Origin of the sequence: Pseudomonas sp. NFIX28 (assembly GCF_900107395.1) — a bacterium.
GTDB lineage: Bacteria > Pseudomonadota > Gammaproteobacteria > Pseudomonadales > Pseudomonadaceae > Aquipseudomonas.
The window spans coordinates 421,921-513,603 of record NZ_FNPW01000002.1 but is presented as its reverse complement, the minus strand read 5'-3'; the positions used below and the strand labels follow the sequence as shown (position 1 = coordinate 513,603).

82 protein-coding genes, 1 other RNA gene and 1 pseudogene are annotated in these 91,683 nt (G+C 63.2%); 31 read left to right on the top strand and 53 right to left on the bottom strand.

From position 1 onward, the window contains the following. Positions 1-122 precede the first annotated feature (122 nt). Positions 123-1,046: a phospholipase BipL gene (locus BLV20_RS05830; RefSeq protein WP_092298212.1), complete on the bottom strand. Its 924-nt coding sequence runs from the start codon at positions 1,044-1,046 to the stop codon at positions 123-125. Positions 1,047-1,154: 108 nt separating this feature from the next. Between BLV20_RS05830 and BLV20_RS05825 the strand changes: the two genes are divergently transcribed. Continuing rightward, positions 1,155-1,733: a DUF6436 domain-containing protein gene (locus tag BLV20_RS05825; protein WP_092298209.1), complete on the top strand. Its 579-nt coding sequence runs from the start codon at positions 1,155-1,157 to the stop codon at positions 1,731-1,733. A 104-nt stretch (positions 1,734-1,837) separates the two neighbouring features. Further along, a complete protein-coding gene (locus BLV20_RS05820; protein ID WP_092298207.1) occupies positions 1,838-4,249 on the top strand; it encodes a penicillin acylase family protein in 2,412 nt (803 codons plus the stop codon). Positions 4,250-4,386: 137 nt separating this feature from the next. Here BLV20_RS05820 and BLV20_RS05815 read toward each other — a convergent pair whose 3' ends face one another. The 8 genes from BLV20_RS05815 to BLV20_RS05780 all read right to left on the bottom strand — a co-directional run bounded on the left by BLV20_RS05815 (position 4,387) and on the right by BLV20_RS05780 (position 13,611). Then, positions 4,387-5,277 (bottom strand): ABC transporter permease subunit, encoded by an 891-nt coding sequence (locus tag BLV20_RS05815; protein ID WP_092298204.1) that lies wholly within the window; start codon positions 5,275-5,277, stop codon positions 4,387-4,389. After that, positions 5,274-6,155: an ABC transporter permease subunit gene (locus BLV20_RS05810; protein WP_175540146.1), complete on the bottom strand. Its 882-nt coding sequence runs from the start codon at positions 6,153-6,155 to the stop codon at positions 5,274-5,276. Before BLV20_RS05810 ends, BLV20_RS05815 begins: the two co-directional genes overlap by 4 nt. A 35-nt stretch (positions 6,156-6,190) precedes the next feature. Next, complete coding sequence (locus BLV20_RS05805; protein WP_007928322.1) at positions 6,191-7,333, bottom strand: ABC transporter ATP-binding protein; 1,143 nt, start codon at positions 7,331-7,333, stop codon at positions 6,191-6,193. 71 nt (positions 7,334-7,404) lie between these two features. Continuing rightward, entirely contained in the window at positions 7,405-8,499 is a 1,095-nt protein-coding gene (locus tag BLV20_RS05800) for a polyamine ABC transporter substrate-binding protein (protein WP_092298197.1), read from the bottom strand. Positions 8,500-8,719: 220 nt separating this feature from the next. Next, the gene (locus tag BLV20_RS05795) at positions 8,720-9,817 is read right to left on the bottom strand and encodes a polyamine ABC transporter substrate-binding protein (protein ID WP_092298194.1); all 1,098 of its coding nucleotides are present in this window, start codon (positions 9,815-9,817) and stop codon (positions 8,720-8,722) included. A gap of 185 nt (positions 9,818-10,002) precedes the next feature. Continuing rightward, positions 10,003-11,367, bottom strand: a complete 1,365-nt coding sequence (locus BLV20_RS05790; RefSeq protein WP_092298191.1) for an aspartate aminotransferase family protein — start codon at positions 11,365-11,367, stop codon at positions 10,003-10,005. Positions 11,368-11,424: 57 nt separating this feature from the next. Then, on the bottom strand, positions 11,425-12,783 hold the full coding sequence (locus BLV20_RS05785; RefSeq protein ID WP_007928318.1) for a glutamine synthetase family protein: 1,359 nt from the start codon (positions 12,781-12,783) through the stop codon (positions 11,425-11,427). Positions 12,784-12,813: 30 nt separating this feature from the next. Further along, the gene (locus BLV20_RS05780; RefSeq protein WP_092298188.1) at positions 12,814-13,611 is read right to left on the bottom strand and encodes a gamma-glutamyl-gamma-aminobutyrate hydrolase family protein; all 798 of its coding nucleotides are present in this window, start codon (positions 13,609-13,611) and stop codon (positions 12,814-12,816) included. Between the two features lie 268 nt (positions 13,612-13,879). Here BLV20_RS05780 and BLV20_RS05775 point away from each other — a divergent pair, with 268 nt between their 5' ends. Further along, positions 13,880-15,256, top strand: a complete 1,377-nt coding sequence (locus BLV20_RS05775) for a glutamine synthetase family protein (protein WP_092298185.1) — start codon at positions 13,880-13,882, stop codon at positions 15,254-15,256. A 214-nt stretch (positions 15,257-15,470) separates the two neighbouring features. Beyond that, a complete protein-coding gene (locus tag BLV20_RS05770; RefSeq protein ID WP_092298182.1) occupies positions 15,471-16,106 on the top strand; it encodes a TetR/AcrR family transcriptional regulator in 636 nt (211 codons plus the stop codon). Between the two features lie 212 nt (positions 16,107-16,318). Here the strand turns inward: BLV20_RS05770 and BLV20_RS05765 are convergent, their stop codons facing one another. From BLV20_RS05765 to argE, 10 genes are all read right to left on the bottom strand, one after another. Next, positions 16,319-16,534 carry a TOBE domain-containing protein gene (locus BLV20_RS05765; RefSeq protein WP_092298179.1) on the bottom strand — a complete coding sequence of 72 codons (216 nt, stop codon included), beginning with the start codon at positions 16,532-16,534 and terminating at the stop codon, positions 16,319-16,321. Positions 16,535-16,565: 31 nt separating this feature from the next. Next, positions 16,566-17,372: an aliphatic sulfonates ABC transporter ATP-binding protein gene (ssuB, locus tag BLV20_RS05760; protein ID WP_092298176.1), complete on the bottom strand. Its 807-nt coding sequence runs from the start codon at positions 17,370-17,372 to the stop codon at positions 16,566-16,568. Further along, positions 17,369-18,157 carry an aliphatic sulfonate ABC transporter permease SsuC gene (gene ssuC, locus BLV20_RS05755; protein ID WP_092298173.1) on the bottom strand — a complete coding sequence of 263 codons (789 nt, stop codon included), beginning with the start codon at positions 18,155-18,157 and terminating at the stop codon, positions 17,369-17,371. The genes ssuB and ssuC overlap by 4 nt, the downstream gene beginning before the upstream one ends. A 7-nt stretch (positions 18,158-18,164) precedes the next feature. Continuing rightward, a complete protein-coding gene (gene ssuD / locus BLV20_RS05750; RefSeq protein ID WP_092298170.1) occupies positions 18,165-19,313 on the bottom strand; it encodes an FMNH2-dependent alkanesulfonate monooxygenase in 1,149 nt (382 codons plus the stop codon). Positions 19,314-19,338: 25 nt separating this feature from the next. After that, complete coding sequence (locus tag BLV20_RS05745; protein WP_092298167.1) at positions 19,339-20,307, bottom strand: sulfonate ABC transporter substrate-binding protein; 969 nt, start codon at positions 20,305-20,307, stop codon at positions 19,339-19,341. A gap of 238 nt (positions 20,308-20,545) precedes the next feature. Next, a complete protein-coding gene (gene ssuE, locus BLV20_RS05740) occupies positions 20,546-21,139 on the bottom strand; it encodes an NADPH-dependent FMN reductase (protein ID WP_092298164.1) in 594 nt (197 codons plus the stop codon). Between the two features lie 310 nt (positions 21,140-21,449). Further along, a complete protein-coding gene (locus BLV20_RS05735) occupies positions 21,450-22,088 on the bottom strand; it encodes a peroxiredoxin (protein WP_092298161.1) in 639 nt (212 codons plus the stop codon). Between the two features lie 273 nt (positions 22,089-22,361). Continuing rightward, positions 22,362-23,735, bottom strand: a complete 1,374-nt coding sequence (locus BLV20_RS05730; RefSeq protein WP_092298158.1) for an OprD family porin — start codon at positions 23,733-23,735, stop codon at positions 22,362-22,364. A gap of 506 nt (positions 23,736-24,241) precedes the next feature. Beyond that, positions 24,242-25,540, bottom strand: coding sequence for an amino-acid N-acetyltransferase (argA, locus tag BLV20_RS05725; RefSeq protein ID WP_092298155.1), 1,299 nt, complete (start codon positions 25,538-25,540; stop codon positions 24,242-24,244). 146 nt (positions 25,541-25,686) lie between these two features. After that, a complete protein-coding gene (gene argE / locus BLV20_RS05720; protein WP_092298506.1) occupies positions 25,687-26,835 on the bottom strand; it encodes an acetylornithine deacetylase in 1,149 nt (382 codons plus the stop codon). Between the two features lie 159 nt (positions 26,836-26,994). Here argE and BLV20_RS05715 point away from each other — a divergent pair, with 159 nt between their 5' ends. Next, positions 26,995-28,362, top strand: a complete 1,368-nt coding sequence (locus BLV20_RS05715; protein WP_092298152.1) for a CYTH domain-containing protein — start codon at positions 26,995-26,997, stop codon at positions 28,360-28,362. 77 nt (positions 28,363-28,439) lie between these two features. Here BLV20_RS05715 and BLV20_RS05710 read toward each other — a convergent pair whose 3' ends face one another. Further along, positions 28,440-28,910, bottom strand: coding sequence for an Lrp/AsnC family transcriptional regulator (locus BLV20_RS05710; RefSeq protein ID WP_007928270.1), 471 nt, complete (start codon positions 28,908-28,910; stop codon positions 28,440-28,442). A 124-nt stretch (positions 28,911-29,034) separates the two neighbouring features. On the opposite strand from BLV20_RS05710, the gene BLV20_RS05705 reads away from it, so the two are divergent. The 4 genes and pseudogenes from BLV20_RS05705 to BLV20_RS31985 all read left to right on the top strand — a co-directional run bounded on the left by BLV20_RS05705 (position 29,035) and on the right by BLV20_RS31985 (position 32,942). Next, positions 29,035-29,355: a hypothetical protein gene (locus BLV20_RS05705; RefSeq protein WP_092298149.1), complete on the top strand. Its 321-nt coding sequence runs from the start codon at positions 29,035-29,037 to the stop codon at positions 29,353-29,355. Positions 29,356-29,483: 128 nt separating this feature from the next. After that, positions 29,484-31,262, top strand: coding sequence for a type IV pilus assembly ATPase TfpB (locus tag BLV20_RS05700; RefSeq protein WP_092298145.1), 1,779 nt, complete (start codon positions 29,484-29,486; stop codon positions 31,260-31,262). A gap of 72 nt (positions 31,263-31,334) precedes the next feature. Further along, positions 31,335-32,087: pseudogene (locus BLV20_RS31990) on the top strand (HAMP domain-containing protein); the annotation flags it as partial. Then, positions 32,079-32,942, top strand: a complete 864-nt coding sequence (locus tag BLV20_RS31985; RefSeq protein ID WP_371914298.1) for a methyl-accepting chemotaxis protein — start codon at positions 32,079-32,081, stop codon at positions 32,940-32,942. The pseudogene BLV20_RS31990 and the gene BLV20_RS31985, both read left to right, overlap by 9 nt. A 55-nt stretch (positions 32,943-32,997) precedes the next feature. On the opposite strand, the gene BLV20_RS05690 is transcribed toward BLV20_RS31985, so the two are convergent. Beyond that, the gene (locus tag BLV20_RS05690; RefSeq protein ID WP_092298139.1) at positions 32,998-33,969 is read right to left on the bottom strand and encodes a hypothetical protein; all 972 of its coding nucleotides are present in this window, start codon (positions 33,967-33,969) and stop codon (positions 32,998-33,000) included. Between the two features lie 206 nt (positions 33,970-34,175). On the opposite strand from BLV20_RS05690, the gene BLV20_RS05685 reads away from it, so the two are divergent. Further along, entirely contained in the window at positions 34,176-34,493 is a 318-nt protein-coding gene (locus BLV20_RS05685) for a DUF2388 domain-containing protein (protein ID WP_092298136.1), read from the top strand. Positions 34,494-34,570: 77 nt separating this feature from the next. Here BLV20_RS05685 and gcvP read toward each other — a convergent pair whose 3' ends face one another. Next, positions 34,571-37,444 (bottom strand): aminomethyl-transferring glycine dehydrogenase, encoded by a 2,874-nt coding sequence (gene gcvP / locus BLV20_RS05680; RefSeq protein WP_092298133.1) that lies wholly within the window; start codon positions 37,442-37,444, stop codon positions 34,571-34,573. A gap of 170 nt (positions 37,445-37,614) precedes the next feature. Here gcvP and BLV20_RS05675 point away from each other — a divergent pair, with 170 nt between their 5' ends. After that, on the top strand, positions 37,615-38,754 hold the full coding sequence (locus BLV20_RS05675; RefSeq protein ID WP_092298130.1) for a DegT/DnrJ/EryC1/StrS family aminotransferase: 1,140 nt from the start codon (positions 37,615-37,617) through the stop codon (positions 38,752-38,754). A 63-nt stretch (positions 38,755-38,817) separates the two neighbouring features. On the opposite strand, the gene gcvH is transcribed toward BLV20_RS05675, so the two are convergent. The 8 genes from gcvH to BLV20_RS05635 form a co-directional block, all read right to left on the bottom strand. Then, the gene (gene gcvH, locus BLV20_RS05670) at positions 38,818-39,201 is read right to left on the bottom strand and encodes a glycine cleavage system protein GcvH (RefSeq protein WP_092298127.1); all 384 of its coding nucleotides are present in this window, start codon (positions 39,199-39,201) and stop codon (positions 38,818-38,820) included. Positions 39,202-39,252: 51 nt separating this feature from the next. Then, on the bottom strand, positions 39,253-40,335 hold the full coding sequence (gcvT, locus tag BLV20_RS05665; RefSeq protein ID WP_092298124.1) for a glycine cleavage system aminomethyltransferase GcvT: 1,083 nt from the start codon (positions 40,333-40,335) through the stop codon (positions 39,253-39,255). A gap of 156 nt (positions 40,336-40,491) precedes the next feature. Beyond that, positions 40,492-42,108: an ABC transporter permease gene (locus tag BLV20_RS05660; RefSeq protein ID WP_092298121.1), complete on the bottom strand. Its 1,617-nt coding sequence runs from the start codon at positions 42,106-42,108 to the stop codon at positions 40,492-40,494. Positions 42,109-42,197: 89 nt separating this feature from the next. Further along, positions 42,198-43,199: an extracellular solute-binding protein gene (locus tag BLV20_RS05655; RefSeq protein ID WP_092298118.1), complete on the bottom strand. Its 1,002-nt coding sequence runs from the start codon at positions 43,197-43,199 to the stop codon at positions 42,198-42,200. 187 nt (positions 43,200-43,386) lie between these two features. Then, entirely contained in the window at positions 43,387-44,604 is a 1,218-nt protein-coding gene (locus BLV20_RS05650) for a 2-octaprenyl-3-methyl-6-methoxy-1,4-benzoquinol hydroxylase (protein WP_175540145.1), read from the bottom strand. Positions 44,605-44,725: 121 nt separating this feature from the next. Then, on the bottom strand, positions 44,726-45,913 hold the full coding sequence (ubiH, locus tag BLV20_RS05645) for a 2-octaprenyl-6-methoxyphenyl hydroxylase (RefSeq protein ID WP_092298112.1): 1,188 nt from the start codon (positions 45,911-45,913) through the stop codon (positions 44,726-44,728). Next, entirely contained in the window at positions 45,910-47,244 is a 1,335-nt protein-coding gene (gene pepP / locus BLV20_RS05640) for a Xaa-Pro aminopeptidase (RefSeq protein WP_092298109.1), read from the bottom strand. Before pepP ends, ubiH begins: the two co-directional genes overlap by 4 nt. Before the next feature lie 27 nt (positions 47,245-47,271). Further along, positions 47,272-47,829 carry a YecA/YgfB family protein gene (locus tag BLV20_RS05635; protein ID WP_009051406.1) on the bottom strand — a complete coding sequence of 186 codons (558 nt, stop codon included), beginning with the start codon at positions 47,827-47,829 and terminating at the stop codon, positions 47,272-47,274. A gap of 140 nt (positions 47,830-47,969) precedes the next feature. Between BLV20_RS05635 and BLV20_RS05630 the strand changes: the two genes are divergently transcribed. From BLV20_RS05630 to BLV20_RS05615, 4 genes are all read left to right on the top strand, one after another. Next, positions 47,970-48,179, top strand: a complete 210-nt coding sequence (locus BLV20_RS05630; protein ID WP_044466189.1) for a TIGR02449 family protein — start codon at positions 47,970-47,972, stop codon at positions 48,177-48,179. Further along, the gene (locus BLV20_RS05625; RefSeq protein ID WP_007926742.1) at positions 48,176-48,499 is read left to right on the top strand and encodes a cell division protein ZapA; all 324 of its coding nucleotides are present in this window, start codon (positions 48,176-48,178) and stop codon (positions 48,497-48,499) included. The genes BLV20_RS05630 and BLV20_RS05625 overlap by 4 nt, the downstream gene beginning before the upstream one ends. Positions 48,500-48,523: 24 nt before the next feature. Beyond that, positions 48,524-48,702: non-coding RNA, 6S RNA (gene ssrS, locus BLV20_RS05620), on the top strand. Positions 48,703-48,823: 121 nt separating this feature from the next. Further along, on the top strand, positions 48,824-49,429 hold the full coding sequence (locus tag BLV20_RS05615) for a 5-formyltetrahydrofolate cyclo-ligase (protein ID WP_092298106.1): 606 nt from the start codon (positions 48,824-48,826) through the stop codon (positions 49,427-49,429). 31 nt (positions 49,430-49,460) lie between these two features. On the opposite strand, the gene BLV20_RS31330 is transcribed toward BLV20_RS05615, so the two are convergent. Continuing rightward, a complete protein-coding gene (locus BLV20_RS31330; RefSeq protein WP_092298103.1) occupies positions 49,461-49,607 on the bottom strand; it encodes a hypothetical protein in 147 nt (48 codons plus the stop codon). A 195-nt stretch (positions 49,608-49,802) separates the two neighbouring features. On the opposite strand from BLV20_RS31330, the gene BLV20_RS05605 reads away from it, so the two are divergent. From BLV20_RS05605 to BLV20_RS05590, 4 genes are all read left to right on the top strand, one after another. Further along, positions 49,803-50,252, top strand: a complete 450-nt coding sequence (locus tag BLV20_RS05605; protein ID WP_092298100.1) for an EVE domain-containing protein — start codon at positions 49,803-49,805, stop codon at positions 50,250-50,252. Between the two features lie 133 nt (positions 50,253-50,385). Further along, positions 50,386-51,351: an HlyD family secretion protein gene (locus BLV20_RS05600; protein ID WP_092298097.1), complete on the top strand. Its 966-nt coding sequence runs from the start codon at positions 50,386-50,388 to the stop codon at positions 51,349-51,351. Continuing rightward, positions 51,348-54,068 carry a ribosome-associated ATPase/putative transporter RbbA gene (rbbA, locus tag BLV20_RS05595; protein WP_092298094.1) on the top strand — a complete coding sequence of 907 codons (2,721 nt, stop codon included), beginning with the start codon at positions 51,348-51,350 and terminating at the stop codon, positions 54,066-54,068. Before BLV20_RS05600 ends, rbbA begins: the two co-directional genes overlap by 4 nt. Continuing rightward, positions 54,068-55,183 carry an ABC transporter permease gene (locus BLV20_RS05590; protein ID WP_092298091.1) on the top strand — a complete coding sequence of 372 codons (1,116 nt, stop codon included), beginning with the start codon at positions 54,068-54,070 and terminating at the stop codon, positions 55,181-55,183. The genes rbbA and BLV20_RS05590 overlap by 1 nt, the downstream gene beginning before the upstream one ends. Before the next feature lie 132 nt (positions 55,184-55,315). Here BLV20_RS05590 and BLV20_RS05585 read toward each other — a convergent pair whose 3' ends face one another. Further along, the gene (locus BLV20_RS05585; protein ID WP_009051412.1) at positions 55,316-55,723 is read right to left on the bottom strand and encodes a flagellar basal body-associated protein FliL; all 408 of its coding nucleotides are present in this window, start codon (positions 55,721-55,723) and stop codon (positions 55,316-55,318) included. A gap of 158 nt (positions 55,724-55,881) precedes the next feature. On the opposite strand from BLV20_RS05585, the gene BLV20_RS05580 reads away from it, so the two are divergent. Further along, positions 55,882-56,859 (top strand): NADPH:quinone oxidoreductase family protein, encoded by a 978-nt coding sequence (locus tag BLV20_RS05580; RefSeq protein ID WP_092298088.1) that lies wholly within the window; start codon positions 55,882-55,884, stop codon positions 56,857-56,859. Positions 56,860-57,123: 264 nt separating this feature from the next. Beyond that, a complete protein-coding gene (glpT, locus tag BLV20_RS05575) occupies positions 57,124-58,473 on the top strand; it encodes a glycerol-3-phosphate transporter (RefSeq protein WP_092298085.1) in 1,350 nt (449 codons plus the stop codon). Here the strand turns inward: glpT and BLV20_RS05570 are convergent. The 6 genes from BLV20_RS05570 to BLV20_RS05545 form a co-directional block, all read right to left on the bottom strand. Further along, positions 58,470-59,117, bottom strand: coding sequence for a gamma-glutamylcyclotransferase (locus BLV20_RS05570; protein ID WP_092298082.1), 648 nt, complete (start codon positions 59,115-59,117; stop codon positions 58,470-58,472). The two genes, glpT and BLV20_RS05570, sit on opposite strands and share 4 nt — an antisense overlap. A 212-nt stretch (positions 59,118-59,329) precedes the next feature. After that, positions 59,330-60,298, bottom strand: coding sequence for a CDP-6-deoxy-delta-3,4-glucoseen reductase (locus tag BLV20_RS05565; RefSeq protein ID WP_092298079.1), 969 nt, complete (start codon positions 60,296-60,298; stop codon positions 59,330-59,332). Then, the gene (gene ubiD, locus BLV20_RS05560; protein WP_092298077.1) at positions 60,298-61,764 is read right to left on the bottom strand and encodes a 4-hydroxy-3-polyprenylbenzoate decarboxylase; all 1,467 of its coding nucleotides are present in this window, start codon (positions 61,762-61,764) and stop codon (positions 60,298-60,300) included. The genes BLV20_RS05565 and ubiD overlap by 1 nt, the downstream gene beginning before the upstream one ends. Before the next feature lie 141 nt (positions 61,765-61,905). Next, positions 61,906-63,165, bottom strand: coding sequence for a transcription termination factor Rho (gene rho / locus BLV20_RS05555; RefSeq protein ID WP_007926725.1), 1,260 nt, complete (start codon positions 63,163-63,165; stop codon positions 61,906-61,908). A 246-nt stretch (positions 63,166-63,411) separates the two neighbouring features. Beyond that, positions 63,412-63,741: a thioredoxin TrxA gene (gene trxA / locus BLV20_RS05550; protein ID WP_003206727.1), complete on the bottom strand. Its 330-nt coding sequence runs from the start codon at positions 63,739-63,741 to the stop codon at positions 63,412-63,414. A gap of 125 nt (positions 63,742-63,866) precedes the next feature. Further along, positions 63,867-64,565: a FadR/GntR family transcriptional regulator gene (locus tag BLV20_RS05545; RefSeq protein WP_092298075.1), complete on the bottom strand. Its 699-nt coding sequence runs from the start codon at positions 64,563-64,565 to the stop codon at positions 63,867-63,869. Between the two features lie 254 nt (positions 64,566-64,819). Between BLV20_RS05545 and BLV20_RS05540 the strand changes: the two genes are divergently transcribed. The 5 genes from BLV20_RS05540 (at position 64,820) to ppx (ending at position 69,401) form a co-directional block, all read left to right on the top strand. Continuing rightward, positions 64,820-65,605, top strand: coding sequence for a transporter substrate-binding domain-containing protein (locus BLV20_RS05540; protein WP_092298072.1), 786 nt, complete (start codon positions 64,820-64,822; stop codon positions 65,603-65,605). A gap of 21 nt (positions 65,606-65,626) precedes the next feature. Then, on the top strand, positions 65,627-66,295 hold the full coding sequence (locus tag BLV20_RS05535; protein WP_092298069.1) for an amino acid ABC transporter permease: 669 nt from the start codon (positions 65,627-65,629) through the stop codon (positions 66,293-66,295). Further along, a complete protein-coding gene (locus BLV20_RS05530) occupies positions 66,292-66,942 on the top strand; it encodes an amino acid ABC transporter permease (RefSeq protein WP_092298066.1) in 651 nt (216 codons plus the stop codon). The genes BLV20_RS05535 and BLV20_RS05530 overlap by 4 nt, the downstream gene beginning before the upstream one ends. Beyond that, a complete protein-coding gene (locus BLV20_RS05525; protein ID WP_007926719.1) occupies positions 66,929-67,663 on the top strand; it encodes an amino acid ABC transporter ATP-binding protein in 735 nt (244 codons plus the stop codon). Before BLV20_RS05530 ends, BLV20_RS05525 begins: the two co-directional genes overlap by 14 nt. 235 nt (positions 67,664-67,898) lie before the next feature. Next, complete coding sequence (ppx, locus tag BLV20_RS05520; RefSeq protein WP_092298063.1) at positions 67,899-69,401, top strand: exopolyphosphatase; 1,503 nt, start codon at positions 67,899-67,901, stop codon at positions 69,399-69,401. A gap of 102 nt (positions 69,402-69,503) precedes the next feature. On the opposite strand, the gene ppk1 is transcribed toward ppx, so the two are convergent. Continuing rightward, positions 69,504-71,726, bottom strand: coding sequence for a polyphosphate kinase 1 (gene ppk1, locus BLV20_RS05515; RefSeq protein WP_092298060.1), 2,223 nt, complete (start codon positions 71,724-71,726; stop codon positions 69,504-69,506). Between the two features lie 18 nt (positions 71,727-71,744). Beyond that, a complete protein-coding gene (gene hemB, locus BLV20_RS05510) occupies positions 71,745-72,758 on the bottom strand; it encodes a porphobilinogen synthase (RefSeq protein WP_092298057.1) in 1,014 nt (337 codons plus the stop codon). A gap of 207 nt (positions 72,759-72,965) precedes the next feature. Between hemB and BLV20_RS05505 the strand changes: the two genes are divergently transcribed. Beyond that, positions 72,966-73,598, top strand: coding sequence for a DedA family protein (locus BLV20_RS05505; protein ID WP_092298054.1), 633 nt, complete (start codon positions 72,966-72,968; stop codon positions 73,596-73,598). Positions 73,599-73,948: 350 nt separating this feature from the next. Next, complete coding sequence (gene elbB, locus BLV20_RS05500; protein WP_092298051.1) at positions 73,949-74,617, top strand: isoprenoid biosynthesis glyoxalase ElbB; 669 nt, start codon at positions 73,949-73,951, stop codon at positions 74,615-74,617. A gap of 47 nt (positions 74,618-74,664) precedes the next feature. Here the strand turns inward: elbB and BLV20_RS05495 are convergent, their stop codons facing one another. From BLV20_RS05495 to BLV20_RS05475, 5 genes are all read right to left on the bottom strand, one after another. Continuing rightward, positions 74,665-75,120, bottom strand: a complete 456-nt coding sequence (locus BLV20_RS05495; RefSeq protein WP_092298048.1) for a YaiI/YqxD family protein — start codon at positions 75,118-75,120, stop codon at positions 74,665-74,667. 102 nt (positions 75,121-75,222) lie between these two features. Then, positions 75,223-77,121 (bottom strand): FTR1 family protein, encoded by a 1,899-nt coding sequence (locus BLV20_RS05490; RefSeq protein ID WP_092298045.1) that lies wholly within the window; start codon positions 77,119-77,121, stop codon positions 75,223-75,225. 259 nt (positions 77,122-77,380) lie between these two features. After that, positions 77,381-78,013 carry a LysE family transporter gene (locus tag BLV20_RS05485; RefSeq protein ID WP_092298042.1) on the bottom strand — a complete coding sequence of 211 codons (633 nt, stop codon included), beginning with the start codon at positions 78,011-78,013 and terminating at the stop codon, positions 77,381-77,383. A 223-nt stretch (positions 78,014-78,236) separates the two neighbouring features. After that, a complete protein-coding gene (locus BLV20_RS05480) occupies positions 78,237-78,818 on the bottom strand; it encodes a mechanosensitive ion channel family protein (protein WP_092298039.1) in 582 nt (193 codons plus the stop codon). Further along, positions 78,818-80,728 (bottom strand): ATP-binding cassette domain-containing protein, encoded by a 1,911-nt coding sequence (locus BLV20_RS05475; protein ID WP_092298036.1) that lies wholly within the window; start codon positions 80,726-80,728, stop codon positions 78,818-78,820. Before BLV20_RS05475 ends, BLV20_RS05480 begins: the two co-directional genes overlap by 1 nt. Before the next feature lie 50 nt (positions 80,729-80,778). On the opposite strand from BLV20_RS05475, the gene BLV20_RS05470 reads away from it, so the two are divergent. Beyond that, positions 80,779-81,243, top strand: coding sequence for a TIGR02444 family protein (locus tag BLV20_RS05470; protein WP_092298033.1), 465 nt, complete (start codon positions 80,779-80,781; stop codon positions 81,241-81,243). Here the strand turns inward: BLV20_RS05470 and BLV20_RS05465 are convergent. Then, positions 81,240-82,394, bottom strand: coding sequence for an AlgP family protein (locus tag BLV20_RS05465; protein WP_092298030.1), 1,155 nt, complete (start codon positions 82,392-82,394; stop codon positions 81,240-81,242). The genes BLV20_RS05470 and BLV20_RS05465 overlap by 4 nt on opposite strands. 193 nt (positions 82,395-82,587) lie before the next feature. On the opposite strand from BLV20_RS05465, the gene BLV20_RS05460 reads away from it, so the two are divergent. Then, positions 82,588-83,253, top strand: a complete 666-nt coding sequence (locus BLV20_RS05460; protein ID WP_092298026.1) for an FKBP-type peptidyl-prolyl cis-trans isomerase — start codon at positions 82,588-82,590, stop codon at positions 83,251-83,253. A 63-nt stretch (positions 83,254-83,316) separates the two neighbouring features. Here the strand turns inward: BLV20_RS05460 and rsd are convergent, their stop codons facing one another. The 7 genes from rsd to BLV20_RS05425 all read right to left on the bottom strand — a co-directional run bounded on the left by rsd (position 83,317) and on the right by BLV20_RS05425 (position 89,654). After that, positions 83,317-83,775, bottom strand: coding sequence for a sigma D regulator (gene rsd, locus BLV20_RS05455; RefSeq protein ID WP_092298023.1), 459 nt, complete (start codon positions 83,773-83,775; stop codon positions 83,317-83,319). Between the two features lie 208 nt (positions 83,776-83,983). Further along, on the bottom strand, positions 83,984-84,505 hold the full coding sequence (locus BLV20_RS05450; RefSeq protein WP_092298020.1) for a disulfide bond formation protein B: 522 nt from the start codon (positions 84,503-84,505) through the stop codon (positions 83,984-83,986). Between the two features lie 164 nt (positions 84,506-84,669). After that, positions 84,670-85,908: a heme biosynthesis protein HemY gene (locus BLV20_RS05445; protein WP_092298017.1), complete on the bottom strand. Its 1,239-nt coding sequence runs from the start codon at positions 85,906-85,908 to the stop codon at positions 84,670-84,672. Beyond that, entirely contained in the window at positions 85,905-87,044 is a 1,140-nt protein-coding gene (locus BLV20_RS05440; RefSeq protein WP_092298014.1) for a uroporphyrinogen-III C-methyltransferase, read from the bottom strand. The genes BLV20_RS05445 and BLV20_RS05440 overlap by 4 nt, the downstream gene beginning before the upstream one ends. 17 nt (positions 87,045-87,061) lie before the next feature. Then, positions 87,062-87,829, bottom strand: a complete 768-nt coding sequence (locus BLV20_RS05435) for a uroporphyrinogen-III synthase (protein WP_092298011.1) — start codon at positions 87,827-87,829, stop codon at positions 87,062-87,064. Further along, positions 87,826-88,767 carry a hydroxymethylbilane synthase gene (hemC, locus tag BLV20_RS05430; protein WP_092298008.1) on the bottom strand — a complete coding sequence of 314 codons (942 nt, stop codon included), beginning with the start codon at positions 88,765-88,767 and terminating at the stop codon, positions 87,826-87,828. The genes BLV20_RS05435 and hemC overlap by 4 nt, the downstream gene beginning before the upstream one ends. Positions 88,768-88,907: 140 nt before the next feature. After that, positions 88,908-89,654, bottom strand: coding sequence for a LytR/AlgR family response regulator transcription factor (locus tag BLV20_RS05425; RefSeq protein ID WP_016703190.1), 747 nt, complete (start codon positions 89,652-89,654; stop codon positions 88,908-88,910). Between the two features lie 592 nt (positions 89,655-90,246). Here BLV20_RS05425 and argH point away from each other — a divergent pair. Beyond that, positions 90,247-91,641: an argininosuccinate lyase gene (gene argH / locus BLV20_RS05420; protein ID WP_092298005.1), complete on the top strand. Its 1,395-nt coding sequence runs from the start codon at positions 90,247-90,249 to the stop codon at positions 91,639-91,641. Positions 91,642-91,683: the final 42 nt, after the last annotated feature.

Sequence of the window (91,683 nt, the reverse complement as noted above, 5' to 3'; positions counted from 1 at the left end):
TCGCAGCCTGCGGCAGCGGCTACAGGCGTACGCCTTGCCTGCTTTGTGTAGCCGCTGGCGAAGCCTGCGATCGAGCGCGCAGCGGTCGTGCTCTTGAGGACCTTGGCCGCTACAGGCGCCGATCAGAGGTGCTGGTTGAGGAAGGCGAAGTATTCCTGGCGAATGCGCGCCGCTTCGTTCGCCAGGTGATGCCGCGCCTCAGGCAGCATCAGCACCTGGGGCTGCTGGAATTTCTGCCGGATCACCTGCAGGTTGTGTTGCCAATCCACCGTCATGTCCGCCTGCCCCTGCACGATCAGCGGCTGCCGGCTGCTGCACGGGGCCAGCTCGATACGCTTGATCCACCGCGCCAACGCCCCGACCCAGGCCGTCGGCAAGCGCAAGGGTTGCAACGGATCGCGCTGCAGGAACGGCAGGAAATCGGGGTCGGTGGAGTTCTCGCTGAACCGCCGGGCAATGCCTTTGACGAACGGCTTGAGCATGTAATAGCTGAGCTTCGACCAACCCCAGGCACGCGGGCGCACCAACGGCGACAGCAGGATCACCTGGCCCTGGGCCGGGCTCTGCGCGCCCTGGTGGAGCAAATGGTCGATCACGATCGCCCCGCCCGTGCTTTGCCCGCACAGGTGCCAGGGCTGAGGCAGATCGAGGGACCGGGCCTCGTCGAACAGGCCTTGCAGCACCGCCTGGTACACCGAGAAATCATCGATGCTGGCGCGCTCGCCGCTGGACAGGCCATGGCCCGGCAAGTCGCAGGCAATCACCGCCCACTGGCGCTCCAGCGCCCATTCGATCACATGCCGGTACAAGCCCATGTGATCGTAGAAACCGTGCAACAGAAATAACGTCGCCACCGGCCGTTCGGGCCACCAGGCCTGGCCGACCAGCTCAAAACCATCAACCGCGAAACGCCCCAACCCACGCTTGACCGGCAGGTCCAGCCCATAGAAGCGCTGATAGGCCTGCGCCTGGGCCGAGAGCGGCTGCGCCTCGGCCAGGGGCCGCAGGCTGGCGCGCAGGAGGTCGGGATCGAAGGTCGCAGGCATAAGGGTTTCCAAGGGTGGCGCGGAACGCGAAACGGGCTTTATCGGCCTGCGATATTCATCTGTCGGGGCAAGCATGGCAAGCTACGCGACCTTCGAGGAATGATCCGTATGCGTCTGCCCTACCGCACGACCCTGCTTGCCAGCCTGCTCGCCCTCCTGTGCGCCGTGATGCTGTGGGCCGCCTACGACTGGTTCCAGGGACGTTTTGTACGAGCTTTCAGCGAACACACGGCGGTGTTTTCCGGCGACCCGCTGCAACTGCCGCCCGGGCTGGCCGGCGAAGGCGCCATCCGCCTGGTGCACTTCTGGGACCCAGCCTGCCCATGCAATGTCGGCAACCAGCAGCACCTGGCCGAGCTGATCGAGCATTACGGCCCGCAGGGCGTGGAGTTCTACTCGGTGCAGAAGGCCGGCAGCCACGGCCAGTTGCCCGCCACCCTGAGCCGCCTGAAGATTCTCGACGGCCTGCCCGGCGCGGAGCAGATCCCCGCCAGCCCGGCCGTGGCGATCTGGGACCGCAACGGCAGCCTCGCCTACTTCGGCCCCTACAGCGAAGGCCTGACCTGCAATTCCAGCAACAGCTTTATCGAGCCGATCCTCCAGGCCCTGCACGAAGGCCGGACGGTCAACGCCACCCATACCTTGGCGGTGGGCTGTTATTGTCCATGGCCGAAGCCAACGGACTAAGGCATTCCTGACTTTTCACAGACAACGAATACCGGCACAGAAGGCCTGTGCTAAATGTCTGCCTTCCCCACGGCAGGCAATCGCAGAAAGAACAAGGAGTCACCATGAAACGCAGCCTGACCGTAGTTGCCGTCCTGATTCTCGCCCTCGCCGCGGGAGGGGGCTGGTACCTGTACAGCAAGCAGCCGTCGCGCCAGGGCCAGGTCGAGCTGGAGCGCCTGCAGGGCTCGGTCACGGTGCGTTACGACGAGCGCGGCGTGCCGCATATCCGTGCGGAAAACGAGACCGACCTGTACCGCGCGCTGGGCTATGTCCATGCCCAGGACCGACTGTTCCAGATGGAGGCCATGCGGCGCCTGGCTCGCGGCGAGCTGGCCGAGATACTCGGGCCCAAGCTGCTCGACACCGACAAGCTGTTCCGCAGCCTGCGCATCCGCGAGCGTGCCGAGAGCTATGTGGCCGGACTGGATCGCCAGTCCCCTGCCTGGAAGGGCCTGCAAGCCTATCTGGACGGGGTCAACCAATATCAGGACACGCACCCGCAACCGATCGAATTCGACGTCCTTGGCATCCCCAAGCGCTCCTTCACCGCCGAAGACAGCGTCAGCGTCGCCGGCTACATGGCCTACAGCTTTGCCGCGGCCTTTCGCACCGAGCCGCTGCTGACCTATGTGCGCGACCAGCTCGGCAGCGATTACCTGAAAGTCTTCGACCTCGACTGGCAAGCCAAGGGCGTGCTGACCAAGGGCCGCGGCCCGCTGGCGCCGAGCCTCGCCGCCAGCGACTGGCAAGACCTGGGCGCCATCGCCCGGCTGAGCGAGCAGGCCCTGGCCGACGCCGGCCTGCCGCAGTTCGAGGGCAGCAATGCCTGGGCGGTATCCGGCACCCGCACCAAGAGCGGCAAGCCCTTGCTGGCGGGCGACCCGCACATCCGCTTCGCGGTGCCGTCGGTGTGGTACGAGGCCCAGCTGTCGGCGCCGGGCTTCGAACTCTACGGCCATCACCAGGCGCTGGTGCCCTTTGCCTTCCTCGGCCACAACCTGGACTTCGGCTGGAGCCTGACCATGTTCCAGAACGACGATCTGGACCTGATCGCCGAGAAGGTCAACCCGAACAATGCCAACCAGGTCTGGTACCGCGGCAAGTGGGTCGACCTGGTCAACAGCGAGCAGCAGATCGCCGTGAAGGGTCAGCCGCCGGTCACGCAGGTCCTGCGCCAGTCGCCCCACGGGCCGATCATCAACGACGTGCTCGGGGCCAATGCCGACAAGACACCGATCGCCATGTGGTGGGCCTTCCTCGAAACGCCGAACCCGATCCTCGACGGCTTCTACCAGCTCAACCGCGCCGACACCCTGGCCAAGGCCCGCAGCGCCGCGGCCAAGGTCCAGGCGCCGGGCTTGAACATCGTCTGGGCCAACGCCAAGGGCGACATCGGCTGGTGGGCCGCGGCGCTGTTGCCCAAGCGCCCGATCGGCGCCAAGGGCGCGTTCATCCTCGACGGCAGCACCTCGCTGGCGGACAAGGACGGCTTCTACCCCTTCAGCGCCAACCCGCAGGAAGAAAACCCGGCGCGCGGCTACATCGTCTCGGCCAACTTCCAGCCGGTTTCGCCCACCGGCATGGAGATTCCCGGCTACTACAACCTCGCCGATCGCGGCCAGCAACTGGACCGCCAGCTCGGCGACAAAAGCGTGAAATGGGACATCGACGCCAGCCAGAAGCTCCAGCTGGGCACCACCACCGACTACGGCCCGCGCCTGCTGGCGCCGTTGCTGCCGGTGCTACGCGAGGTGGTGAGCGACCCGCGTGAGCTCAAGCTGGTGGAGCAACTGGCGCAGTGGAAAGGCGACTACCCGCTGGATTCCACCAGCGCCACCCTGTTCAACCAGTTCCTGTTCAACCTGACCGACGCCGCCTTCCATGACGAGTTGGGCGACGCCTTCTTCGACACCCTGCTGTCCACCCGGGCGATCGACGCCGCGCTGCCGCGCCTGGCTGCTGCCGCCGATTCGCCGTGGTGGGACAACCGCAACACCCTCGGCCAGGAAAGCCGCGCCGACACGGTCAGGGCCGCCTGGCGCGCCAGCCTCGCTCATCTGAAGGCGACCTTTGGCGACGACCCGGCGAAATGGCTGTGGGGCCAGGCGCATACCCTGACCCACGGCCATCCGCTGGGCCAGCAGAAGCCCCTGGACCAGGTCTTCAACGTCGGCCCGTTCGCCGCGCCGGGCACCCATGAAGTGCCGAACAACCAGTCGGCCAAGATCGGCCCGGCGCCTTGGCCGGTGACCTACGGCCCTTCGACCCGGCGCCTGATCGATTTCGCCGACCCGGCCCACAGCCTGACCGTCAACCCGGTCGGGCAAAGCGGCGTGCTGTTCGACAAGCATTACCAGGACCAGGCCGAGGCCTATATCGAAGGGGTGTACCAGCAGGCGCACTTCAACGAAGAAGAAGTCACGGCCAATACCCACAGCACCCTGAAGCTGCTGCCGGCGCGAACCGCGCAGTAAGCCCCGTGGTGAACGACGCCTAACCCGCAGTAGCCAGCTTGGCTGGCGATCCAGTCGACGCAGCACTCAAGGCCAGGGCCACCCCCGAAAACGACATCGCCCCAGAACTGGGGCGATGTCGTTGCTGCTGTTGCCTATCAGACCGCTTCCGGGGCCTGTGCGCGACGCACGTCCGGCTGCTTCCAGGAATCGGCCGCGGCCTCTTCGATGGCCTGCTGGATGGCGCGCTTGCGGCGCTCTTCGGCCTGGCGGCTGAAGTACCAGACCAGGAAGGTCACCAGCGATACCGCCAGCAGAATCAGGCTGGCCACCGCGTTGATTTCCGGCTTCACCCCCAGGCGCACCGCCGAGAACACTTCCATCGGTAAGGTGGTGGAACCCGGCCCGGAGACGAAGCTCGCCAGCACCAGGTCGTCCAGCGACAGGGCAAACGACATCATGCCGCCCGCCGCCAGGGACGGCGCGATCATCGGGATGGTGATCAGGAAGAACACCTTCCACGGCCGCGCGCCGAGGTCCATGGCCGCCTCTTCGATGGACAGGTCCAGCTCACGCAGGCGCGCCGACACCACCACCGCCACATAGGCCGCGCAGAACGTGGTGTGGGCGATCCAGATGGTGACGATGCCACGCTCCTGCGGCCAGCCGATCATCTGCGCCATGGCCACGAACAGCAGCAAGAGCGACAGGCCGGTAATCACTTCCGGCATTACCAGCGGCGCGGTGACCAGGCCGCCGAACAGCGTGCGGCCCTTGAAGTGGGTGATGCGCGTCAGCACGAAGGCCGCCAGGGTACCCAGGGCCACCGCGGCGATCGCGGTGTAGCAGGCGATCTCCAGGGAGCGCACCACCGAGCCCATCAGTTGCGAGTTGTCCAGCAGGCCGACGTACCACTTCACCGACCAGCCGCCCCAGACCGTCACCAGCTTGGAGGCGTTGAACGAGTAGATCACCAGGATCAGCATCGGCAGGTAGATGAACAGCAGCCCCACTACCAGCATCAGGTTCGAGAAACTGAAGCGCTTCATCCCTTGCTCTCCATTTCTTTGGCCTGACTGCGGTTGAAGAGGATGATCGGCACAATCAGGATCGCCAGCATCACCACTGCCAGGGCGGAAGCCACCGGCCAGTCACGGTTGTTGAAGAACTCTTGCCAGAGCACTTTACCGATCATCAAGGTTTCCGGACCGCCGAGCAGTTCCGGGATCACGAACTCGCCGACTACCGGAATGAACACCAGCATGCAGCCAGCGATGATGCCGTTCTTCGACAGCGGCACGGTGATTTTCCAGAAGCTGTTGAACGTGCTCGAACCCAGGTCCGAGGCGGCTTCCAGCAGGCTGGTGTCGTGCTTCACCAGATTGGCGTAGAGCGGCAGGATCATGAACGGCAGGTACGAATAGACCACGCCGATATACACCGCCAGGTTGGTGTTGAGGATCTGCAGCGGCTCGTCGATCAAGCCCATGCTCATCAAGAAGCCGTTGAGCAGGCCGTTGTTGCTGAGGATGCCCATCCACGCGTAGACGCGGATCAGGATCGCGGTCCAGGTCGGCATCATGATCAGCAGCACCAGCACGGTCTGCAGCTCTTTGCGGGCGCTGGCGATGGCATAGGCCATCGGGTAGCCGATCAGCAGGCACAGCAAGGTGCTGAAGAAGGCCATCTTCAGCGAGCCGAGGTAGGCGGCGATGTACAGCTCGTCGTCGCCGAGCATCGCGTAGTTGCCCAGGTTGAGCAGCACCTGCAGCTTCTGGTCGATAAAGCTGTAGATCTCGGTGTACGGCGGAATGGCCACGTCCGCTTCAGCGAAGCTGATCTTCAGGACGATGAAGAACGGCAGCATGAAGAACAGGAACAGCCAGATGAACGGGACCCCGATGACCAGCTGGCGGCCACCGGGAATTATTCGATTGAGGCGGCGCTTGAGCTTTCGCATGTTCATGAGCGCAGTACCACGCCACTGTCGTCTTCCCACCACACGTAGACCTGGTCGCCCCAGGTCGGACGCGCGCCACGCCGCTCGGCGTTGGCCACGAACGACTGCACCAGCTTGCCGCTCGGCAGTTCGACGTAGAACACCGAGTGCCCGCCCAGGTAGGCGATGTCATGCACCTTGCCGCTCGACCAGTTGTATTCGCAGGTCGGCATGTCCGGGGTCACCAGGAGTTTTTCCGGGCGAATGGCGTAGGTCACCGACTTGTCCTGCACCGAAGTGCTGATGCCGTGGCCCACGTAGATATTGCGGTCCAGATCCTTGCAAGTGATGGTCGCGTGGCCTTCGGCGTCGTCGATCACTTCACCTTCGAAGATGTTGACGTTACCGATGAATTCGCAGACCAGGCGGCTGGTCGGGGTTTCGTAAATGTCGATCGGGCTGCCGATCTGGGCGATCCAGCCCAGGTGCATGATCGCGATGCGCTCGGCCATGGTCATGGCCTCTTCCTGGTCGTGGGTCACCATCACGCAGGTCACGCCGACGCGCTCGATGATCTCCACCAGTTCCAGCTGCATCTGCGAGCGCAGTTTCTTGTCCAGGGCGCCCATCGGCTCGTCGAGCAGCAGCAGCTTCGGCCGCTTGGCCAGGGAACGGGCCAGGGCCACGCGCTGGCGCTGGCCGCCAGACAGCTGGTGCGGCTTGCGCTTGGCGTACTGGCTCATTTGCACCAGCTTGAGCATCTCGGCCACGCGGGCATCGATCTCGGCCTTGGGAATCTTGTCCTGCTGCAGGCCGAAGGCAATGTTCTGCGCCACGGTCATGTGCGGGAACAAGGCATAGGACTGGAACATCATGTTGATCGGCCGCTCGTAGGGCGGCATGTCGGTGATGTCCACACCGTCCAGGTAGATGCGCCCCTCCGTGGGCCGTTCGAAGCCCGCCAGCATGCGCAGCAGGGTGGACTTACCCGAACCAGAACCGCCGAGCAGGGCGAAGATCTCGCCTTTCTTGATTTCCAGGGACACGTCGTCCACGGCAATCGTCTCGTCGAACTTCTTCGTGACCCGGTCGATTTTGACCAACACCTGCTTCGGTGTCTGGTCGCCCTCGAGGGCTTTCTTGTAGGCGCCGGAGGCAACTGCCATTTACGAAACTCCCAACAGAATTTGCAGCTCGCCCCATGCGGGCGAACTCTGGATAGTTTGAGCGATTGACGCTATTTGCCCGACTTGACCTTGGTCCAGCTGCGGGTCATGAGTCGTTGGATCTTGGGCGGCAACTCTGAGTTGACGTACAGCTTGTCGACAATCTCCTGCGGCGGATAAACCGCCTCGTCCTTGCGAACCGCTTGATCCATCAGCTCGCCGGCCTTGGGGTTCGGGTTGGCGTAACCGACGGAATCGCTGACCTGGGCGATCACCTCAGGCTTGAGCAGGTAATTGATGAAGGCATGGGCCTGCTTGACGTTGCCGGCATCCTTGGGAATGGCCAGCATGTCGAACCAGAGGTTGCCGCCCTCCTTGGGAATCACATAGGCGATCTCGATGCCCTTGCCGGCTTCGGCGGCGCGCGCCTTGGCCTGGAACACATCGCCGGAGAAGCCCGCGGCCACGCAGATTTCGCCATTGGCCAGGTCGGAGATGTATTTCGAGGAATTGAAGTAGGTCACGTAAGGCCGCACCGCCATCAACTTGGCTTCGGCCTTCTTGTAGTCATCGGGGTTCTGGCTGTTGGGGTCCAGCCCCATGTAGTTGAGCACCGCCGGGAGCATTTCATCGGCGGAGTCGAGGAAGGCAACGCCGCAGCTCGACAGTTTCTTGATGTTTTCCGGCTCGAACAGCATGGCCCAGGAGTCGATCTTGTCCACGCCCAGCGCGGCCTTGACCTTCTCGACGTTATAGCCGATGCCATTGGTGCCCCACAGGTAAGGCACGGCGTACTGGTTGCCCGGGTCGTTCTTCTCCAGGCGCTTGAGCAGCACCGGGTCGAGATTGGCGTAGTTGGGCAATTGCGCCTTGTCGAGCTTCTGGAACGCCCCGGCCTTGATCTGCTTGCCCAGGAAGTGGTTGGACGGCACGACCACGTCATAACCGGTACGACCGGCGAGCAACTTGCCTTCCAGGGTTTCGTTGGAATCGAATACGTCATACACCGGCTTGATCCCGGTGGCTTTTTCGAAGTCTGCCAATGTGCTCTGACCGATGTAGTCAGACCAGTTATAAATATGCACGGTCGGCGCGGCATAGGCGCTGACGGCCAGCGTCAGCCCGGCACCTGCCAGCATGGCTTTGCGAAATAAAGAAATAGGCAAGTGGAGGTCCTCTAAATAATTGGGCCTGGGTTGCCCGCGCTACATGACAGCCAATCACTGCCCAGCAACAAAACCGGCGCGCAACTTACCCTCGATAAACCGATCCAGCAAAACTTTCTGTCATTTAATTACTGCAAAACGCTGTAACCGCTGCCGCCGTCGAACTTGCCGGGGCCCCAAGCGGGGCCCCGACAGCTGCTGCAGCGGCTACAGGCCTGCCTTACTTACCGGATTTGATCTTGGTCCAGCTGCGGGTCAGGATCCGCTGGGTCGCCGCCGGCAAGTCGGCAATGGCGTACAGCTTGGCCTGCACATCGGCAGGTGGATAAATGCCCGGGTCGGCGGTGATTTCTTTATCGACCAACGCGGTTGCAGCGGCGTTACCGTTCGGGAAACGCACGGCGTTGGTGATTTCCGCCATGATTTCCGGCTTCTGCAGGAAGGTCATGAACTTGTAGGCGCCTTCGACGTTTTCAGCATCCTTGGGGATCGCGACCATGTCGTAGAAGCTGCCGGCACCTTCTTTCGGAATGTTGTAGCTGACTTTCACCTTGTCGCCGGCTTCGGCAGCGCGTGCCTTGGCCTGATAGATGTCGCCCGAATAACCGACGGCCACGCAGATGTTGCCGTTGGCCAGGTCGGAGATGTACTTGGAAGAGTGGAAGTAGCCGATCGATGGACGGATCTTCAGGAACAGCGCCTCGGCCTCGGCCAGTTGCTTCTTGTCCTGGCTGTCGGTCGGGTAGCCGAGGTAATGCAGGGCCACCGGGATCATTTCGGTCGGCGAATCGAGGAAGCTGATACCGCACGACTTCAACTTGGCTGCGTTTTCAGGCTTGAACAGCAAGTCCCAGGAGTTGGTCGGCGCATCGGCACCCAGTGCGGCTTTGACCTTGTCGGGGTTGAAGCCGATACCGATCGAGCCCCACATGTAAGGGAAGGCGTGCTGGTTGCCCGGGTCGCTGACCGATACGGCCTTGAGCAGCGACTCGTTGAGGTTTTTCCAGTTGGGCAACTTGGACTTGTCCAGCGGCTGATAAACCCCGGCCTTGATCTGTTTGGCCAGGAAGTTGTTCGACGGTACGACAATGTCATAACCGGACTTGCCTGCCAGCAACTTGGCTTCAAGGGTTTCGTTACTGTCGAACACGTCGTAGACAACTTTGATACCGGACTCGGTTTCAAACTTCTTGATGGTGTCCGGTGCAATGTAGTCAGACCAGTTGTAAACGTGCAGTACTTTGTCGTCCGCCTGGGCTGCTGCAGCCATCACGCCCATCAGGGACATGGCGAGGAGGGTCTTGCCAGCTTTCTTCATACCTAATGCCTTCATGCGTCATGCTCCAATTGTTCTTTTTAAGCTTGTGTTCAGCGACCGGTTGCCAGGCAACTAAAAACAGGCGGTAGTCTGGCAAGTTCCAAGGCAGGCTTTCAACAAAAGACCCATCCTTTGTGACCGCCCCGAGCGAAGTACCGCGAGGCACTTCGCTCTGAGCCTAGCACTTAGCCCTGCAACGCACTCAAGGTCAGGTCCAGGCACTTGCGAGCCTTGCTCACCAGCTCATCGATCTCTTCTTTGGTGATGACCAAAGGAGGCGCGATGATCATGGTGTCGCCCACAGCGCGCATGATCAGGCCGTTATCGAAGCAGAACTGCCGGCAGATCATGCCAACGCCTTTGCCGACGTAACGCGCGCGGGTGGCCTTGTCCTGAACCAGCTCGATGGCGCCCAACAGGCCGACTCCGCGAACCTCACCCACCAGCGGATGATCGTTCAGTTCCCGCAGACGTTTCTGCAAATAGGGTGCCGTTTCTGCCTTGACGCGCTCGATAATTTTTTCGTCGCGCAGGATGCGGATGTTTTCCAGGGCCACGGCGGCGGCCACCGGGTGCCCGGAATAGGTGAAGCCGTGGTTGAAATCGCCGCCCTCGTTGAGCACCGCCACCACTTCGTCGCGTACGACCAGGCCGCCCATGGGGATGTAGCCGGACGTCAGGCCCTTGGCGATGGTCATCATGTCTGGCTTGAGGCCGTAGAAATCGCTACCGAACCACTCACCGGTACGCCCGAAACCACAAATCACCTCGTCGGCGACGAACAGGATGTCGTACTTGGCGAGGATTTCCTTGATTCGCGGCCAGTAGCTTTCCGGCGGCACGATCACGCCGCCCGCTCCCTGGATCGGCTCGGCAATGAAGGCCCCGACGTTATCGACGCCGACTTCGAGAATCTTCTCCTCCAGCTGGTTGGCCGCCCAGATCCCGAACTCGTCCGGGGTCATGTCGCCGCCTTCGCCGAACCAGTAAGGCTGCGGGATATGCACGATGCCCGGGATCGGCAAGTCGCCCTGCTCATGCATATAAGTCATGCCGCCCAGGCTCGCACCGGCCACGGTGGAGCCGTGATAGCCGTTGACGCGGCTGATGATGGTTTTCTTCTTCGGCTGGCCCTTGATCGCCCAATAGTGGCGAACCATGCGCAGCATGGTGTCGTTGCCTTCGGAACCGGAGCCGGTGAAGAACACATGGTTCATGCCCTGCGGGGCCACATCGGCGATGGCCTTGGCCAGTTCCAGCGCCGGCGGGTGGGCGGTCTGGAAGAACAGGTTGTAGTACGGCAGCTCGCGCATTTGCTTGCTGGCGGCCTCGGCCAGTTCTTCGCGGCCGTAACCGATAGCCACGCACCACAGCCCGGCCATGCCGTCGAGGATCTTGTTGCCCTCGCTGTCCCAGAGGTAGACGCCCTCGGCGTTGGTGATGATCCGCGGGCCCTTCTCCTTCAATTGCTTGAAGTCGCTGAACGGGGCCAGGTGGTGCTCGTTGCTGAGGGTTTGCCACTCGCGGGTTTGCGGGTTGTTGCTGGTCATTGGAACTCTCCTGATTTTCCGGTGAGGGCGCCGCCGGTTACCGCGGCGCCCCGCGCATCAGACGGCGAAGAGCAGGAATTCCCGCTCCCACGAACTGATGACGCGCTTGAAGTTTTCATGCTCGGCCCGCTTGACCGCGACGTAGCCAGTGATGAATTTCTTGCCCAGGTACTTCTCGATGGTCTTGCTGTTTTCCATGCGTTCCAGGGCGTCCTCGATGGTCAACGGCAGGCGCAGGTTACGGCGCTCGTAACCGCGACCGACCACCGGAGCGCTCGGATTGTGGCCTTCGACCATGCCGATGAAGCCGCACAGCAGGCTCGCGGCGATGGCCAGGTAAGGGTTGGCGTCGGCGCCCGGCAGGCGGTTTTCCACCCGGCGGTTCTGCGGCCCGGCATCCGGCACGCGCAGGCCCACGGTGCGGTTCTCTTCGCCCCACTCGACGTTTACCGGTGCCGAGGTATCCGGCAGGAAGCGGCGGAACGAGTTGACGTTGGGCGCGAACAGCGGCAGCAGCTCGGGAATGAACTTCTGCAGGCCGCCAATGTGGTTGAGAAACAGCTGGCTCATGGTCCCGTCTTCATTGGAGAAGACGTTCTTGCCGGTCTCGATGTCGATGATGCTCTGGTGCAGGTGCATGGCGCTGCCCGGCTCGCCGGTCATCGGCTTGGCCATGAAGGTGGCGGCCACCTCATGCTTGAGCGCGGCTTCGCGCATGGTGCGCTTGAACACCAGGATCTGGTCGGCCAAGGACAGGGCGTCGCCATGACGGAAGTTGATTTCCATCTGCGCCGTGCCGTCTTCGTGGATCAGCGTGTCGAGGTCCAGTTCCTGCAGTTCGCACCAGTCGTAGACATCTTCGAACAGCGGGTCGAATTCGTTGGCCGCTTCAATGGAGAACGACTGGCGACCGGTTTCCGGGCGACCGGAGCGACCGACCGGTGGCTGCAACGGGTAATCCGGGTCGTCGCTGCGCTTGGTCAGGTAGAACTCCATTTCCGGCGCCACGATCGGCTGCCAGCCATGGTCGGCGTAGAGTTTCAGTACCTTCTTGAGCACGTTGCGCGGCGACAGCTCGATCGGGTTGCCCTGCTTGTCATAAGTGTCGTGGATCACCTGGGCGGTGGGTTCGATGGCCCAGGGCACCAGGAATACCGCGTTCTGGTCCGGGCGGCAGACCATGTCGATGTCGGCCGGGTCCAGCAACTCGTAATAGATGTCATCTTCGACATAGTCGCCGGTCACCGTCTGCAGCAGCACGCTCTCGGGCAGGCGCATGCCTTTTTCGGCGATGAACTTGTTGGTCGGCGAGATCTTGCCCCGGGTGATACCGGTCAGGTCGCCAATCATGCATTCGACTTCTGTGATCTTGTGGTCTTTCAACCAATCGGTGAGCTGGTCGAGGTTGTTACTCATAAATGCCTCTAGGCGTGAGTTTCCTGGCTCTTATAAGCCAGGTTTTTGTGACGCATCGGCGTCGCGTTGAATTACCCGCTTGCGACAGGCATCGCCAAATGCCTGGAAGATGGCAAGGTAGTGAGGGTTAGAGCTTACCTGCCATTCAGGGTGCCATTGCACCCCCAAAGCAAAAGCCTTGCCTCCCTCGATCGGCGCCCCCTCGACAGAGAAGGCTTCGATCAACCCGTCCGGTGCCAGCGCCTCTACCCTGAGGCCTGGCGCCAGACGTTCAACGCCTTGGCCGTGAATCGAATTGACTTCAATTTGCGCCGGCAGGCCAAGGCCGGCCAGCACCCCGCCCGGCTGGACATGCAGCGCATGGGCCGGGCCGTATTGCACTTCCACTGGCTGGCTGTCGTCCTCGCGATGGTCGATGAACGGACCGGCCTCGTGGACTCGCTGATGCAGGCTGCCGCCAAAGGCCACGTTTATTTCCTGAAAGCCGCGGCAGATCCCCAATACCGGAACGCCTGCCGCCACCGCCGCGCGAATCAGCGGGAGGGTGCTAGCATCACGGGCAGGATCATGCGCAGTTCCCGGCGCGCTGGCAGGACCTCTATAGTGAAAAGGTTCGATATTGGAGGGTGAGCCGGTAAAGAGGATGCCATCCAGACCGTCCAGAATATCGGACGGGGCCAGGATATCGGCCAGGGACGGGAGAATCATGGGCACGCCCTTGGCTGCTACTGCCACTGCGCGGACGTACTTGTCGCCACTGATGTGATAAGCATGCAGACCGATCTGCCTGGAGCAGGCGGTGACGCCGATTAACGGCAGGCGAGACATGAAACACCCCGGTATTATTGCTGTTATGGGTTTAAATCGAGCTTAGCCTTGTTCATTTTTTTACACAACACCCCCGTAAAAAATACAACACGGCCCGCTCAAGGCCGCGGCAGCCAAGCCCGGCGAAGGCACAAAAGCGCCCCAAAAATGCCCCACAGGCGCTTTTTTAGGGCAAAAAAGGCCTCGCTTGACTTCGGCATGCCGTTCGGGTTGACTGAAACCTGAAAAGATCAATGATTGATATTTTTAACAACAAAGGTGTTGCATCATGTCGGTACCCCCGCGTGCCGTTCAGCTTAACGAAGCGAACGCGTTCCTTAAGGAACATCCTGAGGTTCTGTACGTTGACCTTCTGATTGCGGATATGAATGGTGTGGTGCGCGGCAAGCGCATCGAACGCACCAGCCTCCATAAGGTTTACGAGAAAGGCATCAACCTGCCGGCCTCTTTATTTGCCCTGGATATCAATGGCTCGACGGTGGAAAGCACCGGCCTTGGCCTGGACATCGGCGACGCCGATCGAATCTGCTATCCAATCCCCGATACCCTGTGCAATGAACCCTGGCAGAAGCGCCCCACCGCGCAACTGTTGATGACCATGCACGAACTTGAAGGCGATCCTTTCTTCGCCGATCCACGCGAAGTGCTGCGCCAGGTCGTTGCCAAGTTCGACGAGCTGGGCCTGACCATCTGCGCGGCTTTCGAGCTGGAGTTCTACCTGATCGACCAGGAGAACGTGAACGGCCGGCCACAGCCGCCACGCTCGCCGATCTCCGGCAAGCGCCCGCATTCGACCCAGGTCTACCTGATCGACGACCTCGACGAATACGTCGATTGCCTGCAGGACATTCTCGAAGGCGCGAAAGAACAAGGCATCCCCGCCGACGCCATCGTCAAGGAAAGTGCTCCGGCGCAGTTCGAAGTGAACCTGCACCACGTCGCCGACCCGATCAAGGCTTGCGACTATGCGGTACTGCTCAAGCGTCTGATCAAGAACATCGCCTACGACCATGAGATGGACACCACCTTCATGGCCAAGCCTTACCCAGGCCAGGCGGGCAATGGTCTGCACGTCCATATTTCGGTCCTGGACAAAGACGGCAAGAATATTTTTGCCAGCGAGGATCCCGAGCAGAACGCCGCACTGCGTCATGCGATCGGCGGTGTGCTCGAGACCCTACCGGCGCAGATGGCTTTCCTCTGCCCGAACGTCAACTCCTACCGTCGTTTCGGCGCGCAGTTCTACGTGCCGAACTCGCCGAGCTGGGGCCTGGACAACCGTACCGTGGCCATCCGCGTACCGACCGGTTCTTCCGACGCCGTGCGCATCGAGCACCGCGTGGCGGGCGCCGATGCCAACCCGTACCTGCTGATGGCTTCGGTGCTGGCGGGCGTGCACCACGGCCTGACCAACAAGATCGAACCGGGCGCGCCAACCGAAGGCAACTCCTACGAGCAGAACGAGCAAAGCCTGCCGAACAACCTGCGCGACGCGTTGCGCGAGCTGGACGACAGCGAAGTCATGGCCAAGTACATCGATCCGAAATACATCGATATCTTCGTGGCCTGTAAGGAAAGCGAGCTGGAAGAGTTCGAGCATTCGATCTCCGACCTCGAATACAACTGGTACCTGCACACCGTGTAAGCGGCTGTAGCAAAAAAACGACGCCACGGGCCGCAAAGGCCCGTGGCGTTTTTTTATGGCCGCCTTGCGGCGGATCGCGGGCAAGCCTCGCTCCTACAGGAGCGCAGCGTATGCCATTTCCATCTTGCAGGAGCGAGGCTTGCCCGCGAAAGCGTCCTGGCAGACAACACCCGACACGCCTCGTACAATGCCCGCTGCCCCGCAGGAGACTCCCATGACACGCGTAGCCACCCCCCGCAAACCCCGCGCACGCAGCCAGGCCCGGATCGACTCGATACTCGATGCCGCCCGCACCCTGCTCGCCGCCGAGGGCGTGGCCAGCCTGTCGATCTACAGCGTGGCCGAACGCGCGGAGATTCCTCCCTCCTCGGTCTATCACTTCTTCGCCAGCGTCCCCGCCCTGCTCGAGGCCCTGACCGCCGACGTCCACGCGGCGTTCCGCGCCTGCCTGCAAGAGCCCATCGAGCCGGCCTCGCTGCACCATTGGCGCGACCTGTCGCGCCTGGTCGAACAGCGCATGCTCGCCATCTATAGCGCCGACGCCGCGGCCCGCCAGTTGATCCTGGCCCAGCACGGCCTGACCGAAGTCACCCAGGCCGACCGCCAGCACGACATCGAGTTGGGCGACCTGATGCACAAGCTGTTCGACCAGCACTTCCAGTTGCCGACGCTGCCCGAGGATGTCGATGTGTTCGCCCTGGCCATGGAATTGGGCGATCGGGTCTACGCGCGCTCGGTCCAGCAGCACGGGCAGATCACCGCGCGCATGGCCGAGGAAGGCATGCGGGTGTTCGACGCCTACCTGGGGCTGTACCTGCCGCCCTACCTGCCCAAGCGCCCTGCCCTGTAGCCGCTGCCGAGCTAGCGAGGCTGCGCCCGGCCGCAACGCGGCCGTGAAACCTGGCCATGCATTCCTTCAGATAAACCGGCTGGCGAAGCCTGCATCGGAATGCCACCCACCTCGATCGCAGCCTCGCAGGCTCGGCAGCGGCTACAGCCGTCATCGCCCACAAAAAAGCCCCGAAGGACTCGCGCCATCCGGGGCCGGTGGTTGTGCACCGATCACAACTTGGCGATCGACACCTCGGTGGATTTCACGAATGCGATCACTTCGCTGCCGATCGCCAGTTCCAGCTCGCGGACCGAACGGGTGGTGATGACCGAAGTGACGATGCCGGAGGCTGTCTGCACATCGATTTCCGAGAGCACGTCGCCCTCGACGATTTCCTTGATGATGCCTTTGAACTGGTTGCGAACGTTGATGGCCTTGATAGTCATGATGTTGATTCCTGTCGTGGTAGAGGGTTGTTTACTGGGCCCAGCGCAATTGCGTGGGCAAGGGTGAAACGGGTTCCGGCTCGGGTGGCGACCCGGGCAGCGCCAATACGCGGTTGAGTACTTCGGTTTCCAGCGCGGCCAGCCGGTGGGAACCGCGCACCCGTGGGCGCGGCAGCTCCACCAGCAGGTCGAGACCGACCTCGCCGTCTTCGATCAGGATCACCCGGTCGGCCACCGCCACCGCTTCGCTGACATCGTGGGTCACCAGCAGGACGGTGAAGCCATGCTGCCGCCACAGGCGCTCGATCAGTTGCTGCATCTCGATCCGGGTCAAGGCATCCAGCGCGCCCAGGGGCTCGTCCAGCAGCAACAGGCGCGGCTGGTGGATCAACGCGCGGGCCAGGGCCACGCGCTGCTTCTGGCCACCGGACAAGGCAGCCGGCCACTCATTGGCGCGATCGGCCAGGCCCACCGCCTCCAGGGCTTGCAAGGCCTGGGCACGCCAGTCGCCCTTGAGGCCCAGGCCAACGTTGTCGATGACTTTTTTCCAGGGCAGCAGGCGCGCCTCCTGGAACATCAAGCGGGTGTCTTCGATGGCCTGGCTCAGCGGCGCGGCGCCGGCCAGCAGTTCACCGGCGGAGGGCTTGTCGAGGCCGGCCAGCAAGCGCAGCAAGGTGCTCTTGCCACAGCCGCTACGGCCAACCACCGCAACGAATTGCCCGGCCGGAATATGCAGGTCGATCTCGCGCAGCACCTGGCGCGAACCGAAGGTCTTTTGCAGCTTGCGCACCGCCAGCGGAATACCGCGCAGCAGGCGTGGAGGTTGTTGAGCCGTCATTGCTCACCTCCCCTGGCCACTTGATAGGCCGGATGCCAACGCAGCCAGACACGCTCCAGGCCGCGCGCGGCGAGGTCGGCCAATTTGCCGAGCACGGCGTACAAGACGATGGCCAGCACCACCACGTCGGTCTGCAGGAATTCCCGGGCATTCATCGCCAGGTAACCGATACCGGAGCTGGCGGAGATGGTTTCCGCGACGATCAGCGTCAGCCACATGAAACCCAGGGCAAAACGCACGCCCACCAGGATCGAAGGCAAGGCGCCCGGCAAAATCACCTGGCCGAACAGGGCGAAGCCGGACAGCCCGTAGCTGCGCGCCATTTCCACCAGCGCCGGGTCGACGTTGCGGATGCCGTGATAAGTGTTCAGGTAGATCGGAAACAGCGTGCCCAGGGCCACCAGGAAAATCTTCGCCGACTCATCGATGCCGAACCACAGGATCACCAGGGGAATCAGCGCCAGGTGCGGCACGTTGCGGATCATCTGCACCGAGCTGTCCAGCAGGCGCTCGCCCCAGCTCGACAGGCCGGTGATAAAGCCCAGGACCAGGCCGATGCCGCCGCCGATCAGGAAACCGATCGCCGCGCGCCAGCCGCTGATGGCCAGGTGGGTCCAGATTTCGCCACTGCGCACCAGGCCGACCCCGGCTTCGATCACCGCGCTGGGTGCCGGCAGGATTCGCGTCGACAGCCAGCCGGCCGAGACCGACAACTGCCACGCCGCCAGTAACAGCAGCGGCAGGGCCCAGGGCGCCAGGCGCTGGAGCAAGGTTTGTCTGTTCATGGCCGCCTCAGCTCCGGGACGCGGCTTTGGGGATGATGTCGTTGGCGACCATTTCGCCGAACGGGCTGACGTAACCGGCGCCCTGGGGCAATTCGGGACGCTCGATATCCAGGTGCGGGAACAGCAGCTCGGCGACCCGGTACGACTCTTCCAGGTGTGGATAACCGGAGAAGATGAAAGTGTCGATGCCCAGGTCCGCGTATTCCTGTACCCGCGCGGCCACGGTCGGCCCATCGCCGACCAGCGCGGTGCCCGCGCCACCGCGTACCAGGCCGACCCCGGCCCAGAGGTTGGGGCTGACTTCCAGCTTGTCGCGGCGCCCGCCGTGCAAGGCCGCCATGCGTTGCTGGCCGACCGAATCGAAACGCGCCAGGGACGCCTGGGCACGGGCGATGGTGTCGTCGTCCAGATGGGAGATCAGGCGCTCGGCCGCCTTCCAGGCTTCGGCATTGGTTTCGCGCACGATCACGTGCAGGCGAATGCCGAAGCGCACGCTGCGCCCTTGCTTGGCGGCCTTGGCGCGGACCTGCTCGATCTTCTCGGCCACCGCGGCGGGCGGCTCGCCCCAGGTCAGGACCATGTCCACCTGCTCGGCGGCCAGGTCCTGCGCGGCTTCCGAGGAGCCACCAAAGTACAGTGGCGGACGCGGCTGCTGAATCGGCGGATAAAGCAGCTTGGCGCCCTTCACGCTGATGTGCTGGCCATCGTAGTCGACGGTTTCGCCCTCCAGCACACGACGCCAGATACGGGTGAATTCCACCGAGGCCTGGTAGCGCTCTTCATGGCTGAGGAACAGGCCGTCGCCGGCCAGTTCGTCCGGATCGCCACCGGTCACCAGGTTGAACAGCGCCCGGCCGCCGGACAGGCGATCCAGGGTTGCCGCCTGGCGTGCCGCCACCGTCGGGGAGATGATCCCCGGGCGTAGGGCGACCAGGAATTTCAGGCGCTGGGTCACCGGGATCAGCGAGGCCGCCACCAGCCAGGAGTCCTCGCAGGAACGCCCGGTGGGAATCAGCACGCCGCCGAAACCGAGACGGTCGGCCGCCTGGGCAATCTGCTGCAGGTAACCGTGGTCGACGGCGCGAGCGCCTTCGGCGGTGCCAAGGTAATGGCCGTCACCATGGGTGGGCAGGAACCAGAAAATATTGAGGCGCATGGAGTTGTCTCCTGAGGGGGGCGAGTTACGGCGCTTTGGCAACGGCGGCTGGAGGCGTCCAGATCACATCCTTGATGCTCAAGGGTTTGGGAATCAGCTTGAGCTGATGGAAGCTGTCGGCGATTTTCTGCTGCGCCGCCACCACTTCCGGGGTCAGGAAGTGCGCGCCATAACCCTGGCGTTTCACCGAGGTCAGGGTGATGTCCGCCGGCAGGCCCAGCAGTGGCGCCACTTGCTGGGTCACCTCGTCCGGGTTGGCCTGGGACCACTCGCCCACCGCGCGCACTTCTTCCACCAAGGCCTTGATCACCTCGGGGTGCTGTTGCGCATAGGGCTTGGTTGCCAGGTAGAACTGGTGGTTGTCGACGATGCCGCTGCCGTCACGCAGGGTGCGGGCTTGCAGCTGCTTTTCGGCCGCCGCCTGGTAGGGGTCCCAGATCACCCAGGCATCGACGCTGCCACGCTCGAAGGCGGCGCGGGCATCGGCGGGCGGCAGGAATACGGTCTGGATGTCGCTGTACTTGAGGCCGGCGTCTTCCAGGGCGCGGACCAGCAGGTAGTGCACGTTGGAGCCCTTGTTGAGCACCACTTTCTTGCCCTTGAGCTGCGCCACCGAGCTGATCGCCGAGTCCTTGGGCACCAGGATCGCCTCGCTGGTCGGCGCCGGCGGCTCGTAGGCCACATACAACAGGTCGGCACCGGCGGCCTGGGCGAATACCGGCGGGGTTTCGCCGGTGACGCCGAAGTCGATGGAGCCGACGTTCAGCCCCTCCAGCAACTGCGGGCCGCCGGGAAATTCGGTCCACTGCACCTGCACGCCTTGCGCCGCCAGGCGCTTCTCCAGCGAGCCCTTGGCCTTGAGCAGCACCAGGGTGCCGTATTTCTGATAGCCGATACGCAGGGTCTCGGCCGCTTGGGCTTGAACGATGGCGCCGAAGGACACAGCCGCAGCAAACAGAGCGACCAGACCACGACGCAAAATAACAGGGCGCATGGCGCTCTCCTTTTTGCTGTTGGGTTTTGGCTGCACCTGCTAAGCCGTTGGCGGCGAAGTAAGGCGATTTTTTGTCCGAAAAGTGCCTGCGGGCTGAACACCTGCGGTGTTACGCACATCATGCTGCGTTAAAAGCCTGCTCAGAATGCTCATTGACTGACGTCAACTCCGCTTCTTCACAGCCTTTTGCCTTGCCTGATCTTCGCTCGGCGACTTTTCAAACCAAAAACTGAATCTTTCAAATGCTCCAGCGAGCACTCAACAAACGGTCATTCAACAGATTCGGGTCCAGCGGCTTGGGGCGTCGCGCCATGGCACTGCGGAACTGTTCCAGCGCCTCGCGCAGACGCTGCTCCAGCGCCGGCGCCAACTGCGCCTGGGCATTGCCTTCGCCATAGGCGATCTGGCTGTCCTCGGCAAAGATGCCCTGAAGCATTTCCTGGGCCTTCAAGGCCGACAGCACCGGCTTGAGCGCGTAGTCCACCGCCAGCATGTGGGCGATGCTGCCGCCCGTGGCCATCGGCAGCACCACCTTGTGGTTCAGCGCGCGTTCCGGCAGCAGGTCGAGCACGGTTTTCAGTGCGCCGGAAAACGAAGCCTTGTAGACCGGCGTGGCGATCAACAAGCCGTCGGCCTGTTCGATCTGTTGCAACAGGTCGACCACCATCGGGCTGTCGAAGCGCGCATGGAGCAGATCTTCGGCCGGGAAGTCCCGGACCTGATAAGCGACCACTTCCACACCTTGTTGCTGCAACCAGCGTTTGCCGTGTTCCAGCAGCACCCCGGAGCGGGAGCGTTGGCTGGGACTGCCACCGAGAGAGACGACCAGCATGCAGAGTTTCCTTAAGTACTGAATAGGCGATTCGCGATTTGCGATCTCGCTGAATTGAGCAGACCTTAACAGCCTATTTTTATATCCATAAATCTTATTTTTTCATTTGTTTATTCTTTAATTGAATATAAGAAAACCAAATCCCAGGCAAAAAAAAGGCCGTCGAAACGGCCCAAAAACCCCTGCTTTGTGAATACGGCCTCGTAGGAGCGAGGCTTGCCCGCGATAGCGTCATCCCTGACACAGCGCGCCGAATCGCGCTTTTCGCGGGCAAGCCGAATCGCCGCCCGCTCGCTCCTATGGTCTTGGGTCAGCGATTGGGTTGCGGGGTCAGGCGCAGATAGGGTTTGACCGCGCGATAGCCTTTGGGAAAGCGCTTGCGGATTTCGTCTTCGTCCTGGAGCGACGGCACGATCACCACTTCATCACCGTCCTGCCAGTTGGCCGGCGTGGCCACCTTGTAATTGTCGGTGAGTTGCAGCGAGTCGATCACCCGCAGGATCTCGTGGAAATTGCGCCCGGTGCTGGCCGGGTAGGTGATGGTCAGGCGCACCTTTTTGTTCGGGTCGATGACGAACAGCGAACGCACGGTCAGGGTGTCGTTGGCATTCGGGTGGATCAGGTCGTAAAGATCCGAGACCTTGCGGTCGGCATCGGCCAGGATCGGGAAATTGACGAGGGTGTTCTGGGTTTCGTTGATGTCCTCGATCCACTTGTGATGCGAGGCCACCGGGTCGACCGACAAGGCAATGGCTTTCACACCGCGCCGGGCGAATTCGTCCTTGAGCTTGGCAGTGAATCCCAGCTCCGTGGTGCACACCGGGGTGAAGTCCGCCGGATGGGAAAACAGCACGCCCCAACTGTCGCCGAGCCACTCGTGGAAACGAATCTTGCCGGCGCTGGAATCCTGTTCGAAGTCGGGGGCGATGTCGCCAAGTCTGAGGCTCATGTTGCGGCTCCTGTGAGTGCGTTATGGGCCTTACTGTGCCTGCGACGTTGAATATTTAAAAAGAATAAATGTCGATTTATCTAGATCGAAAAAGAATATTAAAAATCTCTTCACTGGATTCGCGCCCATGCAAGGCACACCATCCTCGACAAGGTTCGAGAAGGCCTTGAGTAGCTGTAAAGAGGGGTTTCAGGGAGGACCTGCGGGGGTGGGTCCGAACTGGATGACAACACCTCGCCCGGCATTGCGCCGGGCGAGGTTTTTAGCGTCGGATTACAACAGCGGGATCGAGTAGCTGACGATCAGGCGGTTTTCATCCTGCGAACGCTGGCCCGGGATATCGTTACGCCACATGGCGTTTTTCCAGGTCAGGCCGAGGTTTTTCAGTGGACCTTCCGGAATCACGTAGGCCACGGTCAGGTCGCGTTCCCACTCGCTGGCGTTGGTAACCGAAACAGAGCGCTGAGGGGTAACGGAACCCTCCCGGCCAGTCGTATCGATGTTGTCGCCGCGCAGATAGACCACGCCAGCAGTCAGGCCAGGCACGCCGACCTTGGCGAAATCGTAGGAGTAGCGAGCCTGCCAGGTACGTTCGCCGGCACGGGCGAACTTGGCGATCTGCATGTCGGTGGTCAGGTAAGCCGACGAACCGTCACCCTGGTTCAACCAAGGGAAGTCGCTGTCGCCATTGCTGACCTGGTAGCCACCACCGAAGGTATGGCCGGCCACCGAGTACAGGAACAGGCCGCTGATCAGTTTGTTATCAACCTTGCCCTTGGTGATGCCGGTACCGTAGTCGCCGGTGGTGTAGTAGGCCGAGTCGTGGCCGTTGGCACCGTCGTCACTGCTGTTGAAGTAGCGCAGGTCGGACTTCAATACGCCCGGGCCAATCGCCCAGTTGTGAGTCAGGCCCAGGAAGTGCTGCTTGTAGAAGTCCTTCAGGTTGCCGTAGTAGTACTGGGCCGTCAGGTCTTTGGTGATCTTGTAGTCGCCACCACCGTAGATGAACTTGTTGCTGTCACGACCCGCAGCGGTATGCGCGTTCGCGCCAGCAATCGACAACTCTTCGTTGTTGCTGGAGTTACGACCCTTGGCGTGCTCGATCTGACCGCCGACCAGTGTCAGGTCCTTGATGTCGTTCGAGGTGATCTGGCCGCCCTGGAAGGTTTGCGGCAGCATACGGCCGTCGTTGGTCACGATTACCGGCAGTTTTGGCTGCAGGGTGCCGAGCTTCAGTTCAGTCTGGGAGATCTTGGCTTTGGCAGTCAGGCCCAGGCTGGAGTAGTTGTCCACGGCTTTGCCATTGGACTCGCTCGGGAAGACGGTGCCGCCGTAAGAGGTAGCGTTAGCGCCGTTGGTACCGCCGCCGGAGTCCAGCTTGATCCCCAACAGGCCAATGGCATCGAGACCGAAGCCGACAGTGCCCTCGGTGTAACCGGAGATGAAGTTGAGCTGGAAGCCTTGACCCCATTCTTCCTGCTTGTTTTGCGCACCAGAAGCCTTGGTGTCGCCATCGCGGTTATCTGTATTGATGTAGAAGTTACGCAGACCCAGAGTGGCCTTGCTGTCTTCGATGAAACCTGCGGCGCCTGCCTGCTGCGCCATTACCCCAACGGCCACAGCCATGGCCAAGGTGGACTTGTTCATGTTTCGCTCCTCTCGTTTCTAATTCTTGTGTACTCAGGCCCAGGGTCTGATGCCCCGGGTCCATTGGTGGGCGATTAGCGCCAGAGCGTGACCTATAAGTCAATCGTAACTAACTGTGTCTACGACCAAGGTCTAATCGCGGTGATCTGCTTCGTGCAGGGTAATGAATTCCTCATAATCCCAAAAAGAATTACTTCATCCTTTTTCATACGATTCTGGAATATATCCAGGCGCACCTGCTTGAGCCGTGGCACAAGGTATCGGCGCTCTTTCTGATTCCTGAATGGTATTTGCACGCTGATCTTTAGATCGATCAGTTACAACTAATGCCAGATACGCCAATCAGTATCGAAAAGGCGACGCGATAATGGCCAAGCGCGGATACTCCCGTCAATTTGTTACAGTTTTTATATTGCGCGCATGTATTTTTTCGAGATCAAACCGCATGGGATTTCGAAAATAAAAAACCCGCTCCTGTCAAGAGCGGGTTGGCGGAGGGAGGAGGCTCAGAGGGCTTTTTCGAAGATTTTCGAGTTGCGCTGGTAGTTGTACAGCGAGGCCCGCGCGGAAGGCAGGCGCTCGACACTGCTGGGTGCAAAACCGCGTTCGCGGAACCAGTGGGCGGTACGGGTAGTAAGCACGAACAGGGTTTTCAGGCCTTGGGCCCGGGCCCGGGTTTCGATCCTTTCCAGCAATTCGTCGCCGCGACCGCCGTGGCGGTATTCCGGATTCACCGCCAGGCAGGCCAGCTCCCCGGCATCGGAGTCGGCAATCTGGTAAAGCGCGGCACAGGCGATGATCATGCCTTCGCGCTCGACCACGCTGAACTGCTCGATCTCCCGTTCCAGCACCTCGCGGGAACGCCGCACCAGGATCCCCTGCTCTTCCAGCGGGCTGATCAAATCCAGCAAACCGCCGACATCCTCGATGGCCGCCTCGCGGACCAGTTCGAACTGCTCCTGGGCCACCAGCGTACCGCCGCCGTCACGGGTGAACAGTTCGGTCAGCAGCGCGCCGTCTTCGGCATAACTGACGATATGGCTGCGCCCTACTCCACCCCGGCAAGCTTCTGCCGCGGCATCCAGCAGCTCCGCCTGATAATTGCTGCCCAGGCGCTGCAAATGCGCTGGCACCTGCTGCGGACGCAGCTCGCGCACCAGGTTGCCGTGCTCATCCAGCAGGCCACGCTCGGCGCCGAACAGCAGCAGCTTGTCGGCCCCCAGGTCGATGGCCGCGCGGGTGGCCACGTCTTCGCAGGCGAGGTTGAAGATTTCCCCGGTCGGCGAGTAGCCCAACGGCGACAGCAGCACGATCGAGCGTTCGTCCAGCAGGCGGTTGATGCCCTTGCGGTCGACCCGGCGCACTTCGCCGGTGTGGTGATAGTCGACGCCTTCGAGCACGCCGATCGGCCGGGCGGTGACCAGGTTGCCGCTGGCGACCCGCAACCGCGAGCCCTGCATCGGCGAGGACGCCATGTCCATCGACAGCCGCGCTTCGATGGCGATGCGCAATTGGCCGACGGCATCGATCACGCATTCCAGGGTCGCCGCATCGGTGATGCGCAGGCCGTGGTGGTAATGCGGGGTCAGGCCACGAGCGGCCAGGCGGGCTTCGATCTGTGGACGCGAGCCATGCACCAGCACCAGGCGCACGCCCATGCTGTGCAGCAATACCAGGTCGTGGACGATATTGCCGAAGTTCGGATGCTCGACACCGTCGCCGGGCAGCATGACCACGAAAGTGCAGTCACGGTGAGCATTGATATAAGGAGAAGCGTGACGAAGCCAATTGACGTATTCGGGCATAACCTGAGCCTGTAAATAAGAAGCAGCCTATAAAAGGACGAAACGGGAAAACGCACAGCGGGCTGGTGGTTATCGTCGGAACAGGCTTGGCGACACGCTCGCTCTCCTTCAGGTACGGGCTTGAACGCTGGCGATTTAGGGAAAAATCAGGCCGGCGTCAGGCAGTAATGGTTAATCAGTTCACGTAATAGATGCACGGTAGGCTGCAAGCGTGACATTTCGAGGTATTCCCCCGGCTGGTGAGCGCAGGCGATATCGCCCGGGCCCAGCACCACTGTCTCGCAGCCAAGGCGCTGAAGATAAGGCGCTTCGGTGCCGAACGCCACTGCTTCGGCGCGATGGCCGGTCAGGCGCTCGGCCACCCGCACCAGTTCGCAGTCTTCAGGTTGCTCGAAGGCCGGCGCTTCGGGGAACAGCGGCGCATAGTCGATCTTCACCTGATGCCGCTCGGCCACGGGCGCAAGCTTCTGCCGGATGGCCGCCCGCAGCGTCTGCGGGTCCATGCCCGGCAGCGGCCGCAGGTCGAATTCCAGCGAGCACTGGCCACAGATGCGGTTCGGGTTGTCGCCACCGTGGATACACCCAAGGTTCAGGGTCGGCTGCGGCACGCTGAACTGCGGGTTACGAAATTCGCGCTGCCACGCCAGGCGCAGGCCGCGCAGTTCGCCGATCGCGTCGTGCATGGCTTCCAGGGCACTATGGCCCAGGCTCGGGTCGGAGGAATGGCCACTGCGCCCGAGAATATCGATGCGCTCCATCATCACGCCTTTGTGCATGCGGATTGGCTTGAGCCCGGTCGGCTCGCCGATCACCGCGGCGCGCCCCAGAGGCCGGCCGGCCTCGGCCAGGGCCCGGGCGCCGGCCATCGAGCTTTCCTCGTCGCAAGTGGCGAGGATCAGCAAGGGCTGCTTGAAGGGTTGATCCAGCAGCGGCCGGACCGCCTCGATGACCAGGGCGAAAAAGCCTTTCATGTCGCAGCTGCCCAGGCCGACCCAGCGGCCGTCGACTTCGGTGAGCTTCAGCGGGTCGGTCTGCCACAGCGCGCCGTCGTAGGGCACGGTATCGCTGTGCCCGGCCAGCACCAGGCCGCCGGGGCCGCTGCCGAAACTGGCGAGCAGATTGAACTTGCCCGGGCTGACCTGCTGGATCTCGCAGGCAAAACCCAGGTCGCCAAGCCAGCCGGCCAGCAAGTCGATCACCGCGCGATTGGATTGGTCCAGCGCCGGCTGGGTACAGCTGACCGAAGGTGTGGCAATCAGCGCAGCGAACTGCTCTTTCATGGACGGCAATGGCATGCGCTGGCTCCCGGGCTCCAAGATGAGGTCCATCATAGAGCCATCCTGCGACAGGAATAAACCGCCACGGCACCTCGACGCGGCGAGTCCTGTACACTGCACGACCTTGGCAGCCACACATTCCCCCCGGCTGCGCTCCCGATCCTGGATTTTCCGGCCATGCAGAAAGAAACCGAAATCAAACTCCGCGTCAGCCGCGAAACCCTTGCCGCCCTGCGTGAGCACCCGCTCCTGAAAAAACGCAACAAAAGTGGCTGGGAACACCGTGAACTGATGAACCAGTACTTCGACACGCCCGAGCGCGACCTGGCCCGCGCCAAGGTCGCCCTGCGCCTGCGCCGCGACGGCGAAGAAGTGATCCAGACCCTCAAGACCCGCGGCCAGAGCGTCGCCGGCCTGTCGGAACGCAACGAATACGACTGGCACCTGGCCAAAGCCAAGCTCGACCTGAAGAAACTCGACGGCGAATGCTGGCCCGAGCAACTGGCCGAGCTGGACAAGAAGACCCTCAAGCCGATCTTCACCACCGATTTCGTCCGCGAGCGCGCGGAAATCGCCTGGGGCCGCGGCAAGGCCAAGGTGGTGATCGAAGCCGCTCTGGACCTGGGCCACGTGATCGCCGGCAAGCAGAAGGAAGAAATCTGCGAGCTGGAGCTGGAACTGCGCGAAGGCGAACCGGCCGCCCTGCTGGAACTGGCCGCCGAGCTGGCCGCCACCTTGCCGCTGATGCCGTGCGACATCAGCAAGGCCGAGCGCGGCTACCGCCTGTTCGATGCCAACAGCTACTCCCTGAGCCTGCCCGCTCCCGAGCTGAGCGCGCAGATGCCGCTGGACGACGCCTTCGCCGCGCTGACCTGGCACCTGCTGGGCAGCAGCCAGCGCCTGGCCGAGCAATATCGCTTCAACGGCCACTGGCGCCTGCTGCAGGACTGGGTCGATAACCTGGCGGAACTGCGCGCCCTGGTCAGCAGCCTGGGCCAGGCCGCGCCACGCCAGGCGACCGCCGAACTGCGTGCGTCGCTCGATGGCCTGCTGGAAGACTGGCGCCCGCTGGTGCAGGCCGGTCTCGACGACGAAGACGTGCGCAAGGCCGCGCCGGAGCAGTTCATCGAAGAGCTGGAGGACGTGCGCTGGGGCCTGTTCTCGCTGAACACCTCGCGCTGGTTGCTGGCCCGCAGCTGGACCGCCGAACGCAACACCCGCGGCAACCGCCAGGGCGCGGCGCAACTGGGCAGCTGGTTACCGCGCCTGTTGGCCGACGAAGCCAGCTCCCTGCAACTGCCCCGCTACCAGCAGCAACCGGAAGACCTGGCCGAGCAACTGCCGCGCATCGAACGCATCCAGGCCTGGCTGCATCATGCGCGCAACGTGCTGGAAATCCCCGAGCTGGATCGTCTGTACGGCGAGCTGAACAAGCTGGTGCAGCTGGCTAACGAGCCGATCACCGACGAAGCCCTCGACGCCCGCAAGCAACAGGCAATCACGGTGTTCCAGAACCGCGCGTGGAAGACCCTGCTGCGCATGTAAGGGCTCCATGCACACGCTCGCTCCTGCCCTGCAGGAGCGAGTTGGCTGGCCATGGCGCCAGCCGCTTCAAGCCATCTTCAGCGCAACACCGGCAAGCTGGTGGTCGACTTGATCTCCGACAGCGCCACGATCGAATTCACTTCCTGGATCCCCGGCACCATCGACAGTTTCTCGAAGAAGAAACGCTCATACGCCTCGATGTCCGCCGTGACGATACGCAACAGGAAATCCACCGCCCCCATCAGCACATAACACTCCAGCACCTCCGGAAAACCGCGGATCGCCTCGGTGAACTCGGTGAAGTTGGAACGGCCGTGGGCGTTGAGTTTGACCTCGGCGAAGATCTGCGTGTTGAGGCCGATCTTCTTGCGGTCGAGCAAGGTCACCTGGCCACGGATCACCCCTTCCTCCTTGAGCCGCTGGATCCGCCGCCAGCAAGGTGATTGCGACAGCCCCACCTGCTCGGCGATTTGCGCGCTGGACAAGGAAGCGTCCTCCTGCAGCAGCGCCAGGATGCGGCGGTCATAAGCGTCCAACTCGCTATGCATAGATATTCCTCAATAACCTATTAACTCGAATCATATTATTCGTCAGATTGGAAAATACCTTCATCTTAGATAAGAAATACCCCGGACCGAATGTAAAAATTTCTCCACTTTTCTGGAGAATCCCATGCCCCTTCTCGAAGCCGTCCCCTCCCGCGCCGATGTGTGGAATGTCGCCAACGCCCATTGCCGGGTGCATTACCAACTGGTCACCGACGCCGAGGCCGATGTGCTGTGCCGGGTGCTCAATCATTTCGCCCTGCAATCGCTGCTGCCGCAGCAGGTCCGGGTGCAGCGCCAGGACGCTTCGCTGCTGATGGAAGTGGTGCTCGACGGCCTCAGCTGGCACCGCGCGCAAGTCATCGCGGAAAAATTGCGCAACCTGATCAGCGTGTGTTCGGTCCAGCTGCAACTCGCCGAGCGCGAGCCGTTGCAGGCCGCCGGCTGAGGGCATCCGGCAAAATCCGGCAACGCTTGGGCGACTGACGGTGGTGATCCGGGGACTATTCTTGGCATTGCGTGGTCAGAGGCATCTATCCAACCCGCCTGCCGCCGGATTGTTCATAAGGAGCCCGCATGTCCGTTCCCCTCGTTACCCAGGACCGCTGGCTGGATCTCAACGATCTGCTGCGCGACCTGGTCGCCCAGGGTTTCATCAGCCAGGACTCGGCCGAACACGCCCTGACCACACGCCGCAACGCCGCCAACAGCCAATTGCACCCGCTGGAATTTCTCGCCAGCCAGCACCTGGACGACCGCCGCCGGCCCGGCAAACGCCTGGACCTGGAAAGCCTGACCCTGTGGCTGGCGCAACAGGCCGGCCAGCCGTACCTGCGCATCGACCCGCTGAAAATCGACGTCGCCGCCGTCACCCCGCTGATGTCCTACGCCTTCGCCCAACGCCACAAGATCCTCGCGGTCTCGATCGACGCCGAAGCCGTCACCGTGGCCAGCGCCCAGCCTTACGTCAGCGCCTGGGAAGCCGACCTGACCCACGTGCTGAAACTGCCGATCAAACGGGTGGTGGCCAACCCGGTGGAAATCCAGCGCCTGACCGTTGAGTTTTTCCGCCTGGCCAAGTCGGTCACCGGGGCCAGCGCCGACCAGAAGACCAACACCCCGGGCAACTTCGAACAGTTGCTCAACCTCGGCGCCAGCGATCAGGAGCCCGACGCCAACGACGCGCACATCGTCAATATCGTCGACTGGCTGTTCCAGTACGCCTTCCAGCAGCGGGCCAGCGATATCCACATCGAACCGCGCCGCGAGCAAGGCACGGTGCGCTTTCGCATCGACGGGGTGCTGCACAACGTCTATCAATTCCCGCCCCAGGTCACCATGGCGGTGGTCAGCCGCCTGAAAAGCCTGGGCCGGATGAACGTCGCGGAAAAACGCAAACCGCAGGACGGCCGGGTCAAGACCAAGACCCCGGAAGGCGGCGAAGTGGAATTGCGCCTGTCGACCCTGCCCACCGCCTTCGGCGAGAAGATGGTCATGCGTATTTTCGACCCCGAGGTACTGCTCAAGGACTTCGACCAGTTGGGCTTCTCCAGCGACGACCTGCGGCGCTGGCAGGAGATGACCCGCCAGCCCAACGGCATCATCCTGGTCACCGGCCCCACTGGTTCGGGCAAGACCACCACCCTGTACACCACCCTGAAAAAACTGGCGACGCCGGAGGTCAACCTCTGCACCATCGAGGACCCGATCGAGATGGTCGAGCCGGCGTTCAACCAGATGCAGGTCCAGCACAACATCGACCTGACCTTCGCCAGCGGCGTGCGCGCCCTGATGCGCCAGGACCCGGACATCATCATGATCGGCGAGATCCGCGACCTGGAAACCGCGGAGATGGCGATCCAGGCCGCGCTTACCGGCCACCTGGTGCTGTCGACCCTGCACACCAACGACGCGCCCGGCGCCATCAGCCGCCTGCTGGAACTGGGCGTCGCGCCTTACCTGATCAAGGCCACGCTGCTCGGGGTCATGGCCCAGCGCCTGGTGCGCACCCTGTGCCCACACTGCAAGACCCCGCTGGCGCTGGACGAAGGCGACTGGCAAAACCTCACCAGGCCCTGGCAGGCGCCGCTGCCCAGCCATGCCCATGGCGCCACCGGCTGCCTGGAATGTCGCGATACCGGCTACCGTGGCCGCGCCGGCGTGTATGAAATCATGCAGTTGAGCGACAGCCTCAAAGCCCTGATCAGCGCCGACGCCGACCTGCTCGCCATCCGCCGCCAGGCCTTTTCGGAAGGCATGCGCAGCCTGCGCCTGTCCGGGGCGCAGAAAGTCGCGGCCGGGCTGACCACCCTCGAGGAGATATTGCGCGTCACGCCACAAAGCGAGCAGCGCTAAGGCCTGCCGCCAGCCGGTTTGCGTGGCCCTGGGCTACGCTTAGCCACAGGTCCAGGCGAACAGGGAGTGAGCATGAACATCCGGCAGAAAATGATCACCTGCGGAGCGGTCAGCGTGCTGGCCATCGCCCTGGTGGGCAGCATCGGCTGGTGGGGCCAGGCCCGCCTGGAACAAGCGCTAGCGGACAGCCAGCTGAACGCCAGCGCGCTGCGCAATCATCTGGAAGCCGACATGATGCACGACGCCCTGCGCGCCGATGTGCTGGCGGCCTTCGCCAGCCAGCCGGGTACCGCCGGCGAGGGCGAGCAGATCAGGAACGACTTGCGCGAACACGGCGACTGGTTCCGCAAGGTCCTCGCGGAAAACGCCAAATTGCCCCTGGCACCGGACATTCGCCAAGCCATCGGCGAACTGCAGCCAGTGCTGGAAAATTACATTGGCGCCGCGGAAAAAATCACCGAACTGGCACTGCGCGACCCGGTCGCCGCCCGCGCGGACATGCCGGCGTTCGCCATGAGTTTCAGCGAGGTGGAGCGCCGCAACGAAGCCCTGAGCAGCAAGATCGAAAGCAGCACCGCCCAGGCCCGCGAAGACAGCGAAAAAGCCGTGCACCAGGCCGGTGGGTGGCTGATCGGCGGCAGCCTACTGGCCGTGCTGACGCTCTGCCTGCTGACTCGCCGGTTATTGCATTCGGTACTGCGCCCCCTGGAAAAATCGGTCGCCACCGCCCGCGCCATCGCCCAGGGCAACCTCAGCCAGCCGATCAGCATCGACAGCGACGACGAGGCCGGGCAACTGCAAAAAGCCTTGGGTGAGATGCAGGCCAACCTGCGGGACATGATCACCACCATCCGTCGCGAAAGCGAAGGCCTGCAAGGCACTTCCCACAACCTGAGCCAGACCTCCCAGGGCATCGCCAGCGGGGCCAGCGAGCAGGCCCACGGCGCGAACAGCATGGCCGCGGCCATGGAGCAGATGATCAGCAACATCGCCCAGGTGGCCGAGCACGCACGCAATGCGCAGGATATTTCGGCGCAATCGGAAGCCCTCGCCGGCAGCGGCGGCCAGGTCATCCTGGGGGTGGTCGACGGCATGGCGCACATTGCCGAGGCGGTCAATCAGTCGTCGCAAAGCATCACCGCGCTCGGCCAGTCCTCGGAGGAAATCAACTCGATCATCCAGGTGATCAACAGCATCGCCGAACAGACCAACCTGCTGGCGCTGAACGCCGCGATCGAAGCCGCTCGCGCGGGCGAGGCCGGCCGTGGGTTCGCCGTGGTCGCCGACGAGGTCCGCGGCCTTGCGGCGCGCACGGCGCAATCGACCCGGGAAATCACCGGCATGATCGAGCGCATCCGCGAAACCACCGCCCAGGCGGTGCGCAGCATGCAGACCGGGGTCAGCCGGGTGAACGACGGGGTGAACATGGCCCAGCAGGCCGGCACCTCGATCAACGAAATCCGCGAAGGCGCGCAACGCTCGGCGCTGATGGTCGAGGAGATTTCCCACACCATCGGCGAGCAATCCAAGGCCAGCAGCGAAGTGGCGCAACAGGTGGAAATGATCAACCAGGTGGCACAACGCAACAGCCAGGCCATGCATGAACTGGCGACGACGGTCGAACACATGGAACGCTCCGTCGCCACCCTGCAGACCTCGGTGACGCGCTTTCAGTTGTAAGACAGAGGCTGGGCCGCCCTCCAGGGGGCCCGCGATGACAGCACGCAGCGGCCCGCTACCAGTCGGCGACACCCAATCCGGCATTGGGCTTGATCCACAGCACTGCGCCGTTATCACGGCGTTGCTGTATCGAGCGCCCAGCGTCGAGCGTTTCCCCCGTACGCAAGTTTTGCGCGCAGTCCGACTGGCTCGGGCTGAACATCAGGGTCCCCGGCGCGTCCTGGCGAACCCTCATGCCGCGGGGGTAGTGCCAATCGCCCAGGGTCAGGTCTTGCGCCAGTTGCCCGTTCCAACGTCCGGGTTGCCGTTGCTCGTCGAGGTCCAGGCTCAGGTTCGACAGCGCTATCCCCTGGATAACCACCGCCGGTGAAGCCAGGCCGATGCGGAACCTGCCGTCGTACTGCCTGACCTCGCTGGAGTCCGGCCACTTCACCCCTGCCACATCGGCCCCGGTCACCAGCCTGCAGGCAGAGAAACGCCAGCGACTGGGTTGCAAGCGGTCCTCGTCGGCAATGTCCAGCGTGACCCAGGTGCCGCCGGCGCAGGGCCAGCCCGCAACCACCTGGTCACGGCTCAGCAGCATCTTTGAGGAAGAGCCGCTGCCGTACATCTGCAACTCTGTAACCTCCACGCCGTTGATGGTGTGTGGCGCAGCGAACTCGGCGTAAACAAGGCTGCGCAGGCCGTGGGGTTGCGGCTGGCCTTGTGCATCCAGAGGTTCGAGTGTTCGCAGATACAGCTTGGCACCCGCGGGCAATTGCAGGCCATCAAGCTGTACGTCCTGCTCAAGTTGCGGGTGGTGCGCCTTATTCAGTTGGTCGTCGCGGTGGATTTTCCACAGCACGCACACCACGATAATTGCGCATACCCCGGCAAGCGCGCCGAAATGCCGGGGCTGACGACGCATCCGCTGCCGGCAGGCCGGAATGAGCAAGGCAATCAACAGCAAGGGTAGTCCGATAAAGGACAGCAAGACCAGGTTCAGCAGGGTTCCATACATCATCGCGCCAACAATCAAGGCAAGCATCCGTGCAGTCGAGAAGCCGCCCATAGTGGCAAACGCCGTCCCTGCGTGCCAGCACCTTGACTCGATAGCGAGGTGCAGCAGTCGCGCCTGAAGCGGCCTTTCAGCCCCTGCCCCGGCAGGCTAAAGCTTGTTGGCGCAGCAGGGAACTCAATCAGGCCAGGTCCTATCAAAGGACTCAGTTTTCCCCCTAGTTGGAGTCACCCACCATGCGTTTCAAAACAGCTGTCGCCACCCTGGCCCTGCTTTCCCTGCCTGTAGGTTCGGCAATGGCCGACAGTTTCTGGCGTAACGTCCTTTCTTCCGGCGCCACCACCGCTTCCACCTACCTGACGTTCAAGGACCACAAACTGATCATTGCCGCGCAGGATGACGCCGGCAGCTTCGTCGCCAGTGAAGGCAGCATCCGCGGTCCGTACCTGGAAGCAGCCATGCAGAAAGTCCGTGCCGATAACCCGGGCCTGCAAGCGACCGACATGGAGCTGGCCAACGCGATCCTGGCGAAGAACGCCGTCGCCCAGCAGTGACCGCCGGCCTGTAGCCAGGCCGCCGCGATAAAAAATGCCGCTCCCTGGAGCGGCATTTTTTTGCCCGCCGTCCAAGCTCAGCGGTAGGCATCCACCGGCACGCAGGCGCAGAACAGGTTGCGGTCGCCGTAGACATTGTCGACCCGGTTCACCGTCGGCCAGTACTTGTGCGCCCTGGCGTGGGGGCTGGGGACCACCGCCTGCTCGATGCTGTAGGGCCGCTCCCAGACGCCGGCGATGTCCGCCAGGGTATGGGGCGAACGCTTGAGCGGGTTGTCTTCGGCCGGCCAGTTGCCTTCCTGGACCTGGGCGATCTCGGCGCGAATGCTCAGCATGGCCTCGATAAAACGGTCCAGTTCGGCCTTGGACTCGCTTTCGGTGGGCTCCACCATCAACGTGCCCGGCACCGGAAACGACATGGTCGGTGCATGAAAGCCGTAGTCCATCAGGCGCTTGGCCACGTCCTCTTCGCTGATGCCGGTCTGCGCCTTGAGCGGCCGCAGGTCGAGAATGCATTCATGGGCGACCCGGCCGTTGCGCCCGCTGTAGAGCACCGGAAAAGCGCCGCTGAGGTGTTCGGCCAGGTAGTTCGCGGCAAGGATCGCCACCTCGCTGGCATCCGCCAGCTGCGGCCCCATCAGGGCGATGTACATCCAGCTGATCGGCAGGATGCTCGCGCTGCCCCAGGGCGCCGCGCTGACCGCGCCGTTCTGCGGCAGCGGCCCGTCGATAGGCACCACCGGGTGGTTGGCCACGAACGGCGCCAGGTGCGCCCGCACACCGATAGGCCCCATGCCCGGGCCACCGCCGCCGTGGGGAATGCAGAACGTCTTGTGCAGGTTCATGTGGGAAACGTCGGCGCCAATGTCGGCCGGCCGCGTCAGCCCGACCTGGGCATTGAGATTGGCGCCGTCCATGTACACCTGGCCGCCGTGGCTGTGGATCACTTCGCAGATCTCGCTGATGCCCTCCTCGTACACGCCGTGGGTCGAAGGGTAAGTGGCCATCAGGCATGACAGGTGGCCGCCCGCAATCTGCGCCTTGTCCTTCAGGTCGTGCAGGTCGACGTTGCCGGCGTCGTCGCAATCGACAATCACCACCTGCATGCCGGCCATCTGCGCCGAGGCCGGGTTGGTGCCGTGGGCCGAGGCGGGAATCAGGCAGATATTGCGCTCGCCCTGCTGGCGGCTCTCGTGATATTTGCGGATCGCCAGCAGCCCGGCGTATTCGCCCTGGGCCCCGGAGTTGGGCTGCATGCAGATCGCGTCGAAGCCGGTAATAGCGCACAGCCAGCGCTGCAGCTCGTCGATCATCAGCGAATAGCCCAGGGCCTGCTCCGGCGGGACAAAGGGATGCAGGTTGGCGAAGCCGGGCCAGGTAATCGGGATCATCTCGCTGCTGGCATTGAGCTTCATGGTGCAGGAGCCCAGCGGGATCATCGACTGGTTCAGCGCCAGGTCCTTGTTCTCCAGTTGCTTGAGATAACGCAGCATCTCGGTTTCGCTGTGATGGCTGTTGAATACCGGGTGGCTCAGGTAAGACGTGCGGCGCAGCAGCTGCTGGGGGATGCCGCCCACCAGGGTTTCAGCGTCCAGTTGCGTGACGTCCAGCCCGTGGTCGGCGCCGAGGAACACGTCGAACAGCCGGGCGACGGTGTTTTCGTCGCAGGTTTCATCCAGGCTCAGGCCCAGGTGCCCGCGCCCAAGGATCCGCAGATTGATCTGCACGGCCTTGGCGCTCTCGATGATCGCCGTCTGGCTACCGCCGACCTCCAGCGTCAGGGTGTCGAAGAATTGCCGGTTCAGCCGCACGATGCCCTTGCGCTCGAGGCCGGCGGCGAGGATGCAGGTCAGGCGATGGACGCGCTGGGCGATGCGCCGCAAGCCTTCCGGGCCGTGATAAATGGCGTAGAAACTGGCGATATTGGCCAGCAATACCTGGGCGGTGCAGATGTTGGACGTGGCCTTCTCGCGGCGGATGTGTTGTTCGCGGGTCTGCAGGGCCATGCGCAGCGCCACGTTGCCCCGGGCATCCTTGGACACGCCGATGATCCGCCCCGGAATCGCCCGTTTGTACTCCTCGCGGCTGGCGAAGAACGCCGCATGCGGGCCGCCGTAGCCCATGGGCACGCCAAAGCGCTGGGACGAACCGAACACCACGTCGGCCCCCAGTTCGCCCGGCGGTGTCAGCAGCAACAGACTCAGCAGATCGGCCGCCACGCAGGCCAGCGCGTGCTGCGCATGCAGGTGGTCGATCAGCGGCCGCAGGTCGCGAATCTCGCCGTGGGTGTCCGGGTATTGCAGCAAGGCGCCGAATACCTGGTGCCGCTTGAGGTTGTCCAGAGTGTCGATCACCAGTTCGAAGCCGAACCCCTCGGCGCGGGTCTGCACCACCGAGAGCGTCTGCGGGTGGCAGTTCTGGTCGACGAAGAACAGATTGCTCTTGGACTTGGCCACCCGCTTGGCCAGGGCCATGGCCTCGGCGGCGGCCGTCGCTTCATCCAGCAGCGAGGCGTTGGCCAGCTCCAGGCCGGTGAGGTCGATGGTCAATTGCTGGAAATTGAGCAGGGCTTCGAGCCGGCCCTGGGCGATTTCCGGCTGGTAGGGCGTGTAGGCGGTGTACCAGCCAGGGTTTTCCAGCACGTTGCGCAGGATCACCGTGGGGGTCAAGGTGCCGTAATACCCCATGCCGATCAGGCTGGTCCAGACCTGATTCTGCTCGGCATAACCGCGCAATTTGGCCAGCGCGGCCTGCTCGTCCAGCGCCGGCGGCAAGTCCAGCGCCTGGTTGAAGCGGATGCCCGGCGGCACGGTCTGTTCGATCAGCTCGACCCGGCTGCCCAGGCCCAGGCTGTCGAGCATCGCTTGCTGCTCGGCGGCGTCGGGCCCGAGGTGACGCCGCAGAAAGGCATTGGGATCGCGTAACTGGCTCAAGGACGGCAACTGGGACATGACGGGCTCTCTCTCAGGCGGCGCTCGGCGTCGATGGAACACGGTCAAAGCAGCATAGCAGCCGATCCCGGACGCCGACGGTGGCACCCGGGGCGAACCGGTAGCATGATGCGACTCCGGCGCGGCACGCCGCCCGGCCTCGACTTCCGCTTATCGGGTATCCCATCGTCATGAGCCAGCTGCCTTTCCTGCCGTTTTCCAAACCCACCATCGATGAAGCGACCATCGCCAGCGTCGGCGAAGTCCTGCGTTCGGGCTGGATCACCAGCGGGCCCAAGGTCCAGGCCTTCGAGGCGCAACTCTCGCAATATTGCGGCGGGCGCCCGGTGCGCACCTTCAACTCCGGCACCTGCACCATGGAGATCGCCCTGCGAATCGCCGGCATCGGCCCGGGCGATGAAGTCATCACCACGCCGATCTCGTGGGTGGCCACGGCCAACGTGATTCTCGAAGTCGGCGCCACCCCGGTATTCGCCGACATCGACCCGGTTACCCGCAACATCGACCTGGCCCAGGTGGAAGCGGCCATCACGCCACGGACCAAAGCCATCATTCCGGTGTTTCTCGCCGGCCTGCCGCTGGACATGCCGCGCCTCTACGCCCTGGCGCGCAAGCACGGCCTGCGGGTAGTGGAAGATGCCGCCCAGGCGCTGGGCTCAAGCTGGAATGGCGAGCGCATCGGCGCCGGCGGCGACCTGGTCTCGTTCAGCTTCCAGGCCAACAAGAACGTCACCTGCGGCGAAGGCGGCGCCTTGGTGCTGAACACCGCCGAAGAGGCCCGGCTGGCGGAGAAATACCGCCTGCAGGGCGTGACCCGCCACGGCTTCGACGGCCTGGACGTGGATGTGCTGGGCGGCAAATTCAACATGACCGACGTTGCGGCCGCCATCGGCCTGGGCCAGTTCGCCCACCTCGAGACCCTCACCGCTCATCGCCGCGAGCTGGCCCGGCATTATTTCGCATGCCTGGGCAGCGACTTCGAAACCCGCTACGGCGCCCAGCTGCCGCCGGCGGACTTCAGCAACAGCAACTGGCATCTGTTCCAGCTGGTCTTGCCGGAACGGCATGACGGCCGGCCGGCGCGAGCGACCTTCATGGAGCAGATGCAGGAACGCGGAATCGGGATCGGCTATCACTACCCGCCGATTCATTTGCTGAGCCTGTACCGCGAACGCGGTTTCAAGGAGGGGATGTTGCCGGTGGCGGAACGGGTGGGACGGTTAATCGTTTCGTTGCCGATGTTCACGGCCATGAGCAAGGACGACGTCGAGCGTTCGGTGGCGAGCGTGAAACACGTGTTGCAGCGGTAAATGCAATCGCCAGCCGGCCCGCTCCCCTTGCTGGAGCGGGCCGGCCGGCGATCGATGCAAGGCTTATTCGCCGATGGCAGCCTGGTACCCGGCAGCGTCCAGCAGCTTGTCCAGGTCGGCGCCATTGCTTGGCTTGAGCTTGAAGATCCAGGCGCCGTACGGGTCGCTGTTGAGCAGCTCCGGGCTGCCGCTCAGGTCTTCGTTGACCGCGATCACTTCGCCGGCCACTGGCGCGTAGATGTCGGAAGCGGCCTTCACCGACTCCACCACACCGGCCTGGTCGCCAGCGCCGAAGACATTGCCGACTTCGGTCAGCTCGACGAACACCACGTCGCCCAGGGCTTCCTGAGCGTGGTCGCTGATGCCCACGGTCACGGTGCCATCGGCTTCCAGACGGGCCCACTCGTGACTTTCGGCAAAACGCAGGTCAGCAGGGATATCGCTCATGTTCTGTGTCCTCAAGAAGAAATGTCAGCGGCAGATCCCGCCGAAAATAAGTTAGATCAAGGTTTTGCCATGACGCACGAAGGTCGGTTTGACCACCCGGACCGGGTACCACTTGCCACGGATTTCCACTTCGGCACGGTCGGCGGTCGCCATCGGCACCCGCGCCAGTGCGATCGATTTGCTAAGCGTAGGAGAGAAACTACCACTGGTGATCTCTCCTTCGCCAACATCGGCGATGCGAACTACCTGATGGGCACGCAACACGCCGCGTTCTTCCAGCACCAGGCCGACCAGTTTGTGCTTCACCCCGCCCGCGCGCTCGGCTTCCAGGGCGGTGCGGCCGATGAACCTGCGCGACGCCGGTTCCCAGGCGATGCTCCAGGCCATGTTGGCCACCAGCGGTGAAACCTCCTGGTCAATGTCCTGGCCGTACAGGTTCATGCCGGCTTCCAGGCGCAGGGTGTCGCGGGCGCCGAGGCCGATCGGCGAGATACCCGCGCCCACCAGATCGTTGAAGAACGCCGGGGCCTGCTCGGCCGGCAAGACGATTTCCAGGCCATCCTCACCGGTGTAGCCGGTGCGCGCGATGAACCAGTCGCCGTCGGCCTGGCCTTCGAAGGGCTTGAGTTGCTGGATCAGCGTGCCGCGCGACTGGGTCACCAGTTCGGCGATCTTGTGCCGCGCGTGAGGCCCCTGGATCGCCAGCATCGCCAGCTCGGAGCGCTCATGCAGTTGCACCTGGAAAGCGCCTACTTGCGCCTGCATCCAGGCGATGTCCTGGTCACGGGTGGCGGCGTTGAACACCAGCCGATAACCGGCTTCGGTGCGGTAGACAATCATGTCGTCGACGATACCGCCGTGCTCGTTGAGCATGGCGCTGTACAAGGCCCGGCCGGGGCTTTGCAGGCGTTCGACGTCGTTGGCCAGCAGGTGCTGGAGCCAGGCCTTGGCCTGGGGGCCGTCGACATCGATCACGGTCATGTGGGATACATCGAAAACCCCGCAATCGCGTCGCACCTGATGGTGCTCCTCGACTTGCGAGCCGTAATGCAGAGGCATATCCCAACCGCCAAAATCGACCATCTTCGCGCCCAGGGCGAGATGAAGGTCATACAGAGGCGTGCGCTGTCCCATGGGTTTCTCCTTCCGGGCGTGGCGAAGGTGCGGACGGTCGCCGTATGAGCTGAAAGCCTTGAAATACATGGCTATCAGACAATTCAAAAGACCCGATCAGAAAGATCTACCGCACCGAATGCCGCGCATTGTAGCCGCAAGGTGTGGCACTGGCACCTAACCGATTCGATGAGCGGAGCGCCGGATAAGGCCGATCACCGGCAGCAGTCCCACCAGGACCAGGGTCAGGGCCGGCAACGCGGCGCGCGACCACTCGCCCTCGCTGGTCATCTCGAAGATCCGCACCGCCAGCGTGTCCCAGCCGAACGGGCGCATCAGCAAGGTGGCGGGCATTTCCTTGAGCACATCGACGAACACCAGCAACGCAGCGCTCAGGGTGCCGGGCAGCAAAAGCGGCAGATACACTTTGAAAAACAGTCGTGGCCCGCTGACCCCCAGGCTGCGCGCCGCTTCCGGCAACGACGGGCGGATGCGCGCCAGGCTGCTTTCCAGCGGCCCGTAGGCCACCGCGATAAACCGCACCAGATAGGCCAGCAGCAAGGCCGCGAGGCTGCCCAGCAGCAGCGGCTTGCCCGCCCCGCCAAGCCAGCCCGACAGCGGAATCACCAGCTCGCGGTCCAGATAACTGAAGGCCAGCATGATCGACACAGCCAGCACCGAGCCCGGCAAGGCGTAACCCAGGTTGGCCAGGCTGACGCCGGAGCGGATTGCCCGGGTCGGTGCCAGGCGTCGGGCGAACGCCAGCAGCAGGGCCACGCTGACCGTGATCAGGGCCGCCATGGCGCCCAGGTACAGGGTATGCAGGATCAGCCCGGCATAACGCTCGTCGAGGTCGAAACGGCCGCGCTGCCAGAACCACGCCACCAGTTGCAGCAGCGGAATGACGAAGGCGCAGGCGAACACCAGCGCACACCAGCTGGTGGCCGCCAGGGCCTTGAACCCACGCAGGTGATACAGCGCCTTGCCTCGCGGACGCTCATTGCCAGTGCGGCTGGCGCCACGGGCGCGACGTTCGCCGTACAGCACCAGCATCACCGCCAGCAGCAATAGGCTGGCCAGCTGCGCGGCGCTGGACAGGCTGAAGAAGCCATACCAGGTCTTGTAGATGGCGGTGGTGAAGGTATCGAAGTTGAACACCGCCACCGCACCGAAGTCCGCCAGGGTTTCCATCAGCGCCAGGGCCACACCGGCGCCGATCGCCGGCCGCGCCATGGGCAGCGCCACGCGCCAGAACGCCTGCCAGGGCGTCTGCCCAAGCACCCGCGCGGCCTCCATCAGGCCTTTGCCCTGGGCCAGGAAGGCAGTGCGCGCCAGCAGATACACATAGGGGTAGAACACCAGCACCAGAACCAGGATCACCCCGCCGGTGGAACGCACCCGCGGCAGGCGCAGGCCAGTGCCGAACCATTCGCGCAGCAGGGTCTGCACCGGGCCGGAAAAATCCAGCAGGCCGACAAAGACAAAGGCCAGCACATAGGCCGGAATCGCAAAGGGCAGCATCAGCGCCCAGTCCAGCCAGCGGCGCCCGGGAAACTCGCAGAGGCTGGTCAGCCAGGCCAGGCTCACGCCCAGCAGCGTCACGCCCACGCCGACGCCCAGCACCAGGGTCAGGGTGTTGCCCAGCAGGCGCGGCATCTGGGTGTCCCACAGGTGCGACCAGATCTGCTGGTCGACCACCTGCCACGACAGCAGCAGCACGCTCAGCGGCAGCAGCACCAGGGCGGCGACGGCAAAGACCAGCGGGTACCAACGACGTTGGGCGGGATGGGCCACGAAAGACTCTCGAGCGAGGTGGGATCAATAAATGGCGGAGCGGATAAACAAAACGCCCCGCAAAGGCGGGGCGCAGTATAACCAGCGGATCAGTTCCAGCCAGCACGGTCCATCAGGCGAATGGCCTCGGCCTGGCGCTTGCCGGCCACTTCCACCGGCAGGGTGTCGGCCACGAACTTGCCCCAGGCGGCTACTTCGGCGGACGGCGGCACGCTTGGGTTGGCCGGGAATTCCTGGTTCACGTCGGCGAAGATTTTCTGCGCTTCTGTAGTGGTCATCCACTCCACCAGCGCCTTGGCGGCTTCCGGATGCGGTGCATGCTTGGTCAGGCCGATACCCGACAGGTTGACGTGCACGCCGCGGTCGCCCTGGTTCGGCCAGAACAGTTTGACCGGCAGGTCCGGCTTCTGCTTGTGCAGGCGGCCGTAGTAGTAAGTGTTGACGATGCCCACGTCGCACTGGCCGGCGTTGATTGCCTCGAGCACCGCGACGTCGTCGGAGAACACGTCGGTGGACAGGTTGTTGACCCAGCCCTTGACGATTTCTTCGGTTTTCGCCGCGCCGTGGGTTTCGATCAGGGTGGCGGTCAGCGACTGGTTGTAGACCTTCTTCGCCGTGCGCAGGCACAGGCGGCCTTCCCACTGCTTGTCAGCCAGGGCTTCGTAGGTGCTCAACTCGGACGGTTTTACCCGCGCGGTGGAATAGGCGATGGTCCGCGCCCGCAGGCTCAGGCCGGTCCAGGCGTGCGAGGCGGCGCGGTATTGCAGGGGAATGTTGGCATCGATCACCTTGGAGGTGAACGGCTGCAGGATGCCCATCTGCTCGGCTTGCCACAGGTTGCCGGCATCGACGGTGAGCAGCAGGTCGGCGGTGGCGTTCTCGCCCTCGGCCTTGATCCGCTGCATCAGCGGCGCTTCCTTGTCGGTGATGAATTTAACCTGGACCCCGGTTTTCTGGGTGTAGAGATCGAACACCGGCTTGATCAGCTCGTCGATGCGCGAGGAGTAGACCACCACTTCGTCGGCTGCCTGAACAGTACCGTCAATGAGGGTGAGGGCCAGGGCAGTCAATAGACGCTTAGGTGCCAACATGGGAGCGGTCTCTCGAAATTAAAGGGAAGTAAATGATAAGGACTACTATTTAGCTTCTCAAACTGTACCGCCCGCGGAGGAGTAACGAGATGTTGCATAAACATCGAGCCGCGGCCGGGCCACCCGATTGCGAGCAAGCCGCGCCTGCAATGAAGCGCCGGGCCTGTTCGCGCCGGGGGTCCTTACATCAGGCCCTGGCCAGTTCCGGCAGGTCCCCGGTGAGGCCCAACGCCTGGCGCACGAACAGCGCCTTGGCCTCGGGTATCTGGTCGACCATTTTCAGCCCGGTGTTACGCAACCAGCGCAGCGGTAGCGGATCAGCCTGGAACAGCCGCTCGAAGCCTTCCATCGCCGCCATCAATGCCAGGTTGTGCGGCATGCGCCGGCGCTCGTAACGGCTGAGGACCTTGGTGTCGGCCAGGCGCTCGCCGCGACTGGCCGCCTGCAGCAGCACTTCGGCCAGCACCGCGGCATCGAGGAAGCCCAGGTTCACTCCCTGCCCGGCCAGCGGATGAATGGTGTGGGCCGCGTCGCCGATCAGGGCCAGGCCTTCGGCCACGTAACGCTTGGCATGACGCTGGCGCAACGGCACGCAAAGCCGTGGATCGGCGCTCAACACCGCGCCCAGGCGTCCCTCGAAAGCGCGCTCCAGCTCCTGGCAAAAGCTGCTGTCGTCCAGGGCCATCAGGCGTTCGGCCTCGCTGGGCGTGGTCGACCAGACGATCGAACACCAGTCGTGCTGGCCGTCGCGCTCCAGCGGCAGGAACGCCAGCGGGCCGTTGTCGGTGAAACGCTGCCAGGCGGTCATCTGGTGCGGCTCGGTGCAGCACACGCTGGTGACGATGGCGTGGTGCAGGTAATCCCATTCGCGGGTGGCGCAGCCGGTCAGGCGCCGGACCGCCGAATTGGCGCCATCGGCGGCGATCACCAGCGGTGCGCGCAGGCTACGGCCATCGGCCAACGTCAGCAGCCAGTCGTCGCCGGAGCGGCGCATCTGCTCCAGGCGCGCATTGGCCAAAAGGCCGATGTCGCAGTTGTGCAGGCGCTCCAGCAGGGCGTCCTGGACCACGCGGTTTTCCACGATGTGGCCCAGCGCCTCGGCGTGCACGCTGGCGGCCGAAAAGTGAATCTGCCCGGTGCCGCTGCCATCCCAGACATGCATCTCGGCATAGGGGCTGCTGCGCCGGCGGGTCACTCCTTCCCATACCCCCAGGCGCTCGAGAATCCGCTGGCTGGCCACCGACAAGGCGCTCACTCGTGGCTCGAACGGGGCCTCGGTGTCGAAGGGTTTGACTTTCAAGGGGCTGCCATCGAGCAGCAGCACTTCCAGGCCGCTGTCCTGCAACGCCAGCGCCAGGGCGCTCCCGACCATTCCGGCCCCGACAATCAGCAGATCTGCACGCATTTCCATGCTTTAAGCCTGTCTCGCTAGCGGCTTGCACCGCAGGTAAAGGGTTTTGTCGAACCGCGCTGCGTGGCTGCCGACTCTGTGCAGGATTTCCATGCCCGGACGCGGGCTCAGTCGCTCACGCATCGGGACGGGTGCCCAGGCCCATGGCCTGGCGGGCGAACCAGCGCTTGGCCGGCGGCAGCAGGTCCAGGCCCAGCAGCCCGATATTGCGCCCCAGGGACACCAGCGGCAGCTTGCTGCCGAACAACCGGGTGACCTGGTCGGAGAAGCCCACGGTCAGGTCCTGGTCCAGGCGCTGTCGCTCGCGGTAGGCCTGCAAAATACTGAAATCACCTGGCGGCGTCGGGCTGACCAGCAAGGCATCGGCCAGCGCCTGGGCGTCGCGCAACGACAGGTTGAAACCCTGCCCGGCAATCGGATGCAGGCTATGGGCCGCGTTGCCCAGCACCACCAGGTGAGGACGCACCTGCTCCTCGGCCTCCACCAGCGCCAGCGGGTAAAGATGCCGCGCGCCGACCTGCTTCAGGGTGCCCAGGCGATAACCGAATACCCCCTGCAATTCGCTGAGGAAGCTGCGTTCGTCCAGCGCGGCCAGGCGCTGCGCGTCCATGCCCTGGCGGGTCCAGACCAGCGCGCAACGGTTCTCCGGCAGCGGCAGCAGGGCCATCGGCCCGTCGTCGGTAAAGCGCTCGAAGGCCATGCCGCCATGGGCTTCGCTCGGGGTAATGTTGGCAATCAGCGCGCTCTGGTTGTAAGGGCGCTTCTTCACCCCGATCCCCAGCTGCTCGCGCAGCCCGGAACGGCCACCGTCGGCCAGTACCGCCAGCTCGCAGTCCAGGGTGGTTTCGTCGTTGAGGGTCAGGCGGTAGCCGTCTTCCAGCGGCTCCATGCGCGTGACTTCGGCGGGGCAGCGCCAGCTGACCACGTCCTTGTCCAGCCCCTGCCAGAGGCATTGGCCGAGCCAGGCGTTTTCCACCACGTAACCCAGGGCGGGAACGCCCTCCTCCATGGCCGACAGCCGCGCGGTGGAAAACCGCCCGCGGTCGGAGACATGGATCTGCTTGATCGGCTCGGCGCGGCGGGAGATTTCCTGCCACACGCCCAACCGCTGATAGATCTGCCGCGCGCCGAACGATAGCGCCGAAGAACGCGCATCGTAGCTGGGCTGATAGCTATTGCCTGGAGCGAACGGCTCGATCAGCACGATCTTCCAGCCACGCTCCTTGGCGCCGGCCTGCAAGGCCAGGGCCAGGCTGGCACCGACCAGGCCACCGCCGATGATCGCCAGATTGACCCGGTTCATGCTGCGTGGCTCCGTGCGGCGGCCATCAGCGCCTCGATCTCGGCCACGGTTTTCGGCACGCCATGGGTGAGAATTTCACAGCCTTGCTTGGTTACCACCACGTCGTCCTCGATGCGCACGCCAATGCCGCGCCATTTCTTCGCCACGTTCTGATTGTCCGGCGCGATGTAGATGCCCGGCTCGACTGTCAGGGCCATGCCGACTTCCAGCACCCGCCATTCGCCGCCGACCTTGTACTCGCCGACATCATGCACATCCATGCCCAGCCAATGGCCGGCGCGGTGCATGTAAAACGCCTTGTAGGCTTCGCTGGCGATCAACTCGTCCACCTCGCCTTCAAGCAGCCCCAGCTTGACCAGCCCGGCGGTGATCACCCTGACGGTCGCTTCATGGGCCTGGTTCCAGTGCTTGTTCGGCGCGATCTCGGCAAAGGCGGCTTCCTGGGAGGCCAGCACCAGCTCGTAGATCGCTTTCTGCTCGGCGGAAAACTTGCCGTTCACCGGCCAGGTGCGGGTGATATCGCTGGCATAACAGTCGATTTCGCAACCGGCGTCGATCAGCACCAGATCGCCGTCCTTGAGCAACGCGTCGTTCTGTTGGTAATGCAGGATGCAACTGTTGCGCCCGGCCGCGACGATCGAGCCGTAAGCCGGCATTTTCGCCCCGCCCCGGCGGAATTCGTAGTCCAGCTCGGCCTCCAGGCTGAATTCGTACAAGCCGGCGCGGCTGGCCTGCATGGCACGAATATGGGCCTGGGCGGAAATCCGCGCGGCCTCGCGCATCACCTTCACTTCCGCCGCCGATTTATACAGGCGCATGTCGTGCAGCAGATGATCCAGGGCAACGAATTCGTTCGGCGGCTGGGCCCCCAGGTGCGCCTTGGAGCGGATCACATTGATCCATTCCATCAGGTGGCGATCGAATTCCGGATTGCTGCCCATGGCCGAATACACCCGGTCGCGACCTTCGATAAGGCCCGGCAGAATGTCGTCGATATCGGTAATCGGGAAGGCATCGTCGGCGCCGTAATCGCGGATCGCGCCCTCCTGGCCGGCCCGCAGGCCATCCCAGAGCTCGCGCTCGGCATTGCGCTCACGGCAGAACAGGATGTACTCGCCATGCTCGCGGCCAGGCATCAGCACGATCACCGCCTGGGGCTCGGGAAAGCCGCTGAGGTACTGGAAATCGCTGTCCTGGCGGTAGACGTGCTCGACGTCGCGATTGCGAATGGCCACGGCGGCGGCCGGCAGGATCGCGATGCTGTTGGGTTCCATCTGCGCCATGAGCGCCTTGCGGCGGCGGGTGTATTCCGATTTCGGGATATGGATCATGGGCAGACGGATTTCCCTATCGAGCGATCAGTGCAGAGAAGGCTTGGCGGCCGGTTCAACCGTCTTGTTGGTCTCGGTGAACAGCAGCAGCGGTGCGACCCGCAGGTATTCCATCACTTCCATATAGTCGCTTTCGCCGTCGTCGGACTCTTCCAGCGCGTCCTGTACCTGGGCGATCGCCGCCAGGTCCTGCAGCACTTCCGTGGCCTCGGCGCTCAGGGCGCTGCTGTCGCGGGAGTTCAGGCCGAAGCCGGTGAGGAAGCCCTGGCACCATTGACCCAGGGCGGCAGCGCGCTCGGCCAGCGGAGCATCGTCGGTCGGCAGCAGCAGAACGACAGTCATGTCGTCGCTGGTCAGCTCGCCCTTGACCATCTCCTGCAGGCCGATCAAGGCATTGCGGACATTGTCTTGCGGCTCGCCTTCGAGGAGCTCGGCGGCGTCGATCAGCCAGCCGTCGACTTCAAAGCCGGCGCCGGCGCAACTGCGACCCAGCAACAGGCCATGCAATTCGGCGGGCGAGACAGGGTGACCGCTGCTGCTGAGCAGGGTGGCGAAGGCGTTGTACGGGGAATTCTGAATGGGCATGGGCAGCTAGGCGCCAAGCGGCGCAATGTCTAGAATGAAGGTCTTGTATCCTAGCATCGGCAGACGCGCCAAGACCATCGAGGCCGTCAACTCGTTTGCCCAGGCAGTTGCCACTCATCAGACAAATCCAGTGGGATCCAATGGAAGACACCGACCTGCAAGCGCTGATGGCCAGACTCGAGCTGCTAATTGACCGGGTCGAGCAACTAAAGAGTCAAAACGCACTCTTATTAGCTCAGGAAAAGACTTGGCGCGAGGAACGCGCGCATCTCATTGAAAAAAACGAAATCGCCCGGCGTAAGGTCGAATCGATGATTTCGCGCCTCAAGGCCCTGGAGCAAGACTCATGAGTTCAAGCAATAGCGTTACCGTGCAGATCCTCGACAAAGAGTATTCGATCATCTGCCCCCAGGAAGAGCGCAGCAATCTGGTGAGCGCCGCCCGGTACCTGGATGGCAAGATGCGTGAGATCCGCAGCAGCGGCAAAGTCATTGGTGCCGACCGCATCGCGGTGATGGCCGCCCTCAATATCACTCACGATCTGCTGCACAAGCAGGACCGTCCCGACGTGCAAGCCAGCGGTTCGACCCGCGAACAGGTGCGTGACCTGCTCGAGCGCGTGGATCTGGTGCTTGCCACCGATACAGATACAACCAAGGCTGATTCCTGAGGGTGGTTGCGGTATAATCCCCGGCACTCCCTGGGGTGCTTGCCAGTTGGCGATGTCCCTGAGCCGATTCGCACTACCCTGGAAGTTGCACGTTGGGCCGGTGTGCATGTCCGCTAGACGGAAAGCCTTAACGCCTACTGCATCTTCCGCCTTGAACTTTCGGGTTCAAGGGCTAAGTCGACAGCGGTTCATCCGGGGAGCCTGAATTACAAACAAATGCCAGCTATGCAAATAGCTGGCATTTGTTTTTTCCGCTCTCGTTTTTTCGGCTTCCGGGTTATTTGGTACGCTGTCCTGCCGTACCCAATCCAGACCCGAGCGACCATGACCGAACCGGCGCCGCTTTCCCGCCCGCAACTTCGCCGCATGCTGCGCAAAGCCCGCCGCGCCCTTACCGCCAGCGAACAACGCCAGGCCTCTCGTGGGCTGTATCGGCAACTGGCGCAACACCCGCTGTTCCGTCGCGCCCGGCATATTTCCCTTTATCTGCCCATGGACGGTGAAATCGATCCGCGCCCGCTGCTGCTTGCCGCGCAACGCCGGGGCAAGGCGACCTACCTGCCGGTGCTCAGCGCCTGGCCACGAACCAAAATGGTATTCCAGCGCGTTCGCCCCGGCGAAAAGCTGCGCCCCAACCGCTTCCGCATTCCCGAGCCGCGAGTGAGCCTGGCCCGGCAGCGCAAGGTCTGGGCGCTGGACCTGGTGCTGTTACCGCTGGTCGGCTTCGATGAGGCGGGCGGGCGCCTGGGAATGGGTGGAGGTTTCTACGATCGCAGCCTGGCTTATCTGGCGCGGCGCAAAAGCTGGCGCAAGCCGACGCTGCTGGGGCTGGCCCATGAATGTCAGAAAGTCGCGAAACTGGATCAGGCGAGCTGGGATGTACCGCTGCAAGGAACGGTGACCGACAAGAAATGGTATTTCGCGGAGTAGGCGCCACTGGAAAGCGGCGCCCAGGAAGGATTCAACGCTTGAAGGACGGCTGCTGTTGCGCGAGTTCGACCGGAGCGTCAGTCTTGTTGGCCCACAGGCTCTGCGCATAACCAGTTGTCACTACGCCCAAACCGAACAAAATAACCAAAATCCATAGTAAATCCGGTTTGCGTTGCATCGATTGCCCCCCTCAGGCAAGTCCCACACGATGACAGCGACGGTTTCCATAACAGGCCGTGCAGCAGCGTCAAGCTTAAAATCCCGGCATTCTGCGATAACGTGAACCGACACGCAAATGCTGACGTCAACCGACTGTCGGTTTGTCATAAAATTGCCCGACAACTTGCCCGCGCACCTCTGGAGAGCAAAGAAAATGGCCTATTGGCTGATGAAATCCGAACCGGAAGAACTCTCGATCGAGGGCCTGGCGCTCAAGAACCAGGCGCGCTGGGACGGTGTGCGCAACTACCAGGCCCGCAACTTCCTGCGCAACATGGCGGTGGGTGACCAATTCTTCTTTTATCACTCCAGTTGCCCCGAGCCGGGTATTGCCGGAATCGGCCGGATCATCGAGGCGGCTTATCCTGATCCGACCGCCCTGGAACCGGAAAACCCGCATTTCGACCCCAAGGCCAGCGCCGAGAAAAATGCCTGGAGCGCCGTCGACGTCGCCCACGTCGAAACCTTCCCCAAGGTGCTGCGCCTGGACTACCTGAAACAGCAAGCCGCCCTCGCCGAACTGCCCCTGGTGCAGAAAGGCAGCCGACTATCGGTGATGCCGGTGACCGCCGAACAATGGGCCGCGGTGCTGGCACTGCGCTGAACAGGCCGCAAGCGATACCCAGGCAGGCATCCCGCGCACAACGTACTAGGCTTGCCCGTTCATTTGACGGACATCAAGTTGCCACATGGCTTGAGCCGCCAGACTAGATGGCTAAAGCCGCAGGGATGCCCCAATGCCAACGAATCGCCGCTCCTCCCGTCTTTTTGCCTTCGCCTTGCTGGCACTGCTGCTGATCGCGGGCGGTGTGGGTTATTGGAAATCCACGCTGGACCGCCTGCCCGAAGGCCTGAGCATGGGCAATGGCCGGCTTGAAGCCACCGAAGTGCAGATCGCCAGCAAGACGCCCGGGCGCTTGGCCGAAGTGCTGGTCGACGAAGGCGACAAAGTGACCAGGGACCAGTTGCTGGCCCGTATGGACACTCGCACGCTGGAAGCCCAGCGCGCCCAGGCCGAGGCCGACGTGGTGCGCACCCGGGAAAACCTCGCGGCGGCCGAAGCCAATGTGCAATTGCGCCAGAGTGAACTGCTGCTGGCCAACCAGGAACTCAAGCGTTCCCGGGAACTGTTCAACCGTGGTTACGCCAGCCAGCAGATCATCGACCAGCAGCAGGCACGCCTGAATACCGGCAACGCCGCCGTCCAGGCAGCCCAGGCCCAGGTGGCGGCGGTGCGTGCCGCCATCGGTTCGGCCAAGGCCCTGGTCGCTCAACTGACCAGCGAGATCGACGACAGCAGCCTGCGCGCGCCCATCGACGGCGTCATCCAGTTGCGCCTGGCCGAGCCCGGCGAAGTGCTGGGCGCCGGCGGCCGGGTGTTGCTGCTGCTCGACCCAAGCGACCAATACATGAACCTCTACCTGCCGGCCTCCGTGACTGGCCGCCTGGCCGTCGGCAGCGAGGCGCGGATCCTGCTCGACGCCCTGCCTGACCAGCCGCTGCCGGCGAAGATCAGCTTCGTCGCGGCCAAGTCCCAGTTCACGCCCAAGGAAGTGGAAACCCGCGATGAGCGGCAAAAACTGGTGTTCCGCGTCAAGCTGCGGCTGACCCAGCCCAGCGCCGTACCGCAGGCCAAGCCAGGCATGCCCGGTGCCGGCTACGTGCGCACGGCGGTCGTGGACTGGCCGGCCAACCTGCAATGAGCGAGCTGGCGCTGCACGCCACGGGCATCAGCCACCGCTATGGCTCGCAACACGCCTTGCTCGACCTCGCCTTCAGCCTGCCCAGCGGTACCCGCTGCGGGCTGATCGGCCCGGACGGCGCCGGCAAATCGAGCCTGCTGGGACTGATTGCCGGGGTAAAAAAGCTTCAGCAGGGGCAATTGCAAGTGCTCGGCGGCTCCATCGAGCAACGTCGCCATCGCAACAGCCTGTACGCGCGAATTGCCTTCATGCCCCAGGGCCTGGGCGGCAACCTGTACCCCGAACTGTCGATCCAGGAAAACATCCGCTTCTTCGCCACCCTGTTCGGCCTGTCGAAAACCGAATGCGAACAGCGCATGCACAACCTGCTGCTGGCCACCGACCTGCTGCGCTTCGCCGAAAGGCCGGCGGGCAAACTGTCGGGCGGCATGAAGCAGAAACTCGGGCTGTGCTGCGCGCTGATCCATGAACCGGATTTGCTGATCCTCGACGAGCCCACCACCGGCGTCGACCCGCTGTCCCGCCGGCGCTTCTGGGAATTGGTGGATGAGGTTCGCCGGCAGCGCCCGCAACTGACGCTGCTGGTGGCCACCGCCTACATGGAGGAAGCCGAGCAGTTCGAACACTGCCTGATGCTCGACCGCGGCCGGCTGATTGCCCAGGGCTTGAGCCGGGACCTGGCGATCGCCACGCCCAGCGGCAAGCTCGACGATGCCTTCACTCACTTTCAAGGCGACAACGGGCGCGACAACCAGCCGCTGCTGATCCCGCCAAGAACCGCCGACAACCAGCAAATCGCCATCGAAGCCCATGAACTGACCCTGCGCTTTGGCGATTTCACCGCCGTGAACAAGGTCAGCTTCGCCATTGGCCGGGGCGAGATTTTCGGCTTTCTGGGCTCCAACGGCTGCGGCAAGACCACCACCATGAAGGTCCTGACCGGGCTGATGCCGGCCACCGAAGGCAGCGCCAGGCTGCTGGGCAACCCGGTGGACGCCAAGGACCTGGCTACCCGCAAGCGCGTGGGCTTCATGTCCCAAAGCTTCTCGCTGTATGGCGAACTCAGCGTGCGCCAGAACCTGCTGCTGCACGCCCGGCTGTTCGACCTGCCCAAGGCCGAGAGTGGTCCGCGGATCGAAGAGCTGATCCGTCGCTTCGCGCTCCAGGACATTGCCGAACAACCCTCCGGCGCCCTGCCGCTGGGCTTGCGCCAGCGCCTGTCCCTGGCGGTAGCGGTGCTGCACCGCCCGGAAGTGCTGATCCTCGACGAGCCGACCTCGGGCGTGGACCCGGCGGCCCGCGACGACTTCTGGCGCCTGCTGATCGAGCTGTCGCGGGAACAGGGAGTGACGATCTTTCTGTCCACCCACTTCATGAACGAAGCCCAGCGCTGCGACCGCATCTCGCTGATGCACGCCGGCAAGGTGCTGGCCTGCGACACGCCGGCCGCCCTGCAGCAACAGTTCGCCGGGCAAACCCTGGAGGCCGCCTTTGTCCGCTGCCTGGAAGATGCCCAGGGCGAGCCGCAACCCGCTCCCCCCGCCACCGCACAGCCTGAAGTTGCCAGCGCCATCCACAGCGACAGCCGGCGTTTCAGCCTGTCGCGCCTGGTCGCCGTGGCCACCCGCGAAGGCAAGGAGCTGCTGCGCGACCGGGTGCGCCTGGGCTTCGCCTTGCTCGGGGCGCTGTTCATGATGGTGATCTTTGGCTACGGCATTTCCCTGGACGTCGAGAACCTCGCCTTCGCCGTCTACGACCAGGACCAGACCCCGCAAAGCCGCGCATACCTGGAAGCTTTCCGCAGCTCCCGCTATTTCAAGGAGCAGCAGCCGATCCGCGACGCTGCCGAACTGCACCGGCGCCTGCAACGCTCGGAGATCAAGCTGGCCCTGGAGATTCCCCCCGGTTTCGGCCGTGACCTCTACGCCGGGCGCCAGCCCGCGGTAGCCGCCTGGCTCGACGGCGGCATGCCGTTTCGCGCGGAGACCAGCCGCAACTATGTCGAGGCAGTGCATCAGGCCAATATCGAGTTGCTGGCCGAACACAGCAGCCCGGCCCTGGGCCGGCCACCGGCGGCCCGCCTGGAAACGCGCTTTCGCTACAACCAGGACGTGGTCAGCGTGAACGCCATCGGCCCCGGGGTGATGGCGCTGATCCTCGCGTTCATCCCGGCGATGCTTACGGCGCTGGGCATCGTGCGCGAAAAGGAGCTGGGTTCGATCACCAACTTCTACGCCACGCCGCTCAAGCGCCTGGAGTTTCTCCTCGGCAAACAGGCGCCTTACCTGGGCCTGAGCCTGATCAACCTGGCGCTGCTGGTGGCCATGAACCGCTGGCTGTTCGGCGTGCCGTTCAAGGGCAGCGGGCTGACCCTGGCCTTCGGCGGCCTGCTGTACGTGCTGGCCACCACCAGCCTGGGCCTGCTGATTTCCGCCTTCACCCGTACCCAGATCGCGGCGATCCTCGGCACCATGATCATCACCAGCCTGCCGACCATCCAGTTCTCCGGCCTGATCGTGCCGCGCTCGTCGCTGGACGGTTCGGCGGCGCTGATGGGCCAGCTGTTCCCTGCCGGTTATTTCCTCGACATTGCCGTCGGCACCTTCACCAAGGCCCTGGACCTGCGCCAGCTGTGGCCGCAGTGCCTGGCCTTGTTCGGTTTCTTCCTCGGGTTCACCGGGCTGAGCCTGGCGATGCTGAAAAAGCAGGAGGCCTGATGCACCGTTTCAGCCACATCCTGCGCCTGGGCCTCAAGGAGCTCACCAGCCTGCGACACGACAGCGTGTTGCTGCTGTTTCTGCTGTACGCCTTCACCGTGGCCATCTACATGCCGGCGGCCGGTTCGGTGATCGGCGTGCACAACGCCAGCGTGGCGCTGGTCGACGAAGACCACAGCCAGCTCTCGCGCCAGCTGGCCGAAGCGCTGCAACCGCCGGAATTCCAGAACCCGGTGCCGTTGCCCTACGACCAACTGGACGAGGTCATGGACAGCGGCCAGTTCACCTTCGTCATCAATGTGCCGGCCAACTTCCAGAGCGACCTGCTGGCCGGGCGCCAACCCAGCGTGCAGGTGAATGTCGACGCCACGGCCATGAGCCAGGCATTCATGGGCGCCGGTTATATCGGGCGGATTTTCCAGCGCGAACTGCTCAACTACAGCCAGGCCGACACGGCGAACCGGATGCCGGCCCTGCTGACCAGTCGCGCGCTGTTCAACACCAATCTGCAGGGCGGCTGGTTCCTGGCGGTGATTCAGATCGTCAACAACATCACCATCCTGGCCATCATCCTGACCGGCACGGCGCTGCTGCGCGAGCGCGAGCACGGCACCCTCGACCATCTGCTAGTGCTGCCGCTGACCGCCCTGGAAATCATGCTGGCGAAGATCTGGAGCAACATGCTGGTGGTGGTGCTCTGCACTTGGGTGTCGCTGGAGGTGATCGTCAAAGGTGTGCTGGGCGTGCCGCTGGCCGGCTCGCTGGCGCTGTTCCTCGCGGTGACGGCGCTGTACCTGTTCGCCAGCACCGCGCTGGGGATCTTCCTCGCCACGCTGGCACGCTCGACCCCGCAATTCGGCTTGCTGGCGATTCCGGTGATCATCCCGATGTTGCTGCTGTCGGGCGGCAGCACACCGCTGGACAGCATGCCCCAATGGCTGCAATGGGTGATGCAGGGCTCGCCGTCGACCCACTTCGTCAGCCTCAGCGCCGCCATCCTGTTTCGCGACGCCGGCGTCGAAGTGGTCTGGCCAGACTTGCTGGCCCTGACGGCGATCGGCTTGCTGTTCTTTGGAATTGCCTTGGCGAGGTTTCGCAGGAGCTTGGCGTCGTGAGGTGGTCTCGGGGCGCGAAACACATGTGCATTCCGTAGGAGCGAAGCTTGCTCGCGATCAGCCGTCAGGCTGAATTGGGCGGGGCTCGCACTATCGCTTTCGCGGGCAAGCCTCGCTCCTACGGATCCAGCATTACTGGATGATCAGGTTGTTGAACAGCAGGTCTTCCACCACTGGCTTGCCGGTCTCGTCGTTCATCACTTGCTGGGTCTGCTTGAGGGCTTCCTGGCGCAGCTTTTCCTTGGCTTCGACGTTGTTCATGGTTTCCGTGGTCTGCTGGGCGAACAGCGCCACCAGCTGGTTGCGGATCAACGGCTCGTTGGCCCGCACGGCCTGGGCGGCGGCATCGCCGGTCACTCGCAGGGCTACGTCAGCCTTGTACACCTTGAGTTTCGGGCCGCCATCCAGGCCGTAGTTGCCCACGAACGGCGGGTTCAGGCTGATGTAACTGACTTTCGGTGCTTCGCCCTCTTTGGCTTCCTCGGCCATGGCTGCCATCGGCAGAGACAGGGCCAGCATCAACATGATCCACGCTTTCACAATTCGCTCCTTATCCGGTAGGCGGTCTAGCATAAAGGCCCCTGCGCCCGTGCCCAAGCACAAAGCTTATGGCTGGCTATCAGGCCGGGGCATGCTCGTTGACCGCGTTCTTCACCCACCTACACTTATCGGCCATCACTCCAAAAGGAATAGCCCTGATGAAAGCCGTGCTGTGCAAAGCCTTCGGGCCCGCCGAAACGCTGGTGCTGGAAGACGTCGCAAGTCCTGTACCGAAGAAGAACGAAATCCTGCTGCAGGTACACGCGGCCGGGGTGAACTTCCCGGACACGCTGATCATCGAGGGCAAATACCAGTTCAAGCCGCCCTTTCCGTTCTCGCCCGGTGGCGAGGCCGCGGGAGTGGTGGGCGCGGTCGGCGAGAAGGTCAGCCACCTCAAGGTCGGCGACCGGGTGATGGCGCTGACCGGCTGGGGCAGCTTTGCCGAGGAAGTGGCGGTGCCGGGCTATAACGTGCTGCCGATTCCGCCGTCGATGGACTTCAAGACGGCTGCCGCCTTCAGCATGACCTACGGCACCTCGATGCATGCCCTCAAGCAGCGCGGCAACCTGCAACCGGGTGAAACCCTGCTGGTGCTCGGCGCTTCCGGTGGCGTCGGCCTGGCGGCGGTGGAAATCGGCAAGGCCATGGGCGCCCGGGTCATCGCCGCCGCCAGCAGCGCCGAGAAACTCGCCGTGGCCAAGGCCGCCGGCGCCGACGAATTGATCAATTACAGCGAAACCAGCCTGAAGGACGAGATCAAGCGCCTGACCGACGGCCAGGGCGCCGATGTGATTTACGACCCGGTCGGCGGCGATCTGTTCGACCAGGCCATCCGCGCCATCGCCTGGAACGGCCGGCTGCTGGTGGTGGGTTTTGCCAGCGGGCGCATTCCCGAGCTGCCGGTCAACCTGGCGCTGCTCAAGGGCGCCGCGGTAATCGGTGTGTTCTGGGGTTCGTTTGCCCAGCGCCAGCCCCAGGACAATGCGGCGAACTTCCAGCAGCTGTTCGGCTGGTTCGCCGAAGGCAAGTTGAAGCCGCTGGTCTCGCAGGTCTACCCCTTGGCGCAGGCCGCCAATGCCATCAACGACCTTGGCCAGCGCAAGGCGGTGGGCAAGGTCGTGGTCCAGGTTCGCTGAACCGCCCCCTCCCCTAGGAGCAGGCTTGCTCGCGATGGCGATCCAACAGCGCAGTGAAGCGACTGTCGCACCGCTAATCGCCAGCAAGCTCGTTCCTGCATAAACATCAGGTACGCCCCTGGCTTATCTTCAAGCGACATGTTCGTAAAAGAACATGCAAATGCTCTTGTGTTGCGTGCTCCCAGACAAGATGCAGTGCTATTTTCGGTAACGAAACTGTAACATTCGCATCCGCAGTCAAAACAAGAAATTTGGAGCTCTTGAATGTTTGCTTTCTTTCGACCTGCCACACATCAGGCGCCCCTGCCTGACGAAAAAATAGACAGTACCTACCGCCGCCTGCGCTGGCAGATCTTCGCCGGGATCTTCATCGGCTACGCCGGTTACTACCTGCTGCGCAAGAACTTCTCCCTGGCCATGCCATACCTGATCGAAGAGGGTTACACCCGCGGTCAGCTGGGCCTGGCCATGTCGGCGATCGCCATCGCCTACGGCTTGTCCAAGTTCCTCATGGGCCTGGTGTCCGACCGCTCCAACCCGCGTTACTTCCTGCCCTTCGGCCTGCTGGTGTCGGCCGGGGTGATGTTCATTTTCGGTTTCGCACCCTGGGCCACGTCCAGCGTGACCATGATGTTCATCCTGCTATTCATCAACGGCTGGGCCCAGGGCATGGGCTGGCCGCCTAGCGGGCGAACCATGGTGCACTGGTGGTCGCAGAAGGAACGCGGCGGCGTGGTTTCGGTATGGAACGTTGCGCACAACGTCGGCGGCGGCCTGATCGGCCCGCTGTTCCTGCTCGGCATGGGCTGGTTCAACGACTGGCACGCGGCGTTCTACGTACCGGCCGCCGTGGCGCTGATGGTGGCGCTGTTTGCCTTCGTCACCATGCGCGACACCCCGCAATCGGTCGGCCTGCCGCCCATCGAGAAGTACAAGAACGACTACCCGGAAGGCTACGACGCCAGCCACGAAGAAGAATTCAGCGCCAAGGAAATCTTCGTCAAATACGTGCTGCGCAACAAAATGCTCTGGTACATCGCCATGGCCAACGTCTTCGTCTACCTGCTGCGCTACGGCGTACTGGACTGGGCGCCGACCTACCTCAAGGAAGCCAAGGGCTTCACGGTGGATAAAACCTCGTGGGCGTACTTCTTCTACGAGTGGGCGGGCATTCCGGGCACGCTGCTGTGCGGCTGGATGTCGGACAAGATCTTCCGCGGCAACCGTGGCCTGACCGGCATGGTGTTCATGGCGCTGGTGACCGTGGCAACCCTGGTTTACTGGCTGAACCCGGCCGGCAACCCGACCGTCGACATGATCGCGCTGTTCTCCATCGGCTTCCTGATCTACGGCCCGGTGATGCTGATCGGCCTGCAGGCGCTGGAACTGGCACCGAAGAAAGCCGCCGGCACCGCCGCGGGCTTTACCGGTCTGTTCGGTTACCTGGGTGGTTCGGTCGCGGCCAGCGCGGCGATGGGCTACACCGTGGACCATTTCGGCTGGGATGGCGGTTTCGTGCTGCTGGTAGGCGCCTGCCTGCTGTCGATGGCGTTCCTGGCCCCGACCCTGTGGCACAAGCAGATCGCCAGCCAGAGCCGCGAAGCCATTGCCTAGTGGGTCGCTGACTTACAGCGCTTGAGCCGCGCCTCCAGATTACGGTCTGGCATGGCGTGGCTACGTAGGGCGTTGACGGTCTGCTCGACATAATCGCGAGTGGTGCCGTAGCGCCCGCAGGCGCTTTCAAACACCTGGCTCAGCACATGGTCCGGCAGGTTGCCGGCGTAGCTGGGCAGGTGTCGCTCCAGAACGAACCCCAAGGCCTGAACCCGGCTACCGTCTTCAAGACGGCAGTTGAGCCAGTGTGGGCGATAGGACGGGTATGGCATCTCGCGCTGCCACAGTGCAAACAGCGAGGTTTCCAGCTGCTCTTGCGGCAAGCGGTAGGCAAAGCCGCTGCAGGAGCCGCCACGATCGAGGCCAAACACCAGCCCCGGCTTTTCCGGCGTGCCACGGTGTTCGTGGGACCACAGGTACAGGCCACGATGGTAGCCATGTACCCGCCCGCGCACGCGTTCGACCGCCGAACATTCAGGGCGCCAGATCAGCGAACCGTAGGCAAACAACCAGACCGGCCCGCCCTTGTGGCGCGCCATGGTGGACTGCATCGAGCTGAGGAGCTGTTCGTGGGTGAGCTGCGGCCCCAGGTCGAGTCGCGGAGGGTAAGCCAGATTCAAAAAACTGGATTCAATGGCTGTCATGGCGAATAGCGTTCGGCTCCCCGCATATAAAGAATTACTTAATAGAACGCACGGCTGTAACTGCAAGACACACATGTTTCAAGGCAAGTTAAGTGCCATCGAAGAGTTTCAACTTTCAATAATGCGCGACATATAACCTACCGGTATTTATCTAATTGAATAAATACCGATGGGCTATATGGGAAGTTATAACGAAGAAGCGTCCCGAGAACTCAGGAGCGGGGGGCGTAGGCAAATACATCGGCACGCATCTGGTGTGCATCCATGCCCGCTTCGACCAGCGCGTCCAGGGTCGCGTAGATCATCGCCGGCGAGCCGCTGGCGTAGACATGCACCGCCGACAGGTCGGCGATGTCTTCGCTCACCGCCTCGTGCAGCATGCCGCAGCGCCCTTCCCAGCCGCAGAGGTCGCTGACCACCTTGTGCAGGAACAGGTTGGGCAGCTTCTTCCATTCGTCCCAATGCTCGATCTGGTAGAAGTCGTCCGGCCGGCGCACGCCCCAATACAGGTGTACCGGGTATTTGAAGCCCTTGGCCCGGCAATGCTCGATCAGACTGTGCATCTGCGCCATGCCGGTACCGGCGGCGATCAGCACCAGCGGCCCGTCCGGCAGCTCGGCCAGGTGGGTATCGCCAAACGGCAGTTCGACGCGCACGTTGCCATTGCGCTGCAACTGTTCGATCAGGCTTTGCGCACTGCTTTCGCGCACCAGCACATGCAACTCCAGCTCACGCCCGCAATGTGGCGCCGAGGCCAGGGAAAACGCCGACTTCTCGCCATTCTCCCGTTCGAGCATCAAGTACTGCCCAGCGTGGTAACGCGGAGGCTTGCCAGCCGGTGCCCGCAGGCGGACCCGCCAGACGTCGCCACCGACTTCCAGACACTCGGTGACCTGGCACGACAGACTGCGCACCGGCAGCTCTCCCAGCGCAAGGACGCCATCCCACAGCACGATGCAGTCTTCCAGCGGCTCTGCGATGCAGGTGTAGAACTCGCCGTGATCGCGCACATCGCCGGCCTGCATGACCCGGCCCTCCACCAGCAGGGCGCAGCACACATGACAGTTGCCATTGCGGCAGCTTTGCGGGCATTCATAGCCCAGGCGCCGCGCCGCATCGAGAATCCGCTCGCCGGGCAGCGTCTCAAGCACCGCTCCGGAGGGCTGCAAGGTTACACGCATCAATCTATTCCTAACTGATTCCAGATGGCATCGATCCGGCGGGTCACCGCCTCATCCTTGACGATCACCCGGCCCCACTCGCGGGTGGTTTCACCGGGCCATTTATGCGTGGCATCGAGCCCCATCTTCGAACCCAGGCCGGAGACCGGCGAGGCGAAGTCGAGGTAGTCGATCGGCGTGTTATCGATCATCACCGTATCGCGCTTGGGGTCCATGCGCGTAGTGATAGCCCAGATCACGTCGTTCCAGTCGCGCGCGTTGATATCGTCGTCAGTGACGATAACGAACTTGGTGTACATGAACTGTCGCAAAAACGACCAGACACCGAGCATTACCCGCTTGGCATGGCCGGGGTACTGCTTCTTCATGGTCACCACCGCCATGCGGTACGAGCAGCCTTCGGGCGGCAGGTAGAAGTCGGTGATTTCCGGGAACTGCTTTTGCAGGATAGGCACGAATACTTCGTTCAGCGCCACGCCGAGAATCGCCGGCTCATCCGGCGGACGACCGGTATAGGTGCTGTGGTAGATCGGCTTGGTCCGGTGGGTAATGCGCTCGACGGTGAACACCGGGAAGCTGTCGACTTCGTTGTAGTAACCGGTGTGGTCGCCGTACGGGCCTTCATCGGCCATCTCACCTGGGTGGATCACCCCCTCCAGGATGATTTCCGCGGTGGCCGGCACTTGCAGGTCGTTGCCACGACATTTCACCAGCTCGGTACGGTTGCCCCGCAGCAGGCCGGCGAAGGCGTATTCGGAGAGGCTGTCCGGCACCGGCGTCACCGCGCCGAGGATGGTCGCCGGGTCGGCCCCCAGGGCCACGGACACAGGGAACGGCTGGCCCGGGTGCTTTTCGCACCACTCGCGGTAATCCAGCGCGCCGCCACGGTGGCTCAACCAGCGCATGATTACCTTGTTGCGGCCGATTACCTGCTGGCGGTAGATGCCGAGGTTCTGCCGGTCCTTGTTCGGACCCTTGGTGACGGTCAGGCCCCAGGTGATCAACGGGCCGACATCGCCCGGCCAGCAAGTCTGTACCGGCAGCATCGCCAGGTCGACGTCATCGCCTTCGATCACTACTTCCTGGCAGACCGCGTCCTTGACGACTTTGGGCGCCATGGAAATGATCTTGCGAAAGATCGGCAGCTTGGACCAGGCGTCCTTCAGCCCCTTGGGCGGCTCGGGTTCCTTGAGGAACGCCAGCAGCTTGCCGATTTCCCGCAGCTCGCTGACTGCTTCGGCGCCCATGCCCAGCGCCACGCGCTCCGGAGTGCCGAACAGGTTGCCCAGCACCGGAATGTCATAGCCGGTAGGGTTTTCAAACAGCAGGGCCGGACCTTTGGCGCGCAAGGTGCGGTCGCAGACCTCGGTCATTTCCAGCACTGGGGACACCGGAACCTGGATGCGCTTGAGTTCGCCGCGCTGTTCCAGACCGCTGATAAAGTCGCGCAAGTCGCGATACTGCATGCGTGAGCCTCGTTTTGGCCGTGGCGTTCGGGGCTGGCAGTTTAGCGCCGAACCCGACTGTTCAGAACACTGAACTGGCCGTTCATCAATAATCAGATAGCAAAAAGCCGGGTTTCCCCGGCTTTTGCGGCCCTGCTCGACTTACTTGCGTTTCATCGACAGGAAGAACTCATCGTTGGTCTTGGTCTGCTTCAGCTTGTCGACCAGGAACTCGATGGCGGCGACTTCATCCATTGGATGCAGCAGCTTGCGCAGGATCCACATGCGCTGCAGCTCGTCGTCGGCAGTCAGCAACTCTTCGCGGCGGGTGCCGGAACGGTTGATGTTGATGGCCGGGAATACACGCTTCTCGGCGATCTTGCGGTCCAGGGGCAGCTCCATGTTGCCGGTACCCTTGAACTCTTCGTAGATCACTTCGTCCATCTTCGAGCCGGTCTCGACCAGCGCGGTGGCGATGATGGTCAGCGAGCCGCCTTCTTCGATGTTCCGCGCGGCGCCGAAGAAACGCTTCGGTTTTTCCAGGGCGTGGGCATCGACACCACCGGTCAGCACCTTGCCGGAGCTCGGGATCACGGTGTTGTAGGCACGGGCCAGACGGGTGATGGAGTCGAGCAGGATCACCACGTCCTTCTTGTGCTCGACCAGGCGCTTGGCCTTCTCGATCACCATTTCGGCAACCTGCACGTGGCGGGTTGGCGGCTCGTCGAAGGTGGAGGCAACCACTTCGCCGCGCACGGTGCGCTGCATTTCGGTCACTTCTTCCGGACGCTCGTCGATCAGCAGCACGATCAGATGAACTTCAGGGTTGTTGCGGGTGATGTTCGACGCGATGTTCTGCAGCATGATGGTCTTGCCCGCTTTCGGCGGAGCAACGATCAGACCGCGCTGGCCTTTACCGATCGGGGCGCACAGGTCGATGACACGACCCGTCAGGTCTTCGGTGGAACCGTTGCCGGCTTCCATCTTCATGCGCACGGTCGGGAACAGCGGCGTCAGGTTTTCGAACAGAATCTTGTTTTTCGCGTTCTCGGGACGATCGTAGTTGATCGTGTCGACCTTCAGCAGTGCGAAGTAACGCTCGCCTTCCTTGGGAGGGCGGATCTTGCCAACGATGGTGTCACCGGTGCGCAAGTTGAAACGACGGATCTGGCTCGGGGAGACGTAGATATCGTCTGGGCCGGCCAGATAGGAGGCGTCGGAGGAGCGAAGGAAGCCGAAGCCGTCCTGGAGGATCTCCAGCACGCCATCACCGGAGATTTCCTCGCCGCTTTTAGCGTGCTTTTTCAGCAGGGAGAAAATCACGTCCTGCTTGCGCGAACGGGCCATATTTTCTATGCCCATCTGTTCGGCCAATTCGAGCAGTTCGGTAATCGGCTTTTGCTTGAGTTCAGTCAGATTCATATAGGAATGACGTAATCATTTATGGAGGGGGGAAATTAAGCTTTTGGCTTAATGATGCCGCGCCGCGGAGAAGGCGACAGATCGCGTACTTATTCGAAAAGGAGAGCGTCGGCGACGGCTTGCAGGGGGCAGAGGAGAAACCAGTGCGGGGCCGAATGTAACACCTGAGTTTCTGAGCGTCTAGCCCTGAATAATGAAAAAGCCCCGCTATTTACGGGGCTTTTTTGATGCTGTTTACAACAACGCTTAGATGTTGGCGTCGAGGAAAGCAGCCAGTTGCGACTTGGACAGTGCGCCGACCTTGGTGGCTTCGACATTGCCGTTCTTGAACAGCATCAGCGTCGGGATACCACGCACGCCATGCTTGGCCGGGGTTTCCTGGTTTTCGTCGATGTTCAGCTTGGCAACGGTCAGTTTGCCTTTGTAGGTTTCAGCGATTTCGTCCAGGACCGGAGCGATCATTTTGCATGGGCCGCACCACTCAGCCCAGTAGTCGACCAGTACAGCGCCTTCGGCCTTGAGTACGTCAGCCTCGAAGCTAGCGTCGCTAACGTGTTTGATAAGATCGCTGCTCATGGAAGTCTCCAGTTGTAAGCAAAAAAACGTGGCCCATCATAGCCGCCCTTCCCGCGTTCAGGAAGCCGGAGTTAATTGACTCTCGCTATGATGGCCGATGAGTTTGGGTATAGCTCAACTGGAAACTATGCGGGGGTGACGAAGGCGATTCCAGTGCGCAGCGCGGCGCCGCGTACATGTTCCTGCATGGCCTTCTGCGCCGCTCCCGAGGCATGCCGGGCTAGTCCGCGGAGGATTTTGCGATGCTCCTGCCAGGTTTCCATGGCCCGCTCGGGCCGGATGAACGGTAGCTTCTGGCTCTCCAGGAAGATCTCGGCGCTGGTACTGAGAATGCTTACCATCGCCTGATTGCCGCTGGCCTGCAGGATCTTCTGGTGAAACTCGAAATCCAGCCGCGCCGCGGCCTCGAAATCCGCCGCCCGCAGCTCACCGCGCATGGCCTCGACATTATCCTGCAGCGCATCCAGCTCGTCGGCGGTCAGCGTCACCGCCGCCAGCCCCGCGGCGAAGCCTTCCAGGGCGTAGCGCAACTGGAAGATATCGGCGGGCGACGCCTGGGCCGCGAATGGCCAGCTCACCCCCAGGCCATTGATCGGCGACTCCACCGCCTGCACGAAAACGCCCTTGCCGGGCTGCACGCTGATCACGCCCAGGGCGCTCAAGGACGACAGCGCCTCGCGCAATGAAGCCCGGCTGACCCCCAACTGCAAGGCCAGGTCGCGTTGCGAGGGCAGCGCATCGCCCGGGCCGAAGCCGCGTTCGCTGATCAATTGGCGAATGGCTTGCAGCGCCACTTCGGGTACGGCGCGGGAGATCGAGTTCATAGAATTCAGGCTGGCCAGTCCAGGAAAGCGCTAGTTGTAAAGCTATTCGCCGAGCCCGGCAAGTCGTGCCCCACGGGGGTTCGGGCACATTGCCGAACGCTCGATAAGGGGGCAGAAAAGCCCTTGACTGTTCAGACCAGTAAGACCGAAAGAGGCCAGCAAAACCCAGTATCCCAGGGCTTTTTCCGGCGTTTGGCACGGGCTGTGCTGTATCGCTGCGCAGAAATCACTTCCCGTGACTCCGGAGATTTGCCATGACCAAGCGTTTCAGCGCCCTGCTCCCTGCCCTGTTTGCCAGTCTGCTGCTGAGCCAGACGCCCGCCCACGCCAGCGGCCTGGACGATGTCGTCACCCGTGGCACCCTCAAGGTGGCCGTGCCCCAGGACTTCCCGCCGTTCGGCTCGGTCGGGCCGGACATGAAACCCCGTGGCCTGGATATCGACACCGCGAAACTGCTGGCCGACCAGCTCAAGGTCAAGCTGGAGCTGACCCCGGTCAACAGCACCAACCGCATTCCGTTCCTGACCACCGGCAAGGTCGACCTGGTGATCTCCAGCCTCGGCAAGAACCCGGAGCGCGAGAAGGTCATCGACTTCTCCCAGGCCTACGCGCCCTTCTATCTGGCGGTATTCGGCCCACCCGAGGCGCCTGTCGCCAGCCTCGACGACCTCAAGGGCAAGACCGTCAGCGTTACCCGCGGCGCCATCGAAGACATCGAGCTGACCGCCGTCGCTCCGCAAGGCGTGACCATCAAGCGCTTCGAGGACAACAACTCGACCATCGCCGCCTACCTGGCCGGCCAGGTCGACCTGATCGCCAGCGGCAACGTGGTGATGGTCGCCATCAGCGAGCGCAACCCGAAGCGCATCCCGGCGATGAAGGTCAAGCTCAAGGACTCCCCGGTCTATGTCGGCGTGAACAAGAACCAGCCGGAGCTGCTGGACAAGGTCAACCAGATCCTCACCACCGCCAAGGCCGACGGCAGCCTGGATAAGAACGCCCAGCTGTGGCTCAAGCAGCCGTTGCCGGCTGGCCTCTGATCGCGGTCGCGGAGGTTATCCATGGCTTATCAGTTCGACTTTCTACCGGTGCTGGAAAACACCAGCCTGTTGTTGCACGGCGCCCTGTTCACCCTTGAGCTGACCGCCATCGGCGCGTTGCTCGGGGTCGGCCTGGGCATAGTCGGCGCGGTGGTGCGGGCCTGGAAGATCCAGCCCTTCTCGGCCCTCTTCGGCGTCTACGTCGAGCTGATCCGCAACACCCCGTTCCTGGTGCAACTGTTCTTTATCTTCTTCGGCCTGCCGTCCCTGGGGCTGCAGATTTCCGAATGGCAGGCAGCGGTGCTGGCGATGGTGATCAACCTGGGCGCCTATTCCACGGAAATCATTCGCGCCGGCATCCAGGCCATCCCCCGCGGCCAGCTGGAAGCCGCGGCGGCGCTGGCGATGACGCGCCTGGAAGCCTTTCGCCACGTGGTATTGCTGCCGGCGCTGGGCAAGGTGTGGCCGGCCCTGAGCAGCCAGATCATCATCGTCATGCTCGGTTCGGCGGTGTGTTCGCAGATCGCCACCGAGGAGCTGAGTTTCGCCGCCAACTTCATTCAGTCGCGCAACTTCCGCGCCTTTGAAACCTACGCCCTGACCACCCTGATCTACCTGTGCATGGCCTTGCTGATCCGGCAGTTGCTGAATTGGGTCGGGCGCCGCTATATCGCGAGGAGCAGCCAATGAGTGATTTCAGCTTCTGGGACATCGTGCGCAACCTGCTGGCCGGCCTGCAATGGACGCTGCTGCTGTCACTGGTGGCCTTTGTCGGCGGCGGGCTGATCGGCTTGCTGATCATGACCCTGCGCATTTCCAGCAAGGCTTTCCCCAGCCATTTCGCCCGCCTGTATATCGAGCTGTTCCAGGGCACGCCGCTGTTGATGCAGCTGTTCCTGGTGTTCTTCGGCATCGCCCTGCTGGGGGTGGATATCTCGCCCTGGCTGGCGGCGGCCATCGCCCTGACGCTGTTTACCAGCGCCTACCTGGCGGAGATCTGGCGCGGCTGCGTCGACTCGATCCCCAATGGCCAATGGGAAGCCTCGTCCAGCCTGGCGCTCAACCCCTATGAACAACTGCGCCATGTGATCCTGCCGCAAGCGCTGCGGATTGCCGTGGCGCCTACCGTGGGTTTCTCGGTGCAGGTGGTCAAAGGCACCGCGGTGACCTCGATCATCGGCTTTACCGAGCTGACCAAGACCGGCGGCATGCTCGCCAATGCCACCTTCGAGCCCTTCATGGTCTACGGCCTGGTGGCGCTCGGTTACTTCCTGCTGTGCTACCCCCTGTCCCTCAGTGCGCGCTACCTGGAAAGGAGACTGCATGCCTCTGCTTAGAATTTCCGCCCTGCATAAATATTACGGCGACCATCATGTGCTCAAGGGCATCGACCTCAGTATCGAGGAAGGCCAGGTGGTGGCGATCATCGGCCGCAGCGGCTCGGGCAAGAGCACCTTGCTGCGTACCCTCAACGGCCTGGAGTCGATCAACGACGGGGTCATCGAAGTCGACGGCGAATACCTCGACGCCGCCCGCGCCGACCTGCGCAGCCTGCGGCAGAAGGTCGGCATGGTGTTCCAGCAGTTCAACCTGTTCCCGCACCTGACCGTCGGCGAGAACGTCATGCTCGCCCCGCAAGTGGTGCAGAAGGTGCCCAAGGCCAGGGCCGCCGAGCTGGCACGGGAGATGCTCAAGCGGGTCGGCCTGGAAGAGAAGTTCGACGCCTTCCCCGACCGTTTGTCCGGCGGCCAGCAGCAGCGGGTGGCGATTGCCCGGGCGCTGGCCATGTCGCCCAAGGTGCTGCTGTGCGACGAGATCACCTCGGCCCTCGACCCGGAGCTGGTCAACGAAGTGCTCAGCGTGGTGCGCCAGCTGGCCAAGGACGGCATGACCCTGATCATGGTGACCCACGAGATGCGTTTCGCCCGGGAAGTGGGCGACAAGCTGGTGTTCATGCACCAGGGCAAGGTGCATGAAGTCGGCGATCCGAAAGTGCTGTTCGCCAACCCGCAGACGCCGGAACTGGCGAATTTCATCGGGACCAATGAAAGCGCTTGATGCTGCCTGTAGCCGCTGCCGCAGGCTGCGATGGTCCGGGCCACGCTGGTCGCAGGGCCTTCCTGGGCCCTCAAGAACAGCGCCTGCTTCGCAGTCGATCGCAGCCCGTGGCATCGGCCGCAAGGGGCCGGGCCACGCGAACCTATGCGTTGAATCAACGCATTGGACGCTGCGCGTTGGCGCGAGCGATTGATCGTGGCAGGATGGCAAGGTTATCGACCGAGACCCCCAAACCATGCCGCAAACCCAAGCCAAGAATCTGTCCCTGATCGCCGCCATCGACCTGGGCTCCAACAGCTTTCACATGGTCGTGGCCAAGGCTCACCATAATGAAATCCGCATTCTCGAGCGGCTCGGTGAAAAGGTGCAGTTGGCCGCCGGGATCGACGAAGACCGCCAACTCAACGAAGAATCCATGCAGCGCGGGCTCGACTGCCTGAAGCGCTTCGCCCAACTGATCAACGGCATGCCCCTGGGCGCGGTGCGTATTGTCGGCACCAACGCCCTGCGCGAAGCGCGCAACCGCGGCGAATTCATCCGCCGCGCCGAAGAAATCCTCGGCCACCCCGTAGAAGTCATTTCCGGTCGCGAAGAAGCCCGCCTCATCTATCTGGGCGTATCCCACACCCTCGCCGACACCCCGGGCAAACGCCTGGTCGCCGACATTGGCGGCGGCAGTACCGAATTCATCATCGGCCAGCGCTTCGAACCGCTGCTGCGCGAGAGCCTGCAAATGGGCTGCGTCAGCTTCACCCAGCGCTATTTCCGCGACGGCAAGATCACCCCAGCGCGCTACGCCCAGGCCTACACCGCGGCGCGCCTGGAAATCATGAGCATCGAGCACGCCCTGCATCGCCTGACCTGGGATGAAGCCATCGGCTCCTCGGGCACCATCCGCGCCATCGGCCTGGCGCTCAAGGCCGGCGGCCACGGCAGCGGCGAAGTCAACGCCGAAGGCCTGGCCTGGCTCAAGCGCCGGCTGTTCAAACTGGGCGATGCCGAGAAAATCGACTTCGAAGGCATCAAGCCGGACCGCCGGGCGATCTTCCCCGCCGGCCTGGCAATTCTCGAAGCCATCTTCGATGCCCTCGAACTGCAACGCATGGACCATTGCGAAGGCGCCCTGCGCGAAGGCGTGCTCTACGACCTGCTGGGCCGTCATCACCACGAAGACGTGCGCGAGCGCACCCTCGGCTCGCTGATGGAGCGTTATCACGTCGACCTGGAACAGGCCGCCCGGGTCGAGCGCAAGGCGCTGCATGCCTTCGACCAGGTGGCCGAGGACTGGGACCTGGAGGATGGCGTCTGGCGCGAGCTGCTGGGCTGGGCCGCCAAGGTGCATGAAGTGGGCCTGGATATCGCCCACTACCACTACCACAAGCACGGCGCCTACCTGATCGAGCACTCCGACCTCGCCGGCTTCTCCCGCGAAGACCAGCAAATGCTCGCGCTGCTGGTACGCGGCCACCGCCGCAACATTCCCAAGGACAAGTTCGCCGAATTCGGCGAAGAAGGCGGCAAGCTGATCCGCCTGTGCGTCCTGCTGCGTTTTGCCATTTTGTTCCACCACATCCGCGGCACCCAGGAAATGCCCCAGGTGAAGCTGCACGCCGCCGGCGACAGCCTGGATGTGATGTTCCCGGCCAACTGGCTGGACGAGAACCAACTGACCCAGGCCGACTTCGCCCTGGAAGCCGAGTGGCTGACTCGGGTCGGCATCATCCTCAACGTGCACTGAAACACCCTTGCGCAAAAAAGCCGGCTTGCCGGCGATGGGCTCCTTCCAAAGGGCACCATCGCCGGCAAGCCGGCTTTTTCATGGGCTGAATAAGCCCCGGGGCTAGCGCACCGCCAGCACCGGGTTGCTCAGGCGCTCCAGCAATGTGGCCTGGGCGCTGCGCGGGTTCTGGTTGCCGGTCGGGGTGTTGCGGATGTAACGACCGTCCGACTGCAGGCTCCAGCTGTGGGTGTTATCGGTGAGATAACTTTCCAGCTCTTTCTTGACCCGCAGAATCAGCTTCTTGCCCTCGACCGGGAAGCAAGTCTCGACGCGCTTGTCGAGGTTGCGCTCCATCCAGTCGGCGCTGGAAAGGAACATTTGCTCCTCACCGCCATTGAGGAAGTAGAACACCCGGGTGTGCTCCAGGAAGCGGCCGATGATCGAGCGCACGTGGATGTTGTGCGACACGCCGGCGATCCCCGGACGCAGGCAGCACATGCCACGCACCACCAGGTCGATGCGCACGCCCGACTGGCTGGCCTTGTACAGCGCGCGGATGATCTTCGGATCGGTCAGCGAGTTGAACTTGGCGATGATGTGCGCCGGCTTGCCGTCCAGGGCGAACTGGGTTTCGCGGGCAATCATGTCGAGCATGCCCTTCTTCAGGGTGAAGGGCGCATGCAGCAGTTTCTTCATGCGCAGGGTCTTGCCCATGCCGATCAACTGGCTGAAGAGTTTGCCGACGTCTTCGCACAAGGCATCGTCGGAGGTCAGCAGGCTGTAGTCGGTATACAGGCGAGCGTTGCCGGCGTGGTAGTTGCCGGTGCCCAGGTGGGCGTAGCGCACGATCTCGCCGGCTTCGCGACGCAGGATCAGCATCATCTTGGCGTGGGTCTTGAAGCCGACCACACCGTAGATCACCACCGCGCCGGCCGCTTGCAGGCGGCTGGCCAGTTGCAGGTTGGACTCTTCGTCGAAGCGTGCGCGCAGCTCGATCACCGCGGTGACTTCCTTGCCGTTACGGGCGGCATCCACCAGCGCATCGACGATTTCCGAGTTGGCGCCACTGCGGTACAGGGTTTGGCGCACCGCCAGCACATGCGGGTCCTTGGCCGCCTGCCGCAGCAGGTCGACCACAGGCGTGAAGGACTCGAACGGGTGCAGCAAGAGGATGTCCTGCTTGCTGACCACGCTGAAGATGTTCTCGCTGTTCTGCAACAGCTTGGGAATCTGCGGGGTGAACGGCGTGTATTGCAGCTCCGGATGGCTGTCCAGGCCGGTGATGCTGAACAGGCGCGTCAGGTTCACCGGGCCGTTGACCTGGTACAGCTCGCTCTCGCTCAGGTTGAACTGCTTGAGCAGATAGTCCGACAGGTGTTTCGGGCAGGTGTCGGCCACTTCCAGGCGCACCGCGTCGCCATAACGGCGGGAGAACAGCTCGCCGCGCAGGGCGCGGGCCAGGTCTTCGACGTCCTCGGTGTCCACCGCCAGGTCGGCGTTGCGGGTCAGGCGGAACTGGTAGCAACCCTTGACCTTCATGCCCTGGAACAGGTCATCGGCGTGGGCGTGGATCATCGACGAGAGGAATACATAGTTGTCGCCAGGGCCGCCGACTTCTTCCGGCACCTTGATGATCCGCGGCAACAGGCGCGGCGCCGGGATGATCGCCAGGCCGGAATCGCGACCGAAGGCGTCGATCCCTTCGAGCTCGACGATGAAGTTCAGGCTCTTGTTCACCAGCAGCGGGAACGGGTGCGTCGGGTCGAGGCCGATCGGGGTGATGATCGGCGCGATTTCGTCACGGAAGTAACGACGGACCCAGGTCTTGAGCTTGGTGGTCCAGTACCGGCGACGGATGAAGCGGACCTGATGTTTCTCCAGTTCCGGCAACAGGATGTCGTTGAGAATCGCGTACTGGCGATCGACGTGACCGTGTACCAGGTCGCTGATGCGCGCCAGGGCCTGGTGCGGCTGCAGGCCGTCGGCACCGGCCTGCTCGCGGGCGAAGGTGATCTGCTTCTTCAGGCCGGCGACGCGGATCTCGAAGAACTCGTCCAGGTTGCTGGAGAAGATCAGCAGGAACTTCAGGCGCTCCAGCAACGGGTAGGACTCATCCAGCGCCTGTTCCAGCACGCGGATGTTGAATTGCAGTTGCGACAGCTCGCGATGGATATACAGGCTGCTGTCATCCAGGCTCGGGATGACCAGGGTCGGCATCGCCACATGCGGCGCGTCCGCTTGCACCGGCGGCGGGGTTTCCTGCTCCGGTGGCGTTTCGACAACCTGCTCGACCACGGGTTGAGCTTCTTTTACGGCAATTTCAGTGAGTCCTTCGGTATTCATCGCGTGTTCCTGGGAGGGCTATTTTTGCTCTCGTAACAATTGAGCAGCACGAACGGCAAAGTAAGTCAGGATGCCATCGGCACCCGCGCGTTTAAAGGCGGTCAAGGATTCGAGAATAACCCCTTCGCTCAACCAGCCATTCTGGATCGCCGCCATGTGCATGGCATATTCGCCGCTGACCTGATAGACAAAGGTCGGCACCTTGAATTCATCCTTGACCCGTAAAAGAATGTCCAGGTACGGCATGCCCGGCTTGACCATGACCATGTCCGCGCCTTCGGCGAGGTCGGCGGCCACTTCATGCAGGGCTTCGTGGCTGTTGGCCGGGTCCATCTGGTAGGAGGCCTTGTTGGCCTTGCCCAGGTTCAGCGCCGAGCCGACCGCATCGCGGAACGGCCCGTAATAGGCGCTGGCGTACTTGGCCGAATAGGCCATGATCCGCACGTTGACATGCCCGGCCAACTCCAGGGCCTCGCGGATCGCCTGGATGCGACCGTCCATCATGTCTGAGGGCGCCACCACCTGGGCACCGGCTTCGGCATGGGACAGGGCTTGCCTGACCAGCGCATCGACGGTGATGTCGTTCTGCACATAGCCTTCTTCGTCGAGGATGCCGTCCTGGCCGTGGGTGGTGAACGGGTCGAGCGCCACGTCGGTGATTACCCCAAGCTCAGGGAAACGCTCGCGCAATGCGCGGGTGGCGCGCTGGGCAATGCCGTCCGGGTTCCAGGCTTCGGCGGCGTCCAGCGACTTGAGCGCCGCCGGGGTCACCGGGAACAACGCCAGCGCGGGAATCCCCAACTCGACCCACTGCGCCGCTTCCTCGAGCAGCAAGTCGATGGTCAGGCGCTCGACGCCCGGCATCGAGGCCACCGCCTCCCGACGATTCTCGCCGTCGAGGACGAACACCGGCAGGATCAGGTCATTGGTGGTCAGGACGTTCTCCCGAACCAGGCGACGAGAAAATTCATCACGACGATTGCGGCGCAGGCGAGTGGCAGGAAACAAGCGATTGGCTGGGGTAAAGCTCACGACAGACTCCTGAGCCCGCACAGGCGGGCGAGCGTGACAGTTATAAGCGCCCATTATGACGAACGGATGACAGTTGTGCTTAACCCTGTGATCGGTAGTCGCAGCTATTGTCCGGCCGGCATTTGTTCACGTCGAGACACATTTGGATACTTTCCTCCATGGGCTTGAAGGGTTAGGCTGCGCGTTCATTTCGCCAGCATCCAGACAATGCTCCAACAATTTCTTCAGGAATTCGGCTACTTCGCCCTCTTTCTCGGCACATTCTTCGAAGGCGAGACCATCCTGGTCCTGGCCGGCTTCCTCGCGTTTCGCGGATACATGGACATCAACCTGGTGGTGGTCGTGGCGTTCTTCGGCAGCTATGCCGGCGACCAGCTGTGGTACTTCCTGGGGCGCAAGCACGGGCGCAAGTTGCTGGCACGCAAGCCGCGCTGGCAATTGATGGGCGATCGGGCGCTGGAGCATATCCGCAAGCATCCGGATATCTGGGTGCTGAGCTTTCGCTTCGTCTACGGCCTGCGTACCGTGATGCCGGTGGCCATCGGATTGTCGGGATATCCGCCGGGACGTTATCTGTTGCTCAACGGCATTGGCGCCGCGATCTGGGCCGCCGCCCTGGCCGCTGCGGCCTATCACTTCGGCGCCGTGCTCGAAGGCATGCTGGGCAGCATCAAGAAATACGAACTGTGGGTGCTCGGCGCCTTGCTGGTGCTGGGTTTTGCCCTGTGGCTGCGTCGCCGCTTCAAGAATGCGCGGCTGGCCAAGGCGATCTACGAGGCCGAGCAGGTCAAGCAGAACGAACAGAACGACAGCTGCAAGCCCAGGACGCCCGTCGAATAAGACGGCTCAGCCAGCAGCAAAGCGCAATGCCGCCGAGCAGGCCGCAGCCGGCCAGGCCGACCCCGCCCAAGGCGCCGGCCGGCCATAGCCTCACCGACGCCAGCCGCAGCAGCTCCCTCTCTTCAGTGCCCCCGGGCGACTCTCCAGCACCGCTCCACCCGAACTTGCGGAACCGGCCCAGCTCAGGCTTGCGCCATCGAGACCCAGAAAACGGCACCGCATAAAGATTGAAATTCATGACACGCCTGGGCGCAATGCTGGTCGAAGATTAGGTCGGGCGGCGAGATAGCCCTATGGCCACGGGCGGCAAATTAGTGGACATTTAACGCCATGAATCTGGAGAAAAAACCATGAGCAAAAAAGTTGCAGTGATCCTTTCCGGCTGTGGCGTCTATGACGGTGCCGAGATCCATGAAAGCGTCATCACCCTGCTGCGCCTGGATCAGCGCGGCGCGCAGGTGCAGTGCTTCGCCCCGAACATCGCCCAGCTGCATGTGATCAACCACCTGACCGGCGAAGAGATGCCCGAGTCGCGCAACGTCCTGGTGGAGTCGGCGCGCATCGCCCGCGGCCAGGTCAAAGACATCCGCGACGCCAATGCCGAAGACTTCGACGCGCTGATTGTGCCGGGCGGCTTTGGCGCGGCCAAGAACCTGTCCAATTTCGCCGTGGAAGGACCTGGCTGCACGGTCCAGCCGGATGTCCTGGCGTTGGCCGAGGCCTTCGCCGAAGCCGGCAAGCCGGTGGGCCTGATCTGCATTTCGCCGGCACTGGCGGCGAAAATCTACGGCCCGGGCGTTACCTGCACCATCGGCAACGACGCCGATACCGCTGCCGCCGTGGGCAAGATGGGCGCGACCCACGCAGAATGCGCCGTCAGCGACATCATCGAGGACAAGGCGCGCAAGCTGGTCAGCACCCCGGCCTACATGCTCGCGCAATCCATCAGCGAAGCCGCGGCCGGCATCAATAAGCTGGTGGATCGAGTGCTGGAACTGACCCACGAAAACGACGAATAACCCGGCAAGCGTGGCGAGCAGGCAAGCGCCCTCGCCTCGCACAATCGTCAGGCCTGACGCGCCAGCCGCGTCAGGATCCGGTCCAGGGCATTGGCGAAAGCCTGCTTCTCCCGGTCCCCATAAGGGCCTTGCCCACCCCCGACCTGCCCCTGCTCGCGCAGATCGGTAAACAGATTACGCACCGCCAACCGCTCGCCCATGTTCTGCGCATCGAACTCCTTGCCCCGCGGGTCGAGGGCCGCGACACCCTTCTTCACCAACCGGTCGGCCAGGGGCACGTCGCTGCAGATCACCAGTTCGCCCGGCAGGGCGTGCTCCACCAGATAATCGTCGGCCGCATCCGGGCCGCTAGGCACCACGATCAGCTTGACGCAGGCAAAGGCCGGCTTGATCTGCGGCTGCCCCGCCACCAGCACCAGCTCGAACTGGCGCTTGAGGACAAACCTGACTACCTGATCCTTCGCCGCCTTGGGGCAGGCGTCGGCATCGATCCACACACGCATTGCGTTATTCCTCTGAAAGCATCGCGGGCAAGCCGCGCTCCTACAGATCTCGATGACCTGTAGAAGCACGGCTTGCCCGCGATCATGCGCGAAGCGAGTACGTCAGGAAACCTGAGCCCGGCGTTTTTCGGCGATGCGGCTGCGACTGTAAAGCACGATGATCGCCACGATCGCCACCGCCTGTGCCGCCAGCGAGTAGGCATCGGCGTGGATCCCCAGCCAATCGAAGTCGAAGAATGCCACCGGCCGCGTGCCGAAGACCCCGGCCTCCTGCAGCGCCTTGACGCCATGCCCGGCAAACACCACCGACAAGGCGCACAGCAACGCTGCGTTGATGCCGAAGAACAGGGCCAGCGGCAGCTTGGCCGAGCCGCGCAGGATCACCCAGGCCAGGCCGAACAGCAGCACCAGCGCCGTGGCGCCGCCGGCCAGCACCGCGTTATGACCCGCCGGGCCCGCCTGCAGCCACAAGGTTTCGTAAAACAGGATCACTTCGAACAGTTCGCGATAGACCGAGAAAAACGCCAGCACCGCAAAGCCGAAACGTCCGCCGCCACCCACCAGGCTGCTCTTGATGTAGTCCTGCCAGGCCGCCGCGTGCCGGCGGTCATGCATCCACACGCCGAGCCACAGCACCATGACACTGGCGAACAAGGCCGTGGCGCCTTCCAGCAACTCGCGCTGGGAGCCGCTGACGTCGATCACATACGCCGCCAGCGCCCAGGTCGCCAGGCCGGCCAGCAAGGCCAGGGCCCAGCCGATGTTGACGCTGCGCACCGCCGACTGCTGGCCGGTATTGCGCAGGAAGGCCAGGATCGCCGCCAGCACCAGGATCGCTTCCAGGCCTTCGCGCAGCAGAATCAGCAGGCCGGAAATATAGCTCAGCGACCAACTCAAGCCGTCACTGCCCAACAGGCCCGCCGACTCTGTCAGCTTGGCCTTGGCGGCATCCAGGCGCTGCTCGGCCTGCTCCACCGGCAAGCCGTCCTGCAACGCCTGGCGGTAGGCCATCAGGGCTTTCTCGGTGTCCTTGCGCACAGTGGCGTCGACGTTGTCGAGGGAGCTTTCCACCAGCTCGAAGCCTTCCAGGTACGCCGCCACCGACAGGTCGTAGGCCTGTTCGCGGTCACCGGTGCGGTAGGCGGCCATGCTCTTGTCCAGGGTCGAGGCGGTGTAATCGAGCAACTGCGCCGGGCCACGCTTGACCTGTGGCGGCTGGGCCCGCTGGGCACGGAAGGTGGCTGCGGCCTGCGGGCCTTCGGCGGCCTCTACTTCGCTTGGGGTCTGACGGGCCAGGTCGGCGAGGTTGTAGCTCTTGTCGCCCTTCGCCGCGGCCGGGTCGGCGGTGAAACCGGCGATATAGGTCGCCAAGTCCCAGCGCTGGCGGTCGTCCAGCTGATCGGCGAACGACGGCATGTCGGTGCCTTCGACGCCCAGGCCGAGAGTGTTGTAGATCGCGTAGAGGCTCAGGTGATCCGTGCGCGCCGCATCCCGCAGGTTGGCCGGTGGCGGGGTCAGGCCAACACCCGCCGGGCCGTCGCCGGCACCGGTGTCGCCATGGCACACCGAGCAATGCTGGGCATACAACGGCGCGCCACGGCTCGGGTCCGGAGTGATGATCGGGGCCTGGCTGACCTCGTAGGCCACCGCCAGCCTGGCGCCCAGCTGCCGCGCCTGACGGGCGACGAGAGCGCCGTCCGCCTTGGCCTTGACCGCGTCGTTGAGGCCGGCGACGCCCTGCTCCAGCTCGGCTTTTTCCGGCTTGGCCGGCAAATCGGCGACCAGCCCCTGCAACACGCCGAGAAACTCGACCTGTTCACGGTACTCGGAGTCGTCGATGACCTTGCCCGCCTCGACCGTCGGTGGATAGTCCGCGCCAATGTAGTCGAGCAGATGCAGCGCCTTGGGCGCGCCTTCTACGGTGTCCGCCAGCAGGTTGGAGCTGCACAGGGCCAATACTGGCAGCACGAGCCACGCCAGAAAACGGGAGGGGGCAGTCATGAACGAATCTCAAATGGAAATACGAAGTAACACATTGTTCACTTCCAATGAGTTTCACTCAAGCGCTGTCATGCCGCCGCCCAGGCTCAGCGGCGCTTGATGCTGGGCCAAAGCCTTGAATCACCTGGGGTCCGGGGCTTCCTGAACGAACATGAAATAAATCCTGGTGCCGCCGAGGAGCGATTCATGGGTTTGCCCGGCTGAGACGCACGCACAAAAAAAGCGCCCGCAAGGGCGCTTTTTTTATATGGCCAGTCTCTTAGGCCGGCGCTTTGCGAAGGGTCGCCAGCAACCCCGCGGCACCGAGGAACAGACCGGCGAAGGTGCGGTTCATACGCCGTTGCTGGGTAGGCGTACGCAGCAGGCGCAAGACCCTGGAGGCCAGGCCGGTGTAGCCGGCCATGACAATCAGGTCGACGAAAATCATGGTGGCGCCAAGGATCAGGTATTGCTTCACCAGCGGCGCGTGGGGATCGATGAACTGCGGCAGGACCGCGAGCATGAACACCAACGCCTTGGGGTTGCTGATGTTGACCAGGAAACCGCGGAACACCAGCGCCAGGGGTTTGCCGATCGGACGGATCGCGGCGTCGTCGCTCAGATCGCTGGGCAGCGCGCGCCACTGCTTGACCGCGAGGTAGACCAGGTAGGCCACGCCGAACCATTTGATCGCGTAGAAGGCGGTCGCGGATGCCGCAAGAATCGCCCCCACGCCGGCCGCGACAATCGCAATCTGCATGGCCAGGCCCAGTTGCAGGCCCAGGGCGTTCCAGTAACCGCGCCAGAAACCGTATTGCAGGCCGCAGGACATCGACGCAATCGCGCCGGCCCCCGGGGAAAGGCTGATCACCCAGCAGGCGGCCAAAAACGCCAGCCATGTCTCAAGAACCATCGCACACCTCGGCTCGAATTCGTCGTGGACGCTTAAGCTAATGCGCTGGCGGGCGGATGACCATAGATTTTTGTCGGACAGATATCGCCGACCGACTGTAGCCGCCGCCGAAGGCTGCGCTCAGGTCCGCAGGAGCTTCCTGCGATCTCAAGAGCACGTCTGCTTCGCAGCCGATCGCAGCCTCGCGATGCTCGGCAGCGGCTACAGAGACGGCGCAGGGAGACTATTTCTCGCCGGAGCCTATCGACAGCGCATCGCTGCCGCGCCAGCGACGTACCGAGCGCTGGAAGAACAGGCTGTTGGGCACTTGCACCATGACGCCGCCGGTGCCGGCTTCCTCGGCCTCGATCAGCGAGGTGTACAGCAGGTTGATTGCCACGACGCGGCCTTTGATGCCCGGCTTGTCGAGGGTGTCCACCAGCTCGACCACATCGCCGATGCGGAACGGGCCCACGGTAAAGATCAGGATCGCGCAGAGCAGGTTGGACAGCACGCTCCACATGGCGAAGAAGGCCACCGCCGCAACGGCGACAAAACCGGACAGGGCCGTCCAGAGTACCGTCGCCGAAACCCCGAGCCGCCCCAGGACGAAGATCAGCGCGCTGCCCATGATCAGCCAGCGCAAGCCGCCACGCAGCGGCATCAGCAGCTGCGGCGGGAAGGGATAGCGCTCACCCAGGCGGGTCAGGCAGCGTGCGACGAAACGCTGGGCAATGTAACCGGCCAGCAGGATCAGCAAGATCTGCACGGTGACCCACAACGGCTCGATCCACATGGCCGGCAAAGGCAGCTTGAACGCTTCCATCAGGACAAGGCTTCCAGTTCCGCCTGCATGCTTTCCAACAGTTCCAGGGCTTCCATCCAGGCCTCTTCCAGTTCGCCTTCGCGCACTTTCAGCTTGGCCTGCTCAGCCAGCAGATCGCGCAATTCATCCTTGCGAGCGGCTTCATAGAGGCCACTGTCGCCGAGGCTGGTTTCGATTTTTGCCAACCGCTCGTGGACCTTGCCCAGCTCGGTTTCCAGCTTGTCGGCCTCACGCTTGTGCGGAGCCAACTGCTGGCGCAGGGCCGCGGCGGCCTGGCGCTGGGCCTTTTTGTCGGTTTTGTCCGGGTTGGCCGCGATGCTGCTGACCGGCGCGTTGCGCAGGCGGTAATCCACCAGCCAGCGCGCATAGTCGTCCAGGTCGCCGTCGAACTCCTCGACCTTGCCGTCGGCTACCAGGTAGAAATTGTCGGTGGTGCTTTTCAGCAGGTGACGGTCGTGGGAAACCACCAAGACCGCGCCGGTGAACTCTTGCAGGGCCATGGTCAGCGCCAGGCGCATTTCCAGGTCCAGGTGGTTGGTCGGTTCGTCGAGCAGCAGCAGGTTCGGGCGATCCCAGGCGATCAGGGCCAGGGCCAGGCGCGCCTTTTCGCCGCCGGAGAAGTTCAGCACCGGCTCGTCGATACGCGCGCCACGGAAGTCGAAGCCACCAAGGAAGTCGCGCAGGGTCTGCTCGCGCTCGGTCGGCGCCAGGCGCTGCAAATGCAGCAACGGGCTGGCCTTGGCATCGAGCGAGTCCAGCTGGTGCTGGGCGAAATAGCCGACCACGGTGTTCTCGCCACGGGTCAGGCGGCCGCCCAGCGGCGACAGCTCGCCGGAAAGGTTCTTGATCAGAGTCGATTTACCGGCACCGTTGGGGCCGAGCAGACCGATGCGCGCACCCGGAGTCAGTTGCAGCTTGACCTTCTCCAGCACGGTCTTGTCGCCGTAACCCAGGCGGGCATCGGACAGGTCGAGCAGCGGGCTGGAGATCTTTTGCGACTCGCGGAAAACGAAATCGAACGGAGAGTCGACATGAGCGGCGGACAGCTCTTCCATCCGCTCCAGGGCCTTGATCCGGCTCTGGGCCTGACGGGCCTTGGTGGCCTGGGCCTTGAAGCGCGCGATGTACTTTTCCATGTGCGCGCGTTGCGCCTGCTGCTTCTCGTAGGCTTGCTGCTGTTGCGCCAGGCGTTCGGCACGAGCCCGCTCGAAGGCGCTGTAGCCACCGCGATAGAGCGTGATCTTGCGCTGGTCGACGTGCGCCACATGGTCGACCACGGCGTCGAGGAAATCGCGGTCGTGGGAAATCAGCAGCAAGGTACCGGGGTAGCCCTTGAGCCAGTCCTCCAGCCAGAGGATCGCATCGAGGTCCAAGTGGTTGGTCGGTTCGTCGAGCAACAACAGGTCCGATGGGCACATCAGCGCCTGCGCAAGGTTCAGGCGCATCCGCCAGCCGCCGGAAAAATCGCCGACCTGACGGTCCATCTGCTCGTTGCTGAAGCCCAGGCCGGCCAGCAATTTGCGCGCCCGGGCGTCGGCGGTATAACCGTCGGCGCTGTCCAGCTCGGCATGCAGGCGTGCCAGGGCCGCGCCGTCATGGGCGGCCTCGGCGGCGGCCAGCTCACGCTGGACCTCGCGCAGACGCAGGTCGCCATCGAGCACATAGTCGACCGCCAGGCGCTCGAGGGTATCGACCTCCTGGCGCATATGGGCGATGCGCCAGTCGGCGGGCAGGAAGCAGTCGCCCGAATCCGGGTGCAACTCGCCACGCAGCAAGGCGAACAGGCTGGATTTGCCGGCGCCGTTGGCACCGATCAGGCCGGCTTTCTGGCCGGCGTGCAGGGTCAGCTCGGCGTCTTCTAGCAGACGTTGCGGACCACGCTGTAAAGTCAGGTTCTGAAGTCGAATCATAATGGCGGCGGAGTCTACCAGCTTCGTTCGCAACTGGCGCGAGTAGCACTATGTCCTCTGACCTGTGGAGCTTCACCCTCAAGACCTACGCACACCCAGGCGTCGAAAGAGCCTGCCTGGACCTTCAGGCGGCCGGGGCCAATGTCTGTCTTTTGCTCTGCGCGGTCTGGCTCGGCACCCGCGGGGTGGCTTGCAACGCACAGCGCCTGCAACAGCTGCGAACCCTGGGCCAGCCCTGGCACGACGCCGTCGTCAGCCCGTTACGACAGCTGCGCACGCAATGGCGCCCGGCCGCGAGCGCGGATCCGCAATTGGCGGTGTTGCGTGAACAGGTCAAGGCATTGGAACTGGAAGCCGAACGGCAACTGCTGAGCCGCCTGCAAGCGCTGGCAGAGGGATGGCCGGAGGATGAAGCGCGGGATCTGGAGGACTGGCTGCAAGGATTGGCGGCCGAAGCCGCCAACCTCAACCGCGACGCGCTGCAGGCACTGCGCGTCGCGGTGACCGGCGCTTAGGAAGCGCTGGTTGGCGTGGTGCTGGCAGGAGCGGTTGGAGCCGAAACCGGCGCAGCCGCCGCTGCTGGAGCTGGCGAAGATACCGGTGCCGCAGGCTTGGCAGCCGGGATTGCCGGGGTAGCCGGCTTGGCGGCCGCAGGAGCGGTTGCCGGTTTGGCAGCAGCAGGCTTGGCTGCGGCTGGCTTCTTGGCAGCAGGTTTTGCAGCCGGTTTGGCCGCAGGTTTAGCCGCAGGTTTTGCCGCTGGTTTTGCAGCAGCAGGTTTAGCGGCGACTGGCTTGGCAGCGGCAGGTTTAGCCGCCGTCGCTGGCTTGGCTGCTGCCGGCTTGGCAGCGGGCTTGGCTGCAGGTTTGGCTGCTGCTTTCACCGGAGCTTTTGCCGCAGCTGGTTTGGCGGCTGGCTTGGCAGCTGGTTTTGCCGCTACGGATTTAGCCGCTGGCTTGGCCGCTGCAGTTTTGGCCGCTGGTTTTGCAGCGGGTTTTGCAGCCGGCTTGGCTGCAGGTTTCGCCGCGGCCGGTTTGGCAGCTGCTGTTTTCGCAGCAGGTTTGGCGACTGGCTTGGCAGGAGCTTTTGCAGCAGCCGGTTTAGCTGCTGGCTTGGCAGTTGCGGGCTTGGCGGCGGCGGTTTTTACGGCTGGCTTGGCAGCAGGTTTAGCGGCAGTTTTTACCGGTGCCTTGGCGGCAGGTTTGGCAGGAGCTTTTGCCGCTGGCTTGGCTGCGGCTTTCTGTGCTGGAGCGGCTGCCGGCTTGGCGGAGCGGGTGCTCAGTACTTTGGCTGCGGCTTCTTTCACACGGCCTACGCCCTGGGCCAGTTTCAGGCTTTCCTGAGCGTCGCGCTTGAGTTGCAGAATGTAGGCGCGGGTTTCGGATTGCCGTGCTTTAAGTGCATCGAGCAGGTCTTCAAGTTCTTTCACTGCGTCCTTGGCTTTGGCCTGGGCCTTGGCCTTGCCGGCCGCCGCAGCGTCCTGCAATTTAGTGCGCGACTTGTGCAGTTTTTCTTGTGCCTTACCGCGTTGCTTTTCCAGTTTGGCGAGCAGTTTCTCAGCATCAGCCAAGGCTTGGGAACAAGCGTTTTCCAAGTGTTCGAGCAGGCTGCTCGAAAGCTGCTGGAGCAAATGCAACGGAGTATTTACAGGCTTCTTATTGGCCGACATGGTTTACCTCCTGGCTGACGTGAGTTGCGGCTCATACTAGACCTCTGCTGCTACCGCCGCTAGGGCATGTTGACAGTATCGAATGCCATGCGTTGCAGAGGATCGAAAATGTTCTTCGCGCACAAGAAAGTTACTCACCAGCCGCCATATCCACACTGGCATAATCCACCTCATCTCAGGCCGGAGAACGCCCATGTCGCGTTACCTTTTTTTATCCTTGTGCGTGTTGTTACCACTGGCTCAGGCCGCCGAAGATTCGCAGAAAAACGATGCTCACGACCTCGCCTACAGCCTGGGTGCCAGCCTCGGCGAACGCCTGCGCCAGGAGGTCCCCGACTTGCAGATCCAGGCGTTGGTCGAAGGCTTGAAACAGGCCTACCAGGGCAAGCCGCTGGCCCTCAAGGATGAGCGCATCGAACAGATCCTTGCCCAGCACGAAGCGCAGGTTGGCGAGCAAGCGGACAAGCCGCGAATCGAAGTGGCGCTGGAAAACGAACAACGTTTTCTCTCGGCCGAAAAAAACCGCCCGGGTGTACGCGAACTGGAAAACGGCATCCTGCTCACCGAGCTGGCGCCCGGCAACGGAGCCCGGCCGGGCCCCAATGGTTCGGTACAGGTTCGCTACACCGGGCGCCTGCCTGACGGCACGGTGTTCGACCAAAACCAGCAGCCGCAGTGGTTTCGCCTGGACAGCGTGATCGCTGGATGGCGCAGCGCCCTGCCACAGATGCCGACGGGCGCGAAGTGGCGCCTGGTGATTCCTTCGGCCCAGGCCTACGGCGCCGACGGTGCGGGCGACCTGATTGCGCCTTACACGCCACTGGTGTTTGAAATCGAGCTGCTCGGGACCACCGGCTAGGGTGACGCAGAAACGAAAAACGGCGCGCAATGCGCACCGTTTCGGTAACTCTCAAGCTACAAGTCAGGCCTGAACGGCGGCCTCTTCCTTGTGAGCGTTGTGCAGCACTTCGATCAGGCAATCTTCCAGTTCGAAACGCTCATGCAGCAGGCCGCCCAGTTCCTTGAACTTCTCCGCCACGCATTTTCCTTCGTCGCACAGGTCGTTGAACGCCAGCAGCTTTTCGGTGATGACATCGATCCGTGGATAAATGGTTTCGGCCAGCTCAAGCCCGCGCTTGTCATTGAAGGCCTTGGCCTCGCCGGTCAGCTGTTCGTAGATTTCGAAGTGCCCGGCGGAAACGTAATCGACCAGGATCCCGCAGAACTCTTGCAGCGGTTGTCGATTTTCAGCCAACGTCTCAGGCTCCTCGCCGAGAGCATCATAGGCCCGAACCAGTTCGTGACGCTCCTGCAACCAGCGATCGATCAGCAGATGCACTCCACCCCAGCGTTCCTGAGCATTCTGACAACTTTCGAGCATGGCGATCTCTCTTCCCTTATGGGTCATGCCGCTCTGAATCCGCCACTGGACTGAACATCGATATCCGGCCAGGCAGAACAGCATCGAGCAACGTAATTGCAGTGATACGTGCGGGCCAGATTATGCCCGCTCGACAAGCGCTTCAAGGTACGCAGGAGATAAAGTTCATACAAGTGTTTAATCTTGCGCCCCTTCGCAAATCGACGTCCTATGCCCCGGCCGCCCTGCGCCGGCTTCGCGGCAGAAGACGCAACAGCCGATAGGCACTCAAAATCATCACACCGATGAAAAACAGCAGGCTCCACTCCGCGGCGCTCATGTCCAGCAGCGTCCAGGTCACATGCGCGCACTGCGCAGTCCCGGTGAAAACCAACTGCAGCGCCCGCCCCCAAGACAGATTGCCAAGCATGAACGGCATGTCTGGCAAGCACGCCAGCAACTGATCCGAAGGAATATTCTGCAGCAGCACATGGCGCCCTGCCGTAACGACACCCGCCAGGCTGCAGAACAGTTCCAGCAGCCAATACAGGGCACTTGCCGGGTATTGTGGGCCATGCAGCACCGCAACCAGACTGATCGAGGTCAACAGCAGTACGAAGAAACGTTGCAGCACCCACAACAGGCAAGGCTCGAGCCCAACCCGGGATTCCAGGTGAAACGAAGCCCACAGGGCCAAGGCACCGGTAAACAACACAAGGGAGAACAGCAAGCGTGAGCCGGCCAGCGACATGGTGTATCCACAACGGAAGAAACAGGCAGCCACGGTAGAGAAAGCGCTCGGCCCTTTCAAGGCGCGACCTGACAAGACCGGACGCGATTAAAGGGCCATAGTGGCCTGATCGGAAGATTTTTGAAGGGTGGGCCGCCCCTCTCGGGCCGGCCCAACCCTGCGGTTCAGACCCTGGCGGGCACCGGCAAGGGCGATGCCAGCAGGCGCTCGTCCAACAGCCCCAGGCCTTCCTGGAACAGTTGGTTGCTGCGCTCGGTATCGCCCAACTGTGCCAACAGTCGCGCCAGCTCGGCGCAGGCCTCAGGGTTGCGTTGCAGGCGCAGGCTGCTTTCCAGGTAGTCCCGCGCCTTGCCCCAGAGGCTGGTTTGCAGGCACAGACGCCCCAAAGTTAGCAGCAAGCTCGGATCGTTCGGATGGTCCTTCAGCCACTGCTCGGCGAATTGCAACTGCCGCGCCGGATCACTGCCACGCAGCAAACCGTACAGCCGCGCCAGATGGCTGTCGTACTTGCGCTTGAGCGCGACACGCAGCACCTCTTCGGCCTCGGCCTCGGCGCCCAGTTGCCGCAGTTGCTCGGCGTAGGCCAGCACCAGTTGCGGCTCCTGGCGTTGCGCCGCGGTCAATTGCTGCCAGGCGCGATTGAGCGATTGCAGGCCAGCCGCGCCGTCTTCTTCGCGATGCGCCGCGAGCGTCAGGTTCTCGCCCCAGGCACGACGCTCCAGCTCGGCCAGTTCGCTGGCGGGCAGGACCTTGTCCTTGCGCAGTTCGGGCAGCAGGCGAATCACCGCCGACCAGTCGCCCCGTTGCTGATGCAGGCGCTGCAGCTGTCGCAGCACCTGGACGCTGTGCGGATGACGCTCGTGCATGGCTTGCAGGGTGCTCAGGGCGCCTTCGGTGTCTCCCCGGTCGGTCTGCAACTGGGCATGGCTCAAGGCAACCGCCAGCTCGGCCTGGGGTTGGCGCTCGAGGGCACGCTCCAGCAGGCTGTCGCACTGCTCGTAGTTTCCCAGCTCGTTAGCCGCCCGCGCTGCGCCGAGGTAATACAGCAGAGGCTGGCGTTCGGCTTCCGCGGCACGATGCAAATGCTTCTGGGCATTGGCCCAGCGGCCTTCGGCAAGGTCCATCTGGCCTTGCTCGATGGCAATCTGCACGCGCCGGCTGCGGTTGCGTCGCGACCAGGGATTGACCACGCCGCTGGAGGTCATCACCAGCTCGATCAACACCTTGATACCCCAAATCACCAGCCAGATCACCGCAATCAGTGCCAAGGTCGCCCACAGGCTCGACTCATAGCGGAAGCTGTCATAGGCAATCAGGACGTACCCGGAATGCTCGGCAATCGCCAACCCCAGCAATCCCGAGGCGGCGATCACCAGGAACAGAATCACATACAGGCGCTTCATGGACTGGTCTCCTGCGGGGCATTCGCAGCAGGTTTGGCCAGTGGCTTCACCGACTCCTCGGCGCTCAGGTTGCGCCGCTCCAGATAGGCCTGAACCGCGCCCAGGGCGTTGGTCAGGTCTGGCGTCTGCACGGTAACCGGCTGCTTGCTCAGCTCGGACACGCGCTCCAGCATCAGCTTGCTCTGCGGATTGTCCTGATTGAAGTTGCCCTTCAATACGTCACGGGCTTCCGCCAGCGCCTGGGTATACACCGGCGCCTGGCCATTCAGCGCAGCCCACTGGGCCTGCTCCAGGGCCAGGCTCAAGGCCAGGCGCACCTGTGTCAGGCTTTGACCGGCGAGCAACGGCCGCACGTTCTTGTCCGCATTGAAATCGATACGAATGTAACGCGAGATCTGATCCCACCATTGCGCCCAGCGGCTCGCGCCATCGCCATCGGCGGTCAGCCCCAGCAGCGAATCGCCGCGGTCGCGGTACTCAGGAGCCAGCTCTGTCAGCTCGACCACCTGGTCGCGCAGCGCGCCCAGCTGCAGGAACAGCCCGGTGCGATCCGGCTGCTCGGTGCTGCGCAGGGCCGCAAGGCTCTTGGCCAACTGCTCGCGGGCGGCGAACGAACCCGGGTCATTCTGCTCGCGCAGGATCTCGTCGGCACCCTGCACCAGGGCCAGGGCGCTGCTGATGTCCTGCAGGGCCGAAAGACGCAGGCTGGCCAGGCGCAACAGATGCTCCGCCTCGGCCAGACGCCAGTCCTTGCGGCTGGCGCCCAGCACGCTCTCGAGCTTCTGATTGAGCCGCTGCTGGTCGCCCTGCAATTGCGCGACCAGGCGGCGGCGCTCTTCCAGTTCATTAGCCGCCGGCAACTGCTCCAGGCGCTCGGCCAGGCGCTGCCCGTTGAGCTTCAGGCTCTGGGCCTCGTCGCTCAGGGCCTGCAATTGTCCCAGCTGCTGTTGATTGTTGGCCTGCAGGCTGCGCACCTGCCAGACACCCCAGCCGCCGGCAGCGACACCGGCCGCCCCCAGCAGCAGGGCGAGGATCGCCAACCCGTTGCCACGGCGTTGCGGGGCAGGGGTTGCGGGTTCAGCCGGCGCATCGATTGCTGGCTGGACATCATCTTTAGGCAAGGCTGTTTCGCTCACGTATCCATCCTTTGCGTTTAGAGAACGGGCACGGGTTGCTCCCGTAACGCCGTTAGCAAGGCCGCGGCGCTGGCGCCACGACAATCCACAACTTTATCGGCCCCGGCGGCACGCGCCATCTCGGCGACGCGGGGGCTCGGTACAAACAACGGCAGCCGTGCCACTTGCGGCCAGGCCTCGCCGGCCAATCGCTGCAAGTGCTCGAAACCCTGCCCACTGCTGACCACCAGCCCATTCAAGCGTTCCGCTTGGATGCGTTGCATCAGGACCCCATCGGCGTAATGCGGCAGGTCGCGGCGGTACAGTTCCAGATAATCGACACTAGCACCTTGGCCGCGCAAGCGCTCAGCCAGCAGCTCGCGACCGCCTTGCCCACGCACGATCAGCACCCGCGGGTCAGGGCGCGCAATAGCCTCGCGCAACTGGGGAAGTTCAAGCAAGGCTTCGCTGTCATCGCCTTGCTCGGGGAAAAAGACCAACAGCCCATGATCGGCCAGGATCTGCGCCGTGGCGGCGCCCACGCTGAACCAGCGCTGGCTCGGTGGCCGCGGCCAGAACTGCTCGAGCAGTTGCACGGCCATTCGCGCGGCCGGCTTGCTGACCACGATCACCGCGCAATACAGCTGCAGCTCAAGCATCCGGGCGCGCTGGGTTTCGCCTAAAGGCAGGGCTGCGATTTCCAGCAACGGCAGGCTGCTGCTGAACACCCCCGCTTCGCCCAGGGTCTCAGCCAGCAGCACCGACTCGTCCGTGGGCCGGGTCAGCAGCACACGCCAGTCGCTCACTCTTCGCCGGCCTCGCCATAGACTGCGCGCAGGATATCGTCGGCCCCCTGAGCCAGCAGGTCGTCCGCAACCTGCACGCCAAGTGCCGTCGCCGCAGTGCGCGGGGCACGGGCCTCGGCGCTGAGCAGCACGCCGCCACTCGGTTCGCCGACCAGGCCACGCAGCCACAGCTGGTCGCCTTCGAGCACCGCATAGCAGGCGATCGGTACCTGGCAGCCGCCATTCAGATGTTTGTTGAGGGCCCGCTCGGCGGTAACCCGGTCTGCCGTATCGGCATGATGCAGCGGCGCCAGCAGCCCATGGATCTCGCTGTCGGCCGTGCGGCATTCGATGCCCACCGCGCCCTGGCCACCAGCGGGAAGGCTGTCGTCGACACTGATGGAGGAGCTGATGCGGTCTTCGAAGCCAAGGCGGATCAGGCCCGCAGCGGCCAGGATAATGGCGTCGTACTCACCGGCGTCGAGCTTGGCCAGGCGAGTATTGACGTTGCCGCGCAGGAAACGGATCTGCAGGTCCGGACGACGAGCCAGCAGTTGCGCCTGGCGACGCAGGCTGGAGGTGCCCACCACGCTGCCCGCGGGCAGATCGTCAAGGCTGGAGTAGGTATTGGAAACAAAGGCGTCGCGCGGGTCTTCACGCTCGCAGATGCAGAACAGGCCCAGGCCTTCGGGGAAGTCCATCGGCACGTCTTTCATCGAGTGCACGGCGATATCCGCTTCGTTCTCCAGCAGCGCGGTTTCCAGTTCCTTGACGAACAACCCTTTGCCGCCGATTTTCGACAACGGTGAATCAAGCAGCTTGTCGCCGCGACTGACCATGGGCACCAGCGTCACGATCAACCCCGGGTGAGCGGCTTCCAGACGAGCCTTGACGTATTCGGCTTGCCACAAGGCCAAGGCACTTTTGCGAGTAGCGATGCGGATTTCGCGAGAGGACATGGATCAATCCGTACTGAAGAAAATACGGCAGATGATAACAGCTCAGCCAAATCAGCTTTGATTTGTATCAGGAAGCGCAGCCCCTCCCCGGCCGCAGGAACCTCCCGGGCGGATGCGTTTCCCGCCCGGCCGCCCTGGTTCTAGAGCTGTTGCATCATCTTGCGTACACCGGCCACATGCCGTCGGCTGACGATCAGCGCATCACCGTTGAGCCCCTTGAGAAACAGCTGGAAATGCCCCAGCGGCGTACGCTGCAGGCGTTCGATGCGCTCGCGGGCCACCAGGGCGTTGCGATGGATGCGCACGAAACGCTCGCCGAACTCATCTTCCAGCGCCTTCAGGGGTTCATCCAGCAGGACTTCCCCGCTCTCATGGCGCAGGGTCACGTATTTGTGGTCGGCAATGAAATAGACGACCTGATCCAACGGGATCAGCTCGATGCCTTTGCGGGTGCGCGCACTGATATGGCTGCGGGGGCCGCTACCGCTTTCGGCAGCGGGCCGGGTCAGGGCCGCCAACTGGACCCTGTTGGGACGGTCGGCCTTTTTCAACGCTTCGAGCAGATGCTCGGAACGCACCGGTTTGAGCAGGTGCCCTACCTCGCTGACATCAAAAGCCTCGAGGGCGAATTCATCGGGGGCGGCACAAAACACCACGGCTGGCGGCGCCTCACGCTCGCATAAGCGGGCGGCGACCTGCAGGCCATCGAGACCCGGCATGCGGATGTCGAGAAGCACGATATCCGGCTTCAGGCTGTCGATCAGGGCCAATGCCTCTTCGCCATTGGTGGCGCTGGGCTCCAGGACACTGTATCCCTCAAGCTCACTGACCATCCGGCTCAGTCGCTCGCGGGCTAGGGGTTCGTCATCAACGATCAGGACATTCATATTGCGCTGGATTCCTGCGTGAGTCTCGCACAAGGATAGCGTAGACAGGTGAAGTGACGTCCGTCACGGCGATCCACGCTAAGACTAGTGCGAGGGCCAAAAAGTGCCCTACGAGAAGCACCATTATTTACCCGGGCCTGCTCGACACCGTTCAGGGCCCGCCACTGCACGACATGGTCATGGGGACTGCTGATACAAGACACAAACACCCCCCTTTCTTATAGTCGGCTTCCACCCCGACCGCCTCCCTCGCAAATCGCGAGGTGGCATCGAGACCGGAGCGCATGCGACAACGGTTGTGTGATCAGCGACCAGCTCGATGGAATTTCCGAGATTGCGCTGTTCCTTCAGTCCAACTGTAGACGGTTGCCAAGACGATATTGCTCAATCGAGAAATATCGTTACATCACCACTCGCACCCCGCCTTCGCTCGCCTAGTCTCTGCGCGCCCAAGGGCAGCGACAAGCGCCCCGCGGGCCCGCGACGGAAATAAAAACCTGCCGACCGGCGCCAGCTACAGGATTGGCAACCCTGTTATTATCCGCGGCAACTTTTCACCTCATTTCCCTTCCAGCCGATCACGAGCGAATTCATGAGCACTGACAAGACCAATCAGTCCTGGGGCGGCCGCTTCAGTGAGCCCGTCGACGCCTTCGTCGCCCGCTTTACCGCCTCCGTCACCTTCGACCAGCGCCTCTATCGTCACGACATCATGGGCTCGATCGCCCACGCCACCATGCTGGCCAAGGTCGGTGTGCTGACCGATGCCGAACGCGACAGCATCATCGACGGCCTGAAAACCATCCAGGGTGAAATCGAGGCGGGCACTTTCGACTGGCGCGTCGACCTGGAAGACGTGCACATGAACATCGAAGCGCGCCTGACCGACCGCATCGGCGTCACCGGCAAAAAGCTGCACACCGGCCGTAGCCGCAACGACCAGGTCGCCACCGATATCCGCCTGTGGCTGCGTGACGAAATCGACCTGATCCTGGCGGAAATCACTCGCCTGCAAAAAGGCCTGCTGGAGCAGGCCGAGCGCGAAGCCGGCACCATCATGCCGGGCTTCACCCACCTGCAAACCGCGCAGCCTGTGACCTTCGGGCATCACATGCTGGCCTGGTTCGAGATGCTCAGCCGCGATTACGAGCGCCTGGTCGACTGCCGCAAGCGCACCAACCGCATGCCCCTGGGCAGCGCCGCTCTGGCCGGTACCACCTACCCGATCGATCGCGAGCTGACCTGCCAGCTGCTGGGCTTCGACGCCGTCGGCGGCAACTCGCTGGACAACGTGTCTGATCGCGATTTCGCCATTGAGTTCTGCGCCGCGGCCAGCGTGGCCATGATGCACCTGTCGCGCTTCTCCGAAGAGCTGGTGCTGTGGACCAGCGCGCAGTTCCAGTTCATCGATCTGCCTGACCGTTTCTGCACCGGCAGCTCGATCATGCCGCAGAAGAAGAACCCCGACGTTCCAGAGCTGGTTCGTGGCAAGAGCGGTCGCGTATTCGGCGCCCTGATGGGCCTGTTGACCCTGATGAAGGGCCAGCCCCTGGCCTACAACAAGGACAACCAGGAAGACAAGGAACCGCTGTTCGACGCCGCCGACACCCTGCGCGACTCGCTGCGCGCCTTCGCCGACATGATCCCGGCGATCAAGCCCAAGCACGCGATGATGCGCGAAGCGGCGTTGCGCGGCTTCTCCACCGCCACCGACCTGGCGGACTACCTGGTGCGCCGCGGCCTGCCATTCCGTGATTGCCACGAGATCGTTGGCCACGCGGTGAAGTACGGCGTGGAAACCGGCAAGGACCTGGCGGAAATGAGCCTGGAAGAATTGCGCAAGTTCAGCGATCAGATCGACCAGGACGTGTTTGCCGTGCTGACCCTCGAAGGCTCGGTCAACGCCCGTGACCACATCGGTGGCACCGCCCCGGCTCAGGTCAGGGCTGCAGTGGTTCGCGGCCAGGCGCTACTGGCCAGCCGCTAAAAGCCAGCGCGAGCAAGCAACATTCCCAACGTTGCTTGCCCG

Bases quoted from the DNA above. Each gene is read 5' to 3' on its own strand.
- BLV20_RS05830 (WP_092298212.1), bottom strand. From the start codon at position 1,046: ATGCCTGCGACCTTCGATCCCGACCTCCTGCGCGCCAGCCTGCGGCCC.
- BLV20_RS05825 (WP_092298209.1), top strand. From the start codon at position 1,155: ATGCGTCTGCCCTACCGCACGACCCTGCTTGCCAGCCTGCTCGCCCTC.
- BLV20_RS05820 (WP_092298207.1), top strand. From the start codon at position 1,838: ATGAAACGCAGCCTGACCGTAGTTGCCGTCCTGATTCTCGCCCTCGCC.
- BLV20_RS05815 (WP_092298204.1), bottom strand. From the start codon at position 5,277: ATGAAGCGCTTCAGTTTCTCGAACCTGATGCTGGTAGTGGGGCTGCTG.
- BLV20_RS05805 (WP_007928322.1), bottom strand. From the start codon at position 7,333: ATGGCAGTTGCCTCCGGCGCCTACAAGAAAGCCCTCGAGGGCGACCAG.
- BLV20_RS05795 (WP_092298194.1), bottom strand. From the start codon at position 9,817: ATGAAGAAAGCTGGCAAGACCCTCCTCGCCATGTCCCTGATGGGCGTG.
- BLV20_RS05790 (WP_092298191.1), bottom strand. From the start codon at position 11,367: ATGACCAGCAACAACCCGCAAACCCGCGAGTGGCAAACCCTCAGCAAC.
- BLV20_RS05785 (WP_007928318.1), bottom strand. From the start codon at position 12,783: ATGAGTAACAACCTCGACCAGCTCACCGATTGGTTGAAAGACCACAAG.
- BLV20_RS05780 (WP_092298188.1), bottom strand. From the start codon at position 13,611: ATGTCTCGCCTGCCGTTAATCGGCGTCACCGCCTGCTCCAGGCAGATC.
- BLV20_RS05775 (WP_092298185.1), top strand. From the start codon at position 13,880: ATGTCGGTACCCCCGCGTGCCGTTCAGCTTAACGAAGCGAACGCGTTC.
- BLV20_RS05770 (WP_092298182.1), top strand. From the start codon at position 15,471: ATGACACGCGTAGCCACCCCCCGCAAACCCCGCGCACGCAGCCAGGCC.
- BLV20_RS05765 (WP_092298179.1), bottom strand. From the start codon at position 16,534: ATGACTATCAAGGCCATCAACGTTCGCAACCAGTTCAAAGGCATCATC.
- ssuB (WP_092298176.1), bottom strand. From the start codon at position 17,372: ATGACGGCTCAACAACCTCCACGCCTGCTGCGCGGTATTCCGCTGGCG.
- ssuC (WP_092298173.1), bottom strand. From the start codon at position 18,157: ATGAACAGACAAACCTTGCTCCAGCGCCTGGCGCCCTGGGCCCTGCCG.
- ssuD (WP_092298170.1), bottom strand. From the start codon at position 19,313: ATGCGCCTCAATATTTTCTGGTTCCTGCCCACCCATGGTGACGGCCAT.
- BLV20_RS05745 (WP_092298167.1), bottom strand. From the start codon at position 20,307: ATGCGCCCTGTTATTTTGCGTCGTGGTCTGGTCGCTCTGTTTGCTGCG.
- ssuE (WP_092298164.1), bottom strand. From the start codon at position 21,139: ATGCTGGTCGTCTCTCTCGGTGGCAGTCCCAGCCAACGCTCCCGCTCC.
- BLV20_RS05735 (WP_092298161.1), bottom strand. From the start codon at position 22,088: ATGAGCCTCAGACTTGGCGACATCGCCCCCGACTTCGAACAGGATTCC.
- BLV20_RS05730 (WP_092298158.1), bottom strand. From the start codon at position 23,735: ATGAACAAGTCCACCTTGGCCATGGCTGTGGCCGTTGGGGTAATGGCG.
- argA (WP_092298155.1), bottom strand. From the start codon at position 25,540: ATGCCCGAATACGTCAATTGGCTTCGTCACGCTTCTCCTTATATCAAT.
- argE (WP_092298506.1), bottom strand. From the start codon at position 26,835: ATGCCATTGCCGTCCATGAAAGAGCAGTTCGCTGCGCTGATTGCCACA.
- BLV20_RS05715 (WP_092298152.1), top strand. From the start codon at position 26,995: ATGCAGAAAGAAACCGAAATCAAACTCCGCGTCAGCCGCGAAACCCTT.
- BLV20_RS05710 (WP_007928270.1), bottom strand. From the start codon at position 28,910: ATGCATAGCGAGTTGGACGCTTATGACCGCCGCATCCTGGCGCTGCTG.
- BLV20_RS05705 (WP_092298149.1), top strand. From the start codon at position 29,035: ATGCCCCTTCTCGAAGCCGTCCCCTCCCGCGCCGATGTGTGGAATGTC.
- BLV20_RS05700 (WP_092298145.1), top strand. From the start codon at position 29,484: ATGTCCGTTCCCCTCGTTACCCAGGACCGCTGGCTGGATCTCAACGAT.
- BLV20_RS31985 (WP_371914298.1), top strand. From the start codon at position 32,079: ATGCAGGCCAACCTGCGGGACATGATCACCACCATCCGTCGCGAAAGC.
- BLV20_RS05690 (WP_092298139.1), bottom strand. From the start codon at position 33,969: ATGCTTGCCTTGATTGTTGGCGCGATGATGTATGGAACCCTGCTGAAC.
- BLV20_RS05685 (WP_092298136.1), top strand. From the start codon at position 34,176: ATGCGTTTCAAAACAGCTGTCGCCACCCTGGCCCTGCTTTCCCTGCCT.
- gcvP (WP_092298133.1), bottom strand. From the start codon at position 37,444: ATGTCCCAGTTGCCGTCCTTGAGCCAGTTACGCGATCCCAATGCCTTT.
- BLV20_RS05675 (WP_092298130.1), top strand. From the start codon at position 37,615: ATGAGCCAGCTGCCTTTCCTGCCGTTTTCCAAACCCACCATCGATGAA.
- gcvH (WP_092298127.1), bottom strand. From the start codon at position 39,201: ATGAGCGATATCCCTGCTGACCTGCGTTTTGCCGAAAGTCACGAGTGG.
- gcvT (WP_092298124.1), bottom strand. From the start codon at position 40,335: ATGGGACAGCGCACGCCTCTGTATGACCTTCATCTCGCCCTGGGCGCG.
- BLV20_RS05655 (WP_092298118.1), bottom strand. From the start codon at position 43,199: ATGTTGGCACCTAAGCGTCTATTGACTGCCCTGGCCCTCACCCTCATT.
- BLV20_RS05650 (WP_175540145.1), bottom strand. From the start codon at position 44,604: ATGCGTGCAGATCTGCTGATTGTCGGGGCCGGAATGGTCGGGAGCGCC.
- ubiH (WP_092298112.1), bottom strand. From the start codon at position 45,913: ATGAACCGGGTCAATCTGGCGATCATCGGCGGTGGCCTGGTCGGTGCC.
- pepP (WP_092298109.1), bottom strand. From the start codon at position 47,244: ATGATCCATATCCCGAAATCGGAATACACCCGCCGCCGCAAGGCGCTC.
- BLV20_RS05635 (WP_009051406.1), bottom strand. From the start codon at position 47,829: ATGCCCATTCAGAATTCCCCGTACAACGCCTTCGCCACCCTGCTCAGC.
- BLV20_RS05630 (WP_044466189.1), top strand. From the start codon at position 47,970: ATGGAAGACACCGACCTGCAAGCGCTGATGGCCAGACTCGAGCTGCTA.
- BLV20_RS05625 (WP_007926742.1), top strand. From the start codon at position 48,176: ATGAGTTCAAGCAATAGCGTTACCGTGCAGATCCTCGACAAAGAGTAT.
- BLV20_RS05615 (WP_092298106.1), top strand. From the start codon at position 48,824: ATGACCGAACCGGCGCCGCTTTCCCGCCCGCAACTTCGCCGCATGCTG.
- BLV20_RS31330 (WP_092298103.1), bottom strand. From the start codon at position 49,607: ATGCAACGCAAACCGGATTTACTATGGATTTTGGTTATTTTGTTCGGT.
- BLV20_RS05605 (WP_092298100.1), top strand. From the start codon at position 49,803: ATGGCCTATTGGCTGATGAAATCCGAACCGGAAGAACTCTCGATCGAG.
- BLV20_RS05600 (WP_092298097.1), top strand. From the start codon at position 50,386: ATGCCAACGAATCGCCGCTCCTCCCGTCTTTTTGCCTTCGCCTTGCTG.
- rbbA (WP_092298094.1), top strand. From the start codon at position 51,348: ATGAGCGAGCTGGCGCTGCACGCCACGGGCATCAGCCACCGCTATGGC.
- BLV20_RS05590 (WP_092298091.1), top strand. From the start codon at position 54,068: ATGCACCGTTTCAGCCACATCCTGCGCCTGGGCCTCAAGGAGCTCACC.
- BLV20_RS05580 (WP_092298088.1), top strand. From the start codon at position 55,882: ATGAAAGCCGTGCTGTGCAAAGCCTTCGGGCCCGCCGAAACGCTGGTG.
- glpT (WP_092298085.1), top strand. From the start codon at position 57,124: ATGTTTGCTTTCTTTCGACCTGCCACACATCAGGCGCCCCTGCCTGAC.
- BLV20_RS05570 (WP_092298082.1), bottom strand. From the start codon at position 59,117: ATGACAGCCATTGAATCCAGTTTTTTGAATCTGGCTTACCCTCCGCGA.
- BLV20_RS05565 (WP_092298079.1), bottom strand. From the start codon at position 60,298: ATGCGTGTAACCTTGCAGCCCTCCGGAGCGGTGCTTGAGACGCTGCCC.
- ubiD (WP_092298077.1), bottom strand. From the start codon at position 61,764: ATGCAGTATCGCGACTTGCGCGACTTTATCAGCGGTCTGGAACAGCGC.
- rho (WP_007926725.1), bottom strand. From the start codon at position 63,165: ATGAATCTGACTGAACTCAAGCAAAAGCCGATTACCGAACTGCTCGAA.
- trxA (WP_003206727.1), bottom strand. From the start codon at position 63,741: ATGAGCAGCGATCTTATCAAACACGTTAGCGACGCTAGCTTCGAGGCT.
- BLV20_RS05545 (WP_092298075.1), bottom strand. From the start codon at position 64,565: ATGAACTCGATCTCCCGCGCCGTACCCGAAGTGGCGCTGCAAGCCATT.
- BLV20_RS05540 (WP_092298072.1), top strand. From the start codon at position 64,820: ATGACCAAGCGTTTCAGCGCCCTGCTCCCTGCCCTGTTTGCCAGTCTG.
- BLV20_RS05535 (WP_092298069.1), top strand. From the start codon at position 65,627: ATGGCTTATCAGTTCGACTTTCTACCGGTGCTGGAAAACACCAGCCTG.
- BLV20_RS05530 (WP_092298066.1), top strand. From the start codon at position 66,292: ATGAGTGATTTCAGCTTCTGGGACATCGTGCGCAACCTGCTGGCCGGC.
- BLV20_RS05525 (WP_007926719.1), top strand. From the start codon at position 66,929: ATGCCTCTGCTTAGAATTTCCGCCCTGCATAAATATTACGGCGACCAT.
- ppx (WP_092298063.1), top strand. From the start codon at position 67,899: ATGCCGCAAACCCAAGCCAAGAATCTGTCCCTGATCGCCGCCATCGAC.
- ppk1 (WP_092298060.1), bottom strand. From the start codon at position 71,726: ATGAATACCGAAGGACTCACTGAAATTGCCGTAAAAGAAGCTCAACCC.
- BLV20_RS05505 (WP_092298054.1), top strand. From the start codon at position 72,966: ATGCTCCAACAATTTCTTCAGGAATTCGGCTACTTCGCCCTCTTTCTC.
- elbB (WP_092298051.1), top strand. From the start codon at position 73,949: ATGAGCAAAAAAGTTGCAGTGATCCTTTCCGGCTGTGGCGTCTATGAC.
- BLV20_RS05495 (WP_092298048.1), bottom strand. From the start codon at position 75,120: ATGCGTGTGTGGATCGATGCCGACGCCTGCCCCAAGGCGGCGAAGGAT.
- BLV20_RS05490 (WP_092298045.1), bottom strand. From the start codon at position 77,121: ATGACTGCCCCCTCCCGTTTTCTGGCGTGGCTCGTGCTGCCAGTATTG.
- BLV20_RS05485 (WP_092298042.1), bottom strand. From the start codon at position 78,013: ATGGTTCTTGAGACATGGCTGGCGTTTTTGGCCGCCTGCTGGGTGATC.
- BLV20_RS05480 (WP_092298039.1), bottom strand. From the start codon at position 78,818: ATGGAAGCGTTCAAGCTGCCTTTGCCGGCCATGTGGATCGAGCCGTTG.
- BLV20_RS05475 (WP_092298036.1), bottom strand. From the start codon at position 80,728: ATGATTCGACTTCAGAACCTGACTTTACAGCGTGGTCCGCAACGTCTG.
- BLV20_RS05470 (WP_092298033.1), top strand. From the start codon at position 80,779: ATGTCCTCTGACCTGTGGAGCTTCACCCTCAAGACCTACGCACACCCA.
- BLV20_RS05465 (WP_092298030.1), bottom strand. From the start codon at position 82,394: ATGTCGGCCAATAAGAAGCCTGTAAATACTCCGTTGCATTTGCTCCAG.
- BLV20_RS05460 (WP_092298026.1), top strand. From the start codon at position 82,588: ATGTCGCGTTACCTTTTTTTATCCTTGTGCGTGTTGTTACCACTGGCT.
- rsd (WP_092298023.1), bottom strand. From the start codon at position 83,775: ATGCTCGAAAGTTGTCAGAATGCTCAGGAACGCTGGGGTGGAGTGCAT.
- BLV20_RS05450 (WP_092298020.1), bottom strand. From the start codon at position 84,505: ATGTCGCTGGCCGGCTCACGCTTGCTGTTCTCCCTTGTGTTGTTTACC.
- BLV20_RS05445 (WP_092298017.1), bottom strand. From the start codon at position 85,908: ATGAAGCGCCTGTATGTGATTCTGTTCCTGGTGATCGCCGCCTCGGGA.
- hemC (WP_092298008.1), bottom strand. From the start codon at position 88,767: ATGTCCTCTCGCGAAATCCGCATCGCTACTCGCAAAAGTGCCTTGGCC.
- BLV20_RS05425 (WP_016703190.1), bottom strand. From the start codon at position 89,654: ATGAATGTCCTGATCGTTGATGACGAACCCCTAGCCCGCGAGCGACTG.
- argH (WP_092298005.1), top strand. From the start codon at position 90,247: ATGAGCACTGACAAGACCAATCAGTCCTGGGGCGGCCGCTTCAGTGAG.